Annotated in this window: 104 protein-coding genes (2 of these 104 only partly in view); 56 read left to right on the top strand and 48 right to left on the bottom strand. The window is 60.4% G+C overall.

Annotation, left to right across the window (positions count from 1 at the left end; genetic code table 11):
- The 3 genes from RAE21_RS13610 to RAE21_RS13600 form a co-directional block, all read left to right on the top strand.
- Positions 1-453: the 3' portion of a class III extradiol dioxygenase subunit beta gene (locus RAE21_RS13610; RefSeq protein WP_313881823.1), read on the top strand. It extends 441 nt beyond the left edge of the window; the window shows 453 of its 894 coding nt (coding positions 442-894); its start codon lies off the left edge, out of view; the stop codon is at positions 451-453.
- Position 454: 1 nt separating this feature from the next.
- Entirely contained in the window at positions 455-1417 is a 963-nt protein-coding gene (locus tag RAE21_RS13605) for a Gfo/Idh/MocA family oxidoreductase (protein ID WP_313881822.1), read from the top strand.
- A gap of 69 nt (positions 1418-1486) precedes the next feature.
- Positions 1487-1936: a DUF2721 domain-containing protein gene (locus RAE21_RS13600; RefSeq protein ID WP_313876224.1), complete on the top strand. Its 450-nt coding sequence runs from the start codon at positions 1487-1489 to the stop codon at positions 1934-1936.
- Here RAE21_RS13600 and RAE21_RS13595 read toward each other — a convergent pair.
- Positions 1933-4017 (bottom strand): molybdopterin-containing oxidoreductase family protein, encoded by a 2085-nt coding sequence (locus tag RAE21_RS13595; protein WP_313881821.1) that lies wholly within the window; start codon positions 4015-4017, stop codon positions 1933-1935. The two genes, RAE21_RS13600 and RAE21_RS13595, sit on opposite strands and share 4 nt — an antisense overlap.
- Before the next feature lie 78 nt (positions 4018-4095).
- On the opposite strand from RAE21_RS13595, the gene RAE21_RS13590 reads away from it, so the two are divergent.
- Positions 4096-5289, top strand: a complete 1194-nt coding sequence (locus RAE21_RS13590) for a M20 aminoacylase family protein (protein WP_313881820.1) — start codon at positions 4096-4098, stop codon at positions 5287-5289.
- A gap of 2 nt (positions 5290-5291) precedes the next feature.
- Here the strand turns inward: RAE21_RS13590 and RAE21_RS13585 are convergent, their stop codons facing one another.
- Positions 5292-6071 carry a type III pantothenate kinase gene (locus RAE21_RS13585; RefSeq protein WP_313881819.1) on the bottom strand — a complete coding sequence of 260 codons (780 nt, stop codon included), beginning with the start codon at positions 6069-6071 and terminating at the stop codon, positions 5292-5294.
- Between the two features lie 193 nt (positions 6072-6264).
- Here RAE21_RS13585 and icmF point away from each other — a divergent pair, with 193 nt between their 5' ends.
- Together icmF and RAE21_RS13575 are read left to right on the top strand one after the other, a co-directional pair.
- The gene (gene icmF, locus RAE21_RS13580) at positions 6265-9558 is read left to right on the top strand and encodes a fused isobutyryl-CoA mutase/GTPase IcmF (protein ID WP_313881818.1); all 3294 of its coding nucleotides are present in this window, start codon (positions 6265-6267) and stop codon (positions 9556-9558) included.
- Positions 9559-9687: 129 nt separating this feature from the next.
- Entirely contained in the window at positions 9688-12849 is a 3162-nt protein-coding gene (locus RAE21_RS13575) for a bifunctional diguanylate cyclase/phosphodiesterase (RefSeq protein WP_313881817.1), read from the top strand.
- Between the two features lie 75 nt (positions 12850-12924).
- Here the strand turns inward: RAE21_RS13575 and RAE21_RS13570 are convergent, their stop codons facing one another.
- The 13 genes from RAE21_RS13570 to dbpA all read right to left on the bottom strand — a co-directional run bounded on the left by RAE21_RS13570 (position 12925) and on the right by dbpA (position 27474).
- On the bottom strand, positions 12925-16413 hold the full coding sequence (locus tag RAE21_RS13570; protein WP_313881816.1) for a DEAD/DEAH box helicase family protein: 3489 nt from the start codon (positions 16411-16413) through the stop codon (positions 12925-12927).
- 255 nt (positions 16414-16668) lie between these two features.
- The gene (locus RAE21_RS13565) at positions 16669-17040 is read right to left on the bottom strand and encodes a helix-turn-helix domain-containing protein (protein WP_313881815.1); all 372 of its coding nucleotides are present in this window, start codon (positions 17038-17040) and stop codon (positions 16669-16671) included.
- Positions 17030-17398, bottom strand: a complete 369-nt coding sequence (locus tag RAE21_RS13560) for a type II toxin-antitoxin system RelE/ParE family toxin (protein ID WP_313881814.1) — start codon at positions 17396-17398, stop codon at positions 17030-17032. Before RAE21_RS13560 ends, RAE21_RS13565 begins: the two co-directional genes overlap by 11 nt.
- A 27-nt stretch (positions 17399-17425) precedes the next feature.
- Positions 17426-18532, bottom strand: a complete 1107-nt coding sequence (locus RAE21_RS13555) for a restriction endonuclease subunit S (RefSeq protein WP_313881813.1) — start codon at positions 18530-18532, stop codon at positions 17426-17428.
- Positions 18529-20091 (bottom strand): class I SAM-dependent DNA methyltransferase, encoded by a 1563-nt coding sequence (locus tag RAE21_RS13550; RefSeq protein ID WP_313881812.1) that lies wholly within the window; start codon positions 20089-20091, stop codon positions 18529-18531. The genes RAE21_RS13555 and RAE21_RS13550 overlap by 4 nt, the downstream gene beginning before the upstream one ends.
- Before the next feature lie 27 nt (positions 20092-20118).
- Entirely contained in the window at positions 20119-20982 is an 864-nt protein-coding gene (locus tag RAE21_RS13545) for an alpha/beta hydrolase (RefSeq protein WP_313881811.1), read from the bottom strand.
- Positions 20983-21001: 19 nt separating this feature from the next.
- Positions 21002-21718, bottom strand: coding sequence for an ABC transporter ATP-binding protein (locus RAE21_RS13540; protein WP_428984030.1), 717 nt, complete (start codon positions 21716-21718; stop codon positions 21002-21004).
- A complete protein-coding gene (locus RAE21_RS13535) occupies positions 21715-22491 on the bottom strand; it encodes an ABC transporter ATP-binding protein (protein ID WP_313881810.1) in 777 nt (258 codons plus the stop codon). The genes RAE21_RS13540 and RAE21_RS13535 overlap by 4 nt, the downstream gene beginning before the upstream one ends.
- Positions 22488-23459, bottom strand: coding sequence for a branched-chain amino acid ABC transporter permease (locus RAE21_RS13530; RefSeq protein WP_313881809.1), 972 nt, complete (start codon positions 23457-23459; stop codon positions 22488-22490). The genes RAE21_RS13535 and RAE21_RS13530 overlap by 4 nt, the downstream gene beginning before the upstream one ends.
- Positions 23452-24372 carry a branched-chain amino acid ABC transporter permease gene (locus RAE21_RS13525; protein WP_313881808.1) on the bottom strand — a complete coding sequence of 307 codons (921 nt, stop codon included), beginning with the start codon at positions 24370-24372 and terminating at the stop codon, positions 23452-23454. The genes RAE21_RS13530 and RAE21_RS13525 overlap by 8 nt, the downstream gene beginning before the upstream one ends.
- A 16-nt stretch (positions 24373-24388) precedes the next feature.
- On the bottom strand, positions 24389-25585 hold the full coding sequence (locus RAE21_RS13520) for an ABC transporter substrate-binding protein (protein WP_313881807.1): 1197 nt from the start codon (positions 25583-25585) through the stop codon (positions 24389-24391).
- 103 nt (positions 25586-25688) lie between these two features.
- Complete coding sequence (locus RAE21_RS13515) at positions 25689-25925, bottom strand: hypothetical protein (protein WP_313874988.1); 237 nt, start codon at positions 25923-25925, stop codon at positions 25689-25691.
- 166 nt (positions 25926-26091) lie between these two features.
- Positions 26092-27474: an ATP-dependent RNA helicase DbpA gene (gene dbpA / locus RAE21_RS13510; protein ID WP_313881805.1), complete on the bottom strand. Its 1383-nt coding sequence runs from the start codon at positions 27472-27474 to the stop codon at positions 26092-26094.
- A gap of 152 nt (positions 27475-27626) precedes the next feature.
- Between dbpA and RAE21_RS13505 the strand changes: the two genes are divergently transcribed.
- The 4 genes from RAE21_RS13505 (at position 27627) to RAE21_RS13490 (ending at position 32198) form a co-directional block, all read left to right on the top strand.
- Entirely contained in the window at positions 27627-28427 is an 801-nt protein-coding gene (locus RAE21_RS13505) for an alpha/beta fold hydrolase (RefSeq protein ID WP_313874990.1), read from the top strand.
- Positions 28428-28450: 23 nt separating this feature from the next.
- Complete coding sequence (locus RAE21_RS13500; RefSeq protein ID WP_313881804.1) at positions 28451-29455, top strand: sensor domain-containing diguanylate cyclase; 1005 nt, start codon at positions 28451-28453, stop codon at positions 29453-29455.
- A 42-nt stretch (positions 29456-29497) separates the two neighbouring features.
- Entirely contained in the window at positions 29498-30994 is a 1497-nt protein-coding gene (locus RAE21_RS13495) for a M48 family metalloprotease (protein WP_313881803.1), read from the top strand.
- Positions 30995-31055: 61 nt separating this feature from the next.
- Positions 31056-32198, top strand: coding sequence for a M14 family metallopeptidase (locus RAE21_RS13490; protein ID WP_313881802.1), 1143 nt, complete (start codon positions 31056-31058; stop codon positions 32196-32198).
- Here the strand turns inward: RAE21_RS13490 and RAE21_RS13485 are convergent.
- On the bottom strand, positions 32190-32888 hold the full coding sequence (locus RAE21_RS13485; RefSeq protein WP_313881801.1) for a PEP-CTERM sorting domain-containing protein: 699 nt from the start codon (positions 32886-32888) through the stop codon (positions 32190-32192). The two genes, RAE21_RS13490 and RAE21_RS13485, sit on opposite strands and share 9 nt — an antisense overlap.
- A gap of 274 nt (positions 32889-33162) precedes the next feature.
- Between RAE21_RS13485 and RAE21_RS13480 the strand changes: the two genes are divergently transcribed.
- Positions 33163-34545 carry a sensor histidine kinase gene (locus RAE21_RS13480; RefSeq protein WP_313881800.1) on the top strand — a complete coding sequence of 461 codons (1383 nt, stop codon included), beginning with the start codon at positions 33163-33165 and terminating at the stop codon, positions 34543-34545.
- A 15-nt stretch (positions 34546-34560) separates the two neighbouring features.
- On the opposite strand, the gene RAE21_RS13475 is transcribed toward RAE21_RS13480, so the two are convergent.
- Complete coding sequence (locus RAE21_RS13475) at positions 34561-35208, bottom strand: response regulator (protein WP_313881799.1); 648 nt, start codon at positions 35206-35208, stop codon at positions 34561-34563.
- Between the two features lie 90 nt (positions 35209-35298).
- A complete protein-coding gene (locus RAE21_RS13470; RefSeq protein WP_313881798.1) occupies positions 35299-35739 on the bottom strand; it encodes an FKBP-type peptidyl-prolyl cis-trans isomerase in 441 nt (146 codons plus the stop codon).
- 96 nt (positions 35740-35835) lie between these two features.
- Here RAE21_RS13470 and RAE21_RS13465 point away from each other — a divergent pair, with 96 nt between their 5' ends.
- The gene (locus RAE21_RS13465) at positions 35836-36996 is read left to right on the top strand and encodes an HD-GYP domain-containing protein (protein WP_313881797.1); all 1161 of its coding nucleotides are present in this window, start codon (positions 35836-35838) and stop codon (positions 36994-36996) included.
- Positions 36997-37051: 55 nt separating this feature from the next.
- Positions 37052-37624, top strand: a complete 573-nt coding sequence (locus tag RAE21_RS13460; RefSeq protein WP_313881795.1) for a histidine phosphatase family protein — start codon at positions 37052-37054, stop codon at positions 37622-37624.
- Here RAE21_RS13460 and RAE21_RS13455 read toward each other — a convergent pair whose 3' ends face one another.
- From RAE21_RS13455 to RAE21_RS13445, 3 genes are all read right to left on the bottom strand, one after another.
- On the bottom strand, positions 37625-38584 hold the full coding sequence (locus RAE21_RS13455) for a demethoxyubiquinone hydroxylase family protein (protein WP_313881794.1): 960 nt from the start codon (positions 38582-38584) through the stop codon (positions 37625-37627).
- Positions 38585-38662: 78 nt separating this feature from the next.
- Positions 38663-39226 (bottom strand): pyridoxamine 5'-phosphate oxidase family protein, encoded by a 564-nt coding sequence (locus RAE21_RS13450; RefSeq protein WP_313881793.1) that lies wholly within the window; start codon positions 39224-39226, stop codon positions 38663-38665.
- Positions 39227-39366: 140 nt separating this feature from the next.
- Positions 39367-39573: a hypothetical protein gene (locus tag RAE21_RS13445; protein ID WP_313881792.1), complete on the bottom strand. Its 207-nt coding sequence runs from the start codon at positions 39571-39573 to the stop codon at positions 39367-39369.
- A 75-nt stretch (positions 39574-39648) separates the two neighbouring features.
- On the opposite strand from RAE21_RS13445, the gene RAE21_RS13440 reads away from it, so the two are divergent.
- A complete protein-coding gene (locus tag RAE21_RS13440; RefSeq protein WP_313881791.1) occupies positions 39649-40653 on the top strand; it encodes a GGDEF domain-containing protein in 1005 nt (334 codons plus the stop codon).
- Here RAE21_RS13440 and RAE21_RS13435 read toward each other — a convergent pair.
- The 8 genes from RAE21_RS13435 to RAE21_RS13400 all read right to left on the bottom strand — a co-directional run bounded on the left by RAE21_RS13435 (position 40642) and on the right by RAE21_RS13400 (position 49940).
- Positions 40642-41508, bottom strand: coding sequence for a TIGR02285 family protein (locus tag RAE21_RS13435; protein ID WP_313881790.1), 867 nt, complete (start codon positions 41506-41508; stop codon positions 40642-40644). The genes RAE21_RS13440 and RAE21_RS13435 overlap by 12 nt on opposite strands.
- 239 nt (positions 41509-41747) lie before the next feature.
- Positions 41748-43739: a molecular chaperone HtpG gene (gene htpG, locus RAE21_RS13430; protein WP_313881789.1), complete on the bottom strand. Its 1992-nt coding sequence runs from the start codon at positions 43737-43739 to the stop codon at positions 41748-41750.
- Positions 43740-43833: 94 nt separating this feature from the next.
- Positions 43834-45108 carry an esterase/lipase family protein gene (locus RAE21_RS13425; RefSeq protein WP_313881788.1) on the bottom strand — a complete coding sequence of 425 codons (1275 nt, stop codon included), beginning with the start codon at positions 45106-45108 and terminating at the stop codon, positions 43834-43836.
- 13 nt (positions 45109-45121) lie between these two features.
- On the bottom strand, positions 45122-46150 hold the full coding sequence (locus tag RAE21_RS13420) for a pseudouridine synthase (protein WP_313881787.1): 1029 nt from the start codon (positions 46148-46150) through the stop codon (positions 45122-45124).
- Positions 46151-46241: 91 nt separating this feature from the next.
- The gene (locus tag RAE21_RS13415) at positions 46242-46850 is read right to left on the bottom strand and encodes a retropepsin-like aspartic protease family protein (RefSeq protein WP_313881786.1); all 609 of its coding nucleotides are present in this window, start codon (positions 46848-46850) and stop codon (positions 46242-46244) included.
- A 17-nt stretch (positions 46851-46867) separates the two neighbouring features.
- Positions 46868-47116: a DUF3297 family protein gene (locus tag RAE21_RS13410; protein WP_313881785.1), complete on the bottom strand. Its 249-nt coding sequence runs from the start codon at positions 47114-47116 to the stop codon at positions 46868-46870.
- A 38-nt stretch (positions 47117-47154) separates the two neighbouring features.
- Positions 47155-49155: a putative bifunctional diguanylate cyclase/phosphodiesterase gene (locus RAE21_RS13405; protein WP_313881784.1), complete on the bottom strand. Its 2001-nt coding sequence runs from the start codon at positions 49153-49155 to the stop codon at positions 47155-47157.
- A 41-nt stretch (positions 49156-49196) separates the two neighbouring features.
- Positions 49197-49940, bottom strand: coding sequence for a Crp/Fnr family transcriptional regulator (locus RAE21_RS13400; protein WP_313881783.1), 744 nt, complete (start codon positions 49938-49940; stop codon positions 49197-49199).
- A gap of 176 nt (positions 49941-50116) precedes the next feature.
- Here RAE21_RS13400 and RAE21_RS13395 point away from each other — a divergent pair, with 176 nt between their 5' ends.
- The 8 genes from RAE21_RS13395 (at position 50117) to RAE21_RS13360 (ending at position 59780) form a co-directional block, all read left to right on the top strand.
- Positions 50117-52069 carry an AMP-dependent synthetase/ligase gene (locus RAE21_RS13395; RefSeq protein WP_313881782.1) on the top strand — a complete coding sequence of 651 codons (1953 nt, stop codon included), beginning with the start codon at positions 50117-50119 and terminating at the stop codon, positions 52067-52069.
- Complete coding sequence (locus RAE21_RS13390) at positions 52066-52851, top strand: ABC transporter ATP-binding protein (RefSeq protein ID WP_313875013.1); 786 nt, start codon at positions 52066-52068, stop codon at positions 52849-52851. Before RAE21_RS13395 ends, RAE21_RS13390 begins: the two co-directional genes overlap by 4 nt.
- A 13-nt stretch (positions 52852-52864) precedes the next feature.
- Positions 52865-53794 carry a branched-chain amino acid ABC transporter permease gene (locus RAE21_RS13385; RefSeq protein ID WP_313875014.1) on the top strand — a complete coding sequence of 310 codons (930 nt, stop codon included), beginning with the start codon at positions 52865-52867 and terminating at the stop codon, positions 53792-53794.
- Positions 53795-53805: 11 nt separating this feature from the next.
- On the top strand, positions 53806-54882 hold the full coding sequence (locus RAE21_RS13380; RefSeq protein ID WP_313881781.1) for a branched-chain amino acid ABC transporter permease: 1077 nt from the start codon (positions 53806-53808) through the stop codon (positions 54880-54882).
- 72 nt (positions 54883-54954) lie between these two features.
- Positions 54955-56286, top strand: a complete 1332-nt coding sequence (locus tag RAE21_RS13375; RefSeq protein ID WP_313881780.1) for an ABC transporter substrate-binding protein — start codon at positions 54955-54957, stop codon at positions 56284-56286.
- 177 nt (positions 56287-56463) lie between these two features.
- Positions 56464-57273 (top strand): ABC transporter ATP-binding protein, encoded by an 810-nt coding sequence (locus RAE21_RS13370; RefSeq protein ID WP_142809266.1) that lies wholly within the window; start codon positions 56464-56466, stop codon positions 57271-57273.
- 85 nt (positions 57274-57358) lie between these two features.
- Positions 57359-58612: a phenylacetate--CoA ligase family protein gene (locus RAE21_RS13365; RefSeq protein ID WP_313881779.1), complete on the top strand. Its 1254-nt coding sequence runs from the start codon at positions 57359-57361 to the stop codon at positions 58610-58612.
- Positions 58613-58808: 196 nt separating this feature from the next.
- Positions 58809-59780: a tripartite tricarboxylate transporter substrate-binding protein gene (locus RAE21_RS13360; RefSeq protein ID WP_313881778.1), complete on the top strand. Its 972-nt coding sequence runs from the start codon at positions 58809-58811 to the stop codon at positions 59778-59780.
- A 36-nt stretch (positions 59781-59816) separates the two neighbouring features.
- Here the strand turns inward: RAE21_RS13360 and RAE21_RS13355 are convergent, their stop codons facing one another.
- Positions 59817-60149, bottom strand: a complete 333-nt coding sequence (locus RAE21_RS13355; protein ID WP_313881776.1) for a DUF1840 domain-containing protein — start codon at positions 60147-60149, stop codon at positions 59817-59819.
- Between the two features lie 77 nt (positions 60150-60226).
- On the opposite strand from RAE21_RS13355, the gene RAE21_RS13350 reads away from it, so the two are divergent.
- Positions 60227-60631: a polyhydroxyalkanoic acid system family protein gene (locus tag RAE21_RS13350; protein WP_313881775.1), complete on the top strand. Its 405-nt coding sequence runs from the start codon at positions 60227-60229 to the stop codon at positions 60629-60631.
- Position 60632: 1 nt separating this feature from the next.
- Here RAE21_RS13350 and RAE21_RS13345 read toward each other — a convergent pair whose 3' ends face one another.
- Entirely contained in the window at positions 60633-60887 is a 255-nt protein-coding gene (locus tag RAE21_RS13345) for an acyl-CoA-binding protein (protein WP_296509626.1), read from the bottom strand.
- 134 nt (positions 60888-61021) lie between these two features.
- Between RAE21_RS13345 and RAE21_RS13340 the strand changes: the two genes are divergently transcribed.
- On the top strand, positions 61022-62629 hold the full coding sequence (locus RAE21_RS13340) for a wax ester/triacylglycerol synthase family O-acyltransferase (protein ID WP_313881774.1): 1608 nt from the start codon (positions 61022-61024) through the stop codon (positions 62627-62629).
- Here the strand turns inward: RAE21_RS13340 and RAE21_RS13335 are convergent, their stop codons facing one another.
- The 4 genes from RAE21_RS13335 to RAE21_RS13320 all read right to left on the bottom strand — a co-directional run bounded on the left by RAE21_RS13335 (position 62630) and on the right by RAE21_RS13320 (position 66034).
- A complete protein-coding gene (locus RAE21_RS13335; protein ID WP_313881772.1) occupies positions 62630-63412 on the bottom strand; it encodes a tetratricopeptide repeat protein in 783 nt (260 codons plus the stop codon).
- Positions 63412-64068: a TetR/AcrR family transcriptional regulator gene (locus RAE21_RS13330; RefSeq protein ID WP_313875023.1), complete on the bottom strand. Its 657-nt coding sequence runs from the start codon at positions 64066-64068 to the stop codon at positions 63412-63414. The genes RAE21_RS13335 and RAE21_RS13330 overlap by 1 nt, the downstream gene beginning before the upstream one ends.
- Before the next feature lie 3 nt (positions 64069-64071).
- A complete protein-coding gene (locus tag RAE21_RS13325) occupies positions 64072-65316 on the bottom strand; it encodes a patatin-like phospholipase family protein (RefSeq protein ID WP_313881770.1) in 1245 nt (414 codons plus the stop codon).
- 115 nt (positions 65317-65431) lie between these two features.
- Positions 65432-66034, bottom strand: coding sequence for a phasin family protein (locus tag RAE21_RS13320; protein WP_313881769.1), 603 nt, complete (start codon positions 66032-66034; stop codon positions 65432-65434).
- Between the two features lie 225 nt (positions 66035-66259).
- Between RAE21_RS13320 and RAE21_RS13315 the strand changes: the two genes are divergently transcribed.
- From RAE21_RS13315 to RAE21_RS13230, 18 genes are all read left to right on the top strand, one after another.
- The gene (locus RAE21_RS13315) at positions 66260-68260 is read left to right on the top strand and encodes an SDR family oxidoreductase (protein WP_313881768.1); all 2001 of its coding nucleotides are present in this window, start codon (positions 66260-66262) and stop codon (positions 68258-68260) included.
- Positions 68261-68595: 335 nt separating this feature from the next.
- On the top strand, positions 68596-68979 hold the full coding sequence (locus RAE21_RS13310; RefSeq protein WP_313881767.1) for an H-NS histone family protein: 384 nt from the start codon (positions 68596-68598) through the stop codon (positions 68977-68979).
- Positions 68980-69106: 127 nt separating this feature from the next.
- The gene (gene argB / locus RAE21_RS13305; protein WP_313881766.1) at positions 69107-70012 is read left to right on the top strand and encodes an acetylglutamate kinase; all 906 of its coding nucleotides are present in this window, start codon (positions 69107-69109) and stop codon (positions 70010-70012) included.
- A 63-nt stretch (positions 70013-70075) separates the two neighbouring features.
- Positions 70076-70762 carry a response regulator gene (locus tag RAE21_RS13300; protein WP_313875029.1) on the top strand — a complete coding sequence of 229 codons (687 nt, stop codon included), beginning with the start codon at positions 70076-70078 and terminating at the stop codon, positions 70760-70762.
- A gap of 15 nt (positions 70763-70777) precedes the next feature.
- Positions 70778-72190: a sensor histidine kinase gene (locus RAE21_RS13295; RefSeq protein WP_313881765.1), complete on the top strand. Its 1413-nt coding sequence runs from the start codon at positions 70778-70780 to the stop codon at positions 72188-72190.
- Between the two features lie 68 nt (positions 72191-72258).
- A complete protein-coding gene (slmA, locus tag RAE21_RS13290; RefSeq protein WP_313881764.1) occupies positions 72259-72903 on the top strand; it encodes a nucleoid occlusion factor SlmA in 645 nt (214 codons plus the stop codon).
- Positions 72904-73089: 186 nt separating this feature from the next.
- Positions 73090-73695 (top strand): TetR/AcrR family transcriptional regulator, encoded by a 606-nt coding sequence (locus tag RAE21_RS13285; RefSeq protein WP_428984068.1) that lies wholly within the window; start codon positions 73090-73092, stop codon positions 73693-73695.
- 39 nt (positions 73696-73734) lie between these two features.
- Positions 73735-75531: an acyl-CoA dehydrogenase C-terminal domain-containing protein gene (locus tag RAE21_RS13280; protein WP_313875033.1), complete on the top strand. Its 1797-nt coding sequence runs from the start codon at positions 73735-73737 to the stop codon at positions 75529-75531.
- A 49-nt stretch (positions 75532-75580) separates the two neighbouring features.
- The gene (locus RAE21_RS13275) at positions 75581-76015 is read left to right on the top strand and encodes a DUF2147 domain-containing protein (RefSeq protein WP_313881762.1); all 435 of its coding nucleotides are present in this window, start codon (positions 75581-75583) and stop codon (positions 76013-76015) included.
- Positions 76016-76033: 18 nt separating this feature from the next.
- Complete coding sequence (locus RAE21_RS13270; RefSeq protein WP_313881761.1) at positions 76034-78433, top strand: 3-hydroxyacyl-CoA dehydrogenase/enoyl-CoA hydratase family protein; 2400 nt, start codon at positions 76034-76036, stop codon at positions 78431-78433.
- Between the two features lie 8 nt (positions 78434-78441).
- Entirely contained in the window at positions 78442-78963 is a 522-nt protein-coding gene (locus RAE21_RS13265) for a DUF4442 domain-containing protein (RefSeq protein WP_313875036.1), read from the top strand.
- Positions 78964-78975: 12 nt separating this feature from the next.
- Positions 78976-80169, top strand: coding sequence for an acetyl-CoA C-acyltransferase (locus RAE21_RS13260; protein WP_313881760.1), 1194 nt, complete (start codon positions 78976-78978; stop codon positions 80167-80169).
- 79 nt (positions 80170-80248) lie between these two features.
- Entirely contained in the window at positions 80249-81055 is an 807-nt protein-coding gene (locus RAE21_RS13255; RefSeq protein WP_313881759.1) for an acyl-CoA thioesterase, read from the top strand.
- 33 nt (positions 81056-81088) lie between these two features.
- Positions 81089-81853 carry an enoyl-CoA hydratase gene (locus RAE21_RS13250; protein WP_313881758.1) on the top strand — a complete coding sequence of 255 codons (765 nt, stop codon included), beginning with the start codon at positions 81089-81091 and terminating at the stop codon, positions 81851-81853.
- A gap of 188 nt (positions 81854-82041) precedes the next feature.
- The gene (locus tag RAE21_RS13245) at positions 82042-82719 is read left to right on the top strand and encodes a TetR/AcrR family transcriptional regulator (RefSeq protein ID WP_313881757.1); all 678 of its coding nucleotides are present in this window, start codon (positions 82042-82044) and stop codon (positions 82717-82719) included.
- Positions 82719-83603, top strand: a complete 885-nt coding sequence (locus RAE21_RS13240) for an SDR family oxidoreductase (RefSeq protein WP_313881756.1) — start codon at positions 82719-82721, stop codon at positions 83601-83603. The genes RAE21_RS13245 and RAE21_RS13240 overlap by 1 nt, the downstream gene beginning before the upstream one ends.
- Positions 83600-84790: an acyl-CoA dehydrogenase family protein gene (locus tag RAE21_RS13235; protein WP_313881755.1), complete on the top strand. Its 1191-nt coding sequence runs from the start codon at positions 83600-83602 to the stop codon at positions 84788-84790. The genes RAE21_RS13240 and RAE21_RS13235 overlap by 4 nt, the downstream gene beginning before the upstream one ends.
- A gap of 9 nt (positions 84791-84799) precedes the next feature.
- Complete coding sequence (locus RAE21_RS13230) at positions 84800-85297, top strand: thioesterase family protein (RefSeq protein WP_313881754.1); 498 nt, start codon at positions 84800-84802, stop codon at positions 85295-85297.
- Here RAE21_RS13230 and RAE21_RS13225 read toward each other — a convergent pair.
- The 8 genes from RAE21_RS13225 to RAE21_RS13190 all read right to left on the bottom strand — a co-directional run bounded on the left by RAE21_RS13225 (position 85282) and on the right by RAE21_RS13190 (position 93486).
- Entirely contained in the window at positions 85282-86040 is a 759-nt protein-coding gene (locus tag RAE21_RS13225) for a substrate-binding periplasmic protein (protein WP_313881753.1), read from the bottom strand. The two genes, RAE21_RS13230 and RAE21_RS13225, sit on opposite strands and share 16 nt — an antisense overlap.
- 163 nt (positions 86041-86203) lie before the next feature.
- Positions 86204-87382 carry an ABC transporter substrate-binding protein gene (locus RAE21_RS13220; RefSeq protein ID WP_313881752.1) on the bottom strand — a complete coding sequence of 393 codons (1179 nt, stop codon included), beginning with the start codon at positions 87380-87382 and terminating at the stop codon, positions 86204-86206.
- A 49-nt stretch (positions 87383-87431) separates the two neighbouring features.
- Positions 87432-89288: an AMP-dependent synthetase/ligase gene (locus RAE21_RS13215; RefSeq protein ID WP_313881751.1), complete on the bottom strand. Its 1857-nt coding sequence runs from the start codon at positions 89286-89288 to the stop codon at positions 87432-87434.
- Positions 89289-89292: 4 nt separating this feature from the next.
- On the bottom strand, positions 89293-90090 hold the full coding sequence (locus tag RAE21_RS13210) for an ABC transporter ATP-binding protein (protein ID WP_313875047.1): 798 nt from the start codon (positions 90088-90090) through the stop codon (positions 89293-89295).
- Positions 90087-90914, bottom strand: a complete 828-nt coding sequence (locus RAE21_RS13205; RefSeq protein WP_313875048.1) for an ABC transporter ATP-binding protein — start codon at positions 90912-90914, stop codon at positions 90087-90089. Before RAE21_RS13205 ends, RAE21_RS13210 begins: the two co-directional genes overlap by 4 nt.
- Positions 90911-91987 carry a branched-chain amino acid ABC transporter permease gene (locus RAE21_RS13200; RefSeq protein WP_313881749.1) on the bottom strand — a complete coding sequence of 359 codons (1077 nt, stop codon included), beginning with the start codon at positions 91985-91987 and terminating at the stop codon, positions 90911-90913. The genes RAE21_RS13205 and RAE21_RS13200 overlap by 4 nt, the downstream gene beginning before the upstream one ends.
- The gene (locus RAE21_RS13195; protein WP_313875050.1) at positions 91987-92883 is read right to left on the bottom strand and encodes a branched-chain amino acid ABC transporter permease; all 897 of its coding nucleotides are present in this window, start codon (positions 92881-92883) and stop codon (positions 91987-91989) included. Before RAE21_RS13195 ends, RAE21_RS13200 begins: the two co-directional genes overlap by 1 nt.
- A 186-nt stretch (positions 92884-93069) precedes the next feature.
- The gene (locus RAE21_RS13190) at positions 93070-93486 is read right to left on the bottom strand and encodes an acyl-CoA thioesterase (RefSeq protein WP_313881748.1); all 417 of its coding nucleotides are present in this window, start codon (positions 93484-93486) and stop codon (positions 93070-93072) included.
- Positions 93487-93526: 40 nt separating this feature from the next.
- Between RAE21_RS13190 and RAE21_RS13185 the strand changes: the two genes are divergently transcribed.
- Positions 93527-95386 (top strand): ABCB family ABC transporter ATP-binding protein/permease, encoded by a 1860-nt coding sequence (locus RAE21_RS13185; protein ID WP_428984028.1) that lies wholly within the window; start codon positions 93527-93529, stop codon positions 95384-95386.
- Positions 95387-95389: 3 nt separating this feature from the next.
- Positions 95390-96004: a hypothetical protein gene (locus RAE21_RS13180; protein ID WP_313881746.1), complete on the top strand. Its 615-nt coding sequence runs from the start codon at positions 95390-95392 to the stop codon at positions 96002-96004.
- Between the two features lie 86 nt (positions 96005-96090).
- Here RAE21_RS13180 and RAE21_RS13175 read toward each other — a convergent pair whose 3' ends face one another.
- Together RAE21_RS13175 and RAE21_RS13170 are read right to left on the bottom strand one after the other, a co-directional pair.
- Positions 96091-97173 (bottom strand): porin, encoded by a 1083-nt coding sequence (locus tag RAE21_RS13175; protein WP_313881745.1) that lies wholly within the window; start codon positions 97171-97173, stop codon positions 96091-96093.
- A 134-nt stretch (positions 97174-97307) separates the two neighbouring features.
- Positions 97308-98069 (bottom strand): FadR/GntR family transcriptional regulator, encoded by a 762-nt coding sequence (locus RAE21_RS13170; protein WP_313881744.1) that lies wholly within the window; start codon positions 98067-98069, stop codon positions 97308-97310.
- Between the two features lie 126 nt (positions 98070-98195).
- On the opposite strand from RAE21_RS13170, the gene RAE21_RS13165 reads away from it, so the two are divergent.
- The 10 genes from RAE21_RS13165 (at position 98196) to RAE21_RS13120 (ending at position 108680) form a co-directional block, all read left to right on the top strand.
- Complete coding sequence (locus RAE21_RS13165; RefSeq protein ID WP_313881743.1) at positions 98196-99350, top strand: mandelate racemase family protein; 1155 nt, start codon at positions 98196-98198, stop codon at positions 99348-99350.
- Positions 99351-99379: 29 nt separating this feature from the next.
- Entirely contained in the window at positions 99380-100264 is an 885-nt protein-coding gene (locus RAE21_RS13160) for a carbohydrate ABC transporter permease (protein ID WP_313879001.1), read from the top strand.
- Positions 100264-101163: a carbohydrate ABC transporter permease gene (locus RAE21_RS13155; RefSeq protein WP_313881742.1), complete on the top strand. Its 900-nt coding sequence runs from the start codon at positions 100264-100266 to the stop codon at positions 101161-101163. The genes RAE21_RS13160 and RAE21_RS13155 overlap by 1 nt, the downstream gene beginning before the upstream one ends.
- Before the next feature lie 13 nt (positions 101164-101176).
- Entirely contained in the window at positions 101177-102295 is a 1119-nt protein-coding gene (locus RAE21_RS13150) for an ABC transporter ATP-binding protein (protein WP_313881741.1), read from the top strand.
- Positions 102296-102322: 27 nt separating this feature from the next.
- Complete coding sequence (locus RAE21_RS13145; RefSeq protein WP_313881740.1) at positions 102323-103612, top strand: ABC transporter substrate-binding protein; 1290 nt, start codon at positions 102323-102325, stop codon at positions 103610-103612.
- Between the two features lie 21 nt (positions 103613-103633).
- Positions 103634-104782: an oligogalacturonate lyase family protein gene (locus RAE21_RS13140; protein ID WP_313881739.1), complete on the top strand. Its 1149-nt coding sequence runs from the start codon at positions 103634-103636 to the stop codon at positions 104780-104782.
- 71 nt (positions 104783-104853) lie between these two features.
- Entirely contained in the window at positions 104854-105831 is a 978-nt protein-coding gene (locus tag RAE21_RS13135; protein ID WP_313881738.1) for a LysR family transcriptional regulator, read from the top strand.
- A gap of 107 nt (positions 105832-105938) precedes the next feature.
- Positions 105939-106850 (top strand): amino acid ABC transporter substrate-binding protein, encoded by a 912-nt coding sequence (locus RAE21_RS13130; protein ID WP_313881737.1) that lies wholly within the window; start codon positions 105939-105941, stop codon positions 106848-106850.
- 52 nt (positions 106851-106902) lie between these two features.
- Positions 106903-107949: a dihydroorotase gene (pyrC, locus tag RAE21_RS13125; protein WP_313881736.1), complete on the top strand. Its 1047-nt coding sequence runs from the start codon at positions 106903-106905 to the stop codon at positions 107947-107949.
- A complete protein-coding gene (locus tag RAE21_RS13120; RefSeq protein ID WP_428984067.1) occupies positions 107928-108680 on the top strand; it encodes a DUF3025 domain-containing protein in 753 nt (250 codons plus the stop codon). The genes pyrC and RAE21_RS13120 overlap by 22 nt, the downstream gene beginning before the upstream one ends.
- Here RAE21_RS13120 and RAE21_RS13115 read toward each other — a convergent pair.
- Positions 108664-109674 carry a Bug family tripartite tricarboxylate transporter substrate binding protein gene (locus RAE21_RS13115; protein WP_313881733.1) on the bottom strand — a complete coding sequence of 337 codons (1011 nt, stop codon included), beginning with the start codon at positions 109672-109674 and terminating at the stop codon, positions 108664-108666. The two genes, RAE21_RS13120 and RAE21_RS13115, sit on opposite strands and share 17 nt — an antisense overlap.
- A gap of 198 nt (positions 109675-109872) precedes the next feature.
- Between RAE21_RS13115 and htpX the strand changes: the two genes are divergently transcribed.
- On the top strand, positions 109873-110751 hold the full coding sequence (gene htpX / locus RAE21_RS13110; protein ID WP_313881732.1) for a protease HtpX: 879 nt from the start codon (positions 109873-109875) through the stop codon (positions 110749-110751).
- 115 nt (positions 110752-110866) lie between these two features.
- Positions 110867-111496, top strand: a complete 630-nt coding sequence (locus RAE21_RS13105; protein WP_313881731.1) for a LysE family transporter — start codon at positions 110867-110869, stop codon at positions 111494-111496.
- Positions 111497-111502: 6 nt separating this feature from the next.
- Here RAE21_RS13105 and RAE21_RS13100 read toward each other — a convergent pair whose 3' ends face one another.
- Both RAE21_RS13100 and RAE21_RS13095 read right to left on the bottom strand, forming a co-directional pair.
- Entirely contained in the window at positions 111503-113113 is a 1611-nt protein-coding gene (locus RAE21_RS13100) for a methyl-accepting chemotaxis protein (protein WP_313881730.1), read from the bottom strand.
- A gap of 136 nt (positions 113114-113249) precedes the next feature.
- On the bottom strand, positions 113250-113924 hold the final stretch of the coding sequence (locus RAE21_RS13095) for an NAD(P)/FAD-dependent oxidoreductase (RefSeq protein WP_313881729.1). The gene runs 1125 nt beyond the window's last position; the window shows 675 of its 1800 coding nt (coding positions 1126-1800); its start codon lies beyond the right edge, outside the window — the gene reads right to left on this strand; its stop codon occupies positions 113250-113252.

The following is a 113924-nucleotide window of genomic DNA, read 5'->3' as shown; positions in this document are numbered from 1 at the left end:
CCGGTGATTCCGTTTGCAGTCAACGTGGTGCAGTACCCCGTGCCTAGCGGCCAGCGTTGCTTCAACTTGGGCAAGGCGATCCGCAAGGCGGTGGAAAGCTACGACGAAGATCTGAATGTGCACATCTGGGGCACCGGCGGCATGAGCCACCAGTTGCAAGGCGCGCGTGCCGGCCTGATCAACCGTGAGTGGGACAACGCGTGGATGGACCAGATGATTGCCGACCCGGCCGCCTGCGCCGCTACGCCGCACATCGACTACGTGCGCGAAGCCGGCAGTGAAGGCATTGAGCTGGTGATGTGGCTGATCGCCCGCGGCGCCATGTCTGATGTGCCCTACGATGCTACAGATTTGGAAGCAGCCCGCGCACATTCTGTGAGCGTCAAGCACCGTTTTTACCATGTGCCCGCCAGCAACACGGCGGTGGGACATTTGATTTTGGAAAACAACTGATATGAGCAAAACCATCAAAGTCGCCCTCGCGGGCGCCGGCGCTTTCGGCGTCAAACACCTGGACGGCATCAAGAACATCGAGGGCGTGGAAGTTATCTCCCTGATCGGCCGTGAGTTGGACAAAACCAAAGAAGTGGCCGCCAAGTACGGCGTAGGCCATGTGACCACCGAGCTGTCGGAAAGCCTGGAACTTCCTGAGCTGGACGCAGTAATTTTGTGCACCCCGACCCAGATGCACGCCGAGCAGACGCTGGCTTGTTTGAAAGCCGGTAAGCACGTGCAAGTGGAAATCCCCTTGGCTGATAGCTGGGCGGGTGCCGATGCGGTCGTTGCAGAGCAAAGGCGCACCGGCTTGGTGGCCATGTGCGGCCATACCCGCCGCTTCAACCCCAGCCACCAGTATGTGAATGAGCAGATCACGGCCGGCAAGTTCAATATCCAGCAGATGGATGTGCAGACCTACTTTTTCCGCCGCACCAACACCAATGCGCTGGGCCAAGCCCGCAGCTGGACCGACCACTTGCTGTGGCACCACGCTGCGCACACCGTGGACTTGTTTGCCTACCAGGCCAACAGCCCCATCGTGCAGGCCAACGCCATCCAGGGGCCCATCCACCCGGTGCTCGGCATCGCCATGGACATGAGCATCCAGCTGCGCGCGGCCAACGGTGCCATCTGCACCTTGTCATTGAGCTTTAACAACGACGGCCCCTTGGGCACTTACTTCCGCTACATCGGCGACACAGCGACTTACCTCGCCCGTTACGACGATTTGTATACCGGCAAGGAGGAGAAGATCGACGTGAGCCAAGTGGCCGTCAGCATGAACGGTATTGAGCTGCAAGACCGCGAGTTCTTTGCCGCCATCAAAGAGGGGCGCGAACCCAACTCCAGTGTGGGCCGCGTGCTGGACTGCTACCGCGTGCTGCACCAGTTGGAGCAGCAATTGGCCCAACAGAAATAGAGCCCCGACCTACAATGCAACGCCATGCCTGCACGAGCCGGCATGGCGTTTTTTATTGAGGTGTATGCAATGCCCTTTCCCCTTGAGCCGGATGCGGTCTCCCACGGAATCCAGCTGGCGGTTGCGCCCGTCTTTCTTTTGACAGCAGTGTCCGGCATGATTGCGGCGGTGGCCGGACGACTGGCGCGCATCATCGACCGGGCGCGCAATGTGGAAACTCGCATCAAGCAGGGCGCCCACCCTGCGGAAGATGCAGATGGCTATACCGAACTCGCGGAGCTGCGAACTCGCGGTTTGCTAGCGAACTCGAGTATTGCGTTGCTAACAGCCTGTGCGTTCCTGATCGGCCTCACCATCGTGGTGTTGTTCCTTGGCGAGACGATTGACTTCCCCGGCTTACGTATCTCCATCTTTACGTTTGTCGGGGGTGTCGTGTGCTTTTTGAGCGCCTTGATCTGCTTCATGGTGGAGACTTTCATCGCCACCCGCCTGCTCAATTTCGGGCGAAAAAAGCGCTAACTTTTCTTCACTTCCACTGCACAGTCGTAAAACGTAGGCGCCCGGCCCATATCGGTCAGGCGTTGGCTGGTCAGCTCGTTTACATTGGTGCCGTCGCGACCCAGCTTGCGCCACCAGATGCCCAGGCCGTTGACCACTCCGGGGCGTGCGCGGGCGGACACGCGCGCCACACAGCGGTGGGTGCCGCGGGCGTTAAATACCGTCACCTCATCCCCATCCGCAATGCCGCGTGGCGCAGCATCGGTTTCATGCAGTTCCACCAAGGGTTCGCCTTCGATGTCGCGCAGGCTCTTTACGTTCACAAAGGTGGAGTTCAAGAAATTGCGCGCGGGCGGCGAGATCATCGCCAGCGGGTATCTCGCATCCGCTCCTGCGGGTTCGTAGTTGGGCAGGTGGTCGGGCAGGCCGTCGTCCCCGCGCGCAGCCAGGCGTGCGCTGAAAAACTCGCACTTGCCGCTTGGTGTTGGAAAGCCGCCATCGGCAAACGGTGCATCGGAAACGGGCAGGGGCGCGTAGCCCTGGCTCAGTAGCAAGCCAAAGTCCACCTTGTCGCCAAAGGCCGTGCGACACAGGCTCTCATCGGACTCGGCAAACACGTCTTCGGTATAGCCCATGCGCTGGGCGAGATCACGGAAGAACTGGGTGTTGGTGCGGGCCTCGCCCAGCGGGGCTATGGACGGGCGGTTGAGCAGGATGTCGGTGTGTCCATAGCTGCTGTGCACGTCCCAGTGTTCGAGCTGGGTGGTGGCGGGCAACACGTAGTCGGCGTAGTCGGCGGTGTCCGTCTGGAAGTGTTCCAGCACCACGGTAAACAGGTCTTCGCGCGCAAAGCCTTGTACCACCTTGGCGGATTCCGGGGCCACCGCGACCGGGTTACTGTTGTAAACGATCAGGGCTTCAATCGCCGGACCGAACTCGGGGCTGGCCGGGCGCAGCAGGTCATCGCCAATGGTGCTCATGTTGATGGTGCGGGGCGTGCGGCCGGCCAGGAGTTCCGGCCGCTCAAGTGCCATGGTCTGGGTGGGCACATAGCCCGAGCTGGACAGCAACACGCCGCCTGCGCGGTGCCGCCAGGCGCCCACTAGGGCGGGAAGGCAGGCAATCGCGCGCACGGCATTGCCGCCGCCACGCACCCGCTGCAGACCATAGTTCATGCGGATGGCCACAGGCTCGCCTGCGCGTGCCGTTTGGCCGTATTCGCGTGCCAGCGCGCGCACTTCGTCGGCGGTGATGCCACACACCTCTGCGGTGCGCTCGGGCGTCCACTGCAGGGCCCGTTCGCGCAGGCCCTCCCACCCAAGGGTGTGGCGGGCGATGTAGTCGTGGTCCAGCCAGTCGTGGGTGATCAGCTCATGCATCAGGCCCAGCGCGAGGGCGGCATCGGTGCCGGGCAGCAGGGCGATGTGCTGGTGACATTTCTCGGCCGTCTCGGAGCGGCGCGGGTCGATGCAGATGATGCGCGCGCCATTGCGCTTGGCGGTTTGCACATAGCGCCAGAAGTGCACATTGCTGGCAATCGAGTTGCTGCCCCAGATCAGGATGAGTTTGGCCTCTGCAAAAAACTCCACCTTGGTGCCGACTTTGTTGCCCAGAGTGAAGGTCAGTGCTTCAGCACCTGCCGAGGCGCAAATAGTGCGGTCCAGCCGGGCGGCGCCTATTCTGTTGAAAAAGCGGGCTGCCATGCCTTCGCCCTGCACACGCCCCATGGTGCCGGCGTAGCTGTAGGGCTGAATGGCCTGCGGGTCACGGGCGGCAATGGCCTGGAGCTTGTTCGCAATGTCGCTCAGTGCCTCGTCCCAGCTCACGCGCTCAAACTGGCCGGACCCTTTGGGCCCCACGCGTTTGAGCGGGTGCAGCAGGCGTTCGGGGTGGTAGGTGCGCTCGGTGTAGCGCGATACCTTGGTGCACAGCGCGCCATTGGTGGCAGGGTGGTCCGGGTTGCCCTGGACTTTGATCGCAATGCCGTCTTGCACCGTGACCAGCATCGAGCAGGTGTCCGGGCAGTCGTGGGGGCAGGCGCCCAGAATCTGGGTGGCTGCGGTGGCGGGGGTGTGAGTGGTCGCGGGAGTGTCTGAGTGCATGTGCGGACTTTACCGAATTGCGTATGCTCTTGCGATGACACAAACGGGACATTTCTGTCCCCGCGGAGGACACTTGCCATGAAATTGATCGAACCCATTGTTGCCAACACCCCCGAAATTGCGTCCCTGCGCAAAGACATCCATGCCCACCCGGAGCTGTGTTTCCAAGAGGTGCGCACGGCCGATGTGGTGGCCGCCAAACTGACCGAGTGGGGCATTCCGATCCACCGCGGCATGGGCACTACCGGGGTGGTGGGCATTGTGAAAGCCGGCACCTCCAGCCGCGCACTGGCTTTGCGCGCCGACATGGACGCCCTGCCCATGCAAGAGTTCAACACCTTTGCCCACGCTAGCAAACATGCCGGCAAGATGCACGCCTGCGGGCACGACGGCCACACCGCCATGCTGTTGGCAGCGGCGCAGCACTTTGCCAAGCAGCGCAATTTTGACGGCACGGTGTACTTGGTGTTCCAGCCCGCCGAAGAAGGTGGCGGCGGCGCCCGCGAGATGATCAAGGACGGCTTGTTTGAGCAGTTTCCGGTGGAGGCGGTGTTCGGCATGCACAACTGGCCGGGCATGGCCGCGGGCACCTTTGCGGCCAGCGCAGGCCCGGTGATGGCATCCAGCAACGAATTCAAGATCACCATCCGCGGCAAGGGCGGCCATGCGGCCATCCCGCACAACGCCATCGACCCGGTGGTGGTGGCTTGCCAGCTGGTGCAGGGTTTTCAAACCATCATCAGCCGCAATGTGAAACCGATTGATGCGGGCGTGATCTCGGTCACCATGATCAACGCCGGGGAAGCCACCAACGTGATTCCTGACCGCTGCGAGTTGCAAGGCACGGTGCGCACCTTCTCGATCGAGGTCTTGGACCTGATTGAGCGCCGCATGCGCGAGATGAGCGAGAGCCTGTGCGCCGCGTTCAACACCCGGGTGGAATTTGCCTTTGTGCGCAACTACCCGCCCACGGTCAATGCGCCCAAAGAGGCCGCATTTGCCCGCAAAGTCATGGAGAGCATCGTCGGCGCGGACAAGGTCTACACCCAGGAGCCCACCATGGGCGCCGAAGACTTTTCATTCATGCTGCAAGCCAAACCCGGCTGCTACGCCTTTATCGGCAACGGGGACGGCGACCACCGCACCATGGGCCACGGCGCCGGGCCTTGCACCTTGCACAACCCGAGCTACGACTTCAACGACGAGTTGCTGCCCTTGGGAGCTACTTTCTGGGTGCGTTTGGCGGAAGAGTGGTTAGCGACGGACGTCTGACATCAAGGCGTCAGTTCAATGGCGTAGCGGTCTTTTGCCATTTGCAGCAGGCCGTCAAAAATCAGGTTGTCCACCAGTTCAAACGGGCGTGTCATGCTGGGAGCCATTTTCCAGCCCGCACCGCCGGTCATGATGCAGGCCGGATCTGCACCGCAATGGGCTTTGACGTGTTGCACCATCCGCTCCACGGCCCCCGCAATCGCAAAGGTCCCGCCGCTGGTGAGTGCGTCGCTGGTGTTGGTCGGGAAATCACGCACTTCGCCCGTCGGCACATGCAAGCCGGCGGTGCCGGACTCCAGTGCTCTGAGCATGATGCCGTGGCCGGGCAGGATCAGCCCGCCCAAGAATTTGCCTTGCGCATCGATGGCTTCTACTGTCACCGCTGTGCCCACCATGACCAGCACCATGGGGCGTGCCGGGCCTTGGCTCAGCATGTGGTGGTAGGCCCCGATCATCGCGACCCAGCGGTCCGCCCCGAGGCGGGTGGGGTGGTCGTAGCCATTGCGTAAGCCGGCTTCGGCTTCGCTGGAGACCACCCATTGCGGCACCACATCCCACAGGTCCATCTGCTCTTGTACCCGGCGTTTGACGGCATCTCCAGCCACCACGCACCCCAATACATGGCGCGGTGAGGGCAGTCCGCTCCAGGCACCATCCGCGAGCTTGTCGATGTTCTCCAGAAACTCGGCACCTTGTGCCAACAAGGCTGCACCGGGGCGGGGGGATGCGTAGTGTGCCCATTTGAGGCGTGTGTTGCCGATGTCCAGCGCGAGAAATGTCATGGTGCCGCAAGCAGTGTCTTGATAAGTCGCACTCTACCGGATTCAGCACCGCAGACGAGAGCCAATGGCGCTCAGTGCTAAGTACTTACCCTAGGGCAGGCCGTAAGCCACCGTGAGGGTGATTGGTTTACAGTTGACGTTTACGTAAACGTCAATCACGCCGCTGAGCGCGGCAACCCTTTGTGAGTAACCCATGACCGATCTGTCTGCTGACTACAAAGCCCTGGCCAATTACCGCCCGACCCACAAAGTGCGGTTTGTCACCGCGGCCAGCCTGTTTGACGGGCACGACGCAGCCATCAACATCATGCGACGCATCCTGCAAGGCATGGGGGCAGAGGTGATCCACCTGGGCCACAACCGCAGTGTTGATGAGGTGGTCACAGCAGCCCTGCAGGAAGATGTGCAAGGCATTGCCATCAGCTCCTACCAGGGCGGGCATGTCGAGTACTTCAAGTACATGGTCGACTTGCTGCGGGAGCGTGGCGGTTCGCACATTCAGGTGTTTGGCGGCGGTGGCGGGGTGATCGTGCCGGCCGAAATCCGAGAGCTGCATGCGTATGGGGTGGCCCGCATTTACAGCCCGGAAGACGGTCAACGCATGGGGCTGGCCGGCATGATTGGCGAAATGGTGATGCGCTGCGACAAAGACATCACGGCCCTGGCACCCACTGATTTGTCGGCGATTCAGGGCCACACAGAGGCCAGTTGGCGCGCCCTTTCCCAGCTTTTGACGGCAGCAGAGGCTTCCAAGCTAAATCCGGCTTTGGCGCAGGAAATGCGTGCGCAAGCAGCTACTAAAAAGATAGCGGTTGTGGGTATCACCGGCACCGGTGGTGCCGGCAAGTCCAGCCTGACGGATGAACTGATCCGCCGCCTGCGGCTGGACCAGAACGACGCTTTGCGTGTCGCGGTCATTTCCATCGACCCGAGCCGCCGCAAGAGCGGGGGCGCGCTCTTGGGCGACCGTATTCGCATGAATGCCATCTCGCCTTGGCAGCAGGGCTCCCGGGTGTTCATGCGCAGCCTAGCTACGCGGGATTTCGGCTCTGAAATCAGCGCGGCGCTGCCGGATGTGATTGCGGCCTGCAAGGTGGCCGGCTTTGATGTGATCGTGGTCGAAACCTCCGGCATCGGCCAGGGCGATGCGGCCATCGTGCCGCATGTGGATGTGCCCTTGTATGTCATGACCCCCGAATTCGGTGCCGCCAGCCAGCTCGAAAAAATCGATATGCTGGACTTTGCTGAGCTTGTAGCGATCAATAAGTTTGACCGCAAGGGTGCCAGCGATGCGCTGCGCGACGTGGCCAAACAGGTGCAACGCAACAAAGAAGCCTGGGGCACCCCCACCGAGCAGATGCCGGTGTTCGGTACCATGGCTGCGCGCTTCAACGACGATGGCGTGACCGCCCTCTACCAAGCGGTGCTGCCGCGCCTTAAGGCCTTGGGCGTATCGCTCCAGGACGGCACCTTGCCCCGGGTGAGCGTGCGTCACAGCTCCAACCAGACGCCGGTGGTGCCAGCAGCGCGCACCCGTTATTTGGCCGAAATCAGCGACACGGTGCGGGGCTACAAGAAACGCGCCAAAGAACAAGCCCGCCTGGCCCGCGAAATCCAGCAACTGCGCGAAAGCGGCCGCATGCTGCACGAATCGGATCCCGACAAAGCCGGCGCGGTGCAAGCCGTGGCAGATCTGGCGGATCAACGCGTGGAGCGCATGGGCGCCGCAGAGCGCAAGCTGCTGGCTCAGTGGCCTGAGATGCAAAAAGCCTACGCGGGTGATGAGTACGTGGTGAAGATCCGCGACAAAGAAATCCGCACCGCACTCACCACCAAGAGCTTGAGCGGTACCACCATCCGCAAAGTGGCTTTGCCGCAGTACGAAGACCATGGCGAAATTCTGAAGTGGCTGATGCTGGACAACGTGCCCGGCAGCTACCCCTACACCGCAGGTACCTTTGCCTTCAAGCGCGAGGGCGAGGACCCGACCCGTATGTTCGCGGGCGAGGGCGATGCCTTCCGCACCAACACCCGCTTCAAGCTGCTGTCCAGCGGCATGGCGGCCAAGCGCCTCTCTACCGCTTTCGACTCGGTCACGCTCTACGGCAACGACCCCGACCCGCGCCCGGACATTTATGGCAAGGTGGGTAACAGCGGCGTGAGCATTGCCACGCTGGACGACATGAAAGTGCTCTATGGCGGGTTTGACTTGTGCAGCCCGAGCACCAGTGTGTCCATGACCATCAATGGCCCGGCGCCGTCGATCCTGGCGATGTTCATGAATACGGCCATCGACCAGAACATCGACAAGTTCAAGGCCGACAACGGCCGCGAGCCTACGGATACCGAAGTCGCCAAAATCAAGGAATGGGTGCTCGCCAATGTGCGCGGAACGGTGCAAGCCGACATCCTGAAAGAGGACCAGGGCCAGAACACCTGCATCTTCAGCACCGAGTTCTCACTCAAGGTGATGGGCGACATTGCCAGCTATTTTGTGCACCACAACGTGCGCAATTTCTACAGCGTGTCCATCAGCGGGTACCACATTGCCGAAGCCGGGGCCAACCCCATCAGCCAGCTGGCGTTCACCCTGTCCAACGGCTTCACCTTTGTGGAGGCGTATCTGGCGCGCGGCATGCATATTGACGACTTTGCGCCCAACCTGAGCTTCTTCTTCAGCAACGGCATGGACCCCGAGTACACCGTGATGGGCCGCGTGGCGCGCCGCATCTGGGCGGTGGCCATGAAAGAGAAATACGGCGCCAATGAACGCAGTCAAAAACTCAAGTACCACATCCAAACCAGTGGCCGCAGCCTGCACGCGCAGGAGATCCAGTTCAACGACATCCGCACCACGCTGCAGGCGCTGATTGCGATTTACGACAACTGCAACAGCCTGCACACCAACGCGTTTGACGAAGCCATCACCACGCCCACCGAAGACTCGGTCCGCCGTGCCATGGCCATCCAGCTCATCATCAACCGCGAGTGGGGCCTGGCCAAAAACGAAAACCCGAGCCAAGGCGCCTTCATCATCGAAGAGCTGACCGAGCTAGTCGAAGAGGCGGTGCTCAAAGAGTTCGAAGCCATTGCCGACCGTGGCGGCGTGTTGGGTGCGATGGAGACCGGCTACCAGCGCGGCAAGATCCAAGACGAATCCATGCACTACGAAATGCTCAAGCACACCGGCGAGCTGCCCATCATCGGCGTGAACACCTTCCGCAACCCGCATGGCGACCAGGTGATGGAGAAGCTGGAGCTCGCCCGCAGCACCGATGAGGAAAAGCAGAACCAGCTCAAACGCCTGCAGGATTTCCATACACGCCACTCGGCAGAAGCGCCCGCCATGCTCAAGCAATTGCAGCAAGCGGTGATCGATAACCAAAACGTCTTCAACGTACTGATGGACGCAGTACGCGTCTGCTCGCTTGGACAAATTACCACGGCGTTGTTTGAGGTTGGCGGGCAGTACCGGCGCAATATGTGAGCGCCCACTGACAGCGAATTTTTCGGTCACGCACCCAAATGGGGCATTTCTGGTGCGGTTATTGCTTGTGTCTAAACCAAGCCGTTGGAACCCGCATCCGCGGGAGGCTTGGGATATGGGGCCTTGCACATGCTGTCAAAAATTCCGCTGTGGTTGGGGCGTTTGAGCGTCGGACGCAAGCTCACGCTCATTTATCTGTTAGACCTCACGGCAGTCATTTACGTTTCAGGCATCCTGATTCACGAGAAGTACCTCGCGATTGACTTTGCCCGCAAAGAAATCGTGGGCGCACGGTATGCCGAGGTCGTGCGCCAGAACGTGATGGACACGATTCTGCAGCCCGCCGGCCGCGCTACAGCGCCCGCATTGCCAGAGTTCGACCAGGCCCGCGCCGCTTACGACGCGCAGCTCAATACCGCTGCCGCCTCCCAGCGACTGCACGAGCTACTGCTGGAGTCCCGCACGGATGCCGAGCACGCCCGCATGTTGGGGCAGGCGCGTGATTTGCTCACCATCGTGGGCAACCAGTCCAACCTGATTCTGGACCCGGACCTGGACAGCTATTACGTCATGTCCCTTACCCTGTTGCGCCTGCCGGAGCTGCTGCAAGTCATGTTGGACACCCACAACCTGATGCGCCATTGGGATAATCGGGTTCGCGGCTTCAGCCCCAACGCCCAGCTGCTCACGGTGTTGGGCCGGCTGGATGCGGTGCAGCAAGGCCTGGAGTCGGACTACGAGCAAGCCTGGTTGGCCGGCACGCCCGAGTTGCGGGCGGCGCTCAAGCCGGGGCGCGACGCGCTGCAACAGTCGCTGGTTGAGTTCACCCGGGCTGTGCGGGACATCAACACCGCCAACATCACGCCCGAGCAGATAGACCGCCTCGATGCGAGCTCCCAGAAGGCACTGCAAGACCTGTCGGTGAGCTGGCAGACCGGTATTGCGCAGTTGGAACTCTTGCTGACCCAGCGGGTGGATACCTTGTTTCAGCGCATGTGGATCCACCTGGGCACGGCCTTGCTGCTGTTGGGCTGCATTTTGAGCTTGGTGTATCTGGTAGCCAGCCAGATCGCCAAACCCCTGCAGGGCTTGGCCCGTGTCGCCCACGATGTGCGGCGCAACGCGGACTACACCTTGCGGGCCGAGTGGCATAGCCGTGATGAGATCGGTCAACTCTTTTCCGCATTCAACGGCATGCTGGCGCAGCTGGACCGCGATCGCCTGGTGCAACAAGAGCTGGCCGCCAGCGCTCGCGCAGCAGAGGCCCAGCGCGAGCTGGTGGAGGCCTTCCCCATCCCCATTGTGGTGACCTCGGTGCCGGACCACGAGGTGCTGCACGTCAACACCCCGGCCCGGCCGTGGTTAGGTGGCCGCACCGATGACCCGTGGCGCCATGGCCTGGAGCCGGGGGTGCGGGGGCGTTTTTTCCAGCGCCTGGCTGACTTTGATGCGGTGGATGAGTTCGAGGTGCGCTGGCACGGTGGCGCCACCCCGTCGTGGGCGGTGCTGTCCGCGCGGCGGCTGAACTACCAGGGGCGCGACGCGGTGCTCACCGCCTTCACCCCGATCAACAAGCTCAAGGTGATGGAGCAGCGGCTGGAGCTATGGGCCAAGGTGTTTGAAGCCTCCAGCGAGGGCATCATCATCATGGACGAGAGCCGCAAGATCATCAGCGTGAACCACGCCTTCTGCCGCAGCACCGGGCACGACATTTACGAGGCACTGGGCCGCGACTTGAGCTTTGTCATGCAGACCCCGCAAGACGCGGTCTGGTCCGAGCTGGAGAGCCACAACGACTGGCAAGGCGAAGTGCGCTTCTGCAAACAAAACGGCGATACCTATCCCGCCTGGCTGATGGTGTCTTCGGTGCACAAGAGTGCCACCAGCGGCGAGGTGGTGAACTACATCGGCATCTCCATCGACATCACCGACCGCAAGGCCAAAGAAGAGCGCATCCGCTTTCTGGCCCAGCACGATGTGCTGACTGAGTTGCCCAACCGCGCCCTGTGCCAGCAGCGCCTGGGCGAAGCCCTGGTGAGTGCGCGCAGCAGCGGCGAGAAAGTAGCCGTGCTGTTTATCGACCTCGATCGCTTCAAAGCCATCAATGACACCTTGGGCCACCATATTGGCGACGGGCTGCTGCGCACCGTGGCGCGCCGCCTGTCGGCCGCAGTGCGCACCGATGACACCGTGAGCCGCCTGGGCGGCGACGAGTTTGTCATTGTGCTGCGCCATGTGGGCGATCTGGATGAACTGCACGCCTTGGTCAATGACCGGCTGATTCCGTCCATCCGCCAGACCGCAACGGTCGATGGCCATGTGCTCTCGGTGTCGTGCAGTGTGGGCGTGGCCCTCTTTCCCGATGACGCCCTGGACCAGGATGAGCTGATGCGCCGTGCCGATGCGGCCATGTACGAGGCCAAATCAGCCGGCCGCGACATGGCGCGCTTCTTTTCCCCCGAGACCGACCAGCGGGTGTTGGCGCGGCAAACCATGGAAACCCAGCTGCGCCAGGCGCTGGCCAATGACGAGTTCAGCCTGCACTACCAGCCGCGGCTGAACGCCCGCACCCGCAAGGTGCAGGGTGCCGAGGCCCTGCTGCGCTGGAAAAACCCGCTGCTGGGCCAGGTGCCGCCGGGCGAGTTCATCCATGTGGCCGAAGAAAGTGGCTTGATCAAACCCATAGGCGCCTGGGTGCTGCGCGAGGCCTGCCGCAACTGGATGGCCCTGGAGGCCCAAGGCGTCTGCAAGGGGCTGGAGCTGTCGGTCAACCTGTCGGTCGCCCAGCTGGCCGACCCGGAGCTGGTGGATCAGCTGATTGCGGTGCTGCGCGATACCCGCATGCCCCCGGCCCAACTGGAGCTGGAGCTCACCGAGTTTCACCTGATGGACAACCCGGTCGCCGCCCAACAAAAAGTGGCAGCCCTCAAGGCGCTGGGCGTCAAGGTGGCGATTGATGACTTCGGCACCGGCTATTCCAGCCTGGCCTACCTCAAGCGCTTCGACATCGACAAGCTCAAGGTCGACCAGTCCTTTGTCTTGGGCATGCTGGAAGACAGCGCCGATGCCGCCATCGTGCACGCGGTGATTGCGCTCGGCCACACCCTGGGCCTGAAGGTGGTGGCGGAAGGCGTGGAGAACCTGCCCACCGCCCAGACTCTGACCGCGCTGGGCTGCGACGAGCTGCAGGGCTACTGCTTCAGCCGCCCGATCCCCCTGGACGAGTGGGTGAGCTACCTGCGCAGCCACGCCCTGCGCGAGGACCGCCGCCGGCCACCGATCGCAGGGTGATTTGCTATGGAATTGCTAGCTGCTAGCGCATGTTTTATTTGGGCTAGCGGCATATTTGGCTTGTAATCTAGCCCGTCAGGCTGCCAGCGCAGTGGCTTTGATGTGGTCTAACACCCCAAACAACTCGTCCACTTGGGCAGACGTAAACAGCGCGTCGGGCCCCTGCGGTGCGTAGCTGGTGAATGGTGGCTCGTACAGCAGCCCCACATCCATCACGCCACGCTCCGTCAGGTGGGTAACGATCAGGTTCACAAACTCCAGCTGGTTGGCCGTCAAGGTCTTGCCTGCCACAAAACCATTGAGCGCTTGGGTCGCCGCCTCACGGTCCAAGCCCACCAGTCCACGCACAAAGAGGCCCAGCCCATGGGCCTCTTGTCCCGCGCGGGCCACGTCTTCGGCGGTGGCGGTCCCGCTGTCGATCAGCAGGCGCTCCAGCTCGGCCAAGTCGGTCGAGGTGAGTGGCTGGTTGCGGCGCAGCTTGTGCAGGGTGATGTGGTTCTCATGCGTGCGCAAGAAGGCCCGCACCTTGAGCCGGAAGCGCTCAAAGTCGCCTGCACTGCCGCCCAATGGCAGGGCTACTTCTGTGGTTTCGCCCACCGCATCCTCAAAGTCGGTGTAGACCACCTTGCGCCGCGTCTTCTCCAGCAGCTTGATGAGCCCGCGCAGGTGCCTGCGCGCCTGCTCCAGCATGGGCAGGGTCACGTCTTGCCACCACTCTTCACCGGCCACTGCTTCAATCAGCACCATGTGCTTTTTCACGTCGGGGATGCTGCCCAGCTCACTTAAAGCCTCGGCCAGCGCACGCACCTGCTCGCGCAGTCGGGCAAAGCCCACGTCGCCGCGCGCACTACCCAGTTGGGTGCGCAGCATGAGCAAATCAAAGCGCTTGGCTTCTTCATCGTCGTCGCGCACAGCGCTGGGCAGGCCGGAGACGTGTTGCGCCAAATCCGCCAGCTGGTCGCTGGTAACCTTGTGCCACGCCTCTGCCTGGCTCCACGGCTCTACCCAGCGGCGCTGCGGGCGCACTACAAAGTTATCCAGTCGCATACCGGCCACCACCGTGTGCAGGTAGCTGGCCGTGTCAGCGCGCATAGCGGTAGCGGTCAGCCCATAGCCCGTTGCGGGCTCAGCCACCTTTGCACCGGCGCCACCCTGCTCCTGCGCCAGCTGCTCGTCCAGCACGCTCAACAGTTCCAGCCGCGCCTTGAAGGTGCGCTGGCTCAGCGGCTCGGCCACATTTCCTTTGCTGCCCTCCAAGTTCTGGCTAAAGAACTCCAGGTTCTGGCAGAAGTCAAAAATCACAAACTCTTGCTTGTGCTGATCCGGTCCAAACAGGTTTTTGCACAAGCGTGTGCCACGCCCCACCATCTGCCAGAACTTGGCCTTGGACCGCACGATCTTGAAGAACACTAGGTTCACCACCTCGGGCACGTCAATGCCGGTGTCCAGCATGTCTACCGAAATGGCAATGTGCGGTGCCTTCTCTTTAGTGGAGAAGTCGTCAATCAAGCTCTGCGCGTACTCAGTCTGGTAAGTAATCACGCGGGCAAACTGCCCCGCGTAGTGCGGGTAGTTGGCGTTGAAGCGGTCTGCAATGAAGTTGGCATGCGCATTGTTTTTGGCAAACACAATGGTTTTGCCCAAACGGTCGCCGCCCGCCACTTTGTGGCCCTGGGTCATCAGGAGCTCCAGCACCTTGTCTACGGTGTCGGTGTTGAACAGCCATTTGTTCACCGCCTCGGCACCCACCTCGTCGGGGGCGTGGCCTTCATCATCCCAATCTAACTCGTCCCACTGCGCGCGCTCGTCTTCGCTCAGCTCCGCGTATTTGATGCCCTCGCGCTGGAACTTCAGCGGCACCGACACCGCGCGCGGCGGCACCAAATACTTCTCGGCAATCGCGTCTTCCAGGCCATAGGCATCGGTGGGCACACCGTTTTCCAGCTCAAACAGGCTGTAGGTGTTGCGGTCAATCTCGTCTTTGGGCGTGGCCGTCAGGCCCACCAGCAGCGCATCAAAGTAGGCAAAGATGGCTTTGTACTTTTGGTAGATGGAGCGGTGCGCCTCGTCCACGATGATCAGGTCAAAGTGCCCCACGCCAAAGCGGCGCAGCCCATCGTCTGTCTCGTTGATCAGCCCCATCATCGTGGGGTAGGTGCTCACAAACACGCGGCCTTCTGTTTCCTTGTCGGTCACCAAGTTCACCGCCGCTGCATCCGGCAAATGCGCTTTAAAGGCATTGGCCGCTTGGTTCACCAGCGCCACGCGGTCGGCCAGAAACAGGATGCGCTTGGCCCAGTTGGCGCGCTGCAGCAAGTTCACCAGCGCAATCACGGTGCGGGTCTTGCCCGCGCCCGTGGCCATCACCACCAGGGCCTTGCGCTGGCGGTCTTGCTCAAAGGTTTCGCCAATGCGGCGGATGGCGCGCAGCTGGTAGTGCCGCTCCACGATCTCGGGGTTGATAGTCACGCCCGCCAGCGGCTTGGCGCTGGTACGGCGCTGCACCAGCAGTTGCAACTCGTCCTTTTTGTGGAAGCCTTGCACCGGGCGCGGCGGGTAGGTGCTGTCGTCCCAAAACCAGTGCTCGTAGCCGTTGGTGGTGTAGATCAGTGGGCGCTGGCCAAACTGGGTTTGCAGGCAATCGGCATACAGCTTGGCCTGCTGATGGCCCACGCGCGCGTCGCGCCGGGTGCGTTTGGCTTCCATCACAGCAAGGGGTTTGCCATCGTCACCCCACAGCACGTAGTCCACATAGCCCGTGCCCTCAAATTTTCCTTGTGCATTGGGCATGCCTTGCACTTCAAATTCGCGGTCGCGTGCTTGGTCCAGCTTCCAGCCCGCTTCTTTGAGCAGCAGGTCGATATAGAGGTCGCGTGTCTCGGCCTCGTTGTAGTCGTGGGAATCCGGTGTGGCGGTGTTGGCTGCTTTGGCGGCAGCTACCTCGGCGCGCAGCTGTGCCAGCTCGGCGTCCAGTGCCGCCGTTTTCTGCTGGGCGGCGGCCAGCGCTGCATCGCGCGCTGCCAGCTCGTCGGCCAGGGTGGCCAGCTTTTGCAGCGCGGCCTGTGTGGCTTGAGCACTGGCTTGGGCGGCGGCTTGTTCTGCTGCAGCATTGGTAGGGCGGGGGAGCAGCTCTGCACGGAACTGCAGCGCCGGGTCGGGCCGGGCGGCCACATTGCGCCCGTAGTTGCGTGCCAGCCAAAAGGCCACCTGAAACAGTTCGCGCAGCACGGCGGTGGCGTCACTTGCGGTGATAGGCCGCGCGCTGTGCACCGCGTTGTTGCCCTGCTTGCGCACCACATCCATCTTGGCGTGCAGCGCGGGGCCGACCAGCACCTTGAAACTGGGCTCAAACAAGAATGCCGACAGGTCTGGCTTGTACGGCATTTGTAGCCGTCCACCACGTCCGCCCTCTGCCTGAAACAGCCACACCACTGCCAGCTCCAGCGTGCGCCGCGCGTAGAAGCAGGCGGTGCGCGGGTCAGTCAGCGCAGCCTGCTCGGCCTTGGTGGCCTCGGCATAGAGCGCTGGCCATTCGGCCTGCAGGAATGAGAAGTTGGAGGCCATTATTTTTGACCCCATGAGGGCAAAAACCGGCTGATTGCTTGCAAAAGCAGCAGATTTGACCTCATAGGGTCAGATTTTTAAAGCAAGAGCCATACGCGCTAAAGCTTGCGCTCAGCATCGCTCTCTTGTAATCCCATGTTTTATAAGTCGTTGTTTTTATTGAATTTATTTTCAAAACAAACCTCCCTTAAACCATCTTTGGAAATCTAGTGCTTTAGAAATCCTGTATCCGCCCCGCTTCTGGCGCGCCCAGTCTTACGCCGCCGCCCATACCGTCACAGCCCCAGTAGCAACACCCGCCAATGACAACGCAGCACGAGGGCGAATAAAGATCTCTACGTCGCGATTCATTAGCGTGATGTAGTGCAACAGGCGCTCGCTGGAGAAGCGGCCGAGTTTGTAGTTTTTGAGTTCAGACACATGCGGCTGCGCAATACCAAGGCGCTTGGCCGCTGCCGCTTGGGTCAGACCTTCGGCCTTGAGCAAGTCATTGAGCCGGGTGGCCAGCTGCACGCGCAGGTGGCGTTCGTCCGCGTCGGGCAGGCCCAAATCTGCAAACACATTGCCCGAACCCATTTCAACGGTCTCAGCGGTTTTTGCTACCGGTGGTTTAGTTTTAGCGTTCATGGTGATCCTTGTAATGTTGCTGTGCCAACTTCAGGCGCTCGTGAATCAGGTCAATGTCACTCTGCGCCGTTTTGATGCCGCTGGGTGACTTCTTTTGAAAGCAGTGCAGCACATACACCGCCTTGGCAAACCGCACCGTGTACACCGCACGAAAGGTGTCGCCCCGGTGGTTCTCTACCAGCTCCAGCACGCCGGGGCCTTCGCCCTTCCACGGCTTGGCTTGCGCAGGCGTGGCACCCAACTGCACCGCGCCTAACGCGTACCCAAAGTCGTCAATCACCTCGTCAGGCAATGCCAAGAGGTCTTTCTTGGCGGAGCCAACCCAGTGAAGCGGCTTTTCGGAGTGCGATACAGGCATGGGCAAATTATATCGAATTGGGTATTTTTACAACTCCCCCGCAAACGCCCGCTGCTGCAGCGAGGCGAACAGGGCGTCTAGCTGGGCCAAGGCGGTGCGGTGGGTGGCTTTGAGGGCTTCGATGGCTTGGATGCGGGTGGCGAAGGTTTGTTGGAGGGAGAGTGGGGGCACCAGCATAGGAACTGGCGAAATCCTTGAACCGGAAATCAAAGGCTGTCCCGACTGACTTGCGTACTGGTTCAATCTAGCTTCGGTTAGAGCGAACGCCAAATACACCATGTCGCATGCCTGATCAACGCTATCCAAATACAGTGCATTGTCGGTAATCCAGCTTTGCGGTTTTGTGACGTGGACACATCCGCAGTAAGCGCCAACCCGCCCAATCACAATTTTCGACTCCTCGAACATGTACGAATCGTGCAAGCCGTTTATGCCGTTGCCTCCGTAAACAGGGTGCTGTCCGGCAGCCGCCATTTTCGAGGCTGGAAGGAAATCACCGCTCTTTAGCTTCACCAGACTTCCGAGCGACATCTTGGGATGTCCTTTTGGGTTCCGCTCAACGTCGCCAAACATATCGAGAAAGAGGGACTGGGTGAGGGTGTCGAGGTGGGCCAGGGCTTGGCGGCGTTGGGTTAGGAGGGTTTCGGCCTGGTCCAGGATGGCGGCGATGCGGCGTTGCTCTTCCAGCGGGGGAATCGGAACTTCTACATCACCCAACTTACCTAGATAGACCCCCGCTTGTGACGACTTGTTGGCAGCACGATCAAGCTGGTTCTGAAAATTCCGGCTCTGTGTAACGTGGAATAGAAAGCGTGAATTCAACAACTTGTGCTTCGGTCGAACGACCGCAACACTACGCTGAAAAACCAACGGCCGAACCTCATCGATGACAGCTGACCGGCCAATAGTCCCAACAATTGTCAGAAGTAGATCGCCCGCAGCCAATGGCAATCGCCGATTAAAAGATTCAAACTCGTCAATCGAAGTGAATCGGTCCGTTTCGAAATTCAGCACACCGCCTTTGACGTTCATTGCGCTGAGAACAGGAATGCCTTTCTCAACACGCACCGGCGAACCGTGTGTACCGTCACGAATGAACTCCGCAACATCACCAAGCTTTTGGATGCCAATCACTTCAACATCCCCTCCAACACTTTCATCCCCGCCGCAATCTCCTTGTCCAACTTGGCCAGCTCGGCCAAGATTTCCGATGGCGCGCGGTGCTGCACTTGCGCGTACACCACTTCCTTGTAGCGGTTGATGCTCAGGTCGTAGCCGTTGGCGGCGATGTCGGCTTTGGGCACGCAGAAACTTTGCGCGGTGCGGCTGCGCTGCTGCTCCGCCCCCTCCCCCACCTCGTTACGTCTTGCCCAGCGGGCCAGCACGTCGGGCAGGTTATTTTTGGCGTGCTCTTCTTTTGATAGCTGCTCGCGCACAGCGGGCGTGCGCTGGAGGCCTAATTTATCCTCAGGCAGTAGCGGCTGGCGTTTGTCGTCCAGGCTGTAGCCGTCGGCCTGCATGTCGTAGAACCACACCTTGTCCGTGCCGCCGCTGTTGGTTTTGGTGAAGAACAATATGGCGGTGCTCACACCCGCGTAGGGCTTGAACACGCCGCCGGGCAGGCTGACGATGCCGTCCAGTTTTTGGTCTTCCACCAGCATTTTGCGCAGGGCTTTGTGCGCTGTGCTTGAGCCAAACAACACGCCGTCGGGCACGATGACCGCCGCGCGGCCACCGGGCTTGAGCAGGCGCAGGAACAGGGCCAGGAAGAGCAGCTCGGTCTTTTTGGTCTTGACGGTTTGCAGCAGGTCTTTGGCGACGTTCTCGTAGTCCAGGCTGCCGGCAAAGGGCGGGTTGGCCAGCACCAGGCTGTAGCGGTCTTCTTCCAGCCCATGCTCCTGGCCCAGCGAGTCGCGGTAGGTGATGGCGGGGTTGTCCACGCCGTGCAACATCATGTTCATGCTGCCGATGCGCAGCATGGTGTTGTCAAAGTCATAGCCATGGAACATGCCATGGTTGAAGTGCTGGTTCAGCTTGGCGTCGTGGAACAGGCTGGCGTGTTGCTCGCGCAGGTATTCGCCCGCCGCCACCAAGAAGCCGCAGGTGCCACTGGCCGGGTCGCAAATGGTGTCAGTGGGCGTGGGCGCGGTCATTTCCACCATCAGTTGAATGATGTGGCGCGGGGTGCGGAACTGGCCGTTTTGTCCGGCGCTGGCGATCTTGCCCAGCATGTATTCGTACAGGTCGCCCTTGGTGTCGCGGTTGTCCATGGGCACGGCGTCCAGCAGGTCCACCACCTTGGCCAAGAGGGCTGGCGTGGGGATGGTGAAGCGGGCGTCCTTCATGTGGTGGGCGTACGTCGAGTCGTCCGTGCCCAGCGTGCGCAGGAAGGGGAAGACGTGTTCGCCCACGATGACAAACATTTCGCTGGGGGCTTCGTTTTTGAAGCGGCTCCAGCGCAGGGTGTCAAACGCGCGGCCACGCGAATCTAGGCCCTCGGGGAAGATGCGGCGCTCCATGGGACGCTTCAGCCGGGTGGCCTTGTTTTCTTCCAGGGTGTGCAGGTCGTCTAGGCGGCGCAGGAAGAGCAGGTAGGTGATTTGCTCGATGACTTCGATGGGGTTGGCGATGCCGCCGGACCAGAAGGCATTCCAGATCTGGTCGATTTTGCTTTTGAGGTCGCCGGTGAGCATGGGGCTTTCGGTAGGGGTACGTGGGGGTTAGGCAGTCAGCTTTTGGTGCAGCCAGCGGCATACCGGGCTGTGGGTGTCTTCCAGCCCGTGGATCACGGTGAAGTGGTCGGCACCATCGATGGCGCTCAGTTCCACCGGGTTGCCCAAAGCCACTGCCGCATCCCGGTAGCCGGTGGACTGGCGGGCAAATTCACCCGACTCTTGGCCGCCCCAGATCACCCAGGTAGGCGTAGGGCACGCGCGCAGGTTGGGCGTGGGGGACTGGCGGCGGATGACGCCGTCGTCCAGCTGGATCATGGGCTGCAGGTAGCTGTAGCGCAGGGGTTCCAACTCATAGAGGCCGCTGAATAGCAGGCCCGCCTTGAGCGGGTCGCGCGGCAGGCTGTAGTCGGTGTCCCACGCGGTTTGCAGGCACATGGCACCCAGGTGGCCGCCGGCGGAGTGGCCGCCCACGCCCACGCGGGTCGGGTCACCACCATAGTTCTGAATGTTGCGCAGCGTCCAGGCCACGGCTGCGCGGCACTGGCGGGTGATTTCATCAATCGTGACAAACGGCGCCAGCGCGTAGTTCACCACCACGGTGGTGATGCCGCTGGCGTGCAGGCCCAAGGCGACGCCATGAAAGTCTTTGCTCTGGAAGGCGCGCCAGTAGCCGCCGTGGATAAACACGAAGACTGGAGCGTTGGGCACGTCCGCCGGAAAGATGTCCAGCGTCTCATGCACCGTGGGGCCGAAGGGAATGCCTGCATAGTGCTTGAGGGTGCTGCGGGCCTTTTCGGCCTGCGCGGCAAAGTGCTTGCCGGGCGCGGCCGGGTCGGGCAGCGCGATGGAGGGGTTGTACTGCGCGTCGATCTGCGCCTGGGTGTCAAAGTCGCGGTAGAGCTTGGGCATGGTGGTAGTCCTTGATGGTTCAAATGCCGACGTAGCGGTGCCAGAGTTCGGGTTGTGCCGCCAGGGTGGTCGAGTTGCCACTCCAGACTGCGCGGCCGCGTTCCATGATGGTGTGGTGGCCGGCCAGTGCAATCAGGCGCTGCACATATTTGTCGATGACCAGCACGCTCTGACCTTGGGCGCGCAGGGTGTCCAGGCAGCGCCAGATGTCTTCACGGATGAGTGGCGCCAGGCCTTCGGTGGCTTCGTCCAGGATCAGTAGGTGCGGGTTGGTCATCAGCGCGCGGCCTATGGCCAGCATCTGCTGTTCGCCGCCGGAGAGCTGGTTGCCCATGTTGCGCGCGCGTTGCTCGAGCACCGGGAAGAGGTGGTAAATCCGCTCCAGCGTCCAGGGCTCGGCACTGGCATTGCGCCGCGCGGCAAAGGCAATCAGGTTCTCTTGCACCGTGAGGTTGGGGAAAATCTGCCGTCCCTCGGGCACCAAAGCCACGCCCATGCGGGCGATGCGGTCGGCGCTCAGGCCCTCAATGCGTTCGCCCCGGAAACGGATGCTGCCGCTGCGCGCTGGCGTCAGCCCCAGGATGCTGCGCACTGTGGTGGTCTTGCCCATGCCGTTTCGGCCCAGCAGGGTGGAGGTGGTGCCGGCCTGGAGTTGCATGTCCAGCCCGAACAGCACCTGGCTGTTGCCGTACGCCGTCTCCAGGCCCTGAATGTCGAGCAAGGTCTCGATGCTCATGGGCGGACCTCCGGCAAAGCTTCGTCGCCAAGGTAGGCGCGCTTCACGTCGTCGCTCTGGCGGATGGCATCGGGCTGGCCACTGACAATCACGCGGCCGGCTACCAGCACCGAGATGGTGTCGGCGAGTTGGAACACGGCGTCCATGTCGTGCTCCACCAGCAGCAGCGTGGTCTCGGCGCGCAGCGATTGCAGCAGTGCCACCATGCGCTGGGATTCGTCCGGCCCCATGCCGGCCAATGGTTCGTCCAGCACCAGCAACTGCGGGCGGCTGGCGAGCGCCAAGCCCACCTCTAACTGCCGTTGCTCGGCGTGCGACAAGGCGCCTGCCGTGCGTTGCAGTTGGGCCTGCAAACCTACACGCGCAGCCACATCTGCTGCCGCCTGCATACGCTGGGTCTCGGTGTGCACCGGGCGCCAGAAGCGCATGCTGCTGCCCGCCACTGCCTGCAGGGCGAGGGCCAGGTTGTCCTGCACGCTCAGGCGCAAAAACACGTTGGTGATCTGGTACGAGCGGGCCAGCCCGCGCTTCACCCGGGCGTGCATGGGCAGGCGGGTGATGTCTGCCCCGTTGAGTAACAGGCGCCCGGAATCCGGCTGCAGCGCGCCCGAAATCTGGTGGATGAGCGTGGTCTTGCCTGCGCCATTCGGGCCTATCAGGGCATGGACTTCGCCCTGGTGCACTTGCAGGCTGGCGTGGTCGGTGGCGGTGAGCGCGCCGAATCGCTTGACCAGCGTGTCGATCTGCAGCAAAGGGGTGGCGCCGGTGTTCATGCCTGACTCCGCGTCCACACGCTGCGCAAGCTGGCCAAACCACGCGGTGCCAGCAACACCACGGCCAGCAACATGGCACCCAAGCCCAGCTGCCAGTGTTCAGTGGTGTGGCCCAGCACTTCTTCGAGCAGCAGGAAAGCGGCAGCACCCAGCACGCTGCCATACAGGTGGCCCACGCCACCCAGAATCACCATCACCATCAGCATGCCGCTCTGGCTCCACTGCATCATGGACGGGCTGACAAAACCGCCCTGGTTGGCCAGCAAAGAGCCGGCCAGACCGGCCATCGCGCCTGCCAAGGTAAAGGCGGTGAGCTGCGTGCGCAGCACCGGAAAACCCAGCGCCTGCATGCGCATCGGGTTCTCGCGCAGGCCTTGCAGCACCTGTCCGAAGCGCGCGTTGAGCAAGCGCTGGGTGAACAGCAAGCACAGCGTGAGCGCACCGAGGGCCAAGTAATAGAGCGCCGTGTCGTCAGGGGCAATGCCGGCCCAGGTGTTGCGCCCGGCCAGCGGCAGGCCGTCGTCCCCGCCGTAGGTTTTAAGGGAGACGGCCAGGTAGTACAGCATTTGCGCAAAGGCCAGCGTGATCATGATGAAGTACACGCCCTGGGTGCGCAGGCTGATAAAGCCGATCAAGCAGGCTAGGGCCGCGCTTACCAGCATGGCAGTGGGCCAGGCAATGGCAGCGGGCACGGTGCCATGCTGCATCAGGATGCCTACGGTGTAGGCGCCCGCGCCCACAAAGGCCGCATGCCCGAAGCTCACCAAGCCGCCGAAGCCCAGAATCAGGTTCAGGCTGCTGGCCGCAAGGGCAAAAATCGCGATGCGGGTGGCCAGCGTGACGTAAAACTCGGCGTGCAAAGCCGCCGTGATCTGCGGCAAGGCCAGCAGCACCAGAAACACAGGGAGTGCAGCCCGCAGGTGCAGTGTGTGGTGCAGCGATGTGCGGGCGTTGTTGGAATCAACCATGGGCAGGGAACAGGCCGCGCGGCTTGAAGAAAAGCACCGCAGCCATCAACACATAAATCAGGATGGAGGCCACCGCCGGCGCCGCATCGGCCGCCAGCGCTGCGCCGAACAGCGACTCGAACACCATGGGCAGCAGGGTGCGCCCGCCGGAGTCCACCATGCCCACCAGCAGCGCGCCCACCAGTGCACCGCGGATGGAACCGATGCCACCGATCACGATGACCACAAAGGCCAGAATCAAAATGCTCTCGCCCATGCCCACCTGCACCGCCAGCAGCGGCCCGAGCATGCCGCCGGCCAGCGCGCATAAAGCGGCGCCCAGCCCGAACACCGCGGTGAAAAGGCGCTGCACATTGGTGCCCATGGCCAGGGCCATGTCGCGGTTGGAGGCGCCCGCACGCACCTGCATGCCCAGCCGGGTGCGGGTCACCAGCAGGTAGAGCAGCAGCGCCGTGGCCAAGCCGACCACGATGATGAGCAAGCGGAAAGCCGGGTAGAAAAAGTCGGGCAACAACTCCACCGGGCCTGAGAGTGCGGCCGGCGGGTTGAGCGACAGGGGTTGTGAGCCCCAGATCATGCGCACGGTTTCATTGCACATCAGCAAAATGGCAAAGGTGCCCAGCACCTGGGTGACGTGGTCGCGCCGGTAGAGCCTGCGCAGGACGGACACCTCCAGCAGCACCCCGAAAAGGGCGGTACCCGCCACACCCGCAGCCAAGCCCCACCAGTAGGAGCCACTGGCCTGGGTGGCCGTGGCGATCAGGTAAGCGCCTACCATGTACAGCGAACCATGGGCAAGGTTCACCATGTCCATGATGCCGAACACCAGCGTCAGCCCGGCGGCCAACAAAAACAGCATCAGGCCAAGCTGCAGGCCGTTCAGGGCCTGCTCTAGCAGCAGAATTCCGCTCATGCGCGTGCGTCAGGCCTTAGAGGCCGGGCATCTTGCAATTGGTGGCGTAGGCGTCGGCGTGGCTTTTGAACACCGTGCCCAAAGTGCGGTTGGTGATGCGGCCCTTGGTGTCGCGGGTAATGACGCGCAGGTAGTAGTCCTGGATGGGGAAGTGGTTGGTGTTGAACTTGAAGGCGCCACGCACTGAGTCGAATTTGGCGGCTTCCAGGGCCTTTTTGACGGCGGCTTTGTCGTCCAGCTTACCTTTGCTGTCGCGCACGCCGGCATCCATCAGGCGGGCAGCGTCATAGCCTTGTGCGGCGTACAGGGTGGGCAGGCGGCCGTATTCCTTCTCAAACTCGGCCACAAACTTCTTGTTGGCTGCGTTGTCCATGTCGTGGCCCCACTGGGAGGTGTTGAACATGCCCAGCATGGGCTCGCCGACCGCCTTGATCACGTCCTCATCGCCCGAGAAGCCGGGACCGAACAGGGTGATGTCTTTGGACAGGCCAGCGCCTACAAATTGCTTGATGAAGTTGATGCCCAGGCCGCCGGGCAGGAAGATGTACACCGCGTCCGGCTTGGTGGCGCGGAGCTTGGAGAGCTCGGCGCCGTAGTCCAGCTGGTTAAGGGCGGTGTAGGTTTCAGAGGCGATTTCGCCTTTGTAGAAACGCTTGAAGCCGGTGAGGGCATCTTTGCCCGCGGGGTAGTTGGGGGCGATCAGCGCCACGCGCTTGAAGCCTTTATCGGTAACGGTCTTGCCCACAGCTTCGTGCATGTTGTCGTTCTGGTACGAGGCACTGAAGAAGTAAGGACTGCACTGCTCGCCCGCATATTGCGAGGGACCGGCGTTGGCGCTGATGTAGAAAGTCTTGGATTGGAAGGTGGGGGTGCCCACGGCCAACATGACGTTGGAGAACACGATGCCGGTCATGAAGTCGACTTTGTCGCGCTTGATCAGGCGGTCAGCGGTTTGGCGGCCGACTTCCGGGTTGGCTTGGTCGTCTGCCACGATGACTTCGGCAGGGCGGCCACCGAGCTTGCCGCCGTTGAGTTTCACGGCGAGTTGGAAGCCGTCACGGATATCCACGCCCAAACCGGCGCCGGGGCCGGACAAGGTGCTGAGCAAGCCGACGCGCACGGGGTCGGTCGATTGGGCCCAGGCACCTGCTGCTGCGGCAGCCAGAGCGGCGGTCAAAACCAGGCGGGACGGGGCAAAACGGGGCAGGTGCATTGCAAACTTTCCTTGTGGAGGGGTGGACCGTTTCATTATCGGCCCAACACCCCTGGCTTTCTGCTGCACCGGTGCAGAAAGCACAAGCCCCGCAAAGTGGGGTTTAGTTCAGCAGGAAGCTGTCTGCGTGGGCTTCGAAGTCTTCCGCGTCGATGGCGGCATCAAAGGCAGCGCGGGCAGCCAGTGCTTCTTTGGTGTACGGAATCAGGGGCTTGTCCAGGGGGCGCAGCTTGTGGCGGCGCAGGCCGCGCAGTTGTTGTGAGCGCTCCATGGTTTGCAGCACCAGTTCGGGCTCCATCATCAGGCTGAAGGGGTTGAGGTCGGTGGCAGTGTTTTTCATGGCAGTTCTCCGTCTATGGATTGCGCCGTAGAAAGGTTTGGCGCTTAGGAGAACTGTAGTCACCTGTTCCAAAAAATGGAGTCAGGCGTGCGCTGTAAAGCGTGTAGGAATTTCCCCTACAAGAAGCGCCCCTAGGCAATGCCGCTGTGGGGGCGCTGCTTTGGATTTACAGCAGGCGTGCGCGCACGCTTTTGCCTTTGACGCGCCCGGCATTGAGTTTGTTGCAAGCCTGCTGGGCAACATCGCGGGCGACCGCTACGAAGGTGCAGTATTCGGTGACCTGGATCTTGCCGATCTGCTCGCGGGTGAAGGCGGGGCCGCCTTCTTCGTTGGTCAGGGCGCCCAGCACATCACCGGCCCGAATTTTTTCTTTGCGGCCACCGGCGATCTGCACCGTGATCATGGGTGGCAACAGCCGGCCTGAGCCCGCCGGGGTGAGCTCATCGAGCTTGTGCCATACGGAGGGCGCGTTCTGGTACTGCTCGATCTTGCCGACCGCGCCCATCTCGCGCATGCTGGCCAGGCTCAGGGCCAGGCCTTTTTCACCGGCACGGCCGGTGCGGCCGATGCGGTGCACATGCACTTCGGGGTCGGGCGTGATGTCCACGTTGATCACAATGTCCAGCTCTTTCACATCCAGCCCGCGGGAGGCCACATCGGTGGCTACCAGCACCGAGCAGCTGCGGTTTGCAAACTGGGCCAGCACTTGGTCGCGCTCGCGCTGGTCCAGGTCGCCGTGCAGGGCCTGGGCGACAAAGCCGTCTTCGACCAGCTTGTCCACCAGCTCGTTGCATTGCTGCTTGGTGTTGCAAAACGCGATGGTGCTCACCGGGCGGAAATGGTTGAGGATGCTGCTGACTGCGGTGAAACGCGACTCGCGGTCTACCTCGAAAAAGCGCTGCTCAATCGTGCTGTCGGCCACGGGGGCGGCCACTTTGATTTGCTGCGGGTCTTGCATGAACTGCTTGGCCAGCTTTTCAATGCCTTCGGGGTAGGTGGCCGAGAACAGCAAGGTCTGCCGGTTTGGCGGGCACTGGCGCACCACCGTGGTGATGTCGTCCAGAAAACCCATGTCGAGCATGCGGTCTGCCTCGTCCAGCACCAGGGTGTTCAGGCCTTCCAGGGTGAGGTATTCGCGCTCCAGCAAGTCCATGATGCGGCCGGGCGTCCCCACCACGATGTGGGCGCCGTTCTCCAAGCTGGCACGCTGGCCGCGGGTAGCCACGCCGCCACACAGGGTGACAACCTTGATGTTGTCTTGCGCGCGGGCCAGGCGGCGGATCTCGACAGTCACTTGGTCTGCCAGTTCCCGGGTGGGGCAGAGCACCATGGCCTGCACCGCAAACCAGCGCGGGTTGAGCTTGGCCAGCAGCGGCAAAGCAAACGCAGCGGTCTTGCCGCTACCTGTCTGGGCTTGGGCAATCAGGTCTTTGCCGGCCAGCGCCACCGGCAGGCTGGCAGCCTGGATGGGCGTCATGGCATCAAAGCCCAGCTGTTGCAAATTGGCCAGCGTGGCAGGTGCGAGGGGGAGAGTAGAGAAAGCAGTCATCTGCCGATTATCGGGGGTACCCCCTCGCAGCCCTACTCTGGGGCCAGGGCTCCGGGCTGAATGCCCTTGAAACTTCAACAATTTTTCCGCACAGCTTGGACAATGTTTTAGACTCCGCCCACGATTTTGGCAGCAGCGCGAGGCGAAAAAACATGGACATACTCAAGCGGAACAACGTCAAAGTAACGGGCGAAGGCGACAAAGTGCTGCTCTTCGCCCATGGTTTCGGGTGCAACCAGAACATGTGGTCGCAGGTTGCGCCGGCCTTCCTCGAGGGTTACCGGGTCGTGCTGTTTGACTATGTGGGCAGTGGCGCGTCTTCAGTCATGGACTTTGACCACCGCCGTTACAGCACGCTCAATGGCTATGCCCGTGACGTTCTTGATGTCTGTGAGGCGCTGGATCTGACCAGTGGCGTTACCTTTGTGGGCCACTCGGTGAGTTGCTCGATTGGCATGTTGGCGTCGATCGCCCGTCCCGGTTTGTTTGAGCGGCTGATCATGGTCGGGCCTTCCCCGTGTTTCGTGAACCACCTGCCTGACTACGTGGGTGGCTTCGAGCGCACCGACCTCGACGGTCTGTTGGCATTGATGGATCAAAACTACATCGGATGGGCGAACTACCTGACGCCCGTGATCTCAGGTGAAAGCAATGGCGGTCCGGTCGCCAGTGAATTGGCAGACAGCTTTTGCTCGACCGATCCGATCATGGCCCGCATTTTTGCGGAGGCCACCTTTTACGCCGACAACCGTGCGGACCTGCAATACGTGGATTGCCCCAGCCTGATCCTGCAGCACCGGCACGACGCCCTGGCACCTGTGGAGGTGGGCGAATATTTGCACAGCCACTTGCGCAACAGCACCTTGCAGGTGCTTGATGTGGTGGGGCATTGCAGTCATATGTCGCACCCGCAACTGGTAATAGATGCGATGCGCAACTATTTGCCGGCCTGACACTCACCCACATTGGCGACTCTTTGAAACCTTATCTAGACCTGCTGCCCAGCCCTGTGCTGGTGACGGACGCGTTTGGTCACATCAAAGAGGCGAATCTTGATTTGCTGGCGCTGGTTGGGGGCGACACCTCCAGTTGGGCGGGGCGGTATATCGATGCGTTGATGCCCGGCTCCAGTCGCATCTTTCTGCAAACCCATGTCTGGCCCATGATGCTACGCCACCGCATGGTGCAAGAGATGTATCTGCACTTGAATACCCACACCCAGGAGCAAGTGCCGGTCATGGTGAATGCGCGCCATGGCCTGTGGAACGAACAAGAGTGTATTTTTTGGGTGTTTTATGTGGCCCGCGAGCGCAGCCGTTTTGAGGCTGAGTTGCTCGAGGCACGCGGCCGTGCGCAGCGCTTGGCCACCGAGTTGTCGGTGGCGAACTCGGAGTTGCGGACCTTGCACGCGCAGTTGGCGCAACGCACAGAGGCGGTGGAGTCTGAAAACCGCGAGCTGTCGACCCTGAGTGAAACAGACCCCCTGACCCGACTGGGTAACCGCCGGGCCCTGGAGCGAGCCGTGGCGCATTGGCAGAGCCAAACGCCGATCGGTACTCCCGCCGCCCTGATGATGGTGGATGTGGACCATTTCAAGCGCGTCAATGACACCCATGGCCATGACGAGGGCGACCGGGTGTTGCAGCAATTGGCCCAGCAACTGCAGGCCAGCCGCCGGGGCAGCGACCTGGTGGTGCGCTACGGCGGTGAAGAGTTCGCCATCTGGCTGCCGGGAGCCACGCCGGATGGCGCCCGCTCTGTCGCCACGCGCGCACACGCGATGGTGAAACAGGTGCTGGTGGACAACAAATCCATTACGGTCAGCATTGGTGTGGTGTGCGCCCAGCACACCCTGCACAAAGAACGGGATATGGTGTTTTTGAGCCGCTTGCTGCATCAGGCCGACTTGGCGCTCTACCGTGCGAAAGCAGCCGGACGGGACCGCACCGAGTGGCATACAAGCTCCGTAGGACTCTCCTAAAATTGTCGGACAGCGCGCAAGCGCGTTCAAACGAGGTGGTGCATGCGTTCTTGGATGGTTACAGCGCTGGTCAGCAGCGCATTGCTGGTGGCCTGTGGCACCAATGTCGTCAACCCGGTCACGGGGCAAACAGAGCGCTCGGCGATGAGCGAAGAGGCCGAAGTCGCCGAGGGTGCCAAAGGCCACCAAGAGGTGTTGCAGGAATATGGCGTGGTGAACAACCCCGCGTTGCAGTCGTATGTCAATGCTCTGGGGCAGCGCCTGGCGGGGCAAAGCCATCGCAGCCAGTTGCAGTGGCGTTTTACGGTGCTGGACAGCCCGGAGATCAATGCCTTTGCACTGCCCGGCGGCTATGTCTATGTCACGCGCGGCATCATGGCGTACATGGACAGCGAGGCCGACCTTGCCGGTGTGATCGGCCATGAAATCGGTCACGTGACCGCACGCCATGGCGCCCAGCGGGCTACCAGCCAGCAAAACGCTGGGCTCGGTGTGTTGGCCGCCAGCGTGCTGGGTGCGGTGGCAGAGGCTTACGGCGTCGCCGGTGCAGGGCAACTGGCAGGGCAGGTCTCTCAAAACGTGGCGGCAGGCTATATCGCCTCGTACGGTCGTGAGCAAGAGTTGCAGGCGGATGGCTTGGGGGCGGAGTACCTGTTTCGCACCCGCTATGACCCGCGCAACATGATTGACGTGATCAAGGTCTTGAAAAACCAGGAGCTGTTTGCCGCAGACCAGGCCAAAGCTGAAGGGCGCCCCGTACCCGTCAAGGGCGATTGGTTGTCCTCCCACCCCAGCAACGACCAGCGCTTGGAAACGATCAGCCGCCTGGCCGCGCAGTACCAGACCCGTGAGCGTTATGACGATGATGGCCGCAACCGCTACCTGCAGGCCATCCAAAGCATGAACTTTGGTGACAGCCCCGACCAGGGGTTGGTGCGGGGTCAGAACTTCTACCATGAGCCTCTTGGTTTGGCTCTTACCGCACCGGCGGGCTGGTATGTGCAAAACGAGCCGGAGCAACTCGCCTTTATCAACACCGCCCGCGACGCTGCGCTGCTGGTGCGCGTAGTGCCCGCGGCGGCTGGCAAGGCGCCGGCCGATGTGGTCCGCAACCTGCTCAAGCCTACACAGGGCCGCTTGGAGCCCACCACCATCAACGGGCTTCAAGCCTCCCGTTTCACCGGTGCGCGGGCAGGTGCCAACGGCAGCAGCGTGCCGGTGGAGGCCACAGTGATTACCGGCCCCGGCGACCGGGTGTATCTGCTGCAATCCACGGCCAAGGATGCCAATGCCCTGGCCCGTGCGCGCGCAGGTTTGCGCGAGGCCGAGGGCAGCTTTCGCGCCCTGACCGCCCAAGACCGCGCCGCGGCCCGGCCATGGGTCATCAAGACGGCGCCGTACCCCAAGGGCGGGTTCGCTGAGTTGGCCAAAAACTCGCCGATTGCGCGGCCCGAGCAACAGTTGCGCCTTATCAACGGCTACTACGGCGGCGGTGAGCCTACGGTGGGTCAGCTGGTCAAGGTTGTGGTTCCCAAGTAAATTGCTATATTTTTAGGAGCGTATCGCGCATATTCTGCGAGCGCTAACGCCCATTTTGACCATGCCCCAACTCTCTATTTCCTCGCAGTTCGATGCCGGTGCCATTGAGGTGGTGCGTGCGGATGTGGCGCACGACATCCAACTGCGCATCCGCCCCGACACGGCTGCCGAGTTCGCCCAGTGGTTTTACTTTTGCCTGCAGGGTGCAGCGGGTCAGGCGGCGACTTTGCGGTTCATGAATGCCTCCGAATCCGCCTACCCCAGAGGCTGGGAGGGCTACCAGGTGCTGGCTAGCGAAGACCGTCAGCACTGGCGTCGCATAGACACCCACTACGACGGCACCGTGATGACTGCCCGCGTCACACCGCAGAGCAATGCCATTTACTTCGCGTATTTCGAGCCTTACTCTTACGAGCAGCATCTCGACTTGCTGGCTGCGGCGAGCGCTTCTCCGCTAGTCACCCTGCAGCGATTGGGCAGCACCGTGCAGGGGCGCGATATGAGCCTGCTGCGTATCGCAGACCCCCATACCCAACTTCAGGAGGTCGACAAAAAGAATGTGTGGCTCATTGCCCGCCAGCACCCCGGCGAGACGATGGCGGAGTGGTTCATCGAAGGCTTTCTGGAGCGCTTGCTGGATGCGGATGACTCGGTAAGCCGCACGTTATTGCAGCGCTGCAACTTCTATGTGGTGCCCCACATGAATCCGGATGGCGCGGTGCTGGGTAACCTGCGCACCAATGCCGCCGGCGCCAACCTGAACCGCGAGTGGGCGGCTCCCAGCATGGAGCGCTCACCCGAAGTCGCGCTGGTGCGCCAAGCCATGGAGTCGGCCGGCGTGGATCTGTGCCTGGACGTGCACGGTGACGAGGCGCTGCCTTGCAACTTCGTGGTCGGCTCTGAGGGCACACCGGGTTACACCCCGCGCATTGCGGAGCTGGAAGACGACTTCAAAACCGACTGGATGCGCGCCTGCCCCGACTTCCAGGACACCCTCAACTACGGCCGGGTGCCGGCCGGCCAGGCCAACTTGTCCCTGGCCACCAACTGGATTGCCCAGCGATTCGGTTGCATGGCCCTGACGATCGAGATGCCCTTCAAAGACAACGTCAACCTGCCCGACCCCGCCACCGGTTGGAGCGGCCAGCGCTCCAAGAAGCTGGGGGCCAGCGTGCTGCAGCCTTTGTTGCAGTGGTCAGTCTAGAGCCCGGTTAGTGCCCATGCGGTTCTGCCGGCGCACGGCGGCACCCATCAGCCCCAAGCCTGCCAGCAGCAGGGCATAGGTTTCGGGTTCAGGTACCGGAGCCAGTGCTTCTGTGTACACCACGTTGTCCATAGCGAAGCTGCTGCTGCAGCAAAGGGCGCCTTCAAAAACAATGCGGTTAAACGCCTGGCTTGACGTGAAGCCGATGAACTGCAAAGTGCCTATGGGGGCTGTCGGTGGCAGGTAGCTACCGAGGAGGCTGTACGAGCCGTAGCCTGCCAAGCCGGCTGCGTCAACCCGGATGCTGGAGTAGGGCCGACCGGTCGGGTTCATGCCTGCGAACCAGGCTCCAAAAGCAACGACCGGTCTGTCGAAAACCAAATCCGCCCACGTGTATGTGGTGTTCACAAACAGGTTACTGCTCCCATCCACGCTGTAACTGAGGTTGGGCGCATCCACAGAAATGCTGTTGTGCGCTGTGAAGGCCCCGAGGTCTAGGTTGTTGGCAGGTTGATCCACTGTGAGGGCGTTAAAAGTTTCCGCCTGAACGGGGCCGGTTGCATTCAAAAAGCTGGCCTGATCGGTGTAAACCGTCAAGGGTGAGCCGACTGCAGCCTGTGCCGTAGTGCTCAGCCACAGGAGGAGAGTGAGTGCAATCGTTCTTTGGAAGATGGACTGGATAGCTGACATTGGGGCTCCTTGTGTGTTGTCGAGTTTTGCGCGACAGTGGTTGATGACGGGAGACTAAAAGTTGCAATGGCGGGTCGCAATGCGCCTGCATGCGTAGACGGCGTCGGTTTCATACGCACAAGTGCGTATGAAACGAATGGATGAGCTTGCTGTTAGTCCGGTCGGACTATGCCGGTAGAAATTGCATGGAATTCAACGCTGGGCACGTTGTGCTTGTCTTGTCGATTGATAAGAATCTGCAACACATCCCCTTACTCGCAAGAGGCTGAGCTCCATGACCCGACAAGCGCAGGCAATGACTCTCCAGGCTTTCCAGGAGCAGGCCTTCGCTCGGCATTTGCTGGTTGATTTGCCGTTTCCGATTACAGGTGCACTTCTCTTGGTCGTGGTGTGTGTCGGGTTGCTGCTAGGCAAAGCAGCTGTTTGGCTGATCGCACTCTGGACGGTCTGGACTCTTGCAACGGTTGGTGTGCGCGTCTGGATTGAGGCGCGGATGCGCAGGCGGCTCCATGAGCATGGCGTGCACAAAAAGATCCTGCATCAATACGCGTGGCTGTCAGTGCCGACGGGGGCTGTATCCGGCGTGTTCGCCTGTTTGTACTTTGATGCGCAAGATCCCGTCACGATGATGGTTCTTGCGACGTATATGACGGTGATCGTTGTGGGAGCCGTGGTGCCGACCTCGGTGTACCTGCCGACTTTTTTCTTGTTTGTCCTTTCCACGCATCTGCCCTATTTGTTTTTGCTGATTCGCGCAGGTAGCGAAGAGCACTTCATGCTGGTCGGTTTGAACGTGCTGTTTCTGGTCGTCACCTCACAATATGCGTATGCAGCGAATCGAATGCATCGGGAGTCGATCCGGCTTCGCTTCGAAAATCAGCAGTTGATTGCGGACTTGGGCGAGCGCAAAGCTGCCGCAGAGAGCGCGTCCAAAACCAAGTCACTGTTCTTGGCCGGCGTGAGTCACGATCTCAAGCAGCCGATACGTGCGATCGGTTTGTACCTTGGCGTTTTGCGGCATACAGAGCCTCCAGATAAGGTCAGCGTTCTGGAGAGCGTGACTCCAAAAATGGAAAAAGCCCTCAGCGAACTTCACGGGCAGGTCAGTCGCTTGCTCGAGCTGTCGCGTCTGGAGTCTGGTGCGCTGCGACTGCATATAGAGCAGGTGTCTCTGGCGGGGCTATTTGCCGGGTTGCTTGCGCTGTTTGAACATCAGGCTGCTGCGAAAGGGATCCGTTTGCGCTTTGCAAATTTGGACAGTCTGCGTTGCAAGTCGGTGTGGGTGGATCGGCGGATGCTCGAATCGATTTTGCAAAATCTCATCAGCAATGCCATCAAGCACACGGGTGCGGGTGTGGTGTACGTAGGTGTGCGTCGCAGGACTCTGTACCGCGAAGGCGGGCAACTGTGTATTGAGGTTCGAGACAGTGGGTGTGGCATACCACTGGCGCAACAGGCGTACTTGTTTGATGCTTATCGCAGTTTTGACGACCGCAAGGCCAGCGATAGCCATGGCCTCGGCTTGGCAATCGCCAAGGCACAAGCCACTTACCTGGGGGCAGACATCACGTTGCGAAGCGCGCCCGGGCGGGGTTCCGTGTTTGCCCTGTGTGGAGTGAGTACCCGCAACCAAAATGTGCCGGTAGACTTTCCCTGATGCCGGCACATGGCGTCACAGCTCGCCGGAAGTGGTGGTTCCGCTCTGTGTGCGGATCGCATAGGCGGCCATCTCTGCGCTGTTGCGGATACCGAGCTTGTTGCGCAGATTCTCCCGGTGTTTGCGGACCGTGCCTTCGCTGATGTTGAGCTTCAGGCTTATCTCCTTGCTGGTCAGGCCGTTACCCACCAATTGCAGGATGGTTGTTTCGCTGCTGGTGAGCTTGTGTTCAGTATTTTGGGTTTCGGCGTCATCGACAAAGAGACTGGCGATATCAGCGCTGATGTAGCGTCTACCCTGTGCAACTCTTCGGATGGCAAGCAGCAGTTCGCTACCGCTCTCGTTCTTCGGCAAATACCCTGCCGCGCCCAGCGCAAGTGCCGCCCTTACCGAGCCAGAGTCCATGCGTGCAGTCACCACGAGGGTGCGGGTTGCAGACTTTGCGGCTTGGAGCGCTCGCATCACTCCCAAGCCATCAAGCCCCGGCATTCCAAGATCCAACAGGAGGATATCGGGCTGAAGGTTTGCTGCCAGTTCTACTGCCTCTTGGCCACTGGGGGCGACACCCATGCAGTGCATGTCGGGTTGGCTGGAGAGCAGCATCTGCAACGCGTCTGCGAGCATGGCGTGATCTTCAGCAATCAATATGCGGATGGGTGACATGGCAAAAGCGTTCCGGCGGTCAGGTGATCCGTTCCGTGGCCGTTCAAACTAGAAATCGCGCGGACCCAGTCTGAGCAGCCGTCACGCCAATTACTTGCCGTTCACACCCAACAGCTCCACCTCAAACACCAGCGTTGCGTTCGGGGGGATCACGCCACCCGCGCCGCGGGCACCGTACGCGATGTCCGGCGCACAGGTCAGCTTGGCTTTGCCGCCGGTTTTCATGCGCTGCACACCCTCGGTCCAGCACGGGATCACGCCATTGAGCGGGAAATCAATCGGCTGGCCGCGTTTGTATGAGCTGTCGAATTCACGACCATCCGGAAAAGTGCCTTTGTAATGCACGGTCACTTTGTCAGTGGCTTTGGGGCTGGCCCCGGTGCCTTCTTTGAGGCTGCGGTACACCAGCCCGCTGGCGGTGACGACGGCGCCATCTTCTTTGGCAGCGGCTGCCGTGATGGCGTTTTGGGCAAATGCGCCCTGGGCCAACAAGGCCAGAGCAACACAGGAAATACGGAGGCTGGTTTTCATAGAGGGTCGTAGAGTGAGGTTGAAAATCAAATGGGTGTCAGAACAGAATTGCCAAATTTTTACGCAAGGCGCCCATATCGCGCAACAATGGCTGCCATGAAGTTGTACCCCATTTTGTCTGCGCTTTCGCCGCACGATGTGGTCGAAGCCCCGCCCCGTGAAGGGCTTGCCTCTCAATTAGAGATGATTCATCGTCTGGTCAGCACGCGCGTCGCGGTGGTGGACCGGATTGCGGTCGTCGCTCACGATGTGCAGACCGGGCTCTTGAAAACCTTGGTCAGCAGTAGCCACGACGATGGCCGCCCGCTGCACCACGAGGTCGCACTGGCCGATGTGCCCACCCTCAGCGAGCTGGCCCGGCAGCGGGGCACCCGGGTGATCCACGACATTGCCAGAGACCTCCAGTCTTCTTCCCACAGCACCTGGCTCAAGCTCCACCATTACCAGTCCAGCGTGACCACGCCCATTTATCAGGGCAATGAATTGGCAGGCTTCCTGTTTTACGACGCCAAGCAGCTCCATGCATTCACCGACGCTGATGTGGAGAAGTTGGTCGAATTCACCGATCTGATTGCCCACCTGTTTTTGACGCAACGCCGTTTAGCCCGCGGCATTGTGAGCGCGATTCAGGTGGCGGTGGATATGGCTCGCTCCCGGGACTTCGAGACCGGTCAGCACCTGGAGCGCATTGCGTATTACTCGCGCATCATGGCGCATGCCCTGGCGCAGAGCCACGGTCTGAGTGACGAGTACATCGAGTACTTGGAGTTGTTTTCACCGCTACACGACATCGGCAAAGTGGGAATCCCGGATCACATCCTGCTCAAGCCCGGCAGGTTGGATGCGGAGGAATACGAGATCATGAAGCGCCATGTGCCCATGGGCGAAAGCATCATCCGTCGCATCAGCCAGGACTTGGGGCTGGTGGGCAGCCTGCAGGAGCAGGTCATGCGCAACATTGTGGCGACCCACCACGAACGCGGTGATGGGTCCGGTTATCCCCGCGGGCTCACGATGGACCAGATTCCCCTGGAGGGACGCATTGTGGCGGTGGCGGACGTGTACGACGCACTCAGCAACCGGCGTGCCTACAAGGACTCTTGGAATGACGACGCGGTGTGCACCGAGCTGCGTGCAGAGGCGGCTAAGGGCTTGCTGGACAAGACCTGTGTCGAGGCGCTGCTGGCCGCCACGGACGAAAGGGCGTCGATCAAGCTGCGTTTTGCGGATGCACGGGTCGCTGACGACTACGCGTAAAGGGGCTTTTGTGGGCGTGCCTGCTGTTGGCGAGCGGGTCTGAAAAAATGGCCCCATGAAAAATCTGCAGCATTGGTTTCGCGGCCTTCTTTTTGTGTTTCTTGCGTGGTCCGCGGCATTCGCTGCTGGTGCCGTAAATGCCAGTGGTGCTGGAGCAGAGTTGAAGCCCGGCAGCGTGGTGCTGATTCGCCATGCCTTGGCCCCCGGAGTGGGCGACCCTGCGCAATTCGTGTTGAATGACTGCAGCACCCAGCGCAACCTCAATGACGAGGGGCGGGCGCAAGCGGTGCGCATCGGCAAGTTTTTCCGGCAGCTCCCGGTGCCCGTTGAGGCGGTCTGGTCCTCCCAATGGTGCCGGACCCGTGAAACCGCCGACCTCGCTTTCCCGGGTCAGCGCGTGGACCAGGCTGCATTTAATTCATTTTTCGGTGAGCCGGATGCTGCCCCGGCCCAAACCCAAGCTGCCCGGGCATTGCTCAACGCATGGGCGGGCAAGGGGCTCTTAGTGGTGGTAACCCACCAAGTCAACATCACTGCCATTACCGGCGTGGTACCTGCATCCGGCGAGGCAGTAGTGCTCGGCCGGCGCAATGGCGTCTGGGCCGTGACGGGGCGCCTTACACCCTGATCAGATGCGCCGTGTGAGCCACACGCCAATCATCGAGCCAGCGCCAATCGCTTTGCACCACGCCCTGACACCCCAGCCCGGTACTGCGACCAGTTTGTTGCTTGCCTCCTCAAGGTGTTCCTGCTCGTCATTGCGGCAATCGCTCAGGAGCCTTTGCAGCGTAGCGGCTTCGGGTCGGCCTGCAATCCGGTCCAGTTGGTCTTGGTAGTGTCTATCGACAAAGGTCTCGATCGCCGCAACAGTGGCATACACCGCAGTCGGCCCTGCCAGCGCGGGCAGGGCGCCGGTCACCCAACCTGCGAGCCGCCAAAGGGGTAGCAGCCAGCTGCGGCGCAGGGGCGGCAACAAGGCGTTCATGACTTCCAGGTGTTCTTGTTCAGTCTGCAGGTGGCGCCGCGCGAGCTCTTGAATGTCGGGGTGGCGCGAGGCCCACAACATGCCGCGGTACACCGCAACGGCGCCGGTCTCGCCCGCGTGGTCCGAGCGCAGGTCGGCCACCATATCGGCGGGCAAGTGCGCCAGCTCCGCAGCCCGTACCCACTGTTGCAAATGGGGCCTGATGCGCAAAAAATGGACATAGGCCCACTCGAGCACCGGAGTCACCCCCGGTAACCGCCCTAATCGACCCAGCCAGCGCCAGCCGGGCATGGCCAGCCACAAAGACACAAAAGCGGCTGCGCCACTGAGCATGCGCCCGTCCGCCTGCCGCACATGGAAGCGTGCCAGCAAACGCGCTTGCTCTGCAGGCTCCAGCCCACTGTGCACTTCGCTCACATCCAGCCACTGCACCGGTTGCAAAGACGCTAAGGACTGGTAGAGCCCGATCTCACGCCTGCACAGAGGGCAGGAGCCATCGAACATGACCGTGAGCCCGTCGCACAAGCGTTCAGCGGGTGAGGAGGCTGTGTGCTCAGGGGGCGTTGACGGCGTCGGGGAAGAGGGGCGGATCGCTGCGGGCATGGGCTGCTCAAGAGCGCCAGAACATGCTGGCAGCCCCGGTTGTAGCGCAATGCCGCAGGCCATGTTTGCGACGCGGGTTTAGGGCACCCGCCATGTCCAGTCGGTTTGGGTCAGGCTGGCGCGGCGGTGGCCGCTTCGCGCGAGTTCGAGCCAGTCGATCTCAAGCACCTGAAGCTTGATGAGTGTGAGGTGGTGGACTCCGCCGGGGCTCCCGGCGCAAGCCTCGGCTGCAGCTTCCAGCGCTGCGCCCGGCGCCTGAGCCGACAGGTAATCCCCCGCGGCTGCGGAGGTGCTGATACGTGCCCACACCGCATCCACCTCCGGGCCGCTACGCAGCACGGTGGCTTGTGCCCGCACACGGAGCTGCCAGCTCAGCCGCTTGCTCCAGAACACCAGGCTCACTTGAGGGACGGCCTCCAGCTCGGCGACTTTGGGGCTGCGGCTGTCGGTGTAGATGTGCAACACAGCTTGCCCCGCATCGGCGTGGCGCAACACGACAGTGCGTGCTTGCGGCGCACCATCCACCCCCAGGGTGGCCAGCACAGGCGTGCGCCATTCGTGGTGCCGGTCAAGTACCGCGCGCTGCAACTCCTGCCAAATGCGGTGGCGGATCTCCGATTCGCTCAAAAGAGGTGTGTCCACAGAGTTGGGCTGCCGGTGGCAGTGCTGGAAATGAGGGGCCCATGATATCGGCGCGCCTCTGGGGCTGCAGTCGGAGGGGCAAGTCCAGAAAAACAGCATTTTTCAGTTCCGCCACCCTCGGCGCATGGAACAATATTTGCTCAGTCGTTGATATCAACACGAGAGGTCGAGGCCATTCCCGCAGAGGAAAGCCCATCCGTTTTCAGGGAGCGGTTTTGTACACGACGGTTCACCTGCGGCTCGACGCCGCGACTTTGGTTTTCGCCATCAGTCTGCTGGCGTTCAGTCTCGCCATCCTCTGTGCGCTGCTCGCGCGGTGCGGTGGCTCCAAGCGTTTGGGCTTGCATGAGTGGTCTGCAAGTCTGGCTCTGGCTTCGCTTGCTTTTTTCCTGTTCTTTTTTCGGGGGACTGGCCCCTGGGTTTTGACCTACCTGCTTGCCAACCTGACGATGTTGGCCGTGGTGCCACTCACCATGCTGGCCTACGCCAAGCTCTTGAAGGTCGCGGCGCCCCTGAGCAGCATGGTTTTGAGCAGTGCGGTCGGCTTGTCGGGTGTTTTGGCGGTGTTTTTCCTGGAAACCGCACCCGAGTTCGGGGTTTTCTCCATGTCGATGGCGATGGGTTTTCAGCTGGTGTTGGCGGCGTGGATGGTGAGGGGCGCACCCGGGCGCTTTGGGGCGCATTGGCGAAGGGTGTTGAATCTGATGCACGGCCTGGGTGCACTGGTGTTCTTTGTCAGGGCCGGCATGGCACTGAACGGGAATGCTGTACAGGTGTCGACAGTTGCGAACTCTTCTATGCAGATCGTGGCGCTGTGCGTGGCGGCTTTGTACTTCACCGTGGTGACGGTGGTGTTTGTCGTGATGGTGAGTGAGCGCCTGCACTTTGAGATGCGCGACCGCTTGCGCCGTGATGGCCTGACGGGTCTCTACACCCGCACCGCTTTCTTTGAGGTGGTCTCCACCAAGGCGGCCCGCTTGCAAGCGCAGGGCTATGCACTGGTGTTGGTGGATATGGACAACTTCAAGCGCATCAACGACAACTTCGGCCATGCCGGTGGAGACGCGGTCCTGGCGCATGCCGCCCGCATGCTGTCGCAGTGGACCCGGCTGTCAGACATCGCGGTGCGCTACGGCGGGGAGGAGTTCTGTGTGCTGCTACATGCCTGCTCTGCCGAAAAGGCAGGCCGCTTTGCCCAGCGCTTGGTGGACGAGGCGGGCAGGCAATCTGTGCGCATGAAAGATGGGCGCAATGTGCGCTTTACGTTCTCAGTGGGCTATGCGTGTGCCCCGGCAGGACAAGCCATCCAAGGTATCGAGTCGCTGGAGGCGGTGATCGACCAGGCTGATCAGGCGCTGTATGCCGCCAAGGCAGCGGGGCGCAACCAAGCTTGCCCGGCAGCTATTGTCGGCCTGTCAGCGTGTTGAGCTATTCAATTGGCTGGCCAGCCGTTGGCGGTAGGGCTTGATCAGATAGGGCGGCAACCATCTCTCATAGGAGGCAGTCAGTGCGGAATCCTCCTGAAATGACGTTGCCAGTTTGTTGAGTTCGGCAAATGTCTGGTCGGTCTGCGGGCCCTTGGTGCAGCTGAAGCGCCCGGCCAGCAAGGCACTGTTTTCTGCAATCGGATAGAAATGCAGTTTGGTGATTGCGCTGTCGTGGTAGACGGCCTCTCCGGGGTATGCGAGCGTGTAGTCAAACCGCTTCTTTTGCAGCATGGTGATCAGCGATCTGGTCGAGCTTTCCTGACTCACCTGAACGACCTGGCGTGCGTTGGATTGCACCAGGGGCCTGAGCATGTCATCAAGCTTGGTGCCGTAGGTCCTGCTACCCGCGACCCCCGCACGCAGGTCGTTTTGCTCCAAGAGATCTCGCAAGCGGACTTCGCCCCCTTTGTTGAGAAAGCGCTTGAACTGGTTCTGGTCTTCGGCCCTGGTGACCAACCCGACCGGGTACACATAGCCATAGGGTGCGGTAAAGCGTAAATAGGACTCGCGCTCTGGCGTCTGGGCTGCCATGGCCGAGCAGTAGGCGCCGCCGTTTTTGGCAACAAACAGGACCCGTGGCCACGGCAGTACTTCTTCTTGGATGCGATGCTGCGGCAGTGCTTGTTGCACCTGTTTCAGCAGCAGGTTCATGTAGCCGATGTCCTTGGCGTCCTTGTCGAACGTCGCCAAAGGCGGGAAGTCGGCACTCAGCCAGGTAATGTCTTCGGCACAAGCCGACGCCCATGGCATCAACGCACTGATGCAGCACGCGAGGGCTGCAGATGTCTTGTTCATGGATGCTCTGTCTTTTTGGGGATTTCAACGACTGGCTTCAGCATAACCCCAAGTTCTTCCCGCCGCGGCTAGGGTCATCACCGAGCGCTGACCGACTTGCGACGCCCCGTCAAGCAAAAAGCCTTGCCCGTCTTTCGACGGCAAGGCTTTTGTGGGTGCAATTTGCTATAAAAATAATAGCTACTTGCGCATGTTTTATAAGGGCTGGAGGCGTGTTTGACCTCTAATGCCCTTTGCTGTTACACCAGCAGCGCATTCACCCGTTTGACGTACTCGGCGGGGTCTGCCGGCAGGCCACCTTCCGCCAGCAAGGCTTGGTCGAACAGGATGTGGGCCAGGTCGTGGAAGTGCACCGAGCCGTCCAGCTTTTTCACGAGCGGGTGGTCGGCGTTCACTTCCAGCACAGGCTTCACTTCGGGGGCGCTCTGGCCGGCTTGCTTGAGCATGCGCGCCAGCTGGGTGCTCATGCCGTGGTCTTGCACCACGAGGCAGGCAGGGCTGTCCACCAGGCGGCTGGTCACACGCACGTCGTCAGCCTTGTCCTTGAGTGCTTCTTTCAGCTTGGCGAGCACGGGCTTGAAGGTTTCGGCGGCTTCTTCAGCGGCTTTCTTTTCAGACTCGTCTTGCAGCTTGCCCAGGTCCACTGCGCCCTTGGCCACGCTTTGCATCGGCGTGCCGTCAAAGTCGTGCAGGTAGTTCAGGGCCCACTCGTCCACGCGGTCGGTCATCAAGAGCACTTCAATGCCCTTTTTCTTGAATACTTCAAGCTGCGGGCTGTTCTTGGCGGCGGCCAGTGTGTCGGCGGTGATGTAGTAGATGGCCTCTTGGCCTTCCTTCATGCGCGCCTTGTAGTCGGCCAGTGCCACGGTGGCCGTGTCGCTGGTGGTGGATGCAAAGCGCAGCAGCTTGGCCAGGCGTTCTTTGTTGCCGAAGTCTTCGCCCAGGCCTTCTTTGAGCACCGCGCCGAATTCGGCGTAGAACTTGGTGTACTTGCCCAGGTTGGCCTCTTGTTCGGCCTTTTCTTCAGCGCTAAGGACGTCGGTTACGCCGTCGGCGGCTTCCGGCAGCTTGTCGTTCTTGGCCAAGGTTTCCAGCATGGAGAGCACACGTTTGGTGTTGCCATCGCGGATGGCTTTCACGTCGCGGCTTTCCTGCAGCAGCTCGCGGCTCACGTTCAGGGGCAGGTCAGCGGAATCCACCACGCCCTTCACAAAACGCAGGTAGCTGGGCAGCAGAGCCTCAGCGTCGTCCATGATGAACACGCGCTTCACATACAGCTTCAAGCCGGCCTTGTGGTCGCGGTTGTACAGGTCCATGGGCGCTTTGCCGGGGATGTACAGCAGCTGGGTGTATTCGGTGCTGCCTTCCACCCGGTTGTGGGTGTGGGCCAGCGGCGCTTCAAAGTCGTGGCTGATTTGCTTGTAGAAGTCGTCGTACTGCTCTTGTGTCACGTCTTTCTTGGCGCGCGCCCAGATGGCGTTGGCCTTGTTGACGGTTTCCCACTCGCCGGTCTTGACCATGCCACCGGGCTGGCGGCCGCCGGCCTCATCCGACGGGTTGATCAGCTCGCCGTCTTTCCACTCTTCTTTTTCCATCAGGATGGGCAGGCTGATGTGGTCAGAGTACTTGTTGATGATGCCCTTGACCTTCCAGGCCTGGGCATAGTCCATCGCGTCTTCGCGCAGATGCAGGATGACGCTGGTGCCGCGGGCTTCGCGCGAGATGGCTTCCACCTCAAACGCGCCGCCACCGCTGGCGCCGCCGTCGCTCACCCAGCGCACGGCTTCATCGGCCTTCAGGCCGGCACGGCGCGATTCGACGGTGATCTTGTCGGCCACGATAAAGCCGGAGTAAAAGCCCACGCCGAACTGGCCGATCAGGTTGCTGTCGGCCTTCTGGTCGCCGCTGAGCTTGCTCACAAAGTCTTTGGTGCCGCTCTTGGCAATCGTGCCCAGGTTGTCGATGGCTTCTTGCATCGACAAGCCAATGCCGTTGTCGGTGATGGTGAGTGTCTTGGCGTCTTGGTCGAACGTGACTTTGACCTTCAGCTCGGGGTCGTTTTCGTACAGGCCGCCGTCGTTGATCGCTTCAAAACGCAGCTTGTCGCACGCGTCCGAGGCGTTGGAGATCAACTCACGGAGAAAAATCTCTTTGTTGGAGTACAGGGAGTGCGTCACCAGGTGCAGCAGCTGGGCTACTTCGGCCTGGAAATTCATGGTTTGCTTGGTCATAGTTCCGTCTCTGAGTCTCAAAAAAGCGATGTGCGCCGCCAGACATTCCGCTTGCGACGCGGGCAACCCTCAATTATGGGCGAGGGCGCTGCTTTCAAGAGGGGGCCAACCACCCCACCAACAGGTCGCGCACCACAGGGCTGCTGAGCAACTTCATGTGATTGAGCCGGTACACCACGGCTTGCTGGTTTTTAGCGAAGCGCAGGGTGCGGGCGGCATCGTCGTGCCGGCCCAGGGCGCTGTGCAGGGGTACCAACCCGTCGCCCACCAAGCGCTCCGCAAGCAGGCTGCGTGGTTTGGCTACGGTGGCGGCCACGGTGTAGCAGGCCACGCCCTCGGGCAGGGGCAGGTGGGTGCGCCGGTCGGGTTGCCGGCGGAAGCGGTCGTGGCCTTGCCAGTCGGACGCTTGCACCAAGCCGTAGCGCAGATCAGTGATGCCGGCACTGCGCAGCTGCCCCAGCTTGGCCAGCGGGCGTGAATACGGCGTGCTGCCCAGCACCACATCGACCCAATTGCCCGCGCGCTCCAGCGGCGCACCGTGGTGGGGTGTGCCCAAGAACACCAAGGCCTTTAGTAAAGGGCGCCATGCGGCCACTGTGGTGGCGGTTTGCGCTTGGGCGCAGGCACTGCGCGCGACCAGCCCGCCCATGCTGTGCACCAGCACGGTGATGCTTTCTACCGCCACAGGCCAGTGGGCTACCAGCTCACTTAGCTTGTCTGACAGCGCTGCGCCATTGACCGAGGTGTGCAGGCCGGTGTTGTAGCGCACAAACACAGGGGTGTAGCCATGGGCCGCAGCCAGTGCGGCGGCGTGGCTGGTGGGGGTACCATCTGCCCCCGCATGTTCCCACTGCAGGTCGTTCATGCACAGGCCATGCAGCACGATCAGCAGCTTGCCGTTGACCGCTGTCGGGGCCGGCATCTGGCCGGGCTCCAGCACAACACCGTTAAAACGTAAGCTCATCGGCGTGGCCAGCGGGTTGCCAGTGGCGGCCAAGTAGTCGCCCAGCACGCCATTGAGCGCAGCCACGACGGCGGCACGTTGGGGAGACTCCGGGGGCTGTGCGCCAGTGGTTTCCAGCAAAGGGGTGAGGGCGCGCAATGCCGTGTCTGCCGACTTGCCCACCAGGGTGGTGATGCCGCGCACTGCGCTGTAGACCCAGCCGGTCAAGCCCGTAGCTTGCGGGTGGCTGCCTGTTTGGGTGCTGCTGGTGTCGCCCCGTGCGCCCAAGGTGCCAAGCACTGACTGGTGCACGCCTTCTGCCATGCGGGCAAGCCCTAAGGTGCCCTGGGTGGCCAGCTGGGCTGCGCCCCGCAGGTCTGTAGCGATGGATTTTGCTGAGACCTTGGTGCGGGGCGGTGTGGGCATATGCGTCTTGTGTTTAAAACTTTTCGTGCGGCTGCAGGTAGCGCCACTGGCCCACCGGCAGATTGCCCAGCATCACCTTGCCGACGCGCACGCGCTTGAGGCCCACCACCTTCAGGCCCACCAGCTCGCACATGCGGCGGATCTGGCGTTTCTTGCCTTCGGTCAGCACAAAGCGAAGCTGCTCCGGGTTTTGCCATTCCACCTTGGCGGGCTTGAGGCGCTGGTCGTCCAGGCTCAGGCCGTGGCGCAGCAGTTGCAGCTTCTCGGGCGGGAATACGCTCTGCACATCGCTGGTGATCGGGTCGTCATCGTCCAGGCGGATCAGTTGCTGGGGCTGGCCACGGCCGGGCAAGCCGGGGTAGGTGGCGGCGGGCGAATTCGCGGCGCTGGGGTTGGCAACCCCGGTGTAGGCCACGCGCACCAAATATTCCTTCTCCATGACCGAGTCTTCGCCGATCAGCTGGCGGGCCACGCGGCCATCTTGGGTGAGCACCAGCAAGCCTGTGGAGTCAATGTCCAGCCGGCCGGCGGGCACAAGGCTTTTGAGCTGGCTGCCGTGGAAGAAGAAGCGCGCGTTGTCATCGCGCCAGCGGTTTTGGGGCTGGATGAGCTTGATGGCGGGCTCGTGCCCGTCCTCGGCCTGCCCGCTCACTATGCCCAGCGGCTTGTTGAGCAGGATGGTGACCTGGTTGGCCTGCTGGCCTTGGGCCTGCTTGTCGATCTCGATGCGCACATCGGGCAGCACCTGCATTCCCATCTCGGCCACCTTGCCGTTGACCTTGACCCAGCCCTTGCCGATCCACTCGTCCGCTTCGCGGCGGGACGCCATGCCGAGGTCGGCCATGCGCTTGTTCAGCCGCACGGTGCCGCCGGCGCCATGGGCTGCGGTGTTGCTCTGGCCCTGGGGAATGGCTCGGTTGCCTGAAGGGCGGTTGGCCGCAGGAGGTGGGGCACGTCGTGCGCCCGTGGTGGGGGCGACCTCATGGGCAGCCGGTGGAGGCGCGCGGCGCAAAACAGGGCGGGGCGAAGTGGGTTCGGTCATGGTGCGGATGCTATGTTTTTAGGAGCTGCTTGCGCACATTCCATGAGCGCTAGAGGCAGATTTTGCTACTAATCGGCAGCGGATGCCAGTGTTAGCGAGGTTTCAAGACCATCTGGTCTTTTCCAAGAATGACATCAAACTTGGACAAAAAGGATTGGCCGAGCAAGGCCTGATTGTCGTCGCCCACCGACAGGCCTATGCCGATCCGGACCCGGTTGACCTCTACCGGGCCGATTTGAACGGGGATTCCTTCCACAATGCGCCCCGGCCGGTCGCCATTGGCGGTGCGAAAAACAGTGGAAGTGCCGCCTGTGAGTTGGGCTTGGCGCGCAAAGGTTTCACTCACCGTCACCAGCGAGGCCCCGGTATCCACCAGAAACATCACCTCCCGGCCCTGGATGCGGCCCGGCGCATAAAAATGTCCGTCCAGCGCACGCTGGATGACCAGATCGCCGTTGGCCTGTATCCGGACCTGCTGGGGGCGCAGGTAGTAGGTCATGCCGGCATACAGCAAGCCCATGACCGCGCACCAGAACAGAATGAGCGGAATCAGGCCGGTCTGGCGCGGTGCGGAGGGTGGGGATGCGCTCAAATGGTGGCGACTGAAGGCAGAAAACCGGGCCCGGGTGGCCTCCAGCTGGCGCTCTTTGTCTGTCTCGCGCTGGTGGCTGGGGTCCCCGTCCCGGTCTTCATGGGCCATAGTGGCTTGCTGCGGGCTTAGTTGTAAAAGGCCTCGACCTTGCCCTTGAGCTTGATCAGCAGGGGTTTGCCCTTGCGGTCTACGGTTTTGCCGGCGGGCACTTTGATCCAGCCCTCGCTGACACAGTATTCCTCGACGTCGTTGCGCTCTTTGTCATTGAAGCGGATGCCGATGTCGTGCTGAAAAACGGCCGCCACATGGTGCGGGCTGCGCGGGTCGGCAGAGAGGTGGTCGGGCAGGGTGGGGCGTTCTGTGGTGTTTGTCATGGCCTGTATTTTCTCATTCCCGGGAGCTGGCGCATGCGCTAGGCCCGCACTCTGGCCACAAAAGCAGCAGCCGGCAGCGGTTTGGCAAACAGGTAGCCCTGGTATTGCTCGATGCCCTGGGCCTGCACCCATGCCAGCTGGGCCGGGGTTTCCACCCCTTCAGCCACGATGTGGAGCTGCATCAAGCGGCACATGGAGACGATGAGCTCGGCCACCGGGCGATTGGCCTCGATGTCTTGTACAAAGGTTTTGTCCACCTTCAGCACCTGGATCGGAAACCGGTTCAGATAGGCCAAGTTCGAGTAGCCGGTGCCGAAGTCGTCCACGCTGATCGAGAAGCCCATGCGTCGCAAATCGTCCAGCGTTTCGTGGGTGTGGGGTGCCACGCCGAGCAACATCGATTCGGTGAGCTCCAGCTCCAGCCGCGCGGGTTGCGCCGCAGTGGCGGTGACGATGCGGGCCAAGCGATTCAGCAACTCCGGGTCGCGGAACTGGCGGGGCGAGAGGTTGATGGAAATCTTCAGGTCCAGCCCTTCACGGGCCCACTGCACTTGCTGCCGCGCAGCTTGCTCAAACACCCAGTCGCCCAAGGTATTGATCATGCCGGTGCTCTCGCAGGTGGGAATGAAGGCGTCCGGCCCCACGACGCCGCGCAGCGGGTGGTTCCAGCGGATTAGCGCTTCGGCGCCACGCACCAGGCCGGTCGCAACATCCACGCGGGGCTGGTAGTACAGCTCAAACTCTTCGCGGGTCAGGGCGTGGCGCAGCTCGGTCTCGAGCTCCAGCCGCTGCTGCACCCGCTGCGCCATGGGTAACTCGAAGATGTTGAGCGCGTTGCGGCCGCTCTCTTTGGCGCTGTACATGGCCAGGTCGGCATTGCGCAGCAGGGTGTCCAGCTCCTGGCCGTGTTCGGGGTAAAAGCTCACCCCCACACTGGGGGTGACGATGACTTCGGTGCCATGCAGTTGAATGGGCTGCGCCACGGTGCTGCTCAGGCGCTGGCGCACGCGCTCCACCTCTTCGCGGATGTTGTGCGCCACCATCAGGATGAGGAACTCATCCCCGCCCAGCCGGGCCACCATGTCGCTGCTGCGGGTTATCGTGCGCAGCCGTTCGGCCACTTGTACCAGCAGGGCGTCGCCCGCGGCATGGCCCAGGGTGTCGTTGATGTCTTTGAAGTGGTCCAGGTCGATGTAGATCAGCGCTGCCTCGGTGGCCCCTTCTCCCATGTCGCGCAAGGTGTCGGCAAAGCGCTGCATCACATGGCTGCGGTTGGGCAGGCCGGTCAGGGAGTCGTGCCGCGCCAGGTACTGCGAGTGGTCTTGCGCGTGCTTGATGGCGGTCACATCCACTTCGCTCATCAGCACCGCATCGCGCCCGGTGACCGCATCACGGCACAGGCGCACCGACACCTCGTGCCAGCGCAGGTTGCGGGTGGTGAGGGTGGGCAGGGTCAGTGTGGCTTCACCGTTCAGCTCGAGCATGGCCAGCATGCGCTCCAACGCTTCCATGTCCTGAAACCGCTCGGCCATGCGCATGTTGAGGTTGGGCACCGATTCGCGGGCAGCCGGGTTGCGATACAGCACCCCGCCTTCCCGGTCATAGAGGGTGATCATCACATCGGTGTGCAGCAAGGCTTCTACCGAGCGCAGCGCCTCGGGGCGGTCGGGTTCAATGATGCGGCTTTCGCACAGCATGGCCATGCGCCCGTCCGTCATGTGGATGCCGCTGAGCTGCATATTCATGGAGATGGGCACGCCAGCGGGGTAAATGGTCCACTGCTCGCTGAAGCTGGCGCCGTGCTGCACAAAGTCGCTCTGGTATTGCTTGAGCCGCTTGGCCACTGAGGCCGACATGTCTGCCCCCATGTCGCGGCTGCACAGCTCGAACAGGCTCTCTGCACGCCAGAGGGTGAGCGCGGCATCGTTGGCCCAGTGCACCTGGCTTTGGTCGATATCGAACACCCAGATCGGCAGACTGATGCGCTCCAGCAGGCGAAAGTGCTGCCTGCGTGCTTCCAGCTCTTCGCTTGTCAGCATGGTGATTCCCTGTGGTTGAGGCGCATCTTAGAGGAGGTGCGCTACGTCAACGGGCGGGTAAACACTTTGGAGCGAAGAGCTTGCAAATCCAGCACGCGCAAGCCACCGTATTCGACCCTGATGACGGCTTGCGCCTCCAGGGCGTTGAGGGCTTCATTGACCCGTTGGCGCGAGAGGCCGGCCAGGTACGCCAGCTCCTGCTGGGTGATGCGCAGCACCTCACCCACGCCGGGGTAGAGCACCGGGTTGAAGAGCGAGGCCAGGCTGCGCGCAACCCGGATGTCGGGGTTGGTCATGCGGTCAATTTCTCGGGCGGCTATGAACTGGCCCAGCCGCTCGTTGAGCTGGTTCATCACAAAGCGGTTGAAGGCAATCGAGTGGTCGAGCAGCCAATGAAAAGTGTCCACATGCAGCCCCGCCACCAGACTCTTGCGCAGGGCCTGGATGTTGTAACGGTAGGTCTCGCGCTTGAGGGCGGTGCCCTCACCGAACCAGCCGCCGGGCGGCACGCCGGTGAAGGTCATGGTCTGGCCCTCGGCGTTGTCGCTGCTCATCTTCAGCAGGCCGTCGATCACGCCAAACCAATAGGTCACCGGCCGCCCCATGCGGCACATGTATTCACCGGGCTCAGCCTCGGCAATGCGCAGGTCATCGACTGCGCGCTCCCGGTCGGCAGGGGCCAGCAAATTCAGCCAGGGAATTGCGTCCAGCTCTGCGGGTGTGAGGGGGCGCCGGCGCTGGTGCAGCGTGGCGTCAGTGGAGGATGTGGTGCGTGGGGTGGACATGGTGAAAGCTTCATGGTGCCGGCGTGTAAGTTGCCATTCAGCGAAGGGAAAACACCTACCGAGATTCGCTTGAATTGTCGTCCAAACGACAACTTGGCGTCAAATGCAGTCCTACTATTCGGGTCATATCAAAGTCCGCATCGAGCACACCGCGGGCCATAACGAGGTGACACGCAATGGGTACGCACACGACATTTCCGCAGCTGCTGCTGCAACACGCGAGTCAGCGTCCGCAGGCCGCTGCCATGCGCGAAAAGGAATACGGTATCTGGCAATCACTGAGCTGGGGTGACTTGGCCGTGATGGTGGAGCAGCTGGCGGCCGGACTGCACCAGGCAGGCTTGCAGCGCGGTGACCACATGGTGGTGGTGGGTGCCAACCGCCCCCGCTTGTACGCCACCATGTTGGCCGTGCAAAGCTTGGGCGCTGTGCCTATTCCGCTCTACCAAGACGCTGCCGCTCCCGAGTGCGTGTTCCCGATCAACAACGCCGAAGTGCGCTTTGCCTTTGCCGAAGACCAGGAGCAAGTGGACAAGTTGCTGGAGGTGCGCGAGCAGTGCCCACAGCTCCAGCACATTTACTTTGACGACCCGCGTGGCCTGCGCAACTACGACCAGCCCGGGCTGGCCGGCATGGACGAGTTGCAGGCGGCAGGCAAAGCCTTTGCGGCAATCCACCCAGCTTTCTTCCGGGATGAAGTGGCCAAGATCACGCACACCGACGTGGCAGCCATGTTCTTCACCTCGGGCACTACCGGCAACCCCAAAGGTGTGGTGCATACCCATGACTCTTTGCTCAACCGAGCGCGCGCCGGTGCTGATTTCGACAAGCTCACCAGTGCCGAAGAAGTGCTGGCCTATATGCCACCCGCCTGGATTGGCCAGAACATCTTCAGCTACGCGCAGTGGTTGTCTTGTGGCTATGTGGTGAATTGCCCGGAAAGCAGCGCGACTGCCACTATCGACCTGAAGGAAATCGGGCCGACCTATTACTTTGCGCCGCCCCGGGTGTTTGAGGGCATGCTCACCAGCGTGATGATCCGCATGGAAGACGCGGGCAGCATCAAGCGCAACATGTTCCATTACTTCATGGATGTGGCCAAGCGCGTGGGCCCGGCCCTGATGGATGGGCTGGAGGTGTCGGGTGTTGACCGCGCTTTGTATGCCTTGGGCAATGTGTTTGTTTACGGCCCCTTGCGCAATACGTTGGGCCTCAGCCGCGTGCGGGTGGCTTACACCGCCGGCGAGGCGATCGGCCCTGACCTGTTTACCTTTTACCGCTCGATTGGCATCAACCTCAAGCAGCTCTACGGGTCTACTGAGACGGCGGTGTTTGTGTGCTTGCAGCCCGACAACCAAGCCCGTGCAGACACCGTGGGTGTGCCTTGCGCGGGGGTGGAGATCAAGGTGGCTGATAACGGAGAAATACTGGTCAAGTCGCCCGGACTGCTCAAGGAATACTACAAAAACCCGGCCGCTACTGCCGAGGTGTTGACGTCCGACGGCTGGTACCACACCAGCGATGCGGGCTTTATTGATGCGCAGGGGCACCTGAAGATCATTGACCGCGTGAAAGACGTGGGACGCATCAAAGGCGGTGCATTTGACGGCGCCATGTTTGCGCCCAAATACGTGGAGAACAAACTCAAGTTCTTCCAGCACATTAAGGAAGTGGTGGCCTATGGCGATGGCCGCGACCGGGTGTGTGTGTTGATCAACATCGATTTTGACGCGGTGGGCAACTGGGCCGAGCGCCGCAACTTGCCTTATGCGGGCTATACCGATCTGGCGCAAAAGTCTCAGGTGTATGAGCTGATCAAGGAGTGCGTGGAAAAGGTCAACGCCGACCTGAGTGCCGATGCCCTCTTGGCCGGCAGCCAGATCAGCCGCTTCCTGGTGCTGCACAAAGAGCTGGATGCCGACGATGGCGAACTCACCCGCACCAACAAGGTCCGTCGTGGCTTTATCGCGGACAAATACCAGGTGCTGGTGGATGCCCTGTACGAGGGTAAGAGCACCCAATTCATTGAAACCGTGGTGAAGTTTGAAGACGGCCGCACCGGCAGCGTCAGCGCCACGCTGCGAATCGAAGACACCCAAACCTTCGCCCCCGTAAAGGCTGCAGCATGAGCGAAAAGAAAATCGGCGACGTCATCCTCGACGTCAAAAATATCTCCCTGCGTTTCGGGGGCGTGAAGGCGCTGACCGACATCAGCTTTGATGTGCGCGAACACGAGATCCGCGCCATCATCGGCCCCAACGGCGCGGGCAAGAGTTCGATGCTGAACTGCATCAATGGCGTGTATGCCCCCCAGGAAGGCGCCATTACCTTCCGCGGTCAGCAGTTCAAACACATGGACAGCCACCAAGTGGCCACCATGGGCATTGGCCGCACCTTCCAGAACCTGGCCTTGTTCAAGGGCATGAGCGTGCTGGACAACATCATGTCCGGGCGCAACCTCAAGATCAAAAGCAACATCCTGATGCAGGCCCTGCGCATCGGCCCGGCCGAGCGCGAGGAAATCCAACACCGCGAGGCAGTGGAGCGCATCATCGATTTTCTGGAGATCCAGGCCTACCGCAAAACCCCGGTGGGCCAACTGCCCTACGGCCTGCAAAAGCGGGTCGACTTAGGTCGCGCGCTGGCGATGGAGCCGCAGGTGCTGTTACTCGACGAGCCCATGGCCGGCATGAACGTGGAAGAGAAGCAGGACATGTGCCGCTTCGTGCTGGATGTGAATGACGAGTTCGGCACCACGGTGGTGTTGATTGAGCATGACATGGGCGTGGTGATGGACATCAGCGACCGTGTGGTCGTGCTCGACTACGGCAAAAAAATCGGCGATGGCACCCCCGACGAAGTGCGTAACAACGCCGATGTGATCAGTGCCTACCTCGGCACCAGCCACTGAAGGGAATGGAATCATGGGTTTTTTTCTAGAAACACTGTTTGGCGGCCTCATGGCCGGCATGTTGTATGCCCTGGTGGCGCTGGGCTTTGTGTTGATTTTCAAAGCCTCTGGCGTATTCAACTTCGCACAAGGTGCCATGGTGCTGTTCGCAGCACTGGCGATGGCACGTTTCTCCGTGTGGATCCCCCAGTGGCTGGGGCTGGAGAGCAAGTTCTTGGGTAATTTGCTGGCCTTCTTTGTGTCGGCGATTTTGATGTTCGTCTTGGCGTGGCTTATCGAGCGCCTGGTCTTGCGCCACCTGGTGAACCAGGAGGGGGTGACCTTGCTGATGGCGACCTTGGGTATTACCTACTTCATCGACGGAGCGGGTCAGACCATCTTCGGCAGCGATATTTACAAAATCGATGTGGGCATGCCCAAAGACCCGATCTTCCTGTTTGAGTCGGTATTTGAAGGCGGCGTGCTGGTCAATCAGGAGGACGTGATTGCCGCTGTAGTGGCCGCTGTGCTCGTTGCAGCACTGTCGCTCTTCTTCCAGAAAACCAGCACCGGCCGTGCGCTGCGCGCTGTGGCAGATGACCACCAGGCTGCACAGAGTATCGGCATACCGCTGAACCGCATCTGGGTGATTGTGTGGTGCGTCGCAGGCATTACCGCCTTGGTGGCAGGGATCATTTGGGGTTCCAAGCTCGGGGTTCAGTTTTCGCTGACGACCGTCGCTTTGCGGGCCCTGCCGGTGATTATTTTGGGTGGGCTCACTTCAGTGCCCGGCGCGATTATTGGCGGCTTGATCATCGGCGTCGGTGAGAAGCTGTCCGAGGTATACCTCGGCCCGATGGTGGGCGGCGGTATCGAAATCTGGTTTGCCTATGTGCTGGCGCTGGTATTCCTGCTGTTCCGGCCACAAGGCTTGTTCGGCGAAAAAATCATTGACCGCGTCTAAGGAGCGACTTCATGTTTTACAGAGAGAACGGTCAGTTCAAAACCAGCTACCGCGCTGACCAGCAGATTTTTCCCATCGTGCAAGACCGTTGGGGCCTCTTGGTGCTGTTGGCCATCGCTGTGTTTGTGGTTCCGATGCTGGTCGACGAGTACATGTTTCGTGCGATCTTGATTCCCTTCTTGATCCTGTCCCTGGCCGCTTTGGGTGTGAATGTGCTGGTGGGATATTGCGGGCAGATCTCCCTGGGCTCCGGTGCATTTATGGCGGTGGGTGCCTACATGGCCTACAACACCTATGTCCGTATCGAGGGCGTTCCCTTGATCGTGGCCCTGCTCAGTGGCGGCTTTTTTGCAACCCTGGTCGGCATGTTTTTCGGGATTCCGAGCTTGCGGGTTAAAGGCCTCTATTTGGCAGTAGCGACTTTGGCGGCGCAGTTTTTCTGCGATTGGGCCTTCTTGCGGATTGGCTGGTTTACCAACAACAATGCATCGGGCTCGGTGTCGGTATCCAACCTGTCCATGCTGGGCTGGACGATTGACTCACCCGTCGACAAATACTTGCTGTGCCTGGCCTTCGTGGTGTTGTTCGCCTTGATGACCAAGAACCTGGTGCGCTCTGCGATCGGTCGTGAATGGATGGCCATTCGCGATATGGACGTGGCAGCTGCGGTGATTGGTATTCGCCCGGTGTACGCCAAGCTCAGCGCTTTTGCCGTGAGTTCTTTCATCGTGGGTGTGGCCGGCGCGTTGTGGGGCTTTATCCACTTGGGCTCGTGGGAGCCTGCGGCCTTCTCGATTGATCGCTCGTTTCAGTTGTTGTTCATGGTGATCATCGGCGGCATGGGGTCCATCATGGGGAGCTTCTTCGGGGCCGCATTCATTGTGATCTTGCCCATCTTTTTGAACCAGTTCCTGCCAGCGGTGGGCGACCTGTTCGGCGTCAGCATTTCGACCGCGCTGGTCTCACACACCGAGTACATGGTGTTCGGTGCCTTGATCGTCTGGTTCCTGATTGTGGAGCCGCACGGGCTGGCCAAGCTCTGGTCTATCGGCAAGCAAAAAATGCGTCTTTGGCCTTTCCCGCATTGAGATGTTCAGACATCTCCGTTCTTTGAAAGTCCGGCTTTCCTCTCTCGCTTCAACCAACTTAGGAGACACAACATGAAGCTTCGTCAACTCGCAATCGCCGCCAGTGTGGCTGCCGCCGGGGTGTCCGCTCTGGTGGGTACCTCGTCAGCTTTCGCCCAGGCCAAGGAACAATTTTTTCCTGTGCTGGTGTATCGCACGGGTGCCTATGCGCCGAATGGCGTTCCCTTTGCCAATGGTTATGTGGATTACCTCAAGCTGGTCAACGCGCGCGGTGGCCTCAATGGGGTCAAGCTTTCGTTTGAAGAGTGTGAGACCGGCTATGCCACCGACCGGGGTGTCGAGTGCTACGAGCGTTTGAAAGGCAAGGGCGCCACGGTGTTCCAGCCACTGTCGACCGGCATCACGTTTGCGCTGACCGAGAAGGCTCCCGCGGACAAGATCCCATTGATTACTGCTGGCTACGGTCGCAGTGAATCGGCTGATGGCGGCGTGTTCAAGTGGAACTTTCCTTTGGCCGGCACCTACTGGGTGGCTGCTGACGTGTTGATTCAGCACATCGCCAAAAAAGAAGGGGGCTATGACAAGCTCAAAGGCAAGAAGATTGCCTTGGTTTATCACGACAGCCCATTCGGCAAAGAGCCGATCCCCTTGCTGCAAGAGCGCGCAGCGGCACACGGCTTTACGCTGAGTTTGTTGCCAGTGACCCATCCCGGTGTTGAGCAAAAGGCGACCTGGTTGCAAATCCGTCAAAACCGTCCTGATTACGTGCTGAACTGGGGCTGGGGCGTCATGAACTCCACCGCCCTCAAGGAAGCGCAAGCCACAGGTTACCCACGCGAAAAGATGTATGGCGTCTGGTGGGCCGGCGCAGAGCCTGACGTGAAAGACGTCGGTGAAGGTGCCAAGGGCTACAACGCCGTGATGATGCAGCACGGTGCCGAAACCGGCGCGCCTGTCATTAAAGAGGTCTTGGACAAGCTCCATGGCAAGGGTCAGGGTACCGGACCGAAGGAAGAGGTCGGCCAAGTGCTCTACATGCGCGGAATGATGAGCGCCATGCTGGCTGTGGAAGGCGTGCGCGCTGCCCAGGACCGTTTCGGCAAGGGCAAGGTCATGACCGGAGAGCAAGCACGCTGGGGTTATGAGAACCTGAACCTGACGCAACCCAAATTGGATGCTTTGGGCTTCAAGGGCGTGATGCGCCCGATTTCTACCAGCTGCCAAGACCACATGGGCGCGGCATGGGCGCGTGTTCACACCTGGAACGGCAAGTCTTTCGACTGGACCTCCGATTGGATGCAAGCCGACGACCAGATCATCAAGCCGATGGTGAAGGCCGCAGCGGACAAGTACGCCGCTGAGAAAAAGCTCACACGCCGCGCGGGTAGCGACTGTCAGTCTTGAAAGCACCTCCGTTGACCGCTCACTGCGTGTAGCGGTCCTCCCCCGCCTAGGGGCAACACCTGCGGCCCGGCGTAGCCGGTTCCGCGGTGTTTCTGGAAGGGTGGCTTGCTCCGCTTGCCACTCTCCAGATGAAAGCGCCGTGCATCGGGGCTTTCATCTGGTCAAAAAGGCTGAGTTATGGAACCGAAAAACATCGTTCTCAACGTGAATGGCATTGAGGTCATTTACAACCACGTCATTCTGGTGCTCAAGGGGGTTTCCCTTCAGGTGCCCGAAGGCGGCATTGTGGCCATCCTCGGGGGGAATGGGGCGGGCAAAACCACGACGCTGCGGGCCGTCTCCAACCTGCTGGCCGGAGAGCGTGGCGCAGTCACCAAGGGCAGTATCGAGCTGCGCGGCGAGCGCATCGAAAACCTGAGCCCTGCCGACCTGGTGCAGCGCGGTGTGGTGCAGGTCATGGAGGGGCGGCACTGTTTTGCCCACCTGACGATCGAGGAAAACTTACTCACCGGTGGTTACACCCGCAAGAGCAAGGCCGAGGTGGCGGCCAACCTCGAGAAGGTTTACAACTACTTCCCCCGCCTCAAGACCCGCCGCACCAGCCAGGCGGCCTATACCTCGGGTGGTGAGCAACAGATGTGCGCCATTGGCCGCGCGCTGATGGCCAACCCCAGCATGGTGTTGCTGGATGAGCCTTCGATGGGCCTGGCGCCACAGATCGTGGAAGAGGTGTTTGAGATCGTGAAAGACCTCAACGCCAAAGAGAAGGTCACATTTTTGCTGGCCGAGCAAAACACCAACATGGCACTGAAGTACGCCGATTACGGCTACATCATGGAAAGCGGCCGTGTGGTGATGGACGGCGCGGCCGCTGACCTGCGCAGCAATGAAGACGTCAAGGAGTTCTACCTCGGGGTGGGCGGCGGCGAGCGCAAGAGCTTCAAAGACGTCAAGAGCTACAAACGCCGCAAGCGTTGGCTGGCCTGAAATTTATAAGAAATATGGTGCTGGCGCTCATGAAATAAGCGCAAGTAGCTACTGATTTAATAGCAAAAATGCCGACGGAGTGCTTATGACCCCTGCCTACGACGCCCTGGAAACCCGTTCGCAGGCCGAGCGCCATGCGGCCCACATGGCAGCCCTGCCCCGGCAAGTAGCCCACGCACAGCAGCACAGCCCCGCATTTGCGGCGCTGCTACAAGGGGTCGATGCCGGCACCATCGTCAACCGCGAGGCGCTGGCGCGCTTGCCGGTCACCCGCAAGTCAGAGCTGCAAGCGCTGCAGCAATCGGCGCGTGCGCAAGCGGGCAATGTGTTTGGCGGCTTCAGCACCATTGGATTTGGTGCCGCCATGCGCCGAGTGTTTGCGAGCCCGGGTCCGATTTATGAGCCCGAAGGCACCGCGCCTGACTACTGGCGCATGGCGCGCGCTATCTATGCAGCGGGCTTTCGCCCCGGTGAGTTGATTCACAACAGTTTCAGCTACCACTTTGTGCCTGCCGGCTCGATGATGGAAACCGGCGCCCATGCCTTGGGGTGCACCGTGTTTCCCGGTGGCACAGGTCAGACTGAGCAGCAGGTGCAGGCGATGGCCGAGCTGCAGCCCGCCGGCTATATCGGTACCCCCAGCTTTTTGAAAATCATTCTGGAAAAGGCCTTGGAGATGAGCGTGGCGCTCCCCAGCGTGACCAAAGCCATGTTTGGCGGCGAGGCCTATCCACCGTCGTTGCGCGACTGGTTCACGGCCCATGGCGTCGATGGCTTTCAGTGCTACGCCACTGCAGACCTCGGGCTGATTGCGTACGAGACCCGTGCCCGCGAAGGCTTGGTGCTGGATGAGCAGGTGATTGTCGAGATCGTCCGGCCCGGCACGGGCGATCCTGTGCCTGAGGGCGAAGTAGGGGAGTTGGTGGTGACCAGCTTGAACCCGGACTACCCCCTGATACGGTTTGGTACCGGCGATTTGTCAGCCGTGCTGAGTGGACCATGCCCGACGGGGCGCACCAACACCCGAATCAAGGGCTGGATGGGGCGTGCGGACCAGACCACCAAAGTGCGCGGCATGTTCGTGCACCCCAAACAGATCGACGAAGTGGTCAAGCGTTTCCCGGAGGTTGGCAAGGCGCGCCTGGTGGTCAGCGGTGAAATGGCCAATGACCGGATGACCTTGATGCTTGAAGTCGACGGCTCGCACGAGGGCTTGGCCCAGCGCGTGGCAGACGCGGTACGGGATGTCACCAAACTGCGGGGAGACGTCATCCTCGTGAGCCCGGGAAGCCTCGCCAACGATGGCAAAGTGATTGAAGACGCCCGTACGTATCAGTAACGGTTGTGGCCGCTTTGCCTGTACCGAGGGTTTTCCCGAGCTGTTGAACACCACAGTTACAAGGTTTTTCAAGTCCCGCTAAATTGGGGCCGGCAAATCTAGGGGCCTTAGAAAGACCCCGTGACTTGAGTGCTTCCCGCATGACAGAGCGCAACAGTGCGCGATAAACTGAGATTCCACAACTGGAGACAAACCGATGAAAAAATTACTCGTTGCAACCGCAGCCATGCTGTCCGTATCTGCCTTCGCGCAGGCTTACCCCGCCAAGCCCATCACCATCGTGGTGCCGTTTGCTGCAGGTGGTCCTACCGATCGCGTGGCACGTGACCTGAGCGAATCGCTGCGCAAGCAGCTGGGTGACGTCAGCATCATCATCGACAACTCCGCAGGCGCCGGAAGCTCCATCGGCACCAGCAAAGTGGCCAAGGCGGCACCGGATGGCTATACCTTGTTGTTGAATCACATCGCGATGGGCACTATGCCCGGTTTGCTGCGCAATATGCCTTTCAAGGTCGAGTCTGACTTTGAGTACCTCGGCATGATCAATGACGTGCCCATGACCTTGATCGGCAAGCCCGACCTGCCAGCCAAGTCCTACAAAGAGTTGACAACCTGGATCGGCCAGAACGTCGGCAAAATCAACCTGGGCAACGCCGGTGTTGGCTCTGCCTCTCACCTGTGCGGCTTGCTGTTCCAGAACGCCGTCAAAGTGGACATGACCACCGTGCCTTACAAAGGTACTGCCCCGGCCATGACCGACCTGATTGGTGGCCAGATTGATCTGATGTGCGATCAGACCACCAACACCACCGCGCAAATTGAAGGCAAAAAAGTGACTGCTTATGCAGTGACTACCTCCAAGCCCCTCACGACAGCAGCCCTCAAGACACTGCCCACCTTGCAAAGCCAAGGCTTGAGCAACTTTGAAGTGACGATCTGGCACGGCCTGTATGCCCCCAAAGGCACACCTGCTGATATTCAGACCAAGCTGAACTCTGCACTGAAGGCCGCGTTGAAAGACCCTGAGTTCATCAAAAAGCAAGAAGCGCTGGGCGCAGTGGTAGTGACTGACAAGCGTGTCGAACCCGCTGAGCACAAAAAGTTTGTGGCTGCTGAAATCGCCAAGTGGACACCGATCATCAAGGCCGCAGGCGTCTACGCCGACTAAGCGGCTCGCACTGGTGCGTTTGATTCAGTCGCAGGGTCAAACGCCCCAAGTAATGTCTTTGCCTGCTGCCAGGCAGCGGCGGGCCATATCCAGCAAGGGTGTGGCTCGCTGACGCAAACTCACCCCTTCTGGTGTTGCGGCTTCTTCCCCTTTTTCTTGTGCTTCTAGTGCCGCCTGAATGCGGTGTGCCTCTTCTTTGGCAATGGCCTCCTCGACGGCGCTGATGGCCGCAGGCATGTCCGCCGCGAGCAAAATCCCCTTGCGCAGGCTGTCTTCGTCTGTGCGACCCCAGAGGGTCAGAATCTGCCGGCCATTGGGTTCCAGCATGATGACGTCGCTGGCTACTTTAGATTTGAATTTGTAGAGCATGGCAGGGTCCGCAGTAGTTCTATGATGTGGTTGACTGCGATTGCAGCAACTACAGCATACTGACAAGAGGAGCATCCGTGGCGGACATACACATACTGCGCGAACACAGCCTGGGCTTTGAGGCTGCCCGCAAGATTGCCTTTGAGTGGGCGGAACAGGCCGAACAGGAGTTCGACATGGAGTGCACCTATGTCGAGGGCGATGGCTTGGATGAAGTGATCTTCAAGCGCTCAGGGGTGAGCGGCATGCTGCAGGTGAGCGAAGCCAAGTTTGAACTCAGCGCCAAACTGGGCTTTTTGCTGGGTGCATTCAAAGAGAAGATTGAAGGCGAGATTGTCAAAAACCTCGATCAACTGCTTAAGCCCAAAGCTGCCACGAAAGCAGCGACCAAGGCAGCCACCAAAGCGGTGGCGAAAAAAAGTAGCGCAAGCGCTACTTTTTTAATAGCAAATCCCGCATATTCTGCGGGCGCTACTGGCTGAATTAGCTCAAAGACTCGATCAAATCGATGTACTGTTGCATGGCGTCATCGTTGCTGATGCCTTTGAATCCATTCCAGGCATCCCACTTGGCGCGTCCCACCATGTCGGCGAAACCGGGTTTCTTTTCGGTGTTGTCACCGGCAGTTGCTTGCTTGTAAAGCGCGTAGATTTTCAAGAGCGTGCCGTTGTCTGGGCGCTCGCTCAAATTTTTGGAATTGGCAACAGCGGCTTCAAAAGCGGCTTTCAAATCGGCCATGGTTTTCTCCGTTCGGTGAGATGCAAGAAACTAGGGGAACACCCGATGCATGCAGGTGCCTGACCCGTATCTTAAGCGGCGTTTTACCCCCAGAATAGGCAGCTTCCCCCACACGTGTTCTGTTCGGAGAAACCATGGTCACCCGAGTTATTGCCAAGAAGGTTGCAAGCAAGGCCCGCAGCACGATCGCTGAAACAGTAGCACCGGTCGCCCCGGTGGCCAAAAGTGTGACGCGCCGTGCCCGCAAAGCCGCCGGCACCGTGCAGAAAAATGTGGCGGATGCCGTTGTGGGTACTCTTGGCTTGCAGGGCGAACGCATGTCCAAGGTCGATACCGCATGGTTGCGCATGGACTCCAGTGCCAACTTGATGATGATTGTGGGCGTGTGGGTAACCAAGCCGGGCCTGCCCTTGGCGGACCTCAAGCTGCGCGTCGAAGAGCGCTTGCTCAAGTACCCTCGATTCAAGCAGCGGGTGGTGGAAGACGCGGCCGGCGCGACGTGGGTGGAGGACGCCGATTTTCAGCTCGATCGCCATGTGGTCACCGAAACCTTGGCGAAGAAACCCCGGGGACGTGAGCAGGAGGCTTTGCAAGAGCGTCTTGCCGCCTTGACGATGGAGCCCTTGGATCGTGACCGCCCCTTGTGGCAGTTTCATTTGGTCGAGAACTACAAGGGCGGCTCTGCCCTGATGGTGCGGATTCACCACTGCATTGCAGATGGCATTGCCCTGATCTCGGTGACCCAGTCTCTGGTGGATGGCGGTAGCCCGCCGCCCCAACGCCGCAGCAAGGCGGCACGTGCCCAAGGGATGGATGGCGCAGAAGAATGGCTGAGCGACGCGCTGCTCAAGCCCTTGACCCATCTGGCAGTCAAAGCACTAGGTGCCGCCGGGGATGGCGCGGTGAAGTCCATGTCTTTGTTGATGGAGCCGCAAAAGGGCGTGGAGTCGGGCATGCACAGCTCGGTCGACATGGCGAAGATGGCCTACCAGGTCGTGAGCGACTTGGCGGCATTGGCCCTGATGCCGGACGATTCGCCCACGCGCCTCAAGGGGCAGCCCGGCAATGCCAAGCGGGTGGCTTGGTGTGCGCCACTTCCACTGGAGGAGGTGAAAGCCGTAGGCAAGGCCTTGAATTGCTCCATCAATGATGTGTTGCTGAGCTGCGTGGCAGGCGCCATTGGTGCCTATTTGCGTGAGCAAGGTGATGCCGTGGGCGGCAAGGAAATCCGGGCGATGGTGCCGGTGAATTTGCGACCGCTGGAGCATGCCTACAAGCTGGGCAACCAGTTCGGGCTTGCGCCTTTGGTGCTGCCAATCGGCCTGGATAACCCGGTTGAGCGGGTGTACGAGGTGCGTGCCCGCATGCGCGGCCTCAAAGGCAGTATGCAGCCACTGTTGGCCTTCGGATTGTTGGCAGTGGCTGGTTTGTTGATCAAGCCGGCGCAGGATGCCTTGCTGAGCTTGTTCTCGAAAAAGACTACGGCCGTGATGACCAATGTGCCCGGCCCTCGGGAGAAACTCAAAATCTGCGGCTCTACGATCGAGGAAAACCTGTTCTGGGTGCCCCAGAGCGGGTCCGTCGGCTTGGGCGTTTCTATTTTGAGTTACGGGGGCGGTGTGCAGTTCGGCGTCGTGACGGATGCCACGCTGTGCCCGGATCCCCAAAAAATCATTGACCAGTTTGAGCCGGAGTTTGCCAAGCTGTCGGTATTGACCTTGATGCTGCCCTGGGGCGAGTGATCAGTCTGCGAGTTCGGCCTGTATCTGCAGCACGCCCAAGTGCTCCATGGCGTCTCTGGGGCTGACTGCTGCGGCGCGCGCATAGAGTTCCATTGCTTCGGCCTCGTGGGCCTCCGGATCGAGCATCAGCAAGCCGCGTGCGTATTCGGACAGGGCCAAGGGCGCGTGGGGTATCAGGGCCATGCCTGCGCGAAAGTGCCGAATCGCAACGTCAGGGTGGGCACCGTAGGTGATGTTGCCAATCATCGCTCCGACCTTGTCAATCACCTCCGCATGAAAAGTGCCCAGCGCGAGGTGGGCATCTGCATGCAGCGCTTGCAATCCAATCGCCGTTTCAAACGCTTTTTTTATCTTTTCACCATGCCCTTGAGCAAGGGCTTGGGCCACACTGGTACCTTGGCTGTAGCGACCCAGTGCATAGCCATAAAAGTAATGCGCGTTCGGGTTGTGCGGCTCCTGGTTGATCTGCCGGAGTGCCCGCTCCGCCGTGTCGCAATACAGCTTGAGCCGGGTGGTTTCACTGGGTTCCAGAAAGTCCGCATGGATCAGGCAAGCCTTATTGGCCACGGTGACGCCGGCATGACCCAGCAAGCGACCCGCATGAAATGCTGCCTCAAACTCCCCGCGGTGGAACAGCGCCCATGCTGACAATAGGTCAGGGTCGGAGGGCAGGGGCTCTGCATCGCCGGCGTGCAGTGCGGCCCAATGCACCGGTAAATTGACGGCATCCAATGCACGCAGGTGCACATACGGATAAGGTTGCCAGTCGAGCGCCCCCAGCATCAAGGCGCCTGGTACGCACCGCTGAGTTGCAGCAAGTGGTTGCGTTGTTGGACTTGCAGGTACGGTACCAGGAGGTTGAGCACATGTTGGCCACCACGCAAGAGCGCCGCTTGGGCACTTGCGGGCTCCAGTGCGTTGCGGGGGTCACGCACATATTCAAAGCTCAACCAATACGTCAGCACCACCACCATGCTGGTGGCTGTGGGCTCCATTTCGCGGATGTCCATTTGCAGGGATCCGGTGCGCGCCATGCACTCCAGCATCGCGCGGATGGAGCGGGTCTTGTTCTTCAAAACGCTTTGAAAATGGGTCTCAAGGCGGCGATTTTTGCTGAGCAAGTCATTCAAATCGCGGTACAGGAAACGGTACTGCCAAATCAGCTCGAACAGCGTGTGCATGAAGAACCATGCGTCTTCCACGTCGCGGACATTGTCACTGGCGTTCAACAGTTCGTTCAGCGCACGCTCGTACCGGTCAAAGAGCGAGTTGATCAGCTCGTCTTTGGCTGGATAGTGGTAGTACAGGTTGCCAGGGCTGATGCCCAGCTCGGCAGAAATCAGGGTGGTCGAGACGTTGGGCTCACCAAAGCGGTTGAACAGCTCCAGGGTGGTTTCCAGAATCCGCTCAGCGGTGCGTCGGGGCGCTTTTTTAACCATGGGTCAGTGCCTCAACATAGTCTTGTGGTGAACCACTTGCGATAGATCTTCCATAACGCCCTCCAATGTACCCAAAGCTTGGCCCCAGCGTGACGCTGGTGGGCTCGGTGCGATCAGTTGGCGTGTGTTGTCGTTGAGTATCGGTAAATTCAAAGTGATGCCATGGCGGAGTAGTTGTTCCGACAGGCGAGAGCGTTGGGCGCGTAGCAGGGCGCGCGTCTGTTGATACGCGTGCTCGGCCAGCTGCCGGCGTTGTGCGTAGCTGAATGTGTTGGCGAGGTACAGCTCCGGGTCGCGGTGGTCCGGCTCCAGCAGGACGATATCGGTGTGCGGGTAGGCGTGGGCATAGTGCTTCATGCCCAACTCCATGCGGGAGTGGATCATCGAGCGAAAGGTCTGACTCATCACGGAGGGCAGGCCCCCGTCCACCATGCGGGGAATGGGGCGGCTTCCCCTGGAAGCGCCTGCCGCGTCTGGCCCATGGGCTTGTGGCGAACTCGCATCGAAGGGCACTAAAGGGTTGAGACACAAGAGCAAATCCGCACCCTGCTCCAAGGCCACCGAGGCGTGCATGGTCTTTTTCATCGCGCCGTCGACGTAGTACTGATCGTCAATGACGACGGGCGGAAACAAGCCAGGCAGCGCAGAGCTTGCCTGAACTGCTTTGGAGATCGGTACATGGTCCCAGCCGCTGCTGCCGAATGCGACGGCCTGTGCACTATCGAGTTGCGTGGCTACCAGTGTGAGTTTGCAGGTGAGTTGGCGGAAGTCATTCGTTCTTCCCGGTTTGCTGAACAAACGCGCGAGTTGTGTATCGATCTGTCGATTGGAGAAAACACCGGTCGGCAGCGCGGGTGCCATGCGCTCAATCGCCTGTACCAAAGAGGCGCGACCGCGGAGCATGTCCCAGCCGATGGCACCCATCAGCCCCGGTACCAGGAGGCCGCGGCGCAAAAACTCGCCATAGGCGGGTTCCATCAGCCACGAGGGATCGAAGTAATCACCCGAGCGCGGGTCATTTTCAATAAAAGAGGCACAAAGCTGCCGCGGAGTCATTCCGTTGGCCAGCGCCGCAGCAATAAATCCCCCCGCAGAGACCCCGACATAGTGATCCAGTTGGTTGAGGTCGATGCCCCCCAGGCCCTCTTCCAGGGCGCACAGCGCACCTATTTCATAGATGGCGCCTAGCGGACCGCCGCCGGCCAGGGCCATGGCGATTCTGGGGCGGGTGCGTTGTGGTGCCTTCATGCGGTGCAGTGTAGTGTTTGGAAAGGGGTTTTAATGCTGCGCTGCAACAGGTGGCCGGACGTGAAAGAGGGCGCTTGTGCGCCCTCTTTCTTTCAACCTTGTGGCCGGGTGGTATTTATTCGCTGGCCTTGGTAGCGGCCGGAGTGGCGGACGCTTTTTTGGCAGCTGCGCGTGGAGCGCGTGCTTTCTTGGCGGGAGCCGGCTTGCTGGTTGCCGCGGAAGGCGCCACTTTTTTGGCAGCCGCCTTTTTCTTCAGTGGTGTTGCCGGTGAGCTGCTTGCAGCTTTGCCTGTGGATGACTTGGATTGCGCGGACAGCTGTTGAACCGCATGGTTCAGTGCATCAATGCGCTCGATAAGCGATGTCACTTCTTTGGCAGACGGGACGCCGAGTTTGTGGAGCGCTTTCGCCACGCGCTCTTCAAAAATGTTTTCCAGCTTGTCCCACTGTCCGGTTGCCTTGCTGCTGATATCGGTGGCCATGGTGGACATTTTTGCAGTGGCTTCATTGATTTTGTCTTCTGCCGCAGCTTGGGTTTTGCGCTGAATACTGACGCCTTCTTTCACCAGGGCTTCGAATGCTTTGCTTCCCTCTGCTTGGGCGCGGGTGAATGCCCCGAGGCCCGCTTGCCAGATCTGTTGTGCAGAGTCCTTGACGGATGCCGACAAGGGGCTGCCGGCGGCAGGGGCGGGTTTGTTTTTCTGAATTTTCTTGACCATGAGAGCTCCTCTTTTGAGTGTGACGTGCAGCAAGGGTGGGTGTCTCCACTTGCGTGGGAATGACTCTAAGCGCTGAACCCGCGGGTGTGTAGATGGCTTCCACTAAGAAGCACGGTCGTTCGCAACCGTATTGCCTGCAGTATTGGAGCCGGCGGGTTAGTCGGGTTAACGATGAAATCCGCGAGCCCAAAGTCCGTCAGAATAAATTCATTAACAGGAGCATGTATGCGGTATTTCGTCACGGGAGCTACAGGATTCATTGGTAAACGTCTGGTCAAGAAGTTATTGCAGCGCAAAGGCGCTACGGTGCATTTCCTGATCCGGCAAGAAAGTGAAGAAAAGGTAGCGGGGTTGCGGGAGTATTGGGGGCTGACGGACACCAAGTCTCAAGGGCGGGCCGTTCCTGTTTTTGGCGATCTCAAAGGGAAAAAACTCGGAGTATCTGCAGAGACCGTCAAAACCCTGAAAGGGCAGGTGGATCACTTCTACCATTTGGCTGCGGTTTATGACTTGGAGGCTGATGAGGAGTCTCAGATCGCGGTGAATGTAGACGGCACGCGAAACACGGTGGAGTTCGCCAAAGCCATTGATGCGGGCCATTTCCATCATGTGTCTTCTATTGCTGCCGCGGGTCTGTATGAAGGCGTATTCCGCGAGGATATGTTTGAAGAGGCGGAAAACTACGACCATCCCTACTTCATGACCAAGCACGAGAGTGAAAAAATCGTGCGCAAAGAATGCAAGGTGCCGTGGTCGGTGTACCGCCCCGCCATGGTGGTCGGCGACAGCACCACCGGCGAGATGGACAAGATCGATGGGCCGTATTACTTCTTCAAGCTGATTCAGCGCATGCGCCAGTTGCTCCCGCCATGGATGCCATCCATTGGCCTGGAAGGGGGGCGGGTCAACATTGTTCCGGTCGATTTTGTGGTCGATGCGCTGAACGCGATCAGCCACAAGCAAGGGATCGCCAAGCAGTGTTACCACTTGGTAGACCCCGTGGGCTACCGTGTCGGTGATGTCCTGGATATTTTCAGCAAGGCCGCACATGCGCCGAAGATGAACATATTCGTGAACGCTGCCTTGCTGGGGTTTATTCCGCGTAGCGTGACCAAGAGCCTGATGGCGTTGGCACCGGTACGGCGGGTGCGCAGTGCCATCATGAAGGACCTGAGCCTGCCCGAAGACATGATGACGTTCATCAACTACCCGACCCGCTTTGATTGCCGGGGGGCGTTGGCAATGCTCAAGGGCACAGGCGTCGAGTGCCCGAATCTCAAGGACTACGCGTGGAAGCTGTGGGACTACTGGGAGCGCCACCTCGACCCCGATTTGCACATTGACCGTACCTTGCGAGGCACTGTGGGAGGCAAGGTCGTGTTGATCACCGGAGGGTCATCCGGTATCGGACTGGCTGCCGCGCACAAGTTTGCGGAGGCCGGTGCCACCACCATCATCTGCGGTCGCGACGTGGACAAATTGGAAGAGGCCTGCAAAGAAGCCAAGGCCAAGGGATATAGCTTTGTGGCGTACCCCGCAGATATTGCCGATATGGCCGATTGCGACCGTTTTGTGGCCCTGGTGATTGAAAACCATGGAGGCGTGGACTTTTTGATCAATAACGCGGGTCGCTCCATCCGCCGCGCCATCGAGTCGAGTTATGACCGTTTCCACGACTACGAGCGCACCATGCAATTGAATTATTTTGGTTGCTTGCGGGTCACCATGGGGCTATTGCCGGGTATGGTGGCCAAGAGAAAAGGGCATGTGGTCAATATCAGCTCCATTGGCGTGCTGACCAATGCCCCGCGATTCAGCGCCTATGTGGCCTCCAAGGCCGCGCTGGATGCTTGGACACGTTGCGCATCCAGCGAGTTTGCGGATCAAGGTATCAGTTTCACCACCATCAATATGCCTTTGGTGCGCACACCGATGATTGCCCCCACCGGTATTTACAACAATGTGCCCACCCTCTCTCCCGAGCAAGCGGCCGATATGGTGGCCGACGCATGCATCAGTAAACCGGTGCGGATTGCCACTCGGCTTGGTATTACGGGGCAGGTGATGCATGCGTTGGTACCTCGTATTGCCCAGATCGCCATGAATACCAGCTTCAGAATGTTTCCGGACTCTTCTGCAGCAAAAGGGGCCAAACCCGGGGAAAAATCGAAGCTATCTCCCGAAGCCATTGCCATGCAGCAAATGATGCGGGGTATTCATTTCTAAGCTGATTTAAATGTCGCTGACAGGGAGGCCTTCGTTTTGGCCTCCCTGTGTGAGTGCATCAGGTGACGCGGGTTTTGTACATAACCCTTGAATTCGGTAAATGTCACGCCGCTGCAATAAATAGGTCGCCTTGGGGGGGGGCGCGGCAAATATGCCCAAGAAGAGTGCGCAAGCCGTGAATGTCAAACGGTCTTTAATGCGGAGCCCCCATAATCATTAGGTATTTTCTTATTTGGGTATTCCTTTATTTGTTGCTCCATTGATTGCACTGTGTAGTGACTAATCTGCTCCTATGAGAGAATTCGACTGTGTTTTTTTTGTTTTAGGAGTAAATTTTGTCTAATCTCATCGATATTCAGTCGCAAATCGAAAAGCTGCAAAAACAGGCAAATGAAATTAAAGCCAAAGAATTTCACAGCACGGTGCAAGAGATTCTGGTGAAAATGCAGGCTTTTGGTATCACGGTCAAAGACCTGCAAACTACCAAGCCGTCCAAGGGCCCCAAACAAAAGTCGAAAGAAGCCGCGCCCAAAGCTGCTAAAAAAGACAAAAAAGCGGGTGTAAGCGTTGCTGCCAAATATCGCGGCCCTAACGGGGAAACATGGTCTGGGCGTGGCCTGACTCCCAAGTGGCTGTCGGCTTTGATTGCCCAGGGTCAGCCTAAAGAGAGCTTTGCGATCGCTCCTCAAGACGGCGCTACCACCAGCAGCGCTTCGTAAGCTTTTGCTGTTGCGAGCCCGGTTGCATGCTCGGCTCTCGCATGGTGTTGCGGGGTGTGCTCCGGGAGCAGTGCGGCACAATCCGCCGCTGTAATTTTTCCAATGTCTCTCCCAACGGATGTCTTGCATGACCGACGCTTCTTCCCCCGCCGCCGCGACCATCGCCCCTTTTGATCAGGCCCAGATTTTGGCGCGGGCCTTGCCCTATATCCGCAAGTTCCATGGCAAGACCATGGTCATCAAATATGGCGGCAACGCCATGACTGATCCCGCGCTGCAAAAAGCTTTTGCGGAAGACGTGGTGTTGCTCAAGCTGGTCGGTATCAACCCGGTCGTGGTGCATGGTGGCGGGCCTCAAATTGAAGGGCTGCTCAAACGCCTCGGTAAAAAAGGGGAGTTCATCCAAGGGATGCGGGTCACAGATCCCGAAACCATGGAAGTGGTCGAATGGGTGCTCGGCGGCGAGGTCCAGCAAGATATCGTCGGTTTGATCAATCAGGCCGGTGGCAAGGCGGTCGGTTTGACCGGGCGCGATGGCGCCATGATCCGCGCCCAGAAGCTCAAGATGCTTGACAACACAGACCCCACCAAAGAACACGACGTGGGTCAGGTCGGAGATATTGTCAGTGTCGACCCCGGTGTGGTGAAAGCTTTGCAGGACGACGCATTCATCCCGGTGGTCAGCCCGATTGGTTTTGGTGAGAACAACGAGAGCTACAACATCAACGCCGATGTGGTGGCTGCCAAGCTGGCCACGGTGCTCCAGGCCGAAAAGCTGATGATGTTGACCAACATCAGCGGCGTGCTGGACAAGCAGGGCGCCTTGATGACAGACCTGACCGCCCAGCGTATTGATGAGTTGTTCGCCGATGGCACCATCAGCGGCGGCATGTTGCCCAAAATCGCCGGTGCGCTGGATGCGGCCAAAAGCGGTGTCAACTCCGTCCACATCATCGATGGACGGGTGCCCCATGTGCTGCTGCTCGAAATCCTGACGGATCAAGCCTTCGGCACCATGATCCGCTCCCATTGAACTCGGTCGCTATCATTTTTGTAGCTGTTTGCGGAGATATCGCTTGGGCTTGAAAGGTAATTGATGCGTCTGTTACTTGTAGAAGATGACGTGATGGTTGCCAGCGGCATCAAACTCGGCCTTTCTGACGCCGGTTATGCCGTCGACTGGGTGGGCAGTGCAGAGCGCGCGCTGGAGGTCACCAGCACAGAGTCGTTTGATGTGGCGGTTGTAGACATCGGCCTGCCGAACATGGATGGCCTCTCGCTTACCCAAGCGATGCGCAAGTCAGGCCAGACCATGCCGGTATTGATCCTCACCGCGCGTGATGCGCTGCAGGATCGGGTCCAGGGGCTGGACATGGGCGCGGATGACTACATGGTCAAGCCTTTTGAACTGCCTGAGTTGTTGGCGCGCTTGCGGGCTTTGCTGCGGCGGTCCCAGGCGGCCACGTCCTCGGTGCTGAGCTTTGGCCCGCTGGAGCTGGATACCGCGCAGCGCGTTGCTTGCATCCGGGTAGACGGTGCGGCGGCTACTGCGCTTGAGCTCGGTCCGCGGGAGTGGACCGTCATGGAGTACTTGCTGTTGCAGGCTCCCAAGCCCGCGAACAAAGACAAGCTGCTGCAGGCACTGACAGGCTGGGACAAAGAAATCACCCCCAACGCGGTAGAGGTCTACATCTCCCGGCTCAGAGGGAAGTTAGAGCCGCATGGCGTCGCGTTGCGCTCGATTCGCGGTTTCGGATACCGGCTAGAACTAGCCGCAGCCTGAGTGGTTCCCTCCGGCATGTCCAAGGGTTTGCAGCGGCGTTTGCTGTTGCTGTTGCTGCTCCCCTTGTTTTTGTTGGCCATGCTGAACGCGTGGTTTGACTATCGCTCTGCCGACAGTGCCGCCTTGCAGCAAGACCGGCAATTGGTCCGCATGGTCCCTTTGCTGGCGGATTCGGTGGTTGCCAAGGGCGATCTGTCGTCACCGGCCTTGGTGCTGCTCACGGCACCGCCCGTTGACGAGTTTTTGAACAGCCGCCCTGGCATGTCGGCCATGGCCGTTGTGGGCATGGATGGCGTTGTGCGCGCTGGGGCCGACTGGCTCTACGGTATGCCGCCCAGCACCAAAGAGCCTGCTTTTTCGAGCCAGGAGTTTGGGGGGGTCACCTACCGCATCGTCAGCCAGAGGGTGCAAACCGTGGCGGGTGAGCTCGTGGTGCGGCTTGCCGACGGTTCCGACCCCCGCCAGCAATGGCTGCGTTTGCTGGCATTGAAGGTCTTGTTGCCGAACCTGATTTTGGCTTTCGCCGGATTTTTTGCGGTGCGTTGGGCGGTGGGCACCGCTTTGCGCCCCCTGTTGACCCTGCGCGAGGCCTTGGAGCGTCGCTCCCCGAGGGATCTGTCCGCCCTTGACCCGGATGCGTCGCCAGACGAGGTGAGGCCCTTGGTGGAGTCGCTGAACCGCTTGTTCGGCCTAGTGAATGCGCAGGCAGAGAGCCAGGCCCGGTTTGTTGCGGATGCCGCGCACCAATTGCGCACCCCACTTGCCGGTCTGCAAGCACAGGTAGAGGCATGGGCGCAGGTGGTGGATCCGCATGGAAGTAAGGGAAAAGCGGCATTAGCCCCCGAAAAATATGCGCCTAACGCTATCACTTTAGGAGCGGATCAAGTCTTGCGGCTTCGCCATGCGGCGCGGCGCACTTCGCAGCTTGCCAATCAATTGCTGGCCTTGTCGCGGGCGGATTCGCGCAGCGCCAACATTCAGCCACTGCAACGCGTCGACCTCTTGCAGCTGTGTGAAACGCTGCTCGAATCCCAGCTGGATGCGGCCATGGCCAAGCAAATAGACCTCGGGCTGGATGTCAGCCCGGTTCACGTGAGTGGCCAGGAGTGGTTGCTGCGTGAGCTGATGACCAATTTGGTAGACAACGCGATCAAATACACGCAAGAGGGCGGCCGGGTCACGATCCGGTGCGGGCAACAAGGCCAGGCATTTCTGGAGGTCGAAGACGATGGTCCCGGTGTGCCCTCCGGCGAGCGCTACCGGGTGCTGGAGCGCTTTTACCGGGTAGCGGGCACCGCCGTCGAAGGCAATGGCCTGGGCCTGGCCATTGCCAGCGAAATTGCCCATGTCCATCGCAGCCAGCTGGAGTTGCAGGCAGGTGCTGGAGGCAAGGGGTTGCGGGTGACACTCCGCTTTCCCCTCGCTTGAAAAGTCAGGCGCGTTGCGCGTGCGAGAATTTAAGTGAACACTAACTAGCCCTTGAGACCAGGCGTGCCATGACCGATACCTCTGCTGAGACTTCATCTGCCGACGCGCCAACGCGCAAGCGGCCCAAACCCGGAGAGCGCCGGATTCAGATTCTCCAAATGTTGGCCAGCATGCTGGAGCAACCCGGTGGCGAACGCATTACGACCGCAGCATTGGCCGCACGGCTGGAGGTCAGCGAGGCCGCTCTTTACCGGCATTTCGCCAGCAAGGCGCAAATGTTTGAGGGCTTGATTGACTTCATCGAGCAGACTGTTTTTTCGCTGATCAACCAGATCATTGAAAAAGAGGCCGCCGACCCCTCCCCTGATGTCGGCGTGCGGCAGTCGCATCGCATCCTCAGCATGTTGGTGCAGTTTGCCGAAAAGAACCCCGGAATGGCCCGTGTGATGGTGGGCGATGCACTGGTGCTGGAGCACGAGCGCTTGCAGCAGCGCATGAACGCGCTGTTTGACAAAGTGGAGGCCACGGTCAAGCAATGCCTGCGGGATGGCCGCTTGGCGGCACCGGCGCAGGTGGGTGCGGTTGATGCGCAAATTCAAGCTTCCACGGCGGTCGCTTTTGTGGCGGGCCGCTTGCAGCGCTTTGCCCGATCCGGGTTCAAGCGCTTGCCGTCGGAGCACCTCGACAGCGCATTGGGTTTGATGCTGGGGTAAACCCTAGTTTGCCTTAGAAGTGACCCTCTAGAGGGGGTGGGTACTTCACAGTGTCGAGTGAAATGCTGCAAAATAGCACGATCGTTCTATTTTGATTGCCACTCGTCTATGTCGCTTGCCGCTGAAATCGCTATCGAGCACTCCTCTACCGAGCCCGGTACCAAGCGCGCGCCCGCTCGACGTGCGATGCAAAAAGGCCAGCAAACCAAGGCCGCTATCGTTGAGGCCGCTTTGGGCCTCGCTACGCAGATTGGCCTCGAAGGCTTGAGCATCGGGGTGCTTGCAGAAGTCACCCAAATGAGCAAGTCCGGTGTGTTTGCGCACTTTGGCTCCCGCGAAGAGATGCAAATCTCGGTGGTTCGCGAATACTTCAGCCGCTTCGAGCAAGAAGTGTTTTACCCGGCACTCCATGCTGACCGCGGGCTGCCTCGCGTCCAAGCGCTATTCGGCAACTGGATGAAGCGTGTCGCGGTAGAAATCCAATCTGGCTGCATTTTCATCAGCGGTGCCGTCGAATTCGATGACCGACCAGGCCCCGTGCGCGATGCGCTGGCCTTCTCGGTCCAAACCTGGCTCAGCGCGTTGTACCGCGCCGTCGTTTTGGCCAAGCAATGTGGTCACCTGCGCTCGGATGCCGACGAGCAACAAATGGCATTTGAGATCCACGGCTTGATCCTCGCCTTGCACTACGAGGCCCGTTTTCTCAAAAACCCCGGTTCCATTGAGCGCGCGAATCAGGGCTTTTCCAACATCCTTGCGCGATACGCCGTGACCCCGGTCACCCCGAATTAAACCCACTCATACCCACCCAGTTCATCAGGAGAAAGCAACATGCCTACTTACACCCCCCCCCTGCGCGACATGCAATTTGTGATGCACGAAGTGCTGAACGTGGCGCAAGACCTGCAGCAAATCCCCAAGCACGCTGAGATGGATGTGGAAACCATCAACGCCGTGTTGGAAGAGGGCGGCAAGTTCGCTGCCGAAGTGGCGTTCCCCCTGAACATCAGCGGTGACACCGAAGGTTGCACCATCGACCAGACCACTCACGCGGTCACCACCCCCAAGGGCTTCAAGGAAGCCTATCGCCAGTACATCGACGGCGGCTGGGCTGCACTTGCCTGCGACCCCGAGTACGGGGGGCAAGGCTTGCCCTACGTGGTGAACGGCATGTTCTACGAAATGCTCAACAGCGCCAACCAGGCCTGGACCATGTACCCCGGCCTGACCCACGGTGCCTATGCCGCGCTGGAAACACACGGCACCCCTGAGCAAAAAGCCACCTACCTGCCCAAGATGACCAGCGGCGAGTGGACCGGCACCATGTGCCTGACCGAACCCCATTGCGGTACCGACCTGGGCCTGATGCGCACCAAGGCCGAGCCCCAGGCCGACGGCACCTACAAAATCACCGGCAACAAGATTTTCATCAGCGCCGGCGAGCACGACATGACCGACAACATCATTCACCTGGTGTTGGCCCGCTTGCCCGATGCGCCTCCCGGCATCAAAGGCATCAGCCTGTTCATCGTGCCCAAGTTCCATGTGAATGCAGACGGCTCCTTGGGTGAGCGCAACGGCATTTACTGTGGCGGCCTGGAGCACAAAATGGGCATTCATGGCAACGCTACCTGCCAGATGGTGCTGGAAGACGCCGTGGGCACCATGGTGGGCCAGGCCAACAAGGGCATGCAAGGCATGTTCGTGATGATGAATGCCGCTCGCCTGGGCGTAGGCAACCAGTCTCTGGGCCTCACCGAAGTTGCATTCCAGAACGCATTGGCCTACGCCAAAGACCGCATCCAGATGCGCAGCCTCTCCGGCACCAAGGCCAAAGACAAGCCCGCGGACCCCATCATCGTGCACCCCGATGTACGCAAGATGCTGATGACTGCCCGTGCCTACGCCGACGGCGGACGCGCCTTGCAGGTCTACTGCTCGATGTTGCTGGAAAAAGAGCACAACCACCCGGATGAAAAGGTGCGCAAAGACGCTGGCGAAATGCTGGCCTTGCTGACCCCGATTGCCAAAGCCTTCTTGACCGACAACGGCCACATTGCCACCAACGCTTGCATGCAGGTCTTCGGCGGCCACGGTTTCATCAAGGAATGGGGAATGGAGCAGTTCGTGCGCGACAACCGCATCAACATGATCTATGAAGGCACCAACACCATCCAGTCTCTGGATTTGTTGGGCCGCAAGGTCTTGGGCAACAACGGCGCCACGCTCAAGAAGTTCGGCAAACTGGTCGGCGCGCTGGTGGCCGAAGAAGGCGTGAACGAAAAGATGGCCGAATTCATCACCCCGATCGCCATCCTGGGCGAACAGATGACCAAGTTCACCACCGAAGTCGGCTTCAAGGGTTTCCAGAACCCTGACGAAGTGGGCGCCGCTGCCGTGGACTACCTGCGTGTGGCAGGTCACTTGGTGTTCGGCTACTTCTTTGCCCGTATGGCCCAAGTGGCCCTGCGTGAAATTGCGGCCGGTAGCACCGATCCGTTCTACACCGCCAAGCTGCAGACCGCTCGCTTCTACTTTGCCAAGCTGTTCCCCGAAACCGCGACCCTGATGCGCACTGCCCGCACTGGCTCCAAAGTTTTGATGGACACCAACGCCGCTCTGGCTTAAAAAATCACTGCGTTTGCCCCATCCACTTTTTAAACGACAGGAGACTTTCATGATTCGCACATCGCTCGTAATTGCTCTCGGCCTGACTGCTACAGCCGCTATGGCCCAAATGAGCCCCGTGGGCTTGTGGCGCCAAGTGGACGATAAGACCGGCCAGGCCAAGTCGGAAATCCGCATCGTCGAGGAAGGCGGTGTCTTCACCGCCCGCATCGAGAAGCGGCTTGACCCTGCGGCAAAGCCCGAAGACAAGTGCGACGAGTGCAAAGATGACCGTAAAGGCAAGCCCATCGTCGGGCTTGAAATCATCCGTGGCGTGAAGAAGGTGGAAGGCAAAGAGGTCTGGGACGGCGGCAAGATTCTCGACCCCGCAGAGGGCAAGGAATACAACGCCCGCCTCACCCCCATCGAAGGTGGCAAGAAGCTGGAGATGCGCGGTTCTATCGCCTTCTTCGGCCGCACGCAGACCTGGACCCGCATCCAGTAAACCAATTCAGGAAAACCTATGTCCCGTTTCCAAGTCCGTAAAGTCGCCGTGCTCGGCGCAGGCGTGATGGGCGCGCAAATCGCAGCCCACCTCGTCAACGTCAAAGTACCCGTGGTGCTGTTTGATCTGCCCGCCAAGGAAGGCCCCAAGAATGGCATCGTCACCCGTGCCATTGAGAACCTCAAGAAGCTCAAGCCCGCCCCCTTAGGCGTGGTGGATGACGCTGGCTTGATCGGCCAAGCCAACTACGAAGAGCACCTCGAGCAGCTGCGCGACTGCGACCTCATCATTGAGGCCATCGCAGAGCGCATGGACTGGAAGCTGGACCTCTACAAAAAGATCGCGCCCTTCATTGGCCCCAACACGATTGTTGCGTCCAACACCTCCGGCCTGTCGATCACCAAGCTGTCTGAAGCACTGCCGGAAGAAATCAAGCCCCGCTTCTGCGGTATCCACTTCTTCAACCCACCCCGCTACATGGCGCTGGTGGAGTTGATCAACACCCCCACCACCGAAGCCCACTACCTCGATGCGCTCGAAGGCTTCGTGACCAGCACCCTGGGCAAGGGCGTGGTGCGTGCCAAGGACTCCCCCAACTTCATCGCCAACCGCGTTGGCATTGCCGGCATGTTGGCTACCATGAAGGAAGTGGAAAACTTCGGCCTCACCTACGACGTGGTCGATGACCTGACCGGCAAGAAGCTGGGTCGCGCATCCTCCGGCACCTTCCGCACTGCGGACGTGGTTGGCCTGGACACCATGGCCCACGTGATCAAGACGTTGCAGGACACGCTCAGCATCGAGACCGATCCCTTCTACGAGAGCTTTGCCACTCCCGTCGTACTCAAGACGCTGCTGGAAATGGGCAACCTAGGCCAGAAGTCCAAAGCCGGTTTCTTCAAGAAGGTCGGGCGCGATGTGCTGCGTTTCGATGGCGAAAGCCAGGAGTACGTGCCCGGTGGCGAAAAGGCCGACGAGGTCTACGCCCGCATGCTCAAGAAGCCAGCCGTCGAGCGCCTGAAGCTCTTACGCAATGCCGAAGGCAAGCAGGGCCAGTTCCTGTGGGCCATCCTGCGCAACAGCTTCCACTATGCCGCCATTCACTTGGCATCGATCGCCGACAACGCCCGCGATGTGGACTTCTGCATGCGCTGGGGCTTCGGCATGAAGCAAGGCCCGTTCGAGCTCTGGCAAGAAGCCGGTTGGCTTGAAGTGGCCAAGATGGTCCAGGAAGATATCGACGCCGGCAAGGCCCTGTGCAAAGCGCCGCTGCCCGAGTGGGTGTTCAAAGGCCCCGTGGCGGACGCCGGTGGTGTGCACACCGCTGCAGGCTCTTGGAACCCCACCACAGGCACCTTTGTGCCGGTGCGCAAGCTGCCCGTGTACGAGCGCCAGCACTTCCCCGAGAGCGTGCTGGGTTCCAATGCGCCAAAGGCCGAGACCGCTGGCAAGACCGTGTTTGAAGACGAGTCCATCCGCCTGTGGACGCTGGACGAGCAAGTGCTGATTGCCAGCATCAAGACCAAGATGCACGCCATCGGTGGCGGTGTGATCGAAGGTCTGCTGCAAGCGCAGGAACTGGCCGAGAAGGAATACCAAGGCTTGGTGATCTGGTCGCCGGACGAAATGTTCTCTGCCGGCGCCGACCTGCAAGGCATGATGCCCGCCTTCATGATCGGTGGCGCCAAAGCCATCGAAGGCGCAGAAGCCGAGCTGCAAAACGCCATGCTCAAGCTGCGCTACTCCAACGTACCCGTCATTTCCGCCATCCGCGGTCTGGCGCTGGGCGGTGGTTGCGAGCTGGCCATCTACTCCAGCAAGCGCGTGGCGGCGATGGAAAGCTACATCGGTCTGGTGGAAGTTGGCGTGGGCCTGGTGCCCGGTGCCGGCGGCCTCACCTACATTGCACGCCGTGCGGCTGAGAACATGGCACTGTCCACCTCCAAGGACGTGCTGCCTTTCCTGACCGAAGGCTTCACCGCTGCCGCCATGGCCAAGGTGGGCACCAGCGCGCTCGAAAGTCGCAAGCTGGGCTACCTGCTGGAGAGCGACGTGGTGGTGGCCCACAAAGACGAGCTCTTGTTCGTGGCCATCAACGAAGCCAAGGCTTTGTACACCTCCGGCTACCGTGCACCGCACAAGCGCAGCTTCCCTGTGGCCGGTCGCAGTGGCATTGCCACTATCCGGGCCCAGTTGGTCAATATGCGCGACGGCGGTTTCATCAGCGCGCACGATTTCCATATCGGCTTGCTGATTGCAGAGGTGGTGTGTGGCGGGCAGGTGGATGCCGGCACCCTGGTGACGGAGGAATACCTCATGGCCATGGAACGCAAGGCCTTCTGCAGCCTGCTGACCCACCCCAAAACGCAAGAGCGCATCATGGGCATGATGTCCACCGGCAAGCCGGTGCGTAACTGATCGCCGGCATGAGCATTCCCGCTGCCCACGCATCGACCGCCCGGCCCAACCGGCTGGCGCGTTCGGTCGCCAAGTTGGACCGTGTGCCTGCGGCCCTGCGTCCCTGGCTGCGCAACAAGGTCATGGGTCGTGCAGTGCCGTTCACCGGCACCGCAGGCCTGAACTTTGCGCACATGGCGCCTGAGCGTGTAGAAATTGCCGTGGCCAATGTGCGCCGCGTGCAAAACCACATTCAGGGCGTGCATGCCGCTGCCATGGCGCTGCTGGCTGAAACGGCTACTGGCATGGTGGTGGGCATGAATGTGCGGGACGACTGCCTGCCCCTAGCCAAGACCATGCGTATTGACTTCAAGCGACGGGCCCAGGGCGCCATGCGCGCAGTGGCCACCTTGTCGGATGCGCAACGCCAGCTCATGCAGCAAAGCGACAAGGGCGAGGTCAGCGTGCCGGTACTGGTCAGCGACGAATCGGGCGAACAGCCCATTCAATGTGAATTCATCTGGGCGTGGATACCCACCCCGAAAAAATAAAGGAGTTTCCTCATGAAACAAGTCCAAGACGCTTACATCGTTGCCGCCACGCGCACGCCCATCGGGCGTTCCGGCCGCGGCTATTTCCGCAACACCCGCCCTGACGAGTTGCTGGTGTCCGCCCTGCGCAGCGCCATGTTGCAAGTCCCCAACCTGGACCCCAAGGCGATTGAAGACGCCATCATCGGCTGCTCCTTCCCTGAAGGCGAGCAGGGCATGAACATGGCCCGCGTGGCCGTGGGTCTGGCTTTTGACCACCCCGTGGGTGGTATCACCGTCAACCGCTTCTGCGCGTCCGGCATCTCCGCTATCCAGATGGCGGCAGATCGGATCCGTGTGGGCGAGGCCGATGTGCTGATCGCCGGTGGCGCGGAGTCCATGAGCATGGTGCCCATGGGTGGCGGCAAGCCCTCGTTCAACCCTGAAGTGTTTGCCCGCGACGAAAACGTCGGTATCGCCTACGGCATGGGTCTGACCGCTGAAAAGGTCGCCCAGCAGTGGAAGGTGACACGCGAAATGCAAGACGCCTTCGCACTTGAATCCCACCTGCGCGCCATCAAGGCCCAGCAAGCCGGCGAGTTCACCGACGAGATCACACCTATCGATGTGATCGAGCGCACGCCCAACCTGGCAACCGGCGAAGTGTCCACCCGCACTCGCACCGTGAACCTCGACGAAGGCCCACGCCCAGACACCTCCCTCGAAGGCCTTGCCAAGCTCAAGCCCGTGTTCGCTGCCCGCGGCAGCGTGACTGCCGGCAACAGCTCCCAGACCAGCGATGGCGCAGGCGCCTTGATTCTGGCCAGCGAAAAAGCCGTCAAGCAGTTCGGCTTGACCCCCTTGGCCCGTTTTGTGAGCTTTGCGGCCCGTGGCGTGCCACCCGAAATCATGGGTATCGGCCCGATCGAAGCCATTCCTGCCGCCCTGCGTTACGCCGGTCTGCAGCACTCTGACATCGACTGGTTCGAGCTGAACGAAGCCTTTGCGGCCCAGTCGCTGGCCGTCATCAACACCCTGGGCTTGGACCCGTCCAAGGTCAACCCCATGGGTGGCGCGATTGCGCTGGGTCACCCGCTGGGTGCTACCGGTGCCATCCGTGCTGCTACCGTTATCCACGCGCTGCGCCGTAACAACCTGAAGTACGGCATGGTCACCATGTGCGTAGGTACAGGCCAAGGGGCTGCCGGCATCTTTGAACGCGTGTAAGGCGCGTCACACCAAGGCCACCTTCGGGTGGCCTTTTGCATGGGGCTGTATGCTCCGCAGCCATCTGGAGATCGCTTGAATGAGTACCCACGTTTTTGATGAAGCCATTGCCTTGCAGGCGCAGCCGGATGGCAGCTGGACAGGCCATACCCACCCGGCCTATGCCAACATGGTGGGGCCGTTTGGTGGCATCACGGCGGCACAGGCCCTGAACGGAGTGCTGCAGCACCCCGAGCGTTTGGGTGACCCGGTGTCGCTGACGGTGAATTTCTGTGCGGCGTTGGCCGACGGCCCTTTCACCGTCATGGCGCGCGCAGCGCGTACCAACCGGTCGACCCAGCACTGGACGATCGAGATCCAGCAGGGGGATGCGATTGTCATGACCGGCACGGCGGTGACCGCCGTGCGCCGTGAGACCTGGGGCGTGGACGAAGAGCCCATGCCCCTGTGCCCACCCCCCGCCGAAGTGCCGCCGCCGCAAGTCATGGCGCCTATGGAGTTTGTGAAGCGCTATGAGCAGCTTCCGGTGACCGGCCAGTTGCCCGCGGTGTGGGATGGCAGCGGCCACAGCAGCCTGAGCCAAATCTGGGTGCGCGACAACCCGCCACGTCCCCTGGACTTTGCGTCGCTGGCCTGCATTTCAGACATCTTTTTTCCTCGTGTGTTCATCCGCCGGGCTACCCATGTGCCTGTGGGTACGGTGTCGCTGACGGTGTACTTTCATGCAAGCGCCGAGCAGTTGGCTGCCACCGGTACCGGCTATCTGCTGGGGCAAGCGCAGGCGCAAGCCTTTCGCAACGGCTTTTTTGACCAGAGCAGTCAGCTCTGGAACGAAGCCGGTGTGCTGCTGGTGACCACGCACCAGATCGTCTATTACAAACAGTGATCCAATCAACTATCCCTTTTTGAGCGAGCGACTATGCAAGACATCCTGATTCACACCGACGCCGGCATCACCACCATCACCCTGAACCGGGTCGAAAAAAAGAACTCCTTCACCCAGGCCATGTACGCCACCTGCGCCGACGCGCTGGACGCTGCGCGTGACGACGCTGCGGTGCGCGTGGTGGTGTTCCAGGGCGACGCCACCGTGTTCAGCGCCGGTAACGACATCGGCGACTTTCTGGGTGCCCCCCCCAAGACACAAGATGCTCCCGTGTTCCGCTTCTTGCGGGCCTTGGCGGCCTTCCCTAAGCCCATCATTGCAGCGGTGTGCGGCCCGGCAGTGGGCATCGGCACCACGATGCTGTTCCATTGCGACCTGGTGTACGCCGGTGACAACGCAGCTTTCTCCATGCCCTTCGTGAACCTGGGCCTGTGCCCCGAAGCGGCGTCCAGCCTGCTAGTGCCCCAGATGATGGGTTATCACCGCGCCGCTGAAGCCTTGCTCATGGGCGAGCCCTTCATGGCCGAAGCCGCTCTGGAAGTCGGTCTGGCCAACCGCGTAGTGCCGCCCACCGAAGCCAATGCCGTCGCCCAGGCGCAGGCCCGCAAGCTGGCTGCCAAGCCCATCGCCTCGCTGATCGAAACCAAGCGCCTGCTCAAGAAAGGGCAGATGGAGCAAGTGCTGGCCCGCATCGACGAAGAAGCCGTGAGCTTCGGCCGCATGCTGGGTGAGCCTTCTGCCAAAGAGGCGTTCACGGCGTTTATGGAGAAGCGGAAGCCCGACTTCTCCAAGGTCTGACTTTCAAGTGTTTTGGGCTGCTAGCGCTCGTTCCATCTGCGCGAGTAGCTCCTAAAATAATAGCGATCTGAACGTGCGGCACTGCCTTTGCACCTCAGCTTCAGAGCGCCAAGACACTCGCGTTTTCCCTGAGTATTTTTGCCAAGCAAGCGCTTGCTGAAAATAGGCGGGGCTGGTATGGTCGGCGCATGACCCGTACCGAAACCCTGCCTGCCGCGCCTGCCGAAGATACCGCGCCGCCTGAGGCCAAACGCCCGCGCGGTCGCCCCCGCAAAACCGAAGACGAACGTGATGATGGCAACCGCCGCCACGAACTGCTCAAGGCCGCAGCCCAGCTCTTCCGCCGCCAAGGGTTCGCCGCGACCACCACCCGCGACATTGCCAACGCGGCTGGGATGCAAAGCGGCTCGCCGTTCTACCACTTCAAAAGCAAAGACGCGCTCTTGTTCGCCGTCATGGAGGCGGGCATGCATTCGGCGCTGGCCAACCAGCAGAAGGTGCTGATGGATGCCGCTTATGACGCACTGAGCCCGGCCGACAAACTACGCCGCCTCGTCCATGCGCACTTCGAGGTCCTGCTCGGGCCGGGTAATGACTTCGTGCCGGTCATGCTGTACGAGTGGCGCTCCTTGCAGCGCCCGCAGCGCAAGGTGCTGCACAAACTGATCGCCGACTATGAGGCCCTGTGGATGCCGGTGTTGCAAGCCCTGCAGGACAGCGGCCAGCTCAAGGCGCCGGTGGGCGTGGCGCGTCTGCTGATTCTGGGCGCGCTCAACTGGTCGGTGCAATGGTTCGACCCCGCCAAAGGGGCCACGGTAGAAGCGCTCGGCGAACACGCCGTCGCCATGTTCATTCAGGAGGTGTGATGTATTACGGTTCTGTCTTCGCGCCCGGCTTGTTTGCCGGCAAAGTGGTGGTGATTACCGGTGGCGGCTCCGGCATTGGCCGCTGCACGGCCCATGAGCTGGCGGCCTTGGGCGCCACCGTGGCGCTCATAGGCCGCAAGCCCGAGAAGCTGGAGAAAGCTACGGCCGAAATCACCGAAGACGGCGGCAAAGTCAGCCAGCATCTGTGCGACATCCGCAATGAAGACGCCGTGAAGGCCTGCGTGGCCGCCATCGTGGCCCAGCACGGCCGCATTGACGGCCTGGTGAACAACGCCGGCGGCCAGTACATGACGCCGCTGGAAGCCATCAGTGCCAAGGGCTGGGAGGCGGTCATCAACACCAACCTGACCGGCGGCTTTTTGATGGCACGCGAGTGCTTCAGCCAAAGCATGAGCAAGCATGGCGGCGCCATCGTCAACATCGTGGCCGACATGTGGGGCTCCATGCCCGGCATGGGGCACAGTGGTGCCGCGCGCGCCGGCATGGTGAGCTTTACCGAGACTGCAGCCACCGAGTGGGCAGGCCGTGGGGTGCGGGTGAATGCCGTCGCGCCGGGCTACATCGCCTCCAGCGGCATGGACCACTATCCGCCTGAAATGGGCCCCATGCTGCGCGAAATGGCCAAGACCGTGCCCTTGGGCCGCTTTGGCACCGAGGCTGAAACCTCCGCCGGCATTGTATTTTTGCTGAGCCCTGCAGCGGCGTTCATCAGCGGCACCACGCTGCGCATCGACGGTGCACGGCCCCAAGTGCGCATGGGCTGGCCCATGCGCGTGGCGGACGAAAAGGCGCAAGCCCGCGATGCCATCAAGCCTTTCAACGGTTTTCACCGTGCCAGCACGCCCAAGGTGTTTCAGTCATGAGCGCGCTCCCTGAGTTGGCACAGGAGTTCGGCCCGGAGGATGTGGCTGCCGTGGAGGATGCGGCGCGCCGCTTCATCCAGACCGAGGTGGCCCCGCATCTGGCGGACTGGGAAGAGGCGGGCGAGTTCCCCCGCAGCCTGTACCAGCGCGCTGCCGATCTGGGGTGGCTGGGGCTGGGTTACCCGGAGCGATTTGGCGGCACACCGGCACCCTGGGCACTGCGCAACGCACTCACGATTGCGCTCTCCCGCAGCGGGGGCAGTGGCGGCCTGATGGCCAGCCTCTTCAGCCTCAACATTGGCCTGCCGCCGGTGCTGCGCCATGGCTCTGCGGCCTTGCAGCAGCAAGTGGTGCCCGATGTGCTGGCCGGCCGCAAGATTGCCGCACTGGCGATTACCGAGCCCGGTGGTGGCACCGATGTATCGGCACTCAAAACCACGGCCCGCCTGGAGGGCAACGAGTACGTGGTGGATGGTGAAAAAACCTTCATCACCTCCGGCATGCGCGCCGACTGGATCACGGTGGCGGTGCGCACGGACCTGAAAAACAAGGGAGCAGGTGGCATCTCCATGCTCATGGTGCCCGGCGATGCGCCCGGCCTGTCGCGCAGCCCTCTCCAGAAGATGGGCTGGCATTGCTCGGACACCGCGCAGCTGCGTTTTGACGGCGTGCGGGTGCCGGCCACCAACCTCGTGGGCGAAGAAGGTGCGGGTTTCAAAATCATCCTGACCAACTTCAATGGCGAGCGCTTGTCCATGGCGGCCATGGCGCTGGGCTTTGCCGAGTGTTGCTACGACGAAGCTCTGAGCTGGGCGCAGCAGCGCAAAACGTTTGGCACCGCGCTGATTGATCACCAGGTGATCCGCCACAAGTTCATGGACATGAAGATGCGCATCGAGTCCACCCGCGCCTGGCTGCATGCGGTGGCCGCCCGGGCGGACGCAGGAGACCGCGGCGACAAGTCTGCCAAGGGTGCAGAGTGGGTGGCACAGGTGTGCCTGCTCAAAAACCATGCGACGCAGACCATGCAGTTCTGCGCCGACCAGGGCGTGCAGATTTTGGGTGGCATGGGCTACATGCGGGGCACGGCCTGCGAGCGCATTTACCGTGAAGTGAAGGTGATGATGATCGGCGGCGGCGCTGAGGAAATCATGAAAGAGTTGGCAAGCCGTCAGCTCGGCCTGTGAGAATGCGGCATGCCTAAAACCCCCCATGCAGAGCCAGGCGCAACGCCCATCGTTTTTGAGCCGGAGTTCATTGAAGGGCTTACCCGCATCTTTGAAGTGAGCATCGTCTTCAACCAGATGTTGGGCTTGAAGATCACCTCCATCACCCCCGACAAAGTGAAGGCCCGCATTTCCATGCGCCCCGAATTGGTCGGTCACTATGCCTACAACCGCATACACGGCGGCGTGATCAGCGCAGGGCTGGATGCCATGGGCGGTTTGGCGGTGATGGCCGCCATAGGCGCCCGCCACATGGACGAAGCGCCTTCGCAGCGCCTGCACCGCTTTGCCAAACTGGGCACCATCGATTTGCGAATTGACTACCTGCGCCCCGGCATCGGCGAGCAGTTCGAGCTGCACGCCGAGGTAATGCGCCTGGGCTCACGCGTGGCGTCTACCCGCATGGAGTTTCTGGGCGCGGATGGCAAGCTGCTGTCCACGGGGTCTGCGGCTTACATCGTCTCCTGACAGGCTGCTCCGGCGTTGTTGGCGTATTGCGCCACGATCTTGGCCGCCTGCCCACTCCGGGTGATTTTGCTGGCTGCTTCGGCAAGACGTGTGCGGTCTGCTTGCGCAAATCCGGCGGTGGCCCATAGGTTGAGGTCCAGCCGCCCCAACACAAACGCCGCTCCCAAGTCGGCGGAGCGCATGCCCTCCTCGAGGAGCCCCTGACGCAAAGAGTGACGCACGCTCGCAACCGCATCCACCCGACCGCTGCGAAGCAACTGCAACATGGACGAGAGCGAGTTGGTGCGTTGATGCAAGACGCCTTCCAAATCGGCAATCATTCCGTAGCCTGCGCCACCGCTCAAGCTGGCAATGCGCAAGCCCCGTAGCGAAGCCCTGCTGTCCAGGACCAGACCTTTGCGCGGTAGCACTTCGACTTCCAATTGGGTCAATCGCGCAATAGATTGGACCTCGGAATCAAAACCCGGGACCGGTAGCAAGATGGTGAGGTCGGACGACCCGCGATTGATGTTTTGCAACGCACGGGCAATCGGCACCAGCCGCGTTTCTATGGGATGTCCGCAGGCTTTCGAGAGCGCCTGCGCAAAGTCAGCCATGACACCGGTGATGGATCCATTGGGCTGAACGAAGCCGTAAGGAATCACATCAATCACGTCAAGCAGCCAAGGAGGCGCTGCCACGGAGGCCGAGGCGATCCCGAGGGGCAGGGTGGTTAAAGTGGACAGCAGGTGTCGTCGATCCATGGTGGAAGCACTCAAACCTTGCCCGAAGGCGTTATGGACTCCACAAGAAATACCGCCTGACCATATTAACCCTCCACCATGGGTTTGGGATAGGGGGCTCACCCGCGGGTGGCCCCATAAAAAAAGGCCACCCGTGGGTGGCCTTTGTGTCACTTGCGGCAGTTTACTTTTTGGCTGGCGCGTCACTCACATACTCAGACACGACTTTCCATTTGCCATCGGTGATCTGGGAGAGACGCGAAGCGTTGCTACCCAGGCGTTTGGTGGCGGTGAAAGTCTGCACGGGGGCGCCGAACATGTCAGCCGGAATGGTCATGCTGTCCATGACCTTGATGTAGGAATCCGTCGTCAGATTCTTGCCGGCCTTGTTAGCCGCAGAGGCAAAGGTGTTGACGATCATGTAGCCGTAGACCGAGAAGACGGTGGGGTCTTCATTGAACTTGGTTTTGTACTTGTTGGCCCAGAAGCGGATGCCGGGGGTTTGCTCATCGGTGTAGGGGTTCTGCACGGTCATGGCGGCGTAGAGGCCGTCCATGGCTTTACCGCCGATCTTGTGGATCAGGTCGGTGTAGGCAGCACTTGAGCCAATGAAGGTGGGGTTGTAGCCCAGCTTGCGAGCAGTGCCGATGGCGCCGATGGTCTCGCGGATGATGGTGCCCAGCACCACAAAGTCGCAGCCGCCGGCCTGCATTTTCGAGACTTGGGATGAGAAGTCAGTCGCTCCGCGCTTGTAGGAGGTCTTTTCGGCGAATTCCATGCCGATGGTCTTCAGGCCGTCTTCACCACCCTTGAGCACTTCGAGTCCGAAGTCGTCATCCTGGTACAGGGTACAGACCTTCTTGGCGCCTTTTTCTTTCACCAGCTTGGGCACGGCCAGTCGCATCTGGTCGTAGTAGGGTGCGGCAAACGAGTACTTGAGCTTGTGGAAGGGCTCATACATCTCGCGGGCGGCGGTGATCGGGAAGAAGTTGATCACGTTCTTCTCAAACTGCACTGGCATGGCCGCCATGTTCTGGGCGGTGCCGATGTGGCCGACCATCATGAAAATCTTGTCCTGGTTGACCAGCTTCTGGGCTGCGAGTACGGCCTTCTTGGGGTCGTAGCCGGAATCTTCCACCAGCAGTTTGAGCTTGCGGCCGTTGATGCCACCTTGCTCATTGATTTCATCCACGGCCAGCAGCATGCCGGCGCGGGATTGTTTGCCGAAGCCAGCCAACGGACCGGAGAGGTCCTGGATGGAGCCCAGCAGGATTTCGTCTTTACTCACGCCTTGTTGTTGGGCGCTGGCAAAAGTCGCGGTCAGGGCCAGGGTGCCCAGTGCGATGGCGGTACGCAGTTTCATGGTTGTGTCTCCTCGTTGGTTCTCTTTGCAAAGGGGTGCAGCACAGCTGCTATCGGTACATGGCCTCTATACGGGCTTCGTATTTCTTCTCCACCAGCTTGCGTTTGAGCTTCATGGTGGGGGTGAGTTCCTCATCTTCTGCGGTCAACTGGTTTTCCAGCAAGAAAAATTTCTTGATCTGCTCAACGCGCGCAAACTTTTTGTTCACCCGGTCCAGCTCCGCCTGAATCAGGGCCTGCACCTCAGGGGCGCGGGTAAGCGACGCATAGTTGCTGAATGGAATATCCGCGTCTTGCGCAAACTTTTCTACGTTCTCCTGGTCGATCATGACGATGACGGTCAGGAACGGACGCTTGTCGCCGATGACCACCGCATCGGTGATGTACGGTGAGAACTTCAGGTCGTTCTCCAGCTCGCTCGGGGTGATGTTCTTGCCGCCAGCGGTGATGATGATGTCTTTCATCCGGTCGGTAATCCGGAAGTAACCGTCACCATCCACCACGCCCACGTCCCCGGTGTGCAGCCAGCCGTCGGCGGTGATGGTTTCCGCCGTCTTCTCCGGCAGATTCAGGTAGCCGGCAAATACATTCTTGCCCCGCACCATGATTTCACCGGTCGCAGGGTCCAGCTTGACCTCGTTGAAGGGGGCTGCCGGGCCGATCGAACCGGGTTTGATTTTGCTGGCCGGTACGCCGGTGGAGGCGCCACAGGTCTCGGTCATGCCCCAGACCTCGAGCATGGGGACGCCCAGCGCCAAGTACCAACGGACCAGATCCGGTGAAATCGGTGCCGCACCGGTAATCAGGAACCGTGAGCGATGGATCCCGATCAGCTTGCGCACGTTGTTCAGCGCCAGCACTTGGGCTAGTTTGAATTGCAGCTTGAGGCCTGCGCCCACGGGTTGTCCCGCGAGCACCAGATCGGCGATGCGGCCACCCACACCGATACCCCAGCCATAGACCATTTGCTGGATCTTGCCGGACTCTTTGAGAGCGATCATGACGCTCGAGTAGAACTTTTCCCACACCCGTGGCACAGCAGTGAACACCGTGGGGGCAATTTCGCGCACGTTCTCGGGGATGGTCTCGGGGTTCTCTACAAAGTTAAGTTTGGCGCCGGTGTAGAGCGAAAAGTACTCACCGCCCAGCCGCTCAGCAATGTGGCACAAGGGCAAAAAGCACATGCGCTCATCGCGCGCATCCTGGGCGATGAGGGTGTTGTAGCCCCGGATCGCATAGACCAGGCCTTCGTGCAAGTGCATGGCGCCTTTGGGCTTGCCCGTGGTCCCTGAGGTGTAGACCAGAATCGCCAGGTCTTCGGGTTTGCAGTTGGCGCTGCGTTGGGTTACTGCGTTCGGGTTGGCTGCGTTGTAGGTGCGGCCCAGTGCGCGCAGGGCGTCAAGGCTGATGACGTCCGGGTCGTCAAGGCCACGCAGGCCCTCCATGTCCATCACCACAATTTTGCGCAGGGTGCTGCACTGCGCGCGCACTTCCAAGGCTTTGTCGAGTTGTTCATCGTCTTCGACGAACAAGATGCTTGTGGTGGAGTCTTCACACAGGTAGTGCACCTGGCTCGGCGCATCGGTGGGGTAGATCCCGTTCGACACGCCACCCGCCGACAACACAGCCAGATCCGCCCACACCCATTCGACGACGGTGTTGGCCAATATGGATGCGGTGTGGCCTTGTTCAAAGCCTAGGCTGATCAATCCGCCTGCAATCTCGCGCACGGCTTCGGCCGTCTGGTTCCATGTCCAGCTACGCCAGAGCCCCAGGTGCTTCTGGCGCAGCCAGATGTCGGGGCCGCGTGCTGCCACGGCGTTCCAGAACATGGCCGGTATCGTGTCACCGGTCATGGCAATACCACTCTGTGGCTGGATGTTGCTGGTGTCCCAGAGTCCGTTCATGCTGCTATCTCCAGGTTTTCTTCTTTTTCCAACGACGTTCCCCGCGCACACCGTCCTCCTTCATGCCAAGGTAAAACTCTTTGATGTCGTCTTTTTCGCGCAGGTTGGCGCAGGTGTCTTCCATGACGATGCGGCCGTTTTCCAGCACGTAGCCGTAGTCCGAGGCGTTGAGCGCCATGTTGGCGTTTTGCTCCACCAGCAGGATGGTGGTGCCACGCTCGCGGTTGATGCGCACCACGATCTCGAAAATCTCCTTGGTGAGTTTCGGGCTCAGACCCAAGCTGGGCTCGTCCAGGAGAATGAGGTCGGGGTCGGCCATGAGCGCGCGGCTGATAGCCAGCATCTGCTGCTGTCCGCCTGAGAGCAAGCCCGCATCCTGGGTGGCGCGCTCTTTCAGAATCGGGAAATAGCCATACACCGTGGCGATATCTTTGGCCACGCCGTCGCGGTCCGAGCGGGTAAAGGCCCCCATGAGCAGGTTGTCATGCACGCTGAGCAGGGGGAAAACCTCACGCCCTTCAGGCACGTGGCTCAAGCCCTCTTGCACGATGTGCGCCGGATCGCGCGCCGTGATGTCCTGGCCCTTGAATTCGACCGAGCCTTTGCGCGGATCAATGATCCCCGAGATGGTTTTCAGAATCGTCGTTTTGCCCGCGCCGTTGGAGCCGAGCACCGTGGCTATTTCGCCGCGACGCACCTGCAAGCTCACACCACGGATGGCTTTGATCGGCCCATAGGCACTCTCAACGTTCGAGAGCTTGAGCACCGGCTGGTCGCTGATAGGTGGGGGCAGGGTGCTCATGCAACCTCCCGCGCGGGTTGGCGGCGCAAGGACGACACATCGTCGATCGAGCCCAAATAGGCTTCCACGACCGCAGGGTCCGTTTGCACTTCGCGTGGACTGCCCATGGCCAGCACTTCGCCCTGGTTCATGGCCAGAACCCGGTCTGACACTTTGGATACCAGACTCATGTCGTGTTCCACCATGAGCACTGTGATGCCCAACTCGTTTTTGATGTCCTGGATCCAGAAGGCCATGTCGTCGGTTTCTTCCACATTCAAGCCGCTGGAGGGCTCATCGAGCAACAGCAGTTTGGGCTCGGTGCACAGGGCTCGGGCCATCTCCACCACCTTGCGCACGCCGTAAGGCAGGCCGGCGACCAACGAGTCGCGGTAGTGCTGCAGGTCAAGAAACTCAATGACTTCTTCGGCCTTCTCCCGCGCTTTCAGTTCAGCCTCGCGCACGGCGGAGGTGAACAGCAAGTCCTGCCAGAGGCTGGTTTTGCGGTGGGTGTGACGTCCGATCAGCAGGTTGTGCAGCACGCTGGCGTGCTCAAAAAGCTCGATGTTCTGAAAAGTCCGGGCAATGCCTAGCGACGCCACATCCTGGGGCGCCTGGTCGGTCAGTTGCAGCATGCCCTGCGGCCCGCGGTAGGCAATGCTGCCGGTCGTGGGGGTGTAAATGCGACTGATCAGGTTGAACACCGTGGTCTTGCCAGCGCCATTCGGGCCGATCAGGGTGAAAACCTCACCTTGCTTGACGTCGAAGCTGACTTTGTTGACCGCCAGCACGCCGCCGAAGCGCACGCTCAGGTCCTGGGCGGAGAGTAATGTGTCGGTGCTCATTTGAGGCGATCAGACTTTTGGAAGGATTTCTGCCGCTTGAACATGCCCTTGCGGTAGAACGGGAACATTTGCAAATAGGTGCGCACCTTGAGCCAGCGGCCGTACAAGCCCATGGGCTCGAACAGCACAAAAGCAATCAGGACACTGCCGTAAATCACGCTTTTCAGACCGGGAGCCTGGCCGATGATTTCCGGCAAGAACTCTTTGCTCAGCGAAATACCCTGCGGCAGGATGATGAGGAAAATAGCCCCCAGAAACACCCCGTGCACCGAGCCCAAGCCGCCGATCACAATCATCAACAACAAGTCAATCGATTGCAGCAAGTTGAATTGGTCGGGCGAAATGAAGCGCAGGTTGTGCGCATACAAGGCCCCCGCCATACCGGCCAAAGCCGCTGAAATCGAGAACGACAGGGTTTTGTAATACGCGAGATGGATGCCCATGCTCTGGGCTGAAATCTCAGAGTCGCGAATCGCCACAAACGCCCGGCCCGTAGGCGAGCGCAGCAGGTTCAGAATGCCCAAGGTGCACAGCACAGTGAGCACCAGGCAGACAAAGTAGAAGCCGGTGCCACTGCTCAAGTCATAGCCGAACATCCGGATCGCAGCAACCGACTTGCCGGCGTTACCCCCGGTGACAGATTCCCAGCGCGCAAACACCTCTTCGATGATGAAGCCGAACGACAAGGTCGCCATGCCCAGGTAAATGCCTTTGAGCCGCAATGCAGGGATACCCACCACCATCCCGATCGCCGCAGACAGCGTGCCGGACAAGGCAAGGGCCACCACAAAGGGCACTCCCATTTGCACCAGATAGGCCTGTGTGTAAGCACCCACGCCAAGGAAGGCGGCGTGGCCCAGAGAGAACTGGCCGGTAAAGCCCGCCAGCAGCATCAGGCCGAGCCCTGCAATCGCATAAATCAGCACCAGGTTCAGCTGGGCCAGGCTGTATTCGGTCAGCAGCCACGGTGCCGCCAATAGCAGGACGATAAGCGTGCTGTACCAAAAAACGTGACCGCCGTGTTTGGCAAGCTTGATGTCCTGCGCGTAGTCGGTTTTGAAAATAAAACGCATCAGACTTTCTTCCGCAGTTTTTCGCCGAACAGTCCATTCGGCTTGACCATCAACATGACCAACACCACCACATACGGTGCGGTGTCCTTGAATCCGTCGGGTAGGTAGAAGCCGGCAAAAGACTCCACCAGCCCGATGACAAGCCCACCGACGATGGCACCCGGCAAGCTACCGAACCCGCCCACCACGGCGGCAGGGAACGCCTTCAGGCCAATGAAGCCCATGTTGGCGTGCACAAAAGTGATGGGGGCGAGCAGTATTCCGGCAATCGCGGCAACCGCCGCGGCAAGACCCCAAGCCAAGCCGTTCAGGCGTTGCACCGGGATCCCCATGTAATACGCGGCCAACTGATTCTGGGAGGCGGCCTGCATTGCGATGCCCAGCTTGGTGTAGCGGAACAGGGCGAACAACAGCACGCACAACACGCCGGTCGCACCGATGATGACGAGGTGTTCCACGTTGAGCACCAGGGCGCCGATGCCCATTTCATTGCCGCCGAACTTCAGGATCTCGTCTTTGTAGGGCACGGCCAAGGCGTTGGTGTCGGTACCGATACCGGGGATCATGGTGATCAGCCCGCGCGCCACATAGCCGATGCCGATGGTGAGCATCACGATAGAAAACGCGGGTTGCCCCAGGATCGGGCGGATGACCATGCGCTCCAAGAAGATGCCGAATACGGCCATGCCCAGGATCGCGCTGGGTACAGCGATCCAGTAAGGCATGCCCAGCATGGTCATGCCCACCAGTCCGCCGAAGGCGCCCAACATCATCAGCTCGCCTTGGGCGAAGCTTACGGTTTCGGTGGCCTTGTAAATCAATACAAAGCCGAGTGCAATCAGGCCGTAGATGCACCCTTGTGCTACGCCGCTGATCAGCAATTGAAGGAACTGCACGTTGTCTCCTCTGGAAGTGCAGTTCGGTTATAGCGGGGTGCTCTTCAATCGCCGATAGGGTTCCCACTGATCTCGTTGTCCCTTAGAAAGCCCTTTTTGACGCCGGGGCTTCCTGCTGCAGGCTATCTGCTAATAGTGCCTGTAGCGCCCGCTTTGTATGCGCGGGTAGCTATCAAAAACGTAGCGTTATTTGCCGGTTTTATTGATGGGGCGCGGGCGTCCCTGGTCGTCTATGGCGACATAGGTGAGTGACGCCTCGGTGACTTTGGTGTAGTTTCCTTGCGACCGGTAACGCTCGGCATAGACCTCGACCTTGACCGTGATTGAGGTGCGCCCGATCCGGCTCACTTTGCTGAAAAAACTCAAGATGTCGCCCACGCGCACCGGCTGCTTGAATATGAATTCATTGACCGCGACGGTGGCCATGCGCCCCTGGGTGTAGCGCGCGGGTAGCACGGAGCCGGCGAGATCGACCTGGGCCATGACCCAGCCGCCGAAGATGTCGCCGTTGGCATTGCAGTCCCCCGGCATGGGGATGACTTTGAGCACCAGCTCCTGATCGACGGGCAATTGAACATGGGCGGGGCTTGGAACAGTAGACATGGGCACAATCCTGACTTGAAACTTCTCTGAATTGTCCCCCATGCGACCCTCTAGTCTTCCTGCAGCCGCGCCTGCCGCTCCCCCGTCGGCGCCCGGCATGCCACCTTCCTCGGATTGGAAGACGCTGCAACGCTTGTTTCCGTACCTTTGGACCTACAAATGGCGGGTCATCGCAGCCCTGGGCTTCATGGTGGCGGCGAAGCTGGCCAACGTCAGCGTGCCCTTGCTGCTCAAGCAGCTGGTGGACGCCATGACCCTGAAGCCCGGTGACGCCACGGCAGTGCTGGTGGTACCGGTGGCGCTGCTTGTCGGGTATGGCGCATTGCGGCTGTGCACGTCTTTGTTCAGCGAACTGCGCGAGCTGGTGTTTGCCAAGGCGACCGAGGGCGCCGCACGGTCCATCAGCCTGCAGGTGTTCCGCCACCTGCATGCCATGAGCTTGCGCTTTCACCTGGAGCGCCAGACCGGGGGCATGACGCGCGATATCGAACGGGGCACCCGTGGCGTGCATTCGCTGATCAACTATTCGCTCTACAGCATCGTGCCCACCTTGATCGAGGTGACGCTGGTGCTCACGCTGCTGGCAGTCAAGTTTGACGTTTGGTTTGCCTGGATCACCGGCATTGCGCTGGTGGTGTACATCGGCTTTACCGTCACCGTGACCGAGTGGCGCACCCAGTTCCGCAAGAAGATGAACGAGATGGACAGCACGGCGCACAGCCGGGCCATCGATTCGCTGCTGAACTACGAGACGGTGAAGTACTTCAACAACGAAGACTTCGAGGCCCGCCGCTACGACGAAAACCTGGAGCGCTACCGCCGGGCAGCCGTCAAAAGCCAGCGCACCCTGAGCCTGCTCAATAGCGGCCAGCAGCTCATCATTGCCAGCGCGCTGGTCACCATGCTGTGGCGTGCCACGCAGGGTGTGGTGGACGGGCGCATGACGCTGGGCGACCTGGTCATGGTCAACGCCTTCATGATCCAGCTCTACATTCCCCTGAACTTTCTGGGCGTGATTTACCGCGAGATCAAACAGAGCCTGACCGACCTGGAAAAGATGTTCAGCCTGATGGAGCGTGAGCGCGAGATTGCGGATTCGCCGGATGCGCACCCCCTGCAACTGGCGGCCGGCGGGGCCGATGCCAGCGTGCGGTTTGAAGAGGTGACCTTCAGCTATGACCCGACAGGCAGCCAAGCCGCTGCGGGCACCGAGGCGCGCACCATCCTGCACCACATCAGTTTCGAGATTCCGGCGGGTAAAACTGTCGCGGTAGTCGGGCCCAGCGGCTCGGGCAAGTCGACATTGGCGCGGCTGCTGTTCAGGTTTTATGACGTGCAGCAGGGCCGTATCACGATTGCCGGGCAAGACATCCGCAACGTCACCCAAGGCAGCGTGCGCCAAGCGATCGGCATCGTGCCGCAGGACACCGTGCTGTTTAACGATACGGTGGAATACAACATTGCTTATGGCCGCCCCGGTGCCAGCCGTACCGAGGTGGAATCAGCCGCCAAGGCCGCGCACATTCATGGCTTTATTGCCGCTGCCCCCCGCGGGTACGACACCATGGTGGGCGAGCGGGGCTTGAAGCTCAGTGGGGGCGAAAAACAGCGCGTGGCCATTGCCCGCACGCTGCTCAAGAATCCGCCTGTGATGATTTTTGACGAAGCCACCAGTGCTTTGGACAGCGCCAATGAGCGCGCGATCCAGGCGGAGTTGCAAGGCGTTTCGCGCAACAAAACGACCTTGGTGATTGCGCACCGTTTGTCGACGGTGGTGGATGCGCACGAGATATTGGTGATGGATGCCGGTCGCATCATCGAGCGCGGCAATCATGCCGAGCTGCTTTTGGCCAATGGACGTTACGCGTCCATGTGGGCTTTGCAACAAAGCGGGGAGTAATTTATGGATGTTCTGTTGTTATTGGTAGCGGCACTCGCTTTCGCGTGGGCCAAAAAGAAGGACCAGAGTGAGCGTATTGCCCTGCTGGGTTCGACGCTGTCGCGCTTTGATATTGAAAAGTTGATGGAAAGCCTCACCGACGGGTATCTGCGGGCCTTGGGCGAAGAAGATGCCGAGCGCCAGGCACAGGTCTGGAGCTACCTCGAGGTGCAGGAGCAAACCCTGAGCGAGCAATTCGCGGCGTTTGCGGCCGAGTTCGCCACGCTGGAGGCGTCCGCGACACGCGTGAGCCGTTTGCCCATCGCCATTCCTTACGCGGCCCGCTGGTGGCCAGCGGCGGGGTTTGATGCGCGGGAAGCGTTTGCAGTGCACGCGCGTGGCATTGCTGCCGTGGTTGAAAACCGGGCGGGTTTGGCGCCCAAGCGCCGTGCGTTCACCCTGTCGGCAGAACTCTTCTTGATGCAGCACACCTGCCATTGGTATTGCCGCTCCAAGACGGTGGCCTCCGCCCGTTTGCTGGCCCGGCACAAAACGGCCTTTCAGCAGGTGCTGCAATCGGTGAGCGTTGGCACCCGCGATGCGTATCTGGCATTGACCGGGCAGAACTTGCCAGCCTGAAAGCGGTAAAAAAGAGGGTCCGGCGATCAAGCCGGACCCTCAACCCGTCGCAATTCAACCTTGATTAACCTGGAGTACGTGCGCCCTTAGAAGGTCTTGCGCAAAGAGATTTCAGCGCCTTCGCCCGAGGCATTGCTCTTTTCTGAGCCGTTGGCGTTAAAGCGTTTCTGTGTGTCGCGCACCAGCGAGAAGTGCACGCCGGTCGTCGCGTCCAGTAGCCAGGCGTAACCGATCCCGATGCGGAAGCTGTCTACGTCGGAGCTGGCGTCGGTTGCAGATTTACGCGATGTTTCGTCGATGTTGCGCACAGAGGCCCGGATTTCTCCCGGGCCGTAAGGCACCCGAACACCAACGGTGAAAACATCTTGACTGCCGCTGCCGGTGATGTTGGCTTTGCTGGATCGTGCATAGGTGCCACCTACGCGCACGATTCCGAAGTCGTAATAGGCGCCCATCGCCACCGTGTCCATGGTCTTTTGGGTAGTGGTGTCCCACTTGTCTTGCTCTTGCTGGACGCTGAATGCCGCCGATGCAGGGCCACTGGTGTAGGCCAGGTGGGCACCGATGCCATTTGCTGCCGTTTTTTCACCTTTGCTGAACGTGAGGCCGGCGTTGAAGCCGTTGGCAGTGGGGGTGGTGTAGTAAATCGCGTTGTTCCACTGGTTGGCCGCCAGAGCGCCACGTGATCCCATGGAGGCATAGCTGTCGCCGATGAATGCCTCATAGCGGCCTGCGGTCGATATGCCGTATTGCGGAGAGTGCAGGCGGCCGAGCTTCAGGTCGCCGTATTTCTTGCTGTTCAAACCAACCCACGCTTTGTCTTTGAACAAAGCGGCGCTGTCGTTCTGCGCACCGTTGTCGGCGTTAAAGCGCATTTCGATCACGAAATAGCTGCTCACGTCGCTGTCAATGTCAGAAGCGCCGGAGAAATTCAGGCGTGCATTCGAACCTTCATCCACCGCTTCCGATGAGGTCGTTTCTTTGGACAGGTCCGAAGGAATGGCGCTTCTCAGGCCAACGTCCAGGCGGCCAGAGATTTTGACCGGGATAGCGGAGGTGACCGCTGGTGCAGTAGATGCGGGAGCGGGTGTTGGGGCCGACTGTGCAAATGCATTGCTGATCAATGCACACAGGGTGAGCGGCAGCAGGGTGGATGGAATAGGGCGCACTTCAAATCTCCTCGTTGGTGTGAAATCAGTTAACTCGTCATAAGTCAGACGTCAGATGACTGAAATTGAGTTTAGGAGAAAGTCTGAAATCCAAAATCAGTGAAAACCCTGCCGGAGATGGGACGGGGGCTGGGTCAGGCCGCTTCGATCTTGCGCCGCAGTCGCTCGCGGCTGTTGCTCAAGTGCATGAACATCGCGGCCTTGGCAGACGCCGCATCCTGGCGGGCGATGGCGTCGAAAATGGCTTCATGCTCGCGTTGGGCGATCTCTTTTCCGTCCGACAAAATGGGGAGTGCCTCGCCGAACTGGCCTGCCGCTGCATGGCTCTTGGCGGTCTCTGTTCCTTCGTGGGAGTGAGAGCGCAAGGTGGCATTGCCCAGGTTGCCCAGCACTTCCAAAAAATACTGGTTGTCGGTAGCGGCAGCAATTTCAGCGTGGAAGCGGTAGTCGTCTTCCACCGTGCTCTTTCCCGCCTGCCAGTTGGCCCGATAGTTCTGCAAGGCATCCCGCATCACCGCCAAATGAGCCTCCGTGCGGCGCAAGGCAGCGAGGTTTGCAGCCTCGGATTCCAGGCTGATCCGCAGCTCCAGCATAGCAAGGGTTTGCTTGACATGTAGTTCTGGCGGCGGAGCTGACAGCAGGCCGCCGTTCACAGCTCGCTCCAGAACAAACGTACCTATTCCGTGACGCGTCTTCACAAAGCCACTGGCCTGCAGGCTGGACATCGCCTCGCGGACCACCGTTCGGCTCACGCTGAACTCTTGCATCAGCAATGGCTCCGGTGGAATGCGATCCCCGGGTTTGAGCTCGCCCGCCAAGATGCGCGCCTGAAGACTGTCGACCACCCGCTGTGGCTGACTTTTGCTGGTGAGGGGTTTGGGGGAGGGGGTGGTCATATGAGTCAGATTTTAATGAGGGTGCGAATGATCTCGATCGCCCAATTTACGACGCATAAGGGTTAGTACCATCTAAGACGTCTGACGTCTTGGTCTATAGTCACTCTATCAATTTGCGGACATCCCATGAAGATCGAAAAAATTACAGGGCAGATATTCACCTACCCCACCCGGCGGTCGGTGGACAGCGATGGGCACTCTCACCCGGGCGCAGAGAGCCAGGCAAAAATGGCACTGCTGACCCTAGAGGCGGATACTGGCGATAAGGGTTATGCATTCGCGCCCCAAGAAGTGGTGCGCTCTCACGTGTTGGATGCCTTTGTCCGCCCAGCGGCCCTAGGGCAACACCCGATGCAGCGGGAAAAAATCTGGAAGAGCCTTGAGCACCGCCAACGCGGAAGCGCCGGCCAATTGACCGACCGGGCGCTTGCCGCCGTCGAGCAAGCGCTGTGGGATCTGGCAGGTCGCGCACTGCAAACTCCGGTGTACCGCCTTCTTGGTGGCTACCGCGATAAGGTGCCTGCCTACGGCAGCACCATGTGCGGAGATGAGTTGGCCGGAGGGCTGGCCACACCGGATGACTATGCCAACTTTGCCGTCAAGCTGGTAGCGCGCGGCTACAAAGGCATAAAGATCCACACTTGGATGCCCCCGGTGCGCTTCGCTCCGGATGTGGATATGGACATCAAGGCCTGTGCTGCTGTCCGTGAAGCCGTGGGCCCAAATATCGCATTGATGCTGGACGGCTATCACAACTACAGCCGTGTAGATGCATTGCGCATCGGCCGTGCACTCGAAAAACTCCAATTCGCTTGGTTCGAAGAAATGATGAACGAACAAAGCATGGAGTCGTACGCGTGGCTCGCAGGGCAGCTCGATATTCCCATCCTCGGGCCCGAGAGCCTTTCTGGCAAACACTACAGCCGCGCAGCCTGGGTGCAGCACGGTGCCTGCGACATCTTGCGCGCAGGTGTGCCCGGCGTAGGAGGCATCACACCGACGCTGAAGGTCGCCCATCTGGCCGAGGCATTCGGAATGGACTGCGAGGTCCACGGCAACGGTGCGGCCAACCTGGCAGCCTGCGCGGCCATCAAAAACTGCAAGTGGTACGAACGGGGCTTGCTGCACCCGTTCCTGGAGTACGACGACGTGCCGGCTTACCTGCATGCCTTGGTCGACCCGATGGACAGCGAAGGCTTCGTTCACCTGTCGCAAAAACCGGGGCTGGGCGAAGACATCAACTTCGACTACATCGAAGCCCACACCGTGTCGCGCTACTAAAGTTCCTATCTGTAGCAAGGACCTCACATATGTACGAAAACAAAACAACAGGCTTTCTGTTTGTGCTGCCCTTTGTGATCGGGGTGCTGGGCTTCAAGCTCTTCCCGTTTGTGATGAGCTTCGCATTGAGCTTCACGCAATACGACTTCATCAGCCCGCCCCAGTACATCGGCCTGGAGAACTACCAAGAGCTGTTCCAAAAAGACCCGCTATTCCAAAAGTCGCTGGGGGTCACTTTGCTGTTTGCCGCAGTGGCTGTCCCGATGCGGGTTGGGTTTGCGCTGTTCATGGCCCACGTGCTGAACTTCAAGCTGCGTGGCATCAACTTCTTTCGCTCGGCGTATTACCTGCCGTCCATCCTGGGTGGGTCTATCGCCGCTGCCATCATGTGGCGATTCATCTTCTCCCAAAACGGATTGGTGAACATCGTGATGATGAAGATGGGCCTGCAGCCCATCGCGTGGCTGGCTGACGAGCACTACTCACTCTGGACCGTGGTGCTCTTGTTTACCTGGCAATTCGGCTCGGCAATGGTCATCTTTCTGGCAGCACTCCAGAACGTGCCCACCTCGTTGTACGAAGCCGCTGAAATCGACGGCGCCAGCAAGACCCAGCAGTTTTTCAAGATCACGGTACCGCTGATCACCCCGGTGATCTTCTTCAACCTGATCATGCAAATGGTGCACGCCTTCCAGGAGTTTAACGGCCCCTACATGATCACCGAGGGCGGCCCCTTGCACTCCACGTATGTGCTGTCGCTGTACATCTACGACCAGAGCTTCAAGTACTTCAACCTGGGCTACGGCAGTGCGCTGTCTTGGGTGCTCTTTGCGATCGTGGCGGGCCTCAGTGCGATCTCTTTCTTCACATCCAAGTACTGGGTCTTCTACTCCGGTGAAAAGGAGCGCAAATAATGCAAGCCGAACTGACTCTGGCAGAGCGTGCCAGCTCAGACGCCTACGCGAACGAGCTCCAGCGCAAAGAAAAAATCAGTGCGGCCGTGCGCTACGGTGTGCTGCTGGTCATGGGCCTGGTCATGCTGTACCCCATGATCTGGCTGGTCGGTGCGTCCTTCAAAACCAATGCAGAAGTGTTTACCGAAATCGGCTTCTGGCCCAGCCGATTTGACTTTTCGGCCTATGCCAAGGGATGGAAGACCAGCACAGAGTACACCTTTGCGACGTACTTCCTGAACTCATTCTTGATCATCATTCCCAAGGTGATCGTGACGGTGATTTCATGTGTCCTGGTGGCGTATGCGTTCGCGCGTTTCGAGTTCTGGGGCAAGAAATTTCTGTTCAGTGTGATGGTGGGAACCATGATGCTGCCGCTGATCATTCTGCGTTTGCCCCAGTACCTCATGTTCAAGGAATTCGGCTGGATCGATACCTACCTGCCGCTCATTGTTCCATCGGCATTCGCGACCGATACCTTCTTTGTTTTCATGCTGGTGCAGTTTCTGCGCGGGATTCCGCGTGACATGGAAGAGGCCGCCCAGATCGACGGTTGCAACGCGCTCCAGCTTCTGTGGCACATCCTGATCCCCATACTGAAACCGGCCCTTATATCGGTCGTGGTGTTTCAGTTCATCTGGAGCATGAACGACTTCATGGGGCCCCTGATCTATCTCTCCAGCGTAGAGAACTACCCCGTGTCTTTGGCACTGAAGATGAGCATCGGTGCCACCGAAGAGGTCGAATGGGCCAGCGTCATTGCCATCTCGGTGGTGGCCTTGATTCCATCACTGGTCGTGTTCTTCCTGGCACAACGGCATTTCATTGAAGGTGCCGCCAGCAGCGGTATCAAAGGTTAAAGAGGAGCCTCTTGTGGCGCAATTGCAATTAAAAAAAATCGAGAAGACATACCCCAACGGGTTCAAAGCAGTGCACGGCGTGGATCTGCAAATCCGCGACGGCGAGTTCATGGTGTTTGTAGGGCCCTCGGGCTGTGCCAAAAGCACCATCCTGCGGATGATTGCGGGGCTGGAGAGCATCAGCGGCGGTGAGCTGTTGATCGGCAACCAGGTGGTGAACAGCTTGCCGCCCAAGCAACGCGGCATTGCCATGGTGTTCCAGAACTACGCCCTGTACCCGCACATGAAGGTCTATGACAACCTGGCCTTCGGCTTGAAACTTGCAGGCACGCCCAAGGCCGAGATCGATGCGCGGGTGCGTGAAGCCGCCAAGCTGTTGGAGATGGACCATCTGCTGGACCGCTTCCCCAAACAATTGTCAGGTGGACAGGCACAACGGGTGGCGGTGGGCCGCGCCATCGTGAAGCGCCCGGAGGTGTTCTTGTTCGACGAGCCGCTGTCCAACCTCGACGCCAAGTTGCGCGCATCGATGCGGGTGCGCCTGACCGAACTGCATCGCACCTTGCGGGAGCAAGGGCGTCCGTCCACGGTGGTCTATGTCACCCATGACCAAGTGGAAGCCATGACCATGGGTGAACGCATCTGTGTGCTCAAGGATGGCGAAATCCAGCAAGTCGATACGCCCACCGCACTCTACGACCGGCCCGCCAATGTGTTTGTCGCCGGGTTCATCGGTTCGCCGGAGATGAACATCATCCCCGCAGCGGTGACGAACCAGGGGGCTCAACTGTCCATCGGCGGGGTCACGCTGCCAGCACCACAAAAGCACATGGAGCGCTTGAAGTCACAGACCCAAGTGAAGTTCGGTATCCGCCCGGAACACATCACCGCAGGTGGACACAGCGAATCCGCGGTGCACATGGTGGACGGGACCTTGCGCTTCATGGAGCACATGGGCAGTGAGGTGTTTGTGCACTTCACCTTGGGCGAGATACCGCTGACGGCCCGTGTCCCCGCGGACCAACTCCGCGACTTGGCGGGCAAAACCCGCGGGGACCGCCATGCTTTTGGTATCCAGATGGATGCGTGCCATGCATTTGACATGGACACCGGGCTGAACTTGTTCTTGTGACATCAAAAAATCAATGAGGAGACAACCATGAAACGACGTTCTATTTTGTTGGCAGGTGCTGCGCTTTCAATCGCCATGGCGGCAAGCGCCCAAGAGACTACGACTCTGCGCTTTTCCTGGTGGGGTGGTGGTGCCCGGCACGACGCCACACTGAAAGCCATCGCCGCCTTCGAGGCAAAAAACCCCGGCGTGAAAATCAAGGCCGAGTACATGGGTTTCAACGGCTACCTGGAGCGCTTGTCGACCCAGTACGCCGGTGGCACCGAGCCGGACATCATGCAGATCAACTGGGCTTGGCTCTCCACCTTCTCCAAGACCGGCGACGGATTCCTGGACCTCAACAAGCACAAGGCCTTGATCGGCTTGAACCAGTTTTCCGAGGCCGACTTGCAGACCGGCGTTATCAACAAAAAGCTCAATGCCTTGCCGGTGTCGTACACCGCGCGCATCATGCTATGGAACCGCGCAGCCTACGAGCGTGCAGGCCTGAAGATGCCCGCAACCTGGGAAGATTTGTTTGCCGCCGGGCCGGTGTTCAAGCAAAAGTTTGGCGACAAGGCCTACGCCATTGATGGCGAGCTCTACGACATGATTTTGCTGTCGCAGACCTACATCATGCAAAAGCACGGCACTCCCTATGTGCATCCATCGCAGCCCAAGGTCGCCATGTCTGAGGCTGCTGCCCTCGAGTGGGTGCAAACCTACAAAAAGCTGGCGGCCAACAATGTGGCGGTGCCACTGCCGGTGCGCGCCTCCTTGGGCGGCGCTGAGAAGCCGACCGAGCAGCAGCAAGACTGGGTGAGCGGCAACTGGGCCGGTAACTACACCTGGGACAGCGTCATCGGTTTGCGCGCAAGCACCCTGAACAAAGACCAGAAGCTGGATGTAGGTGAATTCTTGACCCTGCCCAACGCGAAAAACTCCGGCATGTTCGGTCGCCCGTCCCTGATGTTTGCGGTGGGTAAAAAGACCAAGAACCCCGAGATGGCCGCCAAGTTCCTGAACTTCATGGTGACTGACCCAGAGGCGATCGCCATCCTCGGTATCACCCGCGGAGTGCCATCTGCAGACAGCCAATTCCGAGCCATTGTGCGGACCGACGCTTTGCAGGGCGCTGAGCTCAAGGCCTTCTTGCAAATCAAAAAGCAAAAAGACAGCGGCAAGATCGATATGCCTTCGCCTTTGTTTGAGAACGCCCGTTTCAACAAGTTCATCCGCGAAGTCTTCGAGACAGTGGCCTACGGCAAGACCACGGAGCTAGAAGCCGCCAAGCGCCTGGTGGAAGAGGGCAACGCCTTGTTGCAACGTATCAAGTAAGAAAGTAAACCCGGACCGCTCATGAGTAAAGCAAGTACCAGACAGTTTGAATTCACCTTCAAAACAGACCCGGATACCGGTGCTCGTGTCACACGGCTAAGCCCCTTGGACACCGCCTGCCATCGCACTTATTTCTACCAAAAGTGTTTTAGCAATGACGGGAACCGACTGGTGTTTGGTGCGCGGTCTGGGAGTGAATGGCACTATCACCTGCTGGACTTGCAAACCCGTGTCGCGACCCAATTGACCGATCAGCCGGGGGAGAACACCTTCGGTGGCTTTTTGAGCCCGGACGATCGATTTTTGTACTTTGTACGCGCCGAGCGGGAGCTGATCCGCCTGGAGCTCGCCACCTTGAAAGAGGAGTGTGTCTACATCGTCCCTTCTGATTGGGTGGGCTATGGCACTTGGGTCGCCAATAGTGCGTGCACCAAGATGGTCGGTATCGAGATACTGGGTACCGACTGGTTCCCCCTGACCGACTGGAAAAAGTTCGGCGAGATGTTTCATTCCAAGCCGCGTTGCCGCTTGATCCGTATCGATCTGGCGACTGGAGCGCGGACCGTAATTCACGAAGAAAAACTCTGGCTGGGCCACCCCCAGTACCGCCCCTTTGATGACAACACCGTTGCTTTTTGCCATGAAGGTACCCATGATCTGATCGATGCGCGCATGTGGTTTGTCAATGAAGACGGCACCAACCTGCGCTGCGGCAAGGAGCATGAGCCGGCCGAGAGTTGCACCCATGAGTTCTGGGTGCCGGACGGCTCGGCGATGGTTTTCGTGTCTTACTTCAAAGGGCGCACCGAACGTGCCATGTGCTCGTTGGATCCGGTCACCCTGCAAACCCGGGTGCTCACAACCATGCCGCCGTGCTCCCATTTGATGAGCAACGCGGATGGCAGCTTGGTAGTGGGTGACGGGTCTGGCACCCCGGTGGATGTGTCAGACAGCTCGTCCCACAAGGTCCAGAACGACCCCTATCTGTATGTGTTCGACCTCAAGGCCGGCCATACCCGCAAGCTTGCGCGGCACGACAGCTCGTGGCGCGTGTACCTCGGTAACCGGCAGGTCACTCATCCCCATCCATCGTTTACGCCGGATGAGCGGCAGGTACTTTTCACCAGCGATGCCGAAGGCGAGCCTGCGCTCTATCTTGCGGACCTGTAAATCCGGCAACTTGTAGGGCCGGTTTGCCGGGTCAATGGTGAATCCATGCGTTTCACGCATAATGCGCGCCCATGGAAACCAAATGGCTCGAAGACTTCGTGTCTCTGGCTGAAACCCGGAGTTTCAGCCGCTCTGCGCAACTGCGCCACGTCACCCAACCCGCGTTCTCTCGTCGCATTCAGTCTCTAGAAGCGTGGGCAGGCACCGATCTGGTGGACCGCAGCAGCTACCCGACCCGGCTGACACCGGCGGGTGAAACGCTCTACGACCAGTCCCTGGAGGTGCTGCAAGCCCTGCAAAGCACCCGCGCCATGCTGCGCGGGCATACGACTGCCGCCCAAGACGTCGTGGAATTTGCGGTGCCGCACACGCTGGCGTTTACGTTTTTTCCGGCGTGGGTGTCCGAGTTGCGCGAGAAGTTCGGCCCCATGAAGAGCCGGCTGATTGCACTGAATGTGCACGACGCGGTGATGCGCCTGGTGGAAGGCAGCTGCGACTTGCTGATCGCCTACCACCACCCCTCCCAGCCCTACCAGTTGGATGCAGACCGCTATGAAATGGTCAGCTTGGGGGAAGAGATCGTGGCCCCGTACTCCAAGCCAGATGCCGATGGCAACCCGATGTTCTGCTTGCCCGGCAAACTGGGTCAGCCTTTGCCCTATCTGGGCTATGCACCCGGCGCCTATCTGGGCCAGATGGTGGAACTCATCTTGAAGCAGGCAGACGCTCCAATTCATTTCGACCGTGTCTATGAGACTGATATGGCAGAGGGCCTCAAGGCTATGGCTCTGGAGGGGCATGGCGTCGCCTTTTTGCCGCACAGTGCGGTCAAGAAAGACCTCCGTGCCAAAAAATTGGTCAGTGCCTTACCGGCGCATATGAAAGGTCTGCAAATCACCATGGAGGTGCGCGCCTACCGCGAGCGTTTGGCCTTGCGGGAGACCGGTCGCGGGCTGAGCGCAGCCCAGCGCGCCCACACGCGAGCGCCCAAAGGCTCAGCGCAGGCCCTGTGGGACTACCTGCACGCCCAAGGCAGCATGCCGGCCTGATAGTTGCTTGACCCCCGTATCGCCGCTTATCGCTGCTACAAGCTGAAAGCGGCGCCCCGGGCTAAGGTGCAAGCCCTGCCCTCATTCTTTATGTCGTTGGAGTTGACATGATCTTTCGTTCTGCACGGGATGCCGCAAAGGCCATCTGTCTTTTGACTTGCCTGGGCGCCACTGTCTGGGCTGGCGGGGCGCATGCCGCAGGCGTGCTCGACCGGGTGGGTGCCGGTGGCAAGCTGCTGATCGGGCACCGCGAATCCTCCATCCCGTTTTCGTATGTTGATGCCGACAAAAAGCCGGTGGGCTATGCCGTGGATTTGTGCCTCAAGCTGGCAGAGGCGGTGCGCAAGAAGACCGGCGCCAAGAACATGCAGGTCGAAATGGTGCCGGTCACTTCTGCAAACCGGATCGCCATGGTGGCTGAGGGCAAAGTAGACCTCGAGTGCGGATCCACCACCAACAATGCCGAGAGGCGCGAGAAAGTGGCCTTCACCGTTCCGCACTTCATTACCGGCGCCCGTTTGCTGGTGCGCTCCAACGCCCGGATCGACCGGATTGAAGACCTCGAAGGCAAGAAACTGGTCTCCACCAAAGGAACGACGCCGCTCAAAGCCGCTGAGCAAGCCAATCGTGAGCGCCTGCTGGGCGTCACGATTCTGGAGGCGCCTGACCATGCCAAGGCGGTCGAGATGGTCGAAAAAGGCGATGCTGATGCGTTTGTCATGGATGACGTGTTGCTTTACGGCTTGGCCGCCAATCGCCCCAAGCCCGATGCCCTGAAGGTGGTGGGCAAGTTTTTGACGACCGAGCCCTTGGCCATCATGCTGTCCAAATATGATCCGGAGTTCAAAAAGCTGGTCGACGAAGAAATGCGCCGGCTGATCGTCAGCAAAGAGATCCAGCCGGTCTACGACAAATGGTTTTTGAAGCCGATTCCGCCCAACGACAAGGCCCTGAATCTGCCGGTAAGCTATTTGCTGCGCGATTTCTGGAAGTACCCCAGCGACTTTGTGCCGTTCTGAGCGCTAGTGTGGCCTCTCAAACAGGCCGGCGGGTTTTGGGACAATAGGGGCCATGACCTCCACCGCCACTCCCCAATCCCTCACCATTACCCGCCCTGACGACTGGCACTTGCATGTGCGCGACGGTGCCGCCTTGAGCACCGTGGTGCCGCACACAGCCGCCCAGTTCGGCCGCGCGATCATCATGCCCAACCTCAAGCCGCCGGTGACCACTGCCGAGCAGGCGTTGGCTTACAAGGCGCGTATCCAAGCCGCGGTGCCGGCCGGTGTGCAGTTCGAGCCCTTGATGACGCTCTACCTCACCGACAACCTACCCGCCGATGAAATCGCCCGCGCCAAAGACGCTGGTGTCGTGGCCGCCAAGCTCTACCCCGCAGGCGCCACCACCAACAGCGACGCCGGTGTGACCGATCTGCGCAAAACCTACAAGACGCTGGAGGCCATGCAAAAGGCCGGTATGTTGCTCTTGGTGCACGGCGAAGTGACCAGCAGCGACATCGACCTGTTCGACCGTGAAGCGGTGTTCATCGACACCCAGTTGATCCCGCTGCGCCGCGATTTTCCTGAGCTGAAAATTGTGTTCGAGCACATCACCACCCTCGAGGCTGCGCAATACGTGCAGGCGGCAGACCGCTTCACGGCGGCCACTATCACCGCCCACCACCTGCTCTACAACCGCAACGCCATTTTTACCGGCGGTATCCGTCCGCATTACTACTGCCTGCCGGTTTTGAAGCGTGAGACCCACCGCCAGGCGCTGGTCAAGGCGGCGACCAGCGGCTCCCCCAAGTTTTTCTTGGGCACAGACAGCGCACCCCATCCTGCACACCTCAAGGAGCACGCCAGTGGCTGCGCCGGCTGCTACACCGCACACGCCGCCATGGAGCTATACGCACAGGCATTTGACGCCGCAGGTGCTCTGGACCAGCTGGAAGGGTTTGCCAGCTTCCATGGCGCAGACTTCTACAGCCTGCCCCGCAACACCGGCAGCATCACGCTCCAACGCGAAACCTGGACGCCACCCGAGAGCTTTGCTTTCGGCGAGACCACCCTCAAGCCACTGGCCGCAGGCGAAGCATTGCAGTGGCGTTTGGTCTAGAAGCCATTGACTGGGCTGCGCCGTGGCTTTCACCCTGGCGCAGCGTGGGTGAGCGCGTTGCGCAAGGCGTAGACGCCGGACAAACCGTCGCCCAGGCCCTGAATGCCAGGGGTATGGCCCCGGTGCGCTTTATTCCGCAAAATGAGCTGCCATCGGGCACTGCCTATGAGCAGCATATTTTTGACACCGGCGGCGTGCCGACCCGGGACGGCCTGCACGATTTTTTCAATGGGCTGTGTTGGATGCACTTTCCACTCGCCAAACAAAAGCTCAACCGGCTGCAGGCCGAGCAGATCGCCCAGACCGGCATCCAGCCGGTACGCGGCCCGGCGCGGGACGCACTCACGGTGTTTGATGAAAACGCGGCACTGCTGATCGCGCCCGATGCCTTGTGGGATGCGCTTGCCGCCAAAGATTGGGCGCGCCTGTTCGGCCCTTTGCGCCCCTTGTGGGCCGAGGCGACCCTGATCCTTTTCGGCCACGCGCTGCTGGAAAAGCTGGTTTACCCACGAAAACCGATCACAGCCCACGTATTCCGAGCGCAGGCAGCTACAAATTCGATAGCGGATTTGGATGCGTGGTTGGCCGGCGCCCTGAGTGCCCCCATGCTGGCTGCCAAGCCCTTTGCCCACCTGCCGGTGCTAGGCGTGCCGGGCTGGTGGCCGGACAACACGCTGCCCGGTTTCTACGAAGATACCAGCGTCTTCCGGCCGCTCAGGCCTTCAGCTTGAGCAGGTGCACCATCACCCGTGCGGTGGTTTGGTCAAAGTCAATTTGCGAATGGAAGTCTTTACCGGCGAGCCAGGAGGCGTCCCAGCGGTTTTGCTTGAGCGTGGCTTTCCACTCCTCGTGCTGGGTCGCCTGGCGGATCGCCTCCACCATCGCGCTCTGCCGTGCGACGGGTACGGCTTGGCCGGTGAATACGCCGCGCCAGTTGGCCATGTCGAGCTGCAGGCCCTGATCGCGCATGGAAGGAATGCCGAACGAGGATTTGCGGGACGAAACGCCGATCGCCCGCAACTGGCCGCTGGCAATCTGTGCGCTGAACTCGCTGAAGCCGGAGACGCCGATGGTGGCCTTGCCCGACAACACAGCGGCAGCCACCTCGGTGCCGCCCGCAAACGGCAGGTAGACCAAATCTTCAGGATTGGCACCGGTGGCACGGGCGAAAACGCCCGCAAAAATGTGGTCGACCCCACCGGCCGAGCCGCCCGCCACGGGTACTGCTTTCAGTGACCCCTTCATGGCGGCTGACAGGTCAGTCGCGGTTTTGATCGGCGAGTTGGCGGCCACCACCATCACCAGGTAGTCGCTGGTGAGCCGTGCAAGCGGAGCCAGCACCCCCATGTCAACGGCGGGTTTTTGCAATGCCACAGCGCCCACCATGACGGTACCGCCCATGATCAGGGTGTGGGGATCTGTGGCGTATTTCTCTGCGTAGTAGGCCAAGCCGAGCGTGCCGCCCTTGCCGCCTTTGTTTTCGTATTCAATGCTGTCGACGCTGCCCGTTGCCATCAGGGCGCTGCCCAGAGCACGGCCCGTCTGGTCCCAGCCACCGCCGGCATTGGCCGGAATCACAATGCGCAGCTTTTGCGACAGCTTGCTCACTGGTGCGGTCTTGGCGCCCACGACTTTGGCCGTTTGTGCAAAGCTTGCAGTGGCGGCCATGAGTGTGCTGCCGGCGGCCCATTGGGCAAGGAGGGTGCGACGGTTGATCTGGTGCATAGAAGGGCCTGTGGGGGGAAGAGCAGGCTATTCTCACCGCTTGGGGCGGGTTTGGGATCTCACTACTTTGTAAAAAAGTAGCAGTTCAGAATGCCCATAAACTTCATGGGTTCAAGCCGCGGGGTGCTTGAATTCACGCCCCGCGCCCCTACTATCTGCATTAACGGCCCGTGAAGGGCGCTTTTCCGAGAGAAAACCATGAAACGCATTTTTTTGTTTATTTTGACCAACGTGCTGGTGGTCGCTGTGCTGGGCGTGGTCGCCAGCCTGCTGGGGGTGAACAAGTTTTTGACCTCTAACGGCCTGAACCTAGGCGCTTTGCTGGGTTTCGCCCTGATCATGGGTTTTGGTGGCGCCATCATCTCCTTGCTGATCAGCAAGCCCATGGCCAAGTGGACCTCGGGTGTGCAAATCATCGAGCAGCCCCGCAATGCAGACGAGGCCTGGATTGTGGACACCGTGCGCAAATTTGCTGACAAGGCCGGCATCGGCATGCCCGAAGTTGGTATCTTCGAAGGCGAACCCAACGCATTCGCTACAGGCGCGTTCAAAAACAGCGCGCTGGTAGCTGTGTCCACCGGTTTGCTGCGTGGCATGACCCGCGACGAAATTGAAGCCGTGATCGGCCACGAAGTGGCGCACATCGCCAATGGCGACATGGTCACCATGACCCTGATTCAGGGCGTAATGAATACGTTTGTGGTGTTTATCAGCCGCATCGTCGGATACGCGGTGGACAGCTTCTTGCGCAAGAACGATGAGCAGAGCAGCGGCCCGGGCATCGGCTACTACGTCACAACCATCGTCATGGACATCGTGCTCGGCTTTGCAGCCGCCATGGTGGTCGCTTGGTTCAGCCGTCAGCGGGAGTTCCGTGCCGATGCGGGCGCCGCTCAGTTGATGGGCCGCAAGCAGCCCATGATGAACGCCTTGGCCCGCTTGGGTGGCATGACCCCCGGCGAGTTGCCCAAGAGCGTTGCTGCAATGGGCATTGCGGGTGGTATCGGTCAATTGTTCTCCACACACCCGCCTATTGAACAGCGCATTGCGGCCCTGCAAGCAAACAACGGGCAGTAAACCCGGCAGCGCTTGGCGCTGTAGCTCTTGAGCTAACCCCTTGCCGCTGCATGCGCCAAGGGGTTTTGTTTTTTGACGTGCTACAAACCTTGTTTGCATTTCACTTCTTCGCCCTATGGAATTCGCTACCTGGCTCGCCTTCTTTGCTGCTTCCTGGGCTATCAGCATCTCGCCAGGCGCTGGCGCCGTGGCCGCCATGAGTGCCGGACTAAACCACGGTTTCCGGCGCGGCTACATCACCACTTTGGGGCTGGTGTTGGGCATCTGGACGCAGATTGTGGTGGTGGGCGTCGGGTTGGGAGCGGTGGTTGCCGCCAGCAGCACGGCGTTTCCGGTCATCAAATGGGCAGGGGTGGCGTATCTGGTGTGGCTGGGTATCCAGCAGTGGCGAGCGCCCGCGGTGCCCTTGGCCACCCAGGCTGAAGTGGCCCCGATAGTCGGCGCACGCACCATGATCTTCCGGGCGTGGGTCATCAATGCGCTGAACCCGAAGGGCACAGTTTTTCTGTTGGCCGTGATGCCGCAGTTTTTGAATCTTGCCGAGCCGCTGCTGCCGCAATACCTCGTCATTGCAGCCACACTGGCCTTTACCGATCTGGTCGTGATGGCTGGCTACACCGCGCTGGCGGCCCGGGTGCTGCGCGCACTCAAGTCCGAGTCGCACCTCAAGGCCATGAACCGGGTGTTCGGCGGTCTGTTTGTGGCCGCAGGCACCCTGCTTGCGTTGTTCAAACGAACCGCTTAAGCCGTGTCAGGCTGCGATTTGCAATAACCCTGCGTTGTCTGGCAAGCGGTTCTGCTCAATCCGGAACATGCTCACCACTTCTTTCAGACGTGCAGCTTGATGCCGCAGGCTGTCGGAAGCGGCCGCGCTTTCTTCGACCAGAGCGGAGTTCTGCTGGGTCACCTGATCGAGCTGCATGATGGCCTCGCTGATCTGGGTGAAGCCTGCGTTTTCCTCGGCAGTAGCCGCAGAGACTTGGTTCATCAGCTCATTGACCCGTTGCACACGGCCCACGATGCCTTGCACCGAAGTGCCCGCCAATTGGGCCTGGTGCTCGCCGGTGGCAACCCGGCTGATGCTGTCGCCGATCAGGTTTTTGATTTCTTTGGCAGCTTCTGCGCTGCGTTGTGCCAAGCTGCGCACTTCAGACGCTACCACCGCAAAGCCACGCCCTTGCTCACCTGCGCGCGCCGCCTCCACTGCGGCGTTCAGTGCAAGGATGTTGGTTTGGAACGCAATGCCGTCAATGACACCGATGATCTCGCCGATCTTTTTGGAAGACTGGGCAATGGACTGCATGGTGTGCACCATCGCATCCACATGGCGGCCACTTTCCAGTGCGGCGCCTGATGTTTCGTTGGCCATAGCGCTGGCTTCGCGCGTGTGCTCTGCATTGAGCTTGACGGCGCTGGCAATTTCTTCTGTGGAGGCGGCGGTCTCTTCAAGGTTGCTGGCTTGTGCCTCGGTGCGCGCACTCAGGTCGGAGGTCCCTGAGGCAATCTGCTCCGACGCAGAGGCCACCTGTTCGCTGCATTCATGAACCAAGCCGGCCATGTGGGTCAGGCTGTATTTCATGCGCAACATGGCGGCCACTACGCTATCGGTTTGCTGTTGGTGAGCCGGGATGATCACGGTCAGGTCGCCTTTGGCAATCGCATTCGCGACCCGCACCACTTCCGCCGGCTCGCCCCCCAGCTGGCGGGTCAGGCTGCGGGTAATGACGGTGGCGATGCCCAAGGCTGCGAGTACGGCCAGGACGGAGAGCCACAGGGTGGTCTGTATGGCTGCTGCGCCTTCAGCTTTTGCGAGCTGGCCCTCAAGCGCGATGGTGTCTGACTGGCCCTCGAGCAGGGCATCGGAGGCGGCGGTCAGCTTGCTGAGCGGGCCCCGCACATTCTTGACCAGGTACTCACCTGCCTCTTGTGTATTGCCTGTTTGGATGCGCTTGACGGCTTCGTCTCTGACAGCATTGAAGGCAATCAACGCCTCTTCAACGGGTTTTAAAAGTTCCAGCTCTTTGGGGTTGACGATGGTTTTCTTTAACTTTCCAAACGCATCGTCCGCAGCCTTTTGGCCTTGGGCGACCCGACTCAGGGTGTAACTCGCTTCTTCCGCATTGCCTATCGCCAGCCCGACCACAGCAGCCCGCATATTGCGAACCTGCACATTGATGCCCAGTTGCAGCTCGGCGGCAAGGATCACCTTGACCACGCTTTCATCCACGATGTGATTGACGTTGTCGTTGATGTTGCCTATCCGGTATATGGCAGTGCCACCAATGACCAAAAGCAATGCGATCAGCAGGCCGAAGCCTGCGGCCAGCTTGGTGCTGACTTTCCACGAACCAAATGTTGGCATGGCGCCCTCCCTGTTTTTGTAAGCACATGCTAAGCCTTGTGCTGCCAAGTGGGAAGTCCCTAAACCTTAAAAGGTCTGATTCGGGCGCGCTTGCGGTGGCGACCATCAGCGGGGCGCGCTGCCTGCTCGGACGGATTTAGCTCAGCATATCCAAGGCCAGCGCCTCCGCCACTTTGATGCCATCGACGCCGGCCGACAGAATGCCGCCGGCATACGATGCGCCCTCGCCTGCGGGGTAGAGGCCGCGCACATTGGTGCACTGCAGGTCCTCGCCGCGCGGGATTTTGATGGGGCTGGAGGTGCGGGTTTCCACACCGGTGAGCACCGCATCGGCCATGTCAAAGCCTTTGATCTTGCGACCGAACACTGGCAATGCCTCGCGCATGGCTTCAATGGCGTAGGCGGGCAGGGCAGGGGCTAGGTCGCCCAGCTTCACGCCGGGTTTGTAAGACGGCGTGACGCTGCCGAACTCGGTGGAGGGCTTGGCCGCAATAAAGTCGCCCACCAGTTGGCCGGGCGCTTCATAGGTGCTGCCGCCCAAGGTGTAAGCCCCGCTTTCCAGCTGGCGTTGCAAGGCAATGCCCGACATCGGGTGAGCGGCCTTCGGGTCTTTGGCCTTCAGGGCTGCAGCTTCTTCTGCATAGCGCTTGCCGCGCTCGGGACCGAAGGCGTGCACAAAAGCGGCCTCGCTGTCCGGGTAGTCGGGCGGGTCGATGCCCACCACCATGCCGGCGTTGGCATTGCGTTCCGCGCGCGAATATTGGCTCATGCCGTTGGTGACCACGCGCTCCGGCTCGCTGGTGGCGGCGAC

Origin of the sequence: Rhodoferax potami, assembly GCF_032193765.1 — a bacterium.
GTDB classification, from domain to species: Bacteria; Pseudomonadota; Gammaproteobacteria; order Burkholderiales; family Burkholderiaceae_C; genus Allorhodoferax; species Allorhodoferax potami.
This window is presented reverse-complemented; position numbering and strand designations above follow the sequence as displayed.

What these genes read in the sequence shown, in the direction of transcription:
- RAE21_RS13605 (WP_313881822.1), top strand. Translation starts at nt 455, where the DNA reads ATGAGCAAAACCATCAAAGTCGCCCTCGCGGGCGCCGGCGCTTTCGGC.
- RAE21_RS13600 (WP_313876224.1), top strand. Translation starts at nt 1,487, where the DNA reads ATGCCCTTTCCCCTTGAGCCGGATGCGGTCTCCCACGGAATCCAGCTG.
- RAE21_RS13595 (WP_313881821.1), bottom strand. Translation starts at nt 4,017, where the DNA reads ATGCACTCAGACACTCCCGCGACCACTCACACCCCCGCCACCGCAGCC.
- RAE21_RS13590 (WP_313881820.1), top strand. Translation starts at nt 4,096, where the DNA reads ATGAAATTGATCGAACCCATTGTTGCCAACACCCCCGAAATTGCGTCC.
- RAE21_RS13585 (WP_313881819.1), bottom strand. Translation starts at nt 6,071, where the DNA reads ATGACATTTCTCGCGCTGGACATCGGCAACACACGCCTCAAATGGGCA.
- icmF (WP_313881818.1), top strand. Translation starts at nt 6,265, where the DNA reads ATGACCGATCTGTCTGCTGACTACAAAGCCCTGGCCAATTACCGCCCG.
- RAE21_RS13575 (WP_313881817.1), top strand. Translation starts at nt 9,688, where the DNA reads ATGCTGTCAAAAATTCCGCTGTGGTTGGGGCGTTTGAGCGTCGGACGC.
- RAE21_RS13570 (WP_313881816.1), bottom strand. Translation starts at nt 16,413, where the DNA reads ATGGCCTCCAACTTCTCATTCCTGCAGGCCGAATGGCCAGCGCTCTAT.
- RAE21_RS13565 (WP_313881815.1), bottom strand. Translation starts at nt 17,040, where the DNA reads ATGAACGCTAAAACTAAACCACCGGTAGCAAAAACCGCTGAGACCGTT.
- RAE21_RS13560 (WP_313881814.1), bottom strand. Translation starts at nt 17,398, where the DNA reads ATGCCTGTATCGCACTCCGAAAAGCCGCTTCACTGGGTTGGCTCCGCC.
- RAE21_RS13550 (WP_313881812.1), bottom strand. Translation starts at nt 20,091, where the DNA reads ATGCTCACCGGCGACCTCAAAAGCAAAATCGACCAGATCTGGAATGCC.
- RAE21_RS13545 (WP_313881811.1), bottom strand. Translation starts at nt 20,982, where the DNA reads ATGCCCAAGCTCTACCGCGACTTTGACACCCAGGCGCAGATCGACGCG.
- RAE21_RS13540 (WP_428984030.1), bottom strand. Translation starts at nt 21,718, where the DNA reads ATGAGCATCGAGACCTTGCTCGACATTCAGGGCCTGGAGACGGCGTAC.
- RAE21_RS13535 (WP_313881810.1), bottom strand. Translation starts at nt 22,491, where the DNA reads ATGAACACCGGCGCCACCCCTTTGCTGCAGATCGACACGCTGGTCAAG.
- RAE21_RS13530 (WP_313881809.1), bottom strand. Translation starts at nt 23,459, where the DNA reads ATGGTTGATTCCAACAACGCCCGCACATCGCTGCACCACACACTGCAC.
- RAE21_RS13525 (WP_313881808.1), bottom strand. Translation starts at nt 24,372, where the DNA reads ATGAGCGGAATTCTGCTGCTAGAGCAGGCCCTGAACGGCCTGCAGCTT.
- RAE21_RS13520 (WP_313881807.1), bottom strand. Translation starts at nt 25,585, where the DNA reads ATGCACCTGCCCCGTTTTGCCCCGTCCCGCCTGGTTTTGACCGCCGCT.
- RAE21_RS13515 (WP_313874988.1), bottom strand. Translation starts at nt 25,925, where the DNA reads ATGAAAAACACTGCCACCGACCTCAACCCCTTCAGCCTGATGATGGAG.
- dbpA (WP_313881805.1), bottom strand. Translation starts at nt 27,474, where the DNA reads ATGACTGCTTTCTCTACTCTCCCCCTCGCACCTGCCACGCTGGCCAAT.
- RAE21_RS13505 (WP_313874990.1), top strand. Translation starts at nt 27,627, where the DNA reads ATGGACATACTCAAGCGGAACAACGTCAAAGTAACGGGCGAAGGCGAC.
- RAE21_RS13495 (WP_313881803.1), top strand. Translation starts at nt 29,498, where the DNA reads ATGCGTTCTTGGATGGTTACAGCGCTGGTCAGCAGCGCATTGCTGGTG.
- RAE21_RS13490 (WP_313881802.1), top strand. Translation starts at nt 31,056, where the DNA reads ATGCCCCAACTCTCTATTTCCTCGCAGTTCGATGCCGGTGCCATTGAG.
- RAE21_RS13485 (WP_313881801.1), bottom strand. Translation starts at nt 32,888, where the DNA reads ATGTCAGCTATCCAGTCCATCTTCCAAAGAACGATTGCACTCACTCTC.
- RAE21_RS13480 (WP_313881800.1), top strand. Translation starts at nt 33,163, where the DNA reads ATGACCCGACAAGCGCAGGCAATGACTCTCCAGGCTTTCCAGGAGCAG.
- RAE21_RS13475 (WP_313881799.1), bottom strand. Translation starts at nt 35,208, where the DNA reads ATGTCACCCATCCGCATATTGATTGCTGAAGATCACGCCATGCTCGCA.
- RAE21_RS13470 (WP_313881798.1), bottom strand. Translation starts at nt 35,739, where the DNA reads ATGAAAACCAGCCTCCGTATTTCCTGTGTTGCTCTGGCCTTGTTGGCC.
- RAE21_RS13465 (WP_313881797.1), top strand. Translation starts at nt 35,836, where the DNA reads ATGAAGTTGTACCCCATTTTGTCTGCGCTTTCGCCGCACGATGTGGTC.
- RAE21_RS13460 (WP_313881795.1), top strand. Translation starts at nt 37,052, where the DNA reads ATGAAAAATCTGCAGCATTGGTTTCGCGGCCTTCTTTTTGTGTTTCTT.
- RAE21_RS13455 (WP_313881794.1), bottom strand. Translation starts at nt 38,584, where the DNA reads ATGCCCGCAGCGATCCGCCCCTCTTCCCCGACGCCGTCAACGCCCCCT.
- RAE21_RS13445 (WP_313881792.1), bottom strand. Translation starts at nt 39,573, where the DNA reads ATGCAAGCCCAAACGCTTGGAGCCACCGCACCGCGCGAGCAGCGCACA.
- RAE21_RS13435 (WP_313881790.1), bottom strand. Translation starts at nt 41,508, where the DNA reads ATGAACAAGACATCTGCAGCCCTCGCGTGCTGCATCAGTGCGTTGATG.
- htpG (WP_313881789.1), bottom strand. Translation starts at nt 43,739, where the DNA reads ATGACCAAGCAAACCATGAATTTCCAGGCCGAAGTAGCCCAGCTGCTG.
- RAE21_RS13425 (WP_313881788.1), bottom strand. Translation starts at nt 45,108, where the DNA reads ATGCCCACACCGCCCCGCACCAAGGTCTCAGCAAAATCCATCGCTACA.
- RAE21_RS13420 (WP_313881787.1), bottom strand. Translation starts at nt 46,150, where the DNA reads ATGACCGAACCCACTTCGCCCCGCCCTGTTTTGCGCCGCGCGCCTCCA.
- RAE21_RS13415 (WP_313881786.1), bottom strand. Translation starts at nt 46,850, where the DNA reads ATGGCCCATGAAGACCGGGACGGGGACCCCAGCCACCAGCGCGAGACA.
- RAE21_RS13410 (WP_313881785.1), bottom strand. Translation starts at nt 47,116, where the DNA reads ATGACAAACACCACAGAACGCCCCACCCTGCCCGACCACCTCTCTGCC.
- RAE21_RS13405 (WP_313881784.1), bottom strand. Translation starts at nt 49,155, where the DNA reads ATGCTGACAAGCGAAGAGCTGGAAGCACGCAGGCAGCACTTTCGCCTG.
- RAE21_RS13400 (WP_313881783.1), bottom strand. Translation starts at nt 49,940, where the DNA reads ATGTCCACCCCACGCACCACATCCTCCACTGACGCCACGCTGCACCAG.
- RAE21_RS13395 (WP_313881782.1), top strand. Translation starts at nt 50,117, where the DNA reads ATGGGTACGCACACGACATTTCCGCAGCTGCTGCTGCAACACGCGAGT.
- RAE21_RS13390 (WP_313875013.1), top strand. Translation starts at nt 52,066, where the DNA reads ATGAGCGAAAAGAAAATCGGCGACGTCATCCTCGACGTCAAAAATATC.
- RAE21_RS13385 (WP_313875014.1), top strand. Translation starts at nt 52,865, where the DNA reads ATGGGTTTTTTTCTAGAAACACTGTTTGGCGGCCTCATGGCCGGCATG.
- RAE21_RS13380 (WP_313881781.1), top strand. Translation starts at nt 53,806, where the DNA reads ATGTTTTACAGAGAGAACGGTCAGTTCAAAACCAGCTACCGCGCTGAC.
- RAE21_RS13375 (WP_313881780.1), top strand. Translation starts at nt 54,955, where the DNA reads ATGAAGCTTCGTCAACTCGCAATCGCCGCCAGTGTGGCTGCCGCCGGG.
- RAE21_RS13370 (WP_142809266.1), top strand. Translation starts at nt 56,464, where the DNA reads ATGGAACCGAAAAACATCGTTCTCAACGTGAATGGCATTGAGGTCATT.
- RAE21_RS13365 (WP_313881779.1), top strand. Translation starts at nt 57,359, where the DNA reads ATGACCCCTGCCTACGACGCCCTGGAAACCCGTTCGCAGGCCGAGCGC.
- RAE21_RS13360 (WP_313881778.1), top strand. Translation starts at nt 58,809, where the DNA reads ATGAAAAAATTACTCGTTGCAACCGCAGCCATGCTGTCCGTATCTGCC.
- RAE21_RS13355 (WP_313881776.1), bottom strand. Translation starts at nt 60,149, where the DNA reads ATGCTCTACAAATTCAAATCTAAAGTAGCCAGCGACGTCATCATGCTG.
- RAE21_RS13345 (WP_296509626.1), bottom strand. Translation starts at nt 60,887, where the DNA reads ATGGCCGATTTGAAAGCCGCTTTTGAAGCCGCTGTTGCCAATTCCAAA.
- RAE21_RS13340 (WP_313881774.1), top strand. Translation starts at nt 61,022, where the DNA reads ATGGTCACCCGAGTTATTGCCAAGAAGGTTGCAAGCAAGGCCCGCAGC.
- RAE21_RS13335 (WP_313881772.1), bottom strand. Translation starts at nt 63,412, where the DNA reads ATGCTGGGGGCGCTCGACTGGCAACCTTATCCGTATGTGCACCTGCGT.
- RAE21_RS13330 (WP_313875023.1), bottom strand. Translation starts at nt 64,068, where the DNA reads ATGGTTAAAAAAGCGCCCCGACGCACCGCTGAGCGGATTCTGGAAACC.
- RAE21_RS13325 (WP_313881770.1), bottom strand. Translation starts at nt 65,316, where the DNA reads ATGAAGGCACCACAACGCACCCGCCCCAGAATCGCCATGGCCCTGGCC.
- RAE21_RS13320 (WP_313881769.1), bottom strand. Translation starts at nt 66,034, where the DNA reads ATGGTCAAGAAAATTCAGAAAAACAAACCCGCCCCTGCCGCCGGCAGC.
- RAE21_RS13315 (WP_313881768.1), top strand. Translation starts at nt 66,260, where the DNA reads ATGCGGTATTTCGTCACGGGAGCTACAGGATTCATTGGTAAACGTCTG.
- argB (WP_313881766.1), top strand. Translation starts at nt 69,107, where the DNA reads ATGACCGACGCTTCTTCCCCCGCCGCCGCGACCATCGCCCCTTTTGAT.
- RAE21_RS13300 (WP_313875029.1), top strand. Translation starts at nt 70,076, where the DNA reads ATGCGTCTGTTACTTGTAGAAGATGACGTGATGGTTGCCAGCGGCATC.
- RAE21_RS13295 (WP_313881765.1), top strand. Translation starts at nt 70,778, where the DNA reads ATGTCCAAGGGTTTGCAGCGGCGTTTGCTGTTGCTGTTGCTGCTCCCC.
- slmA (WP_313881764.1), top strand. Translation starts at nt 72,259, where the DNA reads ATGACCGATACCTCTGCTGAGACTTCATCTGCCGACGCGCCAACGCGC.
- RAE21_RS13285 (WP_428984068.1), top strand. Translation starts at nt 73,090, where the DNA reads ATGCAAAAAGGCCAGCAAACCAAGGCCGCTATCGTTGAGGCCGCTTTG.
- RAE21_RS13280 (WP_313875033.1), top strand. Translation starts at nt 73,735, where the DNA reads ATGCCTACTTACACCCCCCCCCTGCGCGACATGCAATTTGTGATGCAC.
- RAE21_RS13275 (WP_313881762.1), top strand. Translation starts at nt 75,581, where the DNA reads ATGATTCGCACATCGCTCGTAATTGCTCTCGGCCTGACTGCTACAGCC.
- RAE21_RS13270 (WP_313881761.1), top strand. Translation starts at nt 76,034, where the DNA reads ATGTCCCGTTTCCAAGTCCGTAAAGTCGCCGTGCTCGGCGCAGGCGTG.
- RAE21_RS13265 (WP_313875036.1), top strand. Translation starts at nt 78,442, where the DNA reads ATGAGCATTCCCGCTGCCCACGCATCGACCGCCCGGCCCAACCGGCTG.
- RAE21_RS13260 (WP_313881760.1), top strand. Translation starts at nt 78,976, where the DNA reads ATGAAACAAGTCCAAGACGCTTACATCGTTGCCGCCACGCGCACGCCC.
- RAE21_RS13255 (WP_313881759.1), top strand. Translation starts at nt 80,249, where the DNA reads ATGAGTACCCACGTTTTTGATGAAGCCATTGCCTTGCAGGCGCAGCCG.
- RAE21_RS13250 (WP_313881758.1), top strand. Translation starts at nt 81,089, where the DNA reads ATGCAAGACATCCTGATTCACACCGACGCCGGCATCACCACCATCACC.
- RAE21_RS13245 (WP_313881757.1), top strand. Translation starts at nt 82,042, where the DNA reads ATGACCCGTACCGAAACCCTGCCTGCCGCGCCTGCCGAAGATACCGCG.
- RAE21_RS13240 (WP_313881756.1), top strand. Translation starts at nt 82,719, where the DNA reads ATGTATTACGGTTCTGTCTTCGCGCCCGGCTTGTTTGCCGGCAAAGTG.
- RAE21_RS13235 (WP_313881755.1), top strand. Translation starts at nt 83,600, where the DNA reads ATGAGCGCGCTCCCTGAGTTGGCACAGGAGTTCGGCCCGGAGGATGTG.
- RAE21_RS13230 (WP_313881754.1), top strand. Translation starts at nt 84,800, where the DNA reads ATGCCTAAAACCCCCCATGCAGAGCCAGGCGCAACGCCCATCGTTTTT.
- RAE21_RS13225 (WP_313881753.1), bottom strand. Translation starts at nt 86,040, where the DNA reads ATGGATCGACGACACCTGCTGTCCACTTTAACCACCCTGCCCCTCGGG.
- RAE21_RS13220 (WP_313881752.1), bottom strand. Translation starts at nt 87,382, where the DNA reads ATGAAACTGCGTACCGCCATCGCACTGGGCACCCTGGCCCTGACCGCG.
- RAE21_RS13215 (WP_313881751.1), bottom strand. Translation starts at nt 89,288, where the DNA reads ATGAACGGACTCTGGGACACCAGCAACATCCAGCCACAGAGTGGTATT.
- RAE21_RS13210 (WP_313875047.1), bottom strand. Translation starts at nt 90,090, where the DNA reads ATGAGCACCCTGCCCCCACCTATCAGCGACCAGCCGGTGCTCAAGCTC.
- RAE21_RS13205 (WP_313875048.1), bottom strand. Translation starts at nt 90,914, where the DNA reads ATGAGCACCGACACATTACTCTCCGCCCAGGACCTGAGCGTGCGCTTC.
- RAE21_RS13200 (WP_313881749.1), bottom strand. Translation starts at nt 91,987, where the DNA reads ATGCGTTTTATTTTCAAAACCGACTACGCGCAGGACATCAAGCTTGCC.
- RAE21_RS13190 (WP_313881748.1), bottom strand. Translation starts at nt 93,486, where the DNA reads ATGTCTACTGTTCCAAGCCCCGCCCATGTTCAATTGCCCGTCGATCAG.
- RAE21_RS13185 (WP_428984028.1), top strand. Translation starts at nt 93,527, where the DNA reads ATGCGACCCTCTAGTCTTCCTGCAGCCGCGCCTGCCGCTCCCCCGTCG.
- RAE21_RS13180 (WP_313881746.1), top strand. Translation starts at nt 95,390, where the DNA reads ATGGATGTTCTGTTGTTATTGGTAGCGGCACTCGCTTTCGCGTGGGCC.
- RAE21_RS13170 (WP_313881744.1), bottom strand. Translation starts at nt 98,069, where the DNA reads ATGACCACCCCCTCCCCCAAACCCCTCACCAGCAAAAGTCAGCCACAG.
- RAE21_RS13165 (WP_313881743.1), top strand. Translation starts at nt 98,196, where the DNA reads ATGAAGATCGAAAAAATTACAGGGCAGATATTCACCTACCCCACCCGG.
- RAE21_RS13160 (WP_313879001.1), top strand. Translation starts at nt 99,380, where the DNA reads ATGTACGAAAACAAAACAACAGGCTTTCTGTTTGTGCTGCCCTTTGTG.
- RAE21_RS13155 (WP_313881742.1), top strand. Translation starts at nt 100,264, where the DNA reads ATGCAAGCCGAACTGACTCTGGCAGAGCGTGCCAGCTCAGACGCCTAC.
- RAE21_RS13145 (WP_313881740.1), top strand. Translation starts at nt 102,323, where the DNA reads ATGAAACGACGTTCTATTTTGTTGGCAGGTGCTGCGCTTTCAATCGCC.
- RAE21_RS13140 (WP_313881739.1), top strand. Translation starts at nt 103,634, where the DNA reads ATGAGTAAAGCAAGTACCAGACAGTTTGAATTCACCTTCAAAACAGAC.
- RAE21_RS13135 (WP_313881738.1), top strand. Translation starts at nt 104,854, where the DNA reads ATGGAAACCAAATGGCTCGAAGACTTCGTGTCTCTGGCTGAAACCCGG.
- RAE21_RS13130 (WP_313881737.1), top strand. Translation starts at nt 105,939, where the DNA reads ATGATCTTTCGTTCTGCACGGGATGCCGCAAAGGCCATCTGTCTTTTG.
- pyrC (WP_313881736.1), top strand. Translation starts at nt 106,903, where the DNA reads ATGACCTCCACCGCCACTCCCCAATCCCTCACCATTACCCGCCCTGAC.
- RAE21_RS13115 (WP_313881733.1), bottom strand. Translation starts at nt 109,674, where the DNA reads ATGCACCAGATCAACCGTCGCACCCTCCTTGCCCAATGGGCCGCCGGC.
- htpX (WP_313881732.1), top strand. Translation starts at nt 109,873, where the DNA reads ATGAAACGCATTTTTTTGTTTATTTTGACCAACGTGCTGGTGGTCGCT.
- RAE21_RS13105 (WP_313881731.1), top strand. Translation starts at nt 110,867, where the DNA reads ATGGAATTCGCTACCTGGCTCGCCTTCTTTGCTGCTTCCTGGGCTATC.
- RAE21_RS13100 (WP_313881730.1), bottom strand. Translation starts at nt 113,113, where the DNA reads ATGCCAACATTTGGTTCGTGGAAAGTCAGCACCAAGCTGGCCGCAGGC.